109 protein-coding genes, 1 tRNA gene, 2 rRNA genes and 2 pseudogenes (2 of these 114 cut by a window edge) are annotated in these 113013 nt (G+C 75.0%); 49 read left to right on the forward strand and 65 right to left on the reverse strand.

The genetic code is table 11. The features are described 5' to 3' along the window. Positions 1-990 carry the 3' portion of an MFS transporter gene (locus H6H00_RS24930; RefSeq protein ID WP_185718110.1) on the forward strand. The gene continues 276 nt to the left of window position 1, outside the view, so the window shows 990 of its 1266 coding nt (coding positions 277-1266); the start codon falls outside the window, past its left edge; it ends in the stop codon at positions 988-990. Between the two features lie 19 nt (positions 991-1009). On the opposite strand, the gene pucL is transcribed toward H6H00_RS24930, so the two are convergent. The 4 genes from pucL to uraD (H6H00_RS24950) are packed head-to-tail and all read right to left on the reverse strand — an operon-like array spanning position 1010 to position 4557. After that, positions 1010-1870, reverse strand: a complete 861-nt coding sequence (pucL, locus tag H6H00_RS24935; RefSeq protein WP_185718111.1) for a factor-independent urate hydroxylase — start codon at positions 1868-1870, stop codon at positions 1010-1012. Positions 1871-1874: 4 nt separating this feature from the next. After that, positions 1875-2186, reverse strand: coding sequence for a hydroxyisourate hydrolase (gene uraH, locus H6H00_RS24940; RefSeq protein WP_185718112.1), 312 nt, complete (start codon positions 2184-2186; stop codon positions 1875-1877). Then, on the reverse strand, positions 2183-2635 hold the full coding sequence (uraD, locus tag H6H00_RS24945; protein ID WP_185718113.1) for a 2-oxo-4-hydroxy-4-carboxy-5-ureidoimidazoline decarboxylase: 453 nt from the start codon (positions 2633-2635) through the stop codon (positions 2183-2185). Before uraD (H6H00_RS24945) ends, uraH begins: the two co-directional genes overlap by 4 nt. Continuing rightward, on the reverse strand, positions 2632-4557 hold the full coding sequence (gene uraD / locus H6H00_RS24950) for a 2-oxo-4-hydroxy-4-carboxy-5-ureidoimidazoline decarboxylase (RefSeq protein ID WP_255425361.1): 1926 nt from the start codon (positions 4555-4557) through the stop codon (positions 2632-2634). Before uraD (H6H00_RS24950) ends, uraD (H6H00_RS24945) begins: the two co-directional genes overlap by 4 nt. Before the next feature lie 200 nt (positions 4558-4757). Here uraD (H6H00_RS24950) and H6H00_RS24955 point away from each other — a divergent pair, with 200 nt between their 5' ends. Continuing rightward, on the forward strand, positions 4758-5711 hold the full coding sequence (locus H6H00_RS24955; protein ID WP_185718114.1) for a DUF808 domain-containing protein: 954 nt from the start codon (positions 4758-4760) through the stop codon (positions 5709-5711). 27 nt (positions 5712-5738) lie between these two features. On the opposite strand, the gene H6H00_RS24960 is transcribed toward H6H00_RS24955, so the two are convergent. Next, a complete protein-coding gene (locus H6H00_RS24960) occupies positions 5739-5939 on the reverse strand; it encodes a hypothetical protein (protein WP_185718115.1) in 201 nt (66 codons plus the stop codon). Between the two features lie 163 nt (positions 5940-6102). Here H6H00_RS24960 and H6H00_RS24965 point away from each other — a divergent pair, with 163 nt between their 5' ends. Continuing rightward, positions 6103-7101 (forward strand): Acg family FMN-binding oxidoreductase, encoded by a 999-nt coding sequence (locus tag H6H00_RS24965; RefSeq protein ID WP_185718116.1) that lies wholly within the window; start codon positions 6103-6105, stop codon positions 7099-7101. Between the two features lie 102 nt (positions 7102-7203). Next, a complete protein-coding gene (locus H6H00_RS24970; RefSeq protein ID WP_185718117.1) occupies positions 7204-7851 on the forward strand; it encodes a response regulator in 648 nt (215 codons plus the stop codon). 3 nt (positions 7852-7854) lie between these two features. Here the strand turns inward: H6H00_RS24970 and H6H00_RS24975 are convergent, their stop codons facing one another. From H6H00_RS24975 to H6H00_RS24990, 5 genes are all read right to left on the reverse strand, one after another. Further along, complete coding sequence (locus H6H00_RS24975; protein WP_185718118.1) at positions 7855-9561, reverse strand: sensor histidine kinase; 1707 nt, start codon at positions 9559-9561, stop codon at positions 7855-7857. A 105-nt stretch (positions 9562-9666) separates the two neighbouring features. After that, a complete protein-coding gene (locus tag H6H00_RS24980) occupies positions 9667-10794 on the reverse strand; it encodes a putative bifunctional diguanylate cyclase/phosphodiesterase (protein ID WP_255425362.1) in 1128 nt (375 codons plus the stop codon). Continuing rightward, positions 10704-11243: a hypothetical protein gene (locus H6H00_RS32470; RefSeq protein WP_255425363.1), complete on the reverse strand. Its 540-nt coding sequence runs from the start codon at positions 11241-11243 to the stop codon at positions 10704-10706. Before H6H00_RS32470 ends, H6H00_RS24980 begins: the two co-directional genes overlap by 91 nt. Positions 11244-11385: 142 nt before the next feature. Next, a complete protein-coding gene (locus H6H00_RS24985; RefSeq protein ID WP_185718120.1) occupies positions 11386-12330 on the reverse strand; it encodes an AraC family transcriptional regulator in 945 nt (314 codons plus the stop codon). A gap of 26 nt (positions 12331-12356) precedes the next feature. After that, entirely contained in the window at positions 12357-12518 is a 162-nt protein-coding gene (locus tag H6H00_RS24990) for a hypothetical protein (RefSeq protein ID WP_185718121.1), read from the reverse strand. A 263-nt stretch (positions 12519-12781) separates the two neighbouring features. Between H6H00_RS24990 and H6H00_RS24995 the strand changes: the two genes are divergently transcribed. The 7 genes from H6H00_RS24995 (at position 12782) to H6H00_RS25025 (ending at position 22236) form a co-directional block, all read left to right on the forward strand. Next, the gene (locus tag H6H00_RS24995) at positions 12782-13288 is read left to right on the forward strand and encodes a DUF1003 domain-containing protein (protein WP_185718122.1); all 507 of its coding nucleotides are present in this window, start codon (positions 12782-12784) and stop codon (positions 13286-13288) included. Next, on the forward strand, positions 13285-14289 hold the full coding sequence (locus H6H00_RS25000) for an Acg family FMN-binding oxidoreductase (protein WP_185718123.1): 1005 nt from the start codon (positions 13285-13287) through the stop codon (positions 14287-14289). The genes H6H00_RS24995 and H6H00_RS25000 overlap by 4 nt, the downstream gene beginning before the upstream one ends. Positions 14290-14422: 133 nt before the next feature. Continuing rightward, positions 14423-15820: a cytochrome ubiquinol oxidase subunit I gene (locus H6H00_RS25005; RefSeq protein WP_185718124.1), complete on the forward strand. Its 1398-nt coding sequence runs from the start codon at positions 14423-14425 to the stop codon at positions 15818-15820. 10 nt (positions 15821-15830) lie between these two features. After that, positions 15831-16874: a cytochrome d ubiquinol oxidase subunit II gene (gene cydB, locus H6H00_RS25010; protein WP_185718125.1), complete on the forward strand. Its 1044-nt coding sequence runs from the start codon at positions 15831-15833 to the stop codon at positions 16872-16874. Continuing rightward, positions 16871-20251 (forward strand): thiol reductant ABC exporter subunit CydD, encoded by a 3381-nt coding sequence (gene cydD / locus H6H00_RS25015; protein ID WP_185718126.1) that lies wholly within the window; start codon positions 16871-16873, stop codon positions 20249-20251. The genes cydB and cydD overlap by 4 nt, the downstream gene beginning before the upstream one ends. A 21-nt stretch (positions 20252-20272) precedes the next feature. Continuing rightward, positions 20273-20707, forward strand: a complete 435-nt coding sequence (locus tag H6H00_RS25020) for a CBS domain-containing protein (RefSeq protein ID WP_185718127.1) — start codon at positions 20273-20275, stop codon at positions 20705-20707. Continuing rightward, positions 20704-22236, forward strand: a complete 1533-nt coding sequence (locus tag H6H00_RS25025) for a bifunctional aminoglycoside phosphotransferase/ATP-binding protein (RefSeq protein WP_185718128.1) — start codon at positions 20704-20706, stop codon at positions 22234-22236. Before H6H00_RS25020 ends, H6H00_RS25025 begins: the two co-directional genes overlap by 4 nt. Positions 22237-22265: 29 nt before the next feature. Here the strand turns inward: H6H00_RS25025 and H6H00_RS25030 are convergent, their stop codons facing one another. Together H6H00_RS25030 and H6H00_RS25035 are read right to left on the reverse strand one after the other, a co-directional pair. Continuing rightward, positions 22266-22787 (reverse strand): flavodoxin family protein, encoded by a 522-nt coding sequence (locus tag H6H00_RS25030; protein WP_185718129.1) that lies wholly within the window; start codon positions 22785-22787, stop codon positions 22266-22268. Between the two features lie 41 nt (positions 22788-22828). Continuing rightward, entirely contained in the window at positions 22829-23104 is a 276-nt protein-coding gene (locus tag H6H00_RS25035; protein ID WP_185718130.1) for a DUF1918 domain-containing protein, read from the reverse strand. Positions 23105-23313: 209 nt separating this feature from the next. Between H6H00_RS25035 and H6H00_RS25040 the strand changes: the two genes are divergently transcribed. After that, positions 23314-23637 (forward strand): three-helix bundle dimerization domain-containing protein, encoded by a 324-nt coding sequence (locus H6H00_RS25040; protein ID WP_185718131.1) that lies wholly within the window; start codon positions 23314-23316, stop codon positions 23635-23637. Between the two features lie 54 nt (positions 23638-23691). After that, on the forward strand, positions 23692-24102 hold the full coding sequence (locus tag H6H00_RS25045; RefSeq protein ID WP_185718132.1) for a VOC family protein: 411 nt from the start codon (positions 23692-23694) through the stop codon (positions 24100-24102). 10 nt (positions 24103-24112) lie between these two features. Here the strand turns inward: H6H00_RS25045 and H6H00_RS25050 are convergent, their stop codons facing one another. After that, a complete protein-coding gene (locus H6H00_RS25050; RefSeq protein ID WP_255425364.1) occupies positions 24113-25003 on the reverse strand; it encodes an SMP-30/gluconolactonase/LRE family protein in 891 nt (296 codons plus the stop codon). After that, positions 25000-25746, reverse strand: a complete 747-nt coding sequence (locus H6H00_RS25055) for an SDR family NAD(P)-dependent oxidoreductase (protein ID WP_185718133.1) — start codon at positions 25744-25746, stop codon at positions 25000-25002. Before H6H00_RS25055 ends, H6H00_RS25050 begins: the two co-directional genes overlap by 4 nt. A gap of 175 nt (positions 25747-25921) precedes the next feature. Between H6H00_RS25055 and H6H00_RS25060 the strand changes: the two genes are divergently transcribed. After that, positions 25922-26107: a hypothetical protein gene (locus tag H6H00_RS25060; protein WP_255425365.1), complete on the forward strand. Its 186-nt coding sequence runs from the start codon at positions 25922-25924 to the stop codon at positions 26105-26107. A gap of 140 nt (positions 26108-26247) precedes the next feature. Here H6H00_RS25060 and H6H00_RS25065 read toward each other — a convergent pair whose 3' ends face one another. Beyond that, positions 26248-26766, reverse strand: a complete 519-nt coding sequence (locus H6H00_RS25065; protein ID WP_185718135.1) for an STAS domain-containing protein — start codon at positions 26764-26766, stop codon at positions 26248-26250. Positions 26767-26969: 203 nt separating this feature from the next. Further along, positions 26970-27914 (reverse strand): TIGR03557 family F420-dependent LLM class oxidoreductase, encoded by a 945-nt coding sequence (locus H6H00_RS25070; RefSeq protein WP_185718136.1) that lies wholly within the window; start codon positions 27912-27914, stop codon positions 26970-26972. A 68-nt stretch (positions 27915-27982) separates the two neighbouring features. On the opposite strand from H6H00_RS25070, the gene H6H00_RS32475 reads away from it, so the two are divergent. Then, positions 27983-28804, forward strand: a complete 822-nt coding sequence (locus H6H00_RS32475; protein ID WP_255425873.1) for a maleylpyruvate isomerase N-terminal domain-containing protein — start codon at positions 27983-27985, stop codon at positions 28802-28804. 238 nt (positions 28805-29042) lie between these two features. On the opposite strand, the gene H6H00_RS25080 is transcribed toward H6H00_RS32475, so the two are convergent. From H6H00_RS25080 to H6H00_RS25095, 4 genes are all read right to left on the reverse strand, one after another. After that, the gene (locus H6H00_RS25080; RefSeq protein ID WP_185718137.1) at positions 29043-30149 is read right to left on the reverse strand and encodes a TIGR03617 family F420-dependent LLM class oxidoreductase; all 1107 of its coding nucleotides are present in this window, start codon (positions 30147-30149) and stop codon (positions 29043-29045) included. A 70-nt stretch (positions 30150-30219) separates the two neighbouring features. Further along, entirely contained in the window at positions 30220-30645 is a 426-nt protein-coding gene (locus tag H6H00_RS25085) for a hypothetical protein (protein ID WP_185718138.1), read from the reverse strand. A gap of 141 nt (positions 30646-30786) precedes the next feature. Further along, positions 30787-31035, reverse strand: a complete 249-nt coding sequence (locus tag H6H00_RS25090; protein WP_185718139.1) for an SHOCT domain-containing protein — start codon at positions 31033-31035, stop codon at positions 30787-30789. Between the two features lie 184 nt (positions 31036-31219). Then, positions 31220-31864: a DUF3159 domain-containing protein gene (locus H6H00_RS25095; protein ID WP_185718140.1), complete on the reverse strand. Its 645-nt coding sequence runs from the start codon at positions 31862-31864 to the stop codon at positions 31220-31222. 256 nt (positions 31865-32120) lie between these two features. Between H6H00_RS25095 and H6H00_RS32480 the strand changes: the two genes are divergently transcribed. The 5 genes and pseudogenes from H6H00_RS32480 (at position 32121) to H6H00_RS25110 (ending at position 34600) form a co-directional block, all read left to right on the forward strand. After that, on the forward strand, positions 32121-32210 hold the full coding sequence (locus tag H6H00_RS32480) for a WhiB family transcriptional regulator (RefSeq protein WP_255425902.1): 90 nt from the start codon (positions 32121-32123) through the stop codon (positions 32208-32210). Positions 32211-32229: 19 nt separating this feature from the next. After that, the gene (locus H6H00_RS32485; protein ID WP_255425874.1) at positions 32230-32334 is read left to right on the forward strand and encodes a hypothetical protein; all 105 of its coding nucleotides are present in this window, start codon (positions 32230-32232) and stop codon (positions 32332-32334) included. Continuing rightward, positions 32288-32566 (forward strand): annotated as a pseudogene (locus tag H6H00_RS32490) (AraC-like ligand-binding domain-containing protein); the annotation flags it as partial. The gene H6H00_RS32485 and the pseudogene H6H00_RS32490, both read left to right, overlap by 47 nt. A 138-nt stretch (positions 32567-32704) precedes the next feature. Continuing rightward, entirely contained in the window at positions 32705-32962 is a 258-nt protein-coding gene (locus H6H00_RS32495) for a helix-turn-helix transcriptional regulator (protein ID WP_255425875.1), read from the forward strand. A 117-nt stretch (positions 32963-33079) separates the two neighbouring features. After that, positions 33080-34600 (forward strand): DUF2207 family protein, encoded by a 1521-nt coding sequence (locus H6H00_RS25110; RefSeq protein ID WP_185718142.1) that lies wholly within the window; start codon positions 33080-33082, stop codon positions 34598-34600. Between the two features lie 16 nt (positions 34601-34616). On the opposite strand, the gene H6H00_RS25115 is transcribed toward H6H00_RS25110, so the two are convergent. Then, complete coding sequence (locus H6H00_RS25115) at positions 34617-35192, reverse strand: Rv1733c family protein (protein WP_185718143.1); 576 nt, start codon at positions 35190-35192, stop codon at positions 34617-34619. Next, positions 35167-36093, reverse strand: a complete 927-nt coding sequence (locus tag H6H00_RS25120; protein WP_185718144.1) for a universal stress protein — start codon at positions 36091-36093, stop codon at positions 35167-35169. The genes H6H00_RS25115 and H6H00_RS25120 overlap by 26 nt, the downstream gene beginning before the upstream one ends. A 346-nt stretch (positions 36094-36439) precedes the next feature. Here H6H00_RS25120 and H6H00_RS25125 point away from each other — a divergent pair, with 346 nt between their 5' ends. Beyond that, a complete protein-coding gene (locus H6H00_RS25125) occupies positions 36440-38149 on the forward strand; it encodes a SulP family inorganic anion transporter (protein ID WP_255425366.1) in 1710 nt (569 codons plus the stop codon). Then, positions 38134-38625, forward strand: coding sequence for an NUDIX hydrolase (locus H6H00_RS25130; RefSeq protein ID WP_185718146.1), 492 nt, complete (start codon positions 38134-38136; stop codon positions 38623-38625). The genes H6H00_RS25125 and H6H00_RS25130 overlap by 16 nt, the downstream gene beginning before the upstream one ends. A gap of 15 nt (positions 38626-38640) precedes the next feature. On the opposite strand, the gene H6H00_RS25135 is transcribed toward H6H00_RS25130, so the two are convergent. After that, positions 38641-39540, reverse strand: a complete 900-nt coding sequence (locus tag H6H00_RS25135; RefSeq protein WP_185718147.1) for a universal stress protein — start codon at positions 39538-39540, stop codon at positions 38641-38643. Positions 39541-39774: 234 nt separating this feature from the next. Here H6H00_RS25135 and H6H00_RS25140 point away from each other — a divergent pair, with 234 nt between their 5' ends. Beyond that, positions 39775-40674 (forward strand): universal stress protein, encoded by a 900-nt coding sequence (locus H6H00_RS25140; protein ID WP_185718148.1) that lies wholly within the window; start codon positions 39775-39777, stop codon positions 40672-40674. Between the two features lie 64 nt (positions 40675-40738). Further along, positions 40739-42136 carry a pyridoxal phosphate-dependent decarboxylase family protein gene (locus H6H00_RS25145; protein ID WP_185718149.1) on the forward strand — a complete coding sequence of 466 codons (1398 nt, stop codon included), beginning with the start codon at positions 40739-40741 and terminating at the stop codon, positions 42134-42136. Between the two features lie 13 nt (positions 42137-42149). Here the strand turns inward: H6H00_RS25145 and H6H00_RS25150 are convergent, their stop codons facing one another. Both H6H00_RS25150 and H6H00_RS25155 read right to left on the reverse strand, forming a co-directional pair. Continuing rightward, positions 42150-42425 (reverse strand): hypothetical protein, encoded by a 276-nt coding sequence (locus H6H00_RS25150; RefSeq protein ID WP_185718150.1) that lies wholly within the window; start codon positions 42423-42425, stop codon positions 42150-42152. 169 nt (positions 42426-42594) lie between these two features. Beyond that, the gene (locus H6H00_RS25155; protein ID WP_185718151.1) at positions 42595-43608 is read right to left on the reverse strand and encodes an NADP-dependent oxidoreductase; all 1014 of its coding nucleotides are present in this window, start codon (positions 43606-43608) and stop codon (positions 42595-42597) included. Positions 43609-43719: 111 nt separating this feature from the next. Here H6H00_RS25155 and H6H00_RS25160 point away from each other — a divergent pair, with 111 nt between their 5' ends. The 3 genes from H6H00_RS25160 (at position 43720) to H6H00_RS25170 (ending at position 47632) form a co-directional block, all read left to right on the forward strand. After that, positions 43720-44280, forward strand: a complete 561-nt coding sequence (locus H6H00_RS25160) for a TetR/AcrR family transcriptional regulator (RefSeq protein ID WP_185718152.1) — start codon at positions 43720-43722, stop codon at positions 44278-44280. Between the two features lie 142 nt (positions 44281-44422). Beyond that, positions 44423-47077, forward strand: a complete 2655-nt coding sequence (locus tag H6H00_RS25165; protein WP_304632929.1) for a cation-translocating P-type ATPase — start codon at positions 44423-44425, stop codon at positions 47075-47077. 180 nt (positions 47078-47257) lie between these two features. Continuing rightward, entirely contained in the window at positions 47258-47632 is a 375-nt protein-coding gene (locus H6H00_RS25170; protein ID WP_185718153.1) for a MerR family transcriptional regulator, read from the forward strand. A gap of 133 nt (positions 47633-47765) precedes the next feature. Here the strand turns inward: H6H00_RS25170 and H6H00_RS25175 are convergent, their stop codons facing one another. Further along, complete coding sequence (locus H6H00_RS25175; RefSeq protein WP_221775662.1) at positions 47766-48935, reverse strand: MFS transporter; 1170 nt, start codon at positions 48933-48935, stop codon at positions 47766-47768. Between the two features lie 325 nt (positions 48936-49260). Here H6H00_RS25175 and H6H00_RS25180 point away from each other — a divergent pair, with 325 nt between their 5' ends. Further along, on the forward strand, positions 49261-50187 hold the full coding sequence (locus H6H00_RS25180) for an NADP-dependent oxidoreductase (protein ID WP_185718154.1): 927 nt from the start codon (positions 49261-49263) through the stop codon (positions 50185-50187). Positions 50188-50212: 25 nt separating this feature from the next. Here H6H00_RS25180 and H6H00_RS25185 read toward each other — a convergent pair whose 3' ends face one another. The 5 genes from H6H00_RS25185 to H6H00_RS25205 all read right to left on the reverse strand — a co-directional run bounded on the left by H6H00_RS25185 (position 50213) and on the right by H6H00_RS25205 (position 53436). Further along, complete coding sequence (locus H6H00_RS25185) at positions 50213-51217, reverse strand: 1-acyl-sn-glycerol-3-phosphate acyltransferase (RefSeq protein WP_185718155.1); 1005 nt, start codon at positions 51215-51217, stop codon at positions 50213-50215. Continuing rightward, positions 51214-52071 carry a patatin-like phospholipase family protein gene (locus H6H00_RS25190; RefSeq protein WP_185718156.1) on the reverse strand — a complete coding sequence of 286 codons (858 nt, stop codon included), beginning with the start codon at positions 52069-52071 and terminating at the stop codon, positions 51214-51216. The genes H6H00_RS25185 and H6H00_RS25190 overlap by 4 nt, the downstream gene beginning before the upstream one ends. An 80-nt stretch (positions 52072-52151) precedes the next feature. Continuing rightward, positions 52152-52613 (reverse strand): VOC family protein, encoded by a 462-nt coding sequence (locus H6H00_RS25195; protein ID WP_185722768.1) that lies wholly within the window; start codon positions 52611-52613, stop codon positions 52152-52154. 19 nt (positions 52614-52632) lie between these two features. After that, positions 52633-53052: a nuclear transport factor 2 family protein gene (locus H6H00_RS25200; protein WP_185718157.1), complete on the reverse strand. Its 420-nt coding sequence runs from the start codon at positions 53050-53052 to the stop codon at positions 52633-52635. Between the two features lie 129 nt (positions 53053-53181). Next, positions 53182-53436 carry a hypothetical protein gene (locus H6H00_RS25205; protein WP_185718158.1) on the reverse strand — a complete coding sequence of 85 codons (255 nt, stop codon included), beginning with the start codon at positions 53434-53436 and terminating at the stop codon, positions 53182-53184. Positions 53437-53514: 78 nt separating this feature from the next. Here H6H00_RS25205 and H6H00_RS25210 point away from each other — a divergent pair, with 78 nt between their 5' ends. Continuing rightward, positions 53515-53961 carry a hypothetical protein gene (locus H6H00_RS25210; RefSeq protein ID WP_185718159.1) on the forward strand — a complete coding sequence of 149 codons (447 nt, stop codon included), beginning with the start codon at positions 53515-53517 and terminating at the stop codon, positions 53959-53961. 24 nt (positions 53962-53985) lie between these two features. Here the strand turns inward: H6H00_RS25210 and H6H00_RS25215 are convergent, their stop codons facing one another. Then, positions 53986-55734 (reverse strand): bifunctional diguanylate cyclase/phosphodiesterase, encoded by a 1749-nt coding sequence (locus H6H00_RS25215; RefSeq protein WP_185718160.1) that lies wholly within the window; start codon positions 55732-55734, stop codon positions 53986-53988. 321 nt (positions 55735-56055) lie between these two features. Between H6H00_RS25215 and H6H00_RS25220 the strand changes: the two genes are divergently transcribed. After that, a complete protein-coding gene (locus H6H00_RS25220) occupies positions 56056-57207 on the forward strand; it encodes a 5,10-methylene-tetrahydrofolate dehydrogenase (protein WP_221775664.1) in 1152 nt (383 codons plus the stop codon). 49 nt (positions 57208-57256) lie between these two features. On the opposite strand, the gene H6H00_RS25225 is transcribed toward H6H00_RS25220, so the two are convergent. After that, complete coding sequence (locus H6H00_RS25225) at positions 57257-57874, reverse strand: NADPH-dependent F420 reductase (RefSeq protein ID WP_185718161.1); 618 nt, start codon at positions 57872-57874, stop codon at positions 57257-57259. A gap of 262 nt (positions 57875-58136) precedes the next feature. Between H6H00_RS25225 and H6H00_RS25230 the strand changes: the two genes are divergently transcribed. Further along, positions 58137-58694 carry a type 1 glutamine amidotransferase domain-containing protein gene (locus tag H6H00_RS25230; protein WP_185718162.1) on the forward strand — a complete coding sequence of 186 codons (558 nt, stop codon included), beginning with the start codon at positions 58137-58139 and terminating at the stop codon, positions 58692-58694. Positions 58695-58824: 130 nt separating this feature from the next. Next, positions 58825-60042 carry a formaldehyde dehydrogenase, glutathione-independent gene (gene fdhA, locus H6H00_RS25235; RefSeq protein ID WP_185718163.1) on the forward strand — a complete coding sequence of 406 codons (1218 nt, stop codon included), beginning with the start codon at positions 58825-58827 and terminating at the stop codon, positions 60040-60042. Positions 60043-60105: 63 nt separating this feature from the next. Here fdhA and H6H00_RS32915 read toward each other — a convergent pair whose 3' ends face one another. Next, on the reverse strand, positions 60106-60531 hold the full coding sequence (locus H6H00_RS32915; protein ID WP_369408062.1) for a universal stress protein: 426 nt from the start codon (positions 60529-60531) through the stop codon (positions 60106-60108). Between H6H00_RS32915 and H6H00_RS25245 the strand changes: the two genes are divergently transcribed. The 5 genes from H6H00_RS25245 (at position 60525) to H6H00_RS25265 (ending at position 66071) form a co-directional block, all read left to right on the forward strand. After that, on the forward strand, positions 60525-61502 hold the full coding sequence (locus H6H00_RS25245; RefSeq protein WP_185718165.1) for an Acg family FMN-binding oxidoreductase: 978 nt from the start codon (positions 60525-60527) through the stop codon (positions 61500-61502). The two genes, H6H00_RS32915 and H6H00_RS25245, sit on opposite strands and share 7 nt — an antisense overlap. Before the next feature lie 223 nt (positions 61503-61725). Continuing rightward, a complete protein-coding gene (gene gap / locus H6H00_RS25250; protein ID WP_185718166.1) occupies positions 61726-62751 on the forward strand; it encodes a type I glyceraldehyde-3-phosphate dehydrogenase in 1026 nt (341 codons plus the stop codon). A gap of 2 nt (positions 62752-62753) precedes the next feature. Continuing rightward, on the forward strand, positions 62754-63647 hold the full coding sequence (locus tag H6H00_RS25255; protein ID WP_185718167.1) for a universal stress protein: 894 nt from the start codon (positions 62754-62756) through the stop codon (positions 63645-63647). 1304 nt (positions 63648-64951) lie between these two features. Continuing rightward, positions 64952-65284 carry a cupin domain-containing protein gene (locus H6H00_RS25260; RefSeq protein ID WP_185718168.1) on the forward strand — a complete coding sequence of 111 codons (333 nt, stop codon included), beginning with the start codon at positions 64952-64954 and terminating at the stop codon, positions 65282-65284. A gap of 16 nt (positions 65285-65300) precedes the next feature. Further along, positions 65301-66071, forward strand: a complete 771-nt coding sequence (locus H6H00_RS25265; protein WP_185718169.1) for a universal stress protein — start codon at positions 65301-65303, stop codon at positions 66069-66071. A gap of 4 nt (positions 66072-66075) precedes the next feature. On the opposite strand, the gene H6H00_RS25270 is transcribed toward H6H00_RS25265, so the two are convergent. After that, a complete protein-coding gene (locus H6H00_RS25270; protein ID WP_185718170.1) occupies positions 66076-66246 on the reverse strand; it encodes a hypothetical protein in 171 nt (56 codons plus the stop codon). 595 nt (positions 66247-66841) lie between these two features. On the opposite strand from H6H00_RS25270, the gene H6H00_RS25275 reads away from it, so the two are divergent. Next, complete coding sequence (locus H6H00_RS25275; RefSeq protein WP_185718171.1) at positions 66842-68116, forward strand: type I glyceraldehyde-3-phosphate dehydrogenase; 1275 nt, start codon at positions 66842-66844, stop codon at positions 68114-68116. Here H6H00_RS25275 and H6H00_RS25280 read toward each other — a convergent pair. Further along, positions 68021-69940, reverse strand: coding sequence for a helix-turn-helix domain-containing protein (locus H6H00_RS25280; RefSeq protein ID WP_185718172.1), 1920 nt, complete (start codon positions 69938-69940; stop codon positions 68021-68023). The genes H6H00_RS25275 and H6H00_RS25280 overlap by 96 nt on opposite strands. A 120-nt stretch (positions 69941-70060) precedes the next feature. On the opposite strand from H6H00_RS25280, the gene H6H00_RS25285 reads away from it, so the two are divergent. The 7 genes from H6H00_RS25285 (at position 70061) to H6H00_RS25315 (ending at position 78675) form a co-directional block, all read left to right on the forward strand. Next, a complete protein-coding gene (locus tag H6H00_RS25285) occupies positions 70061-71254 on the forward strand; it encodes an FAD binding domain-containing protein (RefSeq protein WP_185718173.1) in 1194 nt (397 codons plus the stop codon). Between the two features lie 163 nt (positions 71255-71417). After that, a complete protein-coding gene (locus H6H00_RS25290; protein ID WP_185718174.1) occupies positions 71418-72305 on the forward strand; it encodes an FAD binding domain-containing protein in 888 nt (295 codons plus the stop codon). Next, positions 72302-72952, forward strand: coding sequence for a (2Fe-2S)-binding protein (locus H6H00_RS25295; RefSeq protein WP_185718175.1), 651 nt, complete (start codon positions 72302-72304; stop codon positions 72950-72952). Before H6H00_RS25290 ends, H6H00_RS25295 begins: the two co-directional genes overlap by 4 nt. 3 nt (positions 72953-72955) lie before the next feature. Then, positions 72956-75388 (forward strand): xanthine dehydrogenase family protein molybdopterin-binding subunit, encoded by a 2433-nt coding sequence (locus tag H6H00_RS25300; RefSeq protein ID WP_185718176.1) that lies wholly within the window; start codon positions 72956-72958, stop codon positions 75386-75388. Positions 75389-75464: 76 nt separating this feature from the next. Next, positions 75465-76328: an AAA family ATPase gene (locus H6H00_RS25305; RefSeq protein ID WP_185718177.1), complete on the forward strand. Its 864-nt coding sequence runs from the start codon at positions 75465-75467 to the stop codon at positions 76326-76328. After that, on the forward strand, positions 76325-77470 hold the full coding sequence (locus tag H6H00_RS25310; RefSeq protein ID WP_221775665.1) for a vWA domain-containing protein: 1146 nt from the start codon (positions 76325-76327) through the stop codon (positions 77468-77470). The genes H6H00_RS25305 and H6H00_RS25310 overlap by 4 nt, the downstream gene beginning before the upstream one ends. Beyond that, positions 77470-78675: an MFS transporter gene (locus H6H00_RS25315; protein ID WP_185718178.1), complete on the forward strand. Its 1206-nt coding sequence runs from the start codon at positions 77470-77472 to the stop codon at positions 78673-78675. The genes H6H00_RS25310 and H6H00_RS25315 overlap by 1 nt, the downstream gene beginning before the upstream one ends. Positions 78676-78804: 129 nt before the next feature. On the opposite strand, the gene H6H00_RS32500 is transcribed toward H6H00_RS25315, so the two are convergent. Next, positions 78805-78972: an ATP-binding cassette domain-containing protein gene (locus H6H00_RS32500; protein WP_255425367.1), complete on the reverse strand. Its 168-nt coding sequence runs from the start codon at positions 78970-78972 to the stop codon at positions 78805-78807. Positions 78973-79181: 209 nt separating this feature from the next. Between H6H00_RS32500 and H6H00_RS32505 the strand changes: the two are divergent. After that, positions 79182-79277 (forward strand): annotated as a pseudogene (locus H6H00_RS32505) (integrase); the annotation flags it as partial. A 261-nt stretch (positions 79278-79538) separates the two neighbouring features. On the opposite strand, the gene H6H00_RS25330 reads toward H6H00_RS32505, so the two are convergent. The 10 genes from H6H00_RS25330 to H6H00_RS25375 form a co-directional block, all read right to left on the reverse strand. Continuing rightward, positions 79539-79612: transfer RNA gene (locus H6H00_RS25330), tRNA-Pro, on the reverse strand. A gap of 136 nt (positions 79613-79748) precedes the next feature. Further along, positions 79749-80924 (reverse strand): sensor histidine kinase, encoded by a 1176-nt coding sequence (locus tag H6H00_RS25335; RefSeq protein WP_255425876.1) that lies wholly within the window; start codon positions 80922-80924, stop codon positions 79749-79751. Continuing rightward, positions 80924-81577, reverse strand: coding sequence for a response regulator (locus H6H00_RS25340; protein ID WP_255425368.1), 654 nt, complete (start codon positions 81575-81577; stop codon positions 80924-80926). Before H6H00_RS25340 ends, H6H00_RS25335 begins: the two co-directional genes overlap by 1 nt. A gap of 20 nt (positions 81578-81597) precedes the next feature. Continuing rightward, entirely contained in the window at positions 81598-83034 is a 1437-nt protein-coding gene (gene der, locus H6H00_RS25345; protein WP_185718180.1) for a ribosome biogenesis GTPase Der, read from the reverse strand. After that, positions 83031-83675 carry a lysophospholipid acyltransferase family protein gene (locus tag H6H00_RS25350; protein ID WP_185718181.1) on the reverse strand — a complete coding sequence of 215 codons (645 nt, stop codon included), beginning with the start codon at positions 83673-83675 and terminating at the stop codon, positions 83031-83033. Before H6H00_RS25350 ends, der begins: the two co-directional genes overlap by 4 nt. Next, positions 83672-84346 carry a (d)CMP kinase gene (gene cmk / locus H6H00_RS25355; RefSeq protein ID WP_185718182.1) on the reverse strand — a complete coding sequence of 225 codons (675 nt, stop codon included), beginning with the start codon at positions 84344-84346 and terminating at the stop codon, positions 83672-83674. The genes H6H00_RS25350 and cmk overlap by 4 nt, the downstream gene beginning before the upstream one ends. A gap of 153 nt (positions 84347-84499) precedes the next feature. Beyond that, positions 84500-85249 (reverse strand): pseudouridine synthase, encoded by a 750-nt coding sequence (locus tag H6H00_RS25360; RefSeq protein ID WP_185718183.1) that lies wholly within the window; start codon positions 85247-85249, stop codon positions 84500-84502. 38 nt (positions 85250-85287) lie between these two features. Further along, positions 85288-85866 (reverse strand): SMC-Scp complex subunit ScpB, encoded by a 579-nt coding sequence (gene scpB, locus H6H00_RS25365; RefSeq protein WP_185718184.1) that lies wholly within the window; start codon positions 85864-85866, stop codon positions 85288-85290. Beyond that, positions 85854-86639: a segregation and condensation protein A gene (locus tag H6H00_RS25370; protein ID WP_185722772.1), complete on the reverse strand. Its 786-nt coding sequence runs from the start codon at positions 86637-86639 to the stop codon at positions 85854-85856. Before H6H00_RS25370 ends, scpB begins: the two co-directional genes overlap by 13 nt. Positions 86640-86641: 2 nt before the next feature. Further along, the gene (locus H6H00_RS25375; RefSeq protein WP_185718185.1) at positions 86642-87541 is read right to left on the reverse strand and encodes a ParA family protein; all 900 of its coding nucleotides are present in this window, start codon (positions 87539-87541) and stop codon (positions 86642-86644) included. A 299-nt stretch (positions 87542-87840) separates the two neighbouring features. On the opposite strand from H6H00_RS25375, the gene H6H00_RS25380 reads away from it, so the two are divergent. After that, a complete protein-coding gene (locus H6H00_RS25380; RefSeq protein ID WP_185718186.1) occupies positions 87841-89013 on the forward strand; it encodes an NADH:flavin oxidoreductase/NADH oxidase in 1173 nt (390 codons plus the stop codon). A gap of 123 nt (positions 89014-89136) precedes the next feature. On the opposite strand, the gene H6H00_RS25385 is transcribed toward H6H00_RS25380, so the two are convergent. Beyond that, the gene (locus H6H00_RS25385) at positions 89137-89952 is read right to left on the reverse strand and encodes an alpha/beta fold hydrolase (RefSeq protein ID WP_185718187.1); all 816 of its coding nucleotides are present in this window, start codon (positions 89950-89952) and stop codon (positions 89137-89139) included. 19 nt (positions 89953-89971) lie between these two features. Further along, positions 89972-91444, reverse strand: a complete 1473-nt coding sequence (locus H6H00_RS25390; protein WP_185718188.1) for a flavin-containing monooxygenase — start codon at positions 91442-91444, stop codon at positions 89972-89974. A gap of 142 nt (positions 91445-91586) precedes the next feature. Here H6H00_RS25390 and H6H00_RS25395 point away from each other — a divergent pair, with 142 nt between their 5' ends. Further along, positions 91587-93335, forward strand: a complete 1749-nt coding sequence (locus H6H00_RS25395) for a sigma-54-dependent Fis family transcriptional regulator (RefSeq protein ID WP_185718189.1) — start codon at positions 91587-91589, stop codon at positions 93333-93335. A 4-nt stretch (positions 93336-93339) separates the two neighbouring features. On the opposite strand, the gene H6H00_RS25400 is transcribed toward H6H00_RS25395, so the two are convergent. Genes H6H00_RS25400 through H6H00_RS25410 form a run of 3 tightly spaced genes read right to left on the reverse strand, consistent with a single transcriptional unit; the run spans position 93340 to position 96617 of the window. Beyond that, the gene (locus tag H6H00_RS25400; RefSeq protein ID WP_185718190.1) at positions 93340-94245 is read right to left on the reverse strand and encodes a site-specific tyrosine recombinase XerD; all 906 of its coding nucleotides are present in this window, start codon (positions 94243-94245) and stop codon (positions 93340-93342) included. A 15-nt stretch (positions 94246-94260) separates the two neighbouring features. Continuing rightward, entirely contained in the window at positions 94261-95595 is a 1335-nt protein-coding gene (locus H6H00_RS25405) for an NAD(P)/FAD-dependent oxidoreductase (RefSeq protein ID WP_185718191.1), read from the reverse strand. A 35-nt stretch (positions 95596-95630) separates the two neighbouring features. After that, positions 95631-96617 carry an LLM class F420-dependent oxidoreductase gene (locus H6H00_RS25410; RefSeq protein ID WP_185722773.1) on the reverse strand — a complete coding sequence of 329 codons (987 nt, stop codon included), beginning with the start codon at positions 96615-96617 and terminating at the stop codon, positions 95631-95633. Between the two features lie 50 nt (positions 96618-96667). On the opposite strand from H6H00_RS25410, the gene H6H00_RS25415 reads away from it, so the two are divergent. Beyond that, positions 96668-97174, forward strand: coding sequence for a DUF1707 domain-containing protein (locus H6H00_RS25415; RefSeq protein WP_255425369.1), 507 nt, complete (start codon positions 96668-96670; stop codon positions 97172-97174). A 47-nt stretch (positions 97175-97221) separates the two neighbouring features. On the opposite strand, the gene H6H00_RS25420 is transcribed toward H6H00_RS25415, so the two are convergent. The 13 genes from H6H00_RS25420 to H6H00_RS25480 all read right to left on the reverse strand — a co-directional run. Beyond that, the gene (locus H6H00_RS25420; protein ID WP_185718192.1) at positions 97222-97842 is read right to left on the reverse strand and encodes an NUDIX domain-containing protein; all 621 of its coding nucleotides are present in this window, start codon (positions 97840-97842) and stop codon (positions 97222-97224) included. Continuing rightward, a complete protein-coding gene (pyrG, locus tag H6H00_RS25425; protein ID WP_185718193.1) occupies positions 97839-99566 on the reverse strand; it encodes a CTP synthase in 1728 nt (575 codons plus the stop codon). The genes H6H00_RS25420 and pyrG overlap by 4 nt, the downstream gene beginning before the upstream one ends. A 51-nt stretch (positions 99567-99617) precedes the next feature. Next, on the reverse strand, positions 99618-100520 hold the full coding sequence (locus H6H00_RS25430; protein ID WP_185718194.1) for a copper transporter: 903 nt from the start codon (positions 100518-100520) through the stop codon (positions 99618-99620). Beyond that, positions 100517-101701, reverse strand: a complete 1185-nt coding sequence (gene steA, locus H6H00_RS25435; RefSeq protein WP_185718195.1) for a putative cytokinetic ring protein SteA — start codon at positions 101699-101701, stop codon at positions 100517-100519. Before steA ends, H6H00_RS25430 begins: the two co-directional genes overlap by 4 nt. 63 nt (positions 101702-101764) lie before the next feature. Continuing rightward, a complete protein-coding gene (gene recN / locus H6H00_RS25440) occupies positions 101765-103558 on the reverse strand; it encodes a DNA repair protein RecN (protein ID WP_185718196.1) in 1794 nt (597 codons plus the stop codon). 73 nt (positions 103559-103631) lie between these two features. After that, complete coding sequence (locus tag H6H00_RS25445) at positions 103632-104543, reverse strand: NAD kinase (protein WP_185718197.1); 912 nt, start codon at positions 104541-104543, stop codon at positions 103632-103634. Further along, on the reverse strand, positions 104540-105328 hold the full coding sequence (locus H6H00_RS25450) for a TlyA family RNA methyltransferase (RefSeq protein WP_185722775.1): 789 nt from the start codon (positions 105326-105328) through the stop codon (positions 104540-104542). Before H6H00_RS25450 ends, H6H00_RS25445 begins: the two co-directional genes overlap by 4 nt. 5 nt (positions 105329-105333) lie before the next feature. Next, positions 105334-105600, reverse strand: a complete 267-nt coding sequence (locus H6H00_RS25455; RefSeq protein ID WP_185718198.1) for a hypothetical protein — start codon at positions 105598-105600, stop codon at positions 105334-105336. After that, entirely contained in the window at positions 105597-106640 is a 1044-nt protein-coding gene (locus tag H6H00_RS25460; RefSeq protein WP_185718199.1) for an HAD-IIA family hydrolase, read from the reverse strand. The genes H6H00_RS25455 and H6H00_RS25460 overlap by 4 nt, the downstream gene beginning before the upstream one ends. Further along, positions 106637-108190, reverse strand: coding sequence for a hypothetical protein (locus H6H00_RS25465; protein WP_185718200.1), 1554 nt, complete (start codon positions 108188-108190; stop codon positions 106637-106639). The genes H6H00_RS25460 and H6H00_RS25465 overlap by 4 nt, the downstream gene beginning before the upstream one ends. 1247 nt (positions 108191-109437) lie before the next feature. Beyond that, positions 109438-109659 (reverse strand): hypothetical protein, encoded by a 222-nt coding sequence (locus H6H00_RS25470; protein ID WP_185718201.1) that lies wholly within the window; start codon positions 109657-109659, stop codon positions 109438-109440. 86 nt (positions 109660-109745) lie between these two features. Next, positions 109746-109862, reverse strand: a 5S ribosomal RNA gene (gene rrf, locus H6H00_RS25475). 139 nt (positions 109863-110001) lie between these two features. Further along, positions 110002-113013, reverse strand: a 23S ribosomal RNA gene (locus H6H00_RS25480) (it continues 104 nt past the right edge of the window).

The following is a 113013-nucleotide window of genomic DNA, read 5'->3' on the forward strand; positions in this document are numbered from 1 at the left end:
TCGCGGTGGGGTCGCCGGGTGCCGTGGATCGTCGGGGGGAGCCTGCTGGCCGCCGCCGGTTTCGTGCTGCTGTCGGTCGCGTCCACCGTCGCGCTCTACGTGGCGGGGTGGTGCGTCGTCCAGATCGGGCTGAACACCATGCTCGGCGCGCTGACCGCGTTCCTGCCCGACCAGGTCCCGGCCGTCCAGCGCGCCACCGTCGGCGGGGTCGTCGCGATGGCCACCACGGTCGGGATCCTGGCGGGCACCGGGCTGGCCGCCGCGTTCGGGACCGGCCGGCCGACGCTGGCCTACCTGGCGTGCGCGGCGGTGATGCTGCTGTGCACCGTCCCCCACATGGCGCGCAGCGGCGACGCCCGGCTGCCGGTGCAGTGGCGCCCGGCGGGCGGGCTGCGGGTGATCCTGCGCGGCTACTGGATCAGCCCGCGGCGCCACCCGGACTTCGCCTGGGCCTGGCTGTCCCGGCTGCTGATCAACTTCGGCAACGGGGCCGGCGCGGTCTACCTGCTGTTCTACCTGCAGGACGGCGTCGGCTACCCGGACCCGGCCGGGGGCGTCCTGGTCCTCACCACGATCTACGCCGCCCTCGTCGTCGCGACCGCGGTGCTCGGGGGGCGCCTGTCGGACCGGACGGGGCGGCGCCGGGTCTTCGTCGTGTGGTCCGGCACCGGCATCGCCGCCGCGCTGTTCGCCCTCGGCTTCCAGACCTGGACGGCGGCGGTGGTCGGCGCGTGCCTGCTCGGCGTCTCGTTCGGCGTCTACACCTCGGTCGACCTGGCGCTGGTCACCGAGGTGCTGCCGGCCGCGGCCGACCGGGCCAAGGACCTCGGCATCGTCACCGTCACCTCGACGCTGGCCGGTGTGCTGACGCCGCTGTTCGCCGCGCTGCTGGTGACCGGCCCCGGCGGCTACCCGGCGCTCTACGTCGGCAGCGGGCTGCTGGCCCTCGCCGGGGCGGCGGCCGTGACGCGGATCCGCGGGGTGCGGTGAGGCCCCGGCCGGGCGCGGGTCACCCCCGCGTCACCGTCGCCTCGATCAGGCCGTAGGGGCGGTCGGCCGCGTAGAACACCTCGTTGCGGTTCTCCAGGCCGAACGGGGCGAGGTCGACGACGAAGTGGTGCCGGTTGGGCGCGGACAGGCTGATCGACGCGATCGACGGGTGCGCCTCCAGCACCCCCCGGCCCATCTCCCACAGCGTCTGCTGCAGCGCCAGCGAGTGCACCGTAGCGAAGCGCTCCAGCAGGATCCGCCGGACGTCCGCCCAGGTCCCGTCCCAGTCGACGTCGGTGCCGGTGTAGGTCCACGTCGCCACCAGCGACGTCGACATGATCCGGTCGTGCGTGGGTGCCAGCGTCGTGTACTCGTCGACGAGGAACCCGGCGAACTCCGAGCCGGTCGACTTGAGCAGCACCAGGTCGCGCAGCCCCGACACCACCTCGGCCCCGTCGCCGTCGACCGTCACGACGGTGGTCCGGACCTCCGACCCCCGCCGGACCCAGGTGTGGTCGTGGCCGGCCCCGTCGACCGGCACCCGCTCCCACCCGTACTCCTCGACCGCGATCCGCGCGCCCCGCACCGGGGCCACGTCGTCGACGAAGTGCCGGGCCAGCGCGAGGGCGTAGTCCTCGATCTCCCCCAGCCCGTGCGACTTCGCGAACGCGTAGCAGGTGTTCTTCTGCGTGTCGGTCGGCAGCACGTCGGACTGGTCGCCGGCGAGGTGGGCGGCGGTGAAGTCCCCGCGCAGCGCGGTGGACACGGTGACGTCGCGCAGCTCGTGGCGGTCGGTCTCGCGGTGGATCCGGACGAGCCGGTTCTCCGCCTTCCCGTACTGGTTGGCTCCCAGGACGATGGACCCGGAGTGGTCGGACACGGTGTCAGCTCCCGCGGTAGGTGGAGTAGGCGAACGGGGACAGCAGCAGCGGCACGTGGTGGTGCCGGCCGGGTTCGGTGACGGTGAACGCCACGGTCACCTCGGGGTAGAACCCGTGCTGCCCGGTGGCGGCGAAGTATCCACCGGTGTCGAAGACGAGGGCGTGGGTGCCCGCGGCGGGGTCGGGGAGGCGGGCGCGGCCGTCGGCGTCGGTCACCGCGTCGGCCAGCACCGCGCTCCCCCGGGTCAGCCGCACGGCCATCCCGGCCGCGGGCCGGCCCGAGACGGCGTCGAGGACGTGGGTCGACAGGCTCACGCCGCCTCCCCCGTGACGAGCCGGGTCAGCCGGATCCGGTTGATCGCGGCCAGCTCGGCGAGCGCGACGGCCCGCTCGGTGGCGGCGTCGTTCCCCAGCCGGGCGTGCAGGGCGGCCAGCAGGTCCTCGGCGCTGCGGCCCGATGCGCACACCAGGTAGACGTGCCCGAACCGCTCCTCGTAGGCGCGGTTGCCCGCCGCCAGCGCGTCGAGCACGTCGGCGGCGGCCGCGGACACCGCGCTCTGCTCGTGCCGCGACCGGCCGCCCGCCGCGCGGTCGCCGATGCGGGGGTGCCCGGCCATGGCGGGGTCGAGGTCGGCGTCGGTCAGGGCGGCGTCGGCGGCGCGGAGCAGGTCGTCGAGCGCGGCGTAGGGCCCGCCCGCGGCGACCCGGGCCGCCCAGCCGGGCGCGGCGCAGACCTCCAGCAGCTCGGCCTCGGACGGGTTCACCGGTCCCCCCGGAACGCGCGGGCCCGCGCGCTGGCGATCGGGTTCGCGTCGGCGACGAGGTCGGCGAACCGGTGGCCCGCCACCTTCGCGATCTCGATCAGCGCCGCCGCGTGCTCCTGGGCCGGCGAGTTCTCCAGCCGCCGCCAGCCGTCGCGCAGGATGTGCTCGCGGGTGGAGGCGTCGCGGACGCAGACGATCAGCGGGATCCCGAAGCGCTCCCGGTAGGCCGCGGCGAGCGCGGCGAACTCCTCGCGGTCGGCCTCGGTGAGCCGGGTCAGGCCCGCCGTCGACTGGTCGCGCGCGGAGTCCTCGCCCTCCTCGCCGTCGGCGACGCGGTCGCCGCCGAGGTCGGGGTAGTGCGCCATCAACTCCCGCTGCTCCTCGCGCGGGGCGGAGAACAGCGCCTCCTGGAACGCGGTGCGCAGCGCGCCGGTGTCGGCGAAGGGCCTGCGGTCGTAGGCGCTCGCGACGACGTCGCCCGACCCCTGGAACAGCCGGCCGAACACGGCGACGAACTCCGCCCGCCCCATCCGGTTGACGTCGGCGAGCCGCACGCTCGCCCCGGGGGTGCCCGCCACGGCCGGGCCCCGGCCGCCGATGTGGTGGAACACGACGTTGAGCACGATCGCGGCGATGCTGCCCAGCGTGATGCCGGAACCGAAGACGATCTGCGCCCACGGCGGCACGGCGGTCGCGACGTCGGGCTGCGCGGTCACGAACATCGCCAGCCCCACGCTCGACCCGACGATGACGACGTTGCGGTGGTCGTGGAAGTCGACCCGCGACAGGGTCTGGATGCCGACCACCGCGACCGTCGCGAACATCGCCAGCGCGGCGCCGCCCAGTACGGGGTGCGGGATGCCCGCGACGACCGCGCCCGCCTTGGGCACCAGCCCGATCAGGATCATGATCACGCCGGCCGCGGCGACGACGTAGCGGCTCTTCACCCGCGTCAGCCGGACGAGCCCGACGTTCTCGGCGAAGCACGTGTACGGGAAGGAGTTGAACACGCCGCCGATGGTGGTCGCGAGACCGTCGGCGCGCAGCGCGCGGGCCACGTCGTCCTTGCCGACGCGCTTGTCGACGATCTCGCCGGTCGCGAAGACGTCACCGGTGGTCTCGACGGCCGTGATCAGCATGACGACGATCATCGACACGATCGCGGCGGCGCTGAACTGGGGCCACCCGAAGTAGAACGGGGTGGTCACCCCGATCCAGGACGAGTCGCCCACGGCGTCGAAGGTGGCGTCGCCCAGGCCCCACGCCACGAGGGTGCCCAGCACCAGGCCGACGAGCACCGCGACCGTCGCCATGAACCCGCGGAAGATCCGCTGGATGGCGACGATGACGAGCAGCGTGCCCAGGGCGTACGCGAGGTTGCGCAGGTTCCCCGGCTGCGGGTCCGAGCCGCCGCCGACGGCGTCGAGCGCGGCCACCGGGAGCAGCGCCAGGCCGATGATGAGGATGACCGACCCGGTGACGACGGGCGGGAAGAACCGGATCAGCCTGGAGAAGAACGGGGCGATGAGGAACGTCGCGAGCCCGGCGACGATCACCGCCCCGTAGATGACGAGCAGCCCGTCGGTGCCCCCGCCTGCCGCCAGGCCGATGGCGATCATCGGGGAGACCGCCGTGAACGTCACGCCCTGCAGCAGCGGCAGCCGCACCCCGACCTTCCAGAACCCGACGCTCTGGACGATCGAGGCGATGCCGCAGGTGAACAGGTCGGCGTTGATCAGGTGGATCAGCTGGCGCTCGTCCAGCCCGATCGCCCCGGCCAGCAGGATGGGGACGATCACCGCGCCGGCGTAGAACGCGAGCACGTGCTGGAAGCCGTAGACGGCGAGCTTGCCCGCGGGCAGCACCTCGTCGACCGGGTGGACCCGGCGGGCGGGCCGGGAGGGGGGTTTCGTTCCGCGCACGGGGACACCTCGCAGGGGGCTGGATGAGATCCGCCTCACGATGACCGCCGGGCACCGGGCCGGGACACCCACAGAACCGACGAACAGCGCCGGGCCGGCCGCGCCGCCCGTTGTGCGATCCACCAGCCGCCGCGGGCCGGGCCGACGGGTACGCTCCCCGGCGTGCGGACCACGGCATCGGCCCAGCGGACACCGACCCGATGAGCGGGCTCTTCGCTCTCCTCGACGACGTCGCCGCCCTCGTGCGGCTCACCGCGGCGTCGCTCGACGACATCGCGGGTGCGGCCGGCCGCGCGGGCGTCAAGGCGGCCGGGGTCGTCGTCGACGACGCGGCGGTGACCCCGCGGTACGTGCAGGGGCTGGAGCCCAAGCGCGAGCTGTCGATCATCGGGCGGATCGCGAAGGGCTCGCTGCGCAACAAGCTGCTGTTCATCCTCCCGGCGGCGCTGCTGCTGAGCCAGTTCGCCCCGTGGCTGCTCACCCCGATCCTCATGCTGGGCGGGGCGTACCTCTGCTACGAGGGCGCGGAGAAGATCTGGGAGCTGCTCTCCGGGCACCACCCCTCGCCGGAGGAGACGCAGGAGTCGAAGGAGACCGATCCCGCCGCCCACGAGAAGACGGTCGTCTCGGGCGCGGTCCGGACCGACTTCATCCTGTCCGCGGAGATCATGGTCATCGCGCTCAACGAGGTCGCGTCGGAGGGCATCTGGTCCCGCGCCGCGATCCTGCTGGTGGTGGCCGTGGCCATCACGATCCTCGTCTACGGCGTGGTCGCGCTGATCGTCAAGATGGACGACGTGGGCCTGGTGCTCGCGAAGCGCGACTCCGCGCCGGTGGCCGGGCTGGGCCGCGGCCTGGTCCGCGCGATGCCGATCGTGCTCTCGGTGCTGTCCACCGTGGGGATCGCGGCGATGCTGTGGGTCGGCGGGCACATCCTGCTGGTGGGGATCGACGAGCTCGGTTTCCACCCGCTCTACGACGCCGTGCACCACGTGGAGGTGCTCGTGCACGACGCCACGGGCGCGCTCGGCGGGTTCCTCGGCTGGCTCACCAACACCGTCTTCTCGGCGATCCTCGGAGCCGTCGTGGGGGCCGTCATCGTGGCGGTCCTGCACCTGCTCCCGAAGCGGACCGCCGGCGCCGCGCACGCCTGACCCCCGCCGCCGTGCGCGGCGGCCGGTTCAGCGGCGCGGGATGGACCGGAGCTCCACCTTCGCGGGCGGCTCGGCCGAGGCCTGCGGGTCCCGGACCTGCTCGCCGTCGACGAGGACCCAGCCGCCCATGATGTGCTCGATCGCCCGGTCCGGCGCGATCCCGGACTGGATCAGACGGTCCAGCACGGTCCGCTCGGCGAGGGCGGTGCTGCTGCGTGACGTGTCCATCGGATGCTCACCTCGGTGTTCGGAGGAACTCGGTCGGACCCACTCTCGTCCCCGCGCCGCCCCCCGGGCACGGTCGAAGGTCCCGGATCCGGGCGCCGGGCGGCCCGCGGGGGCCCTCCCACCGGCCGTGGCGCGCCCGGCCGCCCCGGCACAGGCTGGGCCCATGACGGAGGATCGCGCGCCCCTCGGGGTGCTGGTGGCGGCGGTGGAGCGCGCCCTGCGGGCGCCGTCGGTCCACAACACCCAGCCCTGGCGGTGGCGGCTCGACGACGGCCGCGTCGAGCTGCACGGCGACCCGGTGCGCCACCTCGTCGCCACCGACCCCGACCGGCGCGACCTCGTCCTGAGCTGCGGCGCCGCGCTGCACCACCTCGGGGTCGCGCTCGCCGCGGCGGGCTGGTCGGCCCGGACGCGGCGGCTGCCCGCCCCGGGCGACCGCTGGCACCTCGCGACGGTGTCGGCGCACGCCCCGGGCCCCGGACGCGGTCGATCGCCTGCCCCGGCCGCGGCCGCGCTGAGCCGCGCGATCGAGGAGCGGCGGACCGACCGGCGCCCGTTCGGGCCCGAGCAGGTGCCGCGGTGGGCCCTCGACCGGCTCGTCGCCGCCGCGACCGCCTGCGGCGCGCTGCTGGTGCCCGTCACCGAGCCCGGTGCCCGGCTCCGGCTCGACGAGGCGCTGGCCGACGCCGGGGCGCGCCAGCGGTTCGCACCCGGCTACGCCGCCGAGCTGACGATCTGGAGCCACCGGTGGACCGCGGCCCGTGACGGCGTCCCGGCCTCGGCACGGACGGTCCGGGGCACCGATCCCGACCTGCGGAGCTTCCCCCGCGGGCAGCTCACCGACACCCGCGCGCCGCGGGCCGCGGACGACGCCTCCGTCCTGCTCGTCCTCACCACCACCGGCGACGGGGTGCTCGACCACCTGCTGGCCGGCGAGGCCACCAGCGCCGTCCTGCTCACCGCGACGAGCCTCGGGCTCGCGACCACCCCGCTGAGCCAGTCCCAGGAGGTCGCGGCCGTGCGGGAGCGCCTGGCGGCCCAGGTCCTGCGCTCCCCCGACCACCCCCAGCTGGTCATCCGGGCCGGGTACCCGGGACCCGCGGCGCGGCCGCTCGAGGCGACCCCGCGCCGCGCGCTCGAGTCCGTCCTGCTCCGGACCTGACCGGCGGGCCGTTCAGCCCTACCGGATCGGGCCCATCGGCGGGCCCTGTCGCACCGGCGCCCCGGTACCGTCGGCCGCACCGACGACGAGGAGCAGACGACCGTGCCCATCTCCGTGTTCCTGCTCGACGACCACGAGATCGTCCGACGCGGCATCGCGCAGCTGCTGGAGACCGAGGACGACATCGCCGTCGTCGGCGAGGCCGGTACCGCCGCGCAGGCGCTGGCCCGCATCCCGGCGCTGCGCCCGGACGTCGCCATCCTCGACGTGCGGCTCCCCGACGGGGAGGGCGTCTCCGTCTGCCGGGAGGTGCGCTCCGCCGTCGTCCCGCCACCCGCCTGCCTGATGCTCACCTCCTACTCCGACGACGAGGCGCTGTTCGGCGCGATCATGGCCGGTGCGGCCGGCTACCTGCTCAAGCAGGTCGCCGGCATCGACCTGGTCGGGGCGGTGCGCACGGTCGCGGCGGGCGGGTCGCTGCTGGACCCGCGGGCCACCGCCACCGTCCTGGAGCGGCTGCGCGCCGGGGACGCCCCGACCGACCCGCGCTACGAGTCGCTCAGCCCGCAGGAGCGCCGGATCCTGCAGCTCATCTCCGAGGGCCTCACCAACCGCCAGATCGGCGCGGAGATGTACCTGGCGGAGAAGACCGTCAAGAACTACGTGTCCTCGCTGCTGCACAAGCTCGGCTTCGCCCGGCGCACCGAGGCGGCCGTGTACGCGGCCGACCTGCGCCGCACGCAGCGCTGACCCTCACAGGGGCACCCGCCAGCTCAGCCGCGTGCCCCCGCCGGCGGCCGGGGCCACGGTGCACTCGCCGCCGCGGTCGCGGGCCCGCTGCTCCAGGTTGCGCAGCCCGCTGCGGGCGGCGGTGGGGTCGATCCCCACGCCGTCGTCCACGACGTCGATGCGCAGGTCCTCCCCCGCCTCGACGGTGACCGTCACCGCCGACGCCGCGGCGTGCCGGACCACGTTGCTCACCGCCTCCCGCACGACGGCCTCGGCGTGCGCCCCCAGGTCGGCGGGGACCAGCGCGTCGATCGGGCCGGAGATGCGCAGCGACGGAGTGATCCCGGACCCGGCCGCCGCCTCGGCCGCGGTGTCGAGGAGCCGCCTGGCGACGCCGGCGGCCGGGCCGTCCCCTGCGGTGTGCAGGTCGAAGATGGCGGTGCGGATCTCCCGGACCGTCGTGTCCAGCTCGTCCACGACGTGCGCCAGCCGGTCGCGCAGATCCGGATCCGCCGTGCGCCGCAGCGTCCCCTGCACCTGCATGCCGGTGGCGAACAGCCGCTGGATGACGTGGTCGTGCAGGTCGCGGGCGATCCGGTCCCGGTCGGCGAAGACGTCGAGCTGGCGCAGCGCGCGGTTCCGGTCCCCCAGCTCCATCGCCAGCACGGCCTGCTCGGCGAACGAGGTGAGCAGCGGCACCTCCCCGGGCAGGAACCCGGGCCCGCCGTGGCGGCGCAGCGCGACCAGCACCCCGGTGACCGCCTCCTGGGACCGCAGCGGCACGGCCATCGTCGGGCCGTGGCCCGCCATCCCGTCCAGCAGCGGGCCCGCGGACGGGGCGAGCACCGGTGCCCGGCTCTCGAGCACCTCGTGCAGGAGCGGGTCGTCGACCCCGATGCGGCGTCCGAGCAGGTCGGCGAGGTCGCCGCCGCACTGGCCGCGGACCACGAGGTCACCGCCGTCCGGGTCCGGGCCGAGCACGATCAGGACGGCGTCGGAGCCGGTGAGCTCGAGCGTCCGCCGGGCGATCAGCCGCAGCGCGTCCTGCTCCGTCGCCCCGGACAGCAGCTCGCTGCGGATCTCCGCCGACGCCTCCAGCCAGTGCTGGCGCAGCCGGGTCTGCTCGAACAGGTCGGCGTTCTGCACGGCGATGCCCGCGGCGGCGGCGAGCGCCCGCACCACCGCCTCGTCCGCGGCGGTGAACTCGCCCCCGCCGATCTTCTCGGTGAGGTAGAGGTTGCCGTACACCGCGTCGCGCACCCGGACCGGTACGCCCAGGAACGAGCGCATCGGCGGATGGTTCGGCGGGAAGCCGACCGACGCCTCGTGCCGGCCGAGGTCGGCCAGCCGCAGGGGCCGCGGGTCCGCGATGAGCTGCCCGAGCAGGCCCCTGCCCTCCGGCAGCGGCCCCATCGACGCGCGCGTCTGCTCGTCCAGCCCCACGTGCAGGAACCGCGACAGTCCCCCGCCGGCACCGAGCACGCCCAGGGCCCCGTAGCGGGCGTCCACCAGGTCGACCGCGGACTGCACGATCCGGCGCAGGGTCGCGTCGAGCTCCAGCCCCTCACCGACCGCCACCACCGCGTCGAGCAGCCCCTGCATCCGGTCCCGGGTGGAGGCCATCTCCGCGAGCCGGTCCTGGACCTCCCGCAGCAGCTCGTCCAGGCGCAGCCCGGACAGCAGGTGCGACGTCGTCGGAGGGAGGTGCTCGGCCTGCTCCTGGTCCGCCATCTGGGCCTTCCGGTCGGTGCCCCCCGGTCGCTGCCTCCCGGTCGTCGCCCGCCGGGTCCGCCCACGCTCCCGACGCCGCTGCAGGGTACCCCCGGTCCCGACGCGTCAGCGCGTCCAGTCCGAGCACGGCTCCGGCCCGGGGCGGCCCAGCAGGAAGCCCTGCCCGAGCAGCCCCGCGGGCAGGGCGTCGAGCTGACGGCGGGACTCGATCCCCTCCACGACGCACCCCAGGCCGAGCTCCTCCGACAGCCGCGCGATCGCCGCGACGATGGTGGCGCTGGCCGGGTCGCTCGCCATCCCCGCCGTGAACGACCGGTCGATCTTGACGACCGTGACGGGGAGCGCCACCAGGTAGGACAGGCTCGCGTAGCCGGTGCCGAAGTCGTCGATCGCGATGCCGACGCCGGACTCGTGCAGCTCCGCGAGCTGGCGGATCGCCGAGGACCCCGCCGCGAGCAGCACCGACTCGGTGAGCTCGAGGGTGAGGTCGCCCGGCCGCAGACCGTGCTGGTCCAGTGCCCGGCCGATCGTCGTGGCGATGTCGCCGTGCTGCACCTGCCGGGCGCTGAGGTTCACCGACATCCACGCCCGCTCCCGCGGGAACCGGGCGCGGCGGCGCACCAGCGCGGCGAGCGCGGCGTCGAGCACGGCCGCCCCCAGCGCGGTGATCAGCCCGGTGCTCTCGGCGACCTCGACGAAGACCGCCGGGTCGACGGACCCGCCGCGGGCGTCGCACAGCCGGGCCAGCGCCTCGAAACCCACCACGGCGCCGGTGTCCAGGTCGTGCACCGGCTGGTAGTCGACCGAGAGGGCGGCCGCCCCCGTCCCGGCCAGCGCGGAGCGGAGCAGGTGCTCGATCCGGCCGCGCTCGACGAGGTCGGCGCGGAGCAGGTCGTCGAACACCTCGACGCGGTTGCGTCCGCGCTCCTTCGCCCGGTACATCGCGATGTCGGCGTCGCGCAGCACGTCCTCGGCCGCCCGACCCGGCACCGCGGCGATCATGCCGATGCTCACCGACACCGAGTGGGCGGTGGGGCCGTACCGGACCGGCTCGGACAGCTCCTCGCGGATCCGGTCGGCGAGCTGCTCCGCCACCTGCCGGGGCGTGCCGCTGCGCCCGGGACCGGCCCGCGGCGCCTCGATCACGACCACGAACTCGTCGCCCCCCACCCGGGCCACGGTCTCGGACCCGCGCACCACCGCCCGCAACCGGTGCGCGACCTCGACCAGCACGGCGTCGCCCGCGGCGTGGCCCTCGGTGTCGTTGACGCGCTTGAACCCGTCGAGGTCGCAGCGGCGGCCCGCAGGGAGTCGTTCTCGGCCTGCGTCGCCTCGGCGTGGGCGACGGCCTCGGCCCGCCGTCGTTCGGCGAGCTCGAGCGCGGTGCGGAGCTCCTCCTCGCGGGCGGCGCGGGCGCGGAGGAGGGCGTCGACGCGGCCGCGGTCGTAGCCGCGCAGCACGACCGGGAGGTCCGCCGCGGCACGGGTGGGCGCCCCGGCCCGCTGCGCGGCCGCCGGTGCGGCCCCTCCGTGGAAGCGGGCGCCGGTGCGGCCGAGCGACGGGTCGGCGGGTGCCGCGGGACCGGGCCCCGCGGCCACCGGGTGGGGCCCGTCCGCCCGCTGCGGCGCCACGCGCGCGGCGTGGCGGCTCGTCGGCGCGGGGAGGGAGGGTGTCGTGGTCATCCGGGCTGCTCCTCGGGGCGGGGCGGGACGGGTCGGGACGGCCGGGGCGGGCCGTCCGGAACGGGTCGGGCACGGGCCCGCGGGGGTCCGGACCCGTCGCGGATCGGACGACCGCTCGACCGTGGGTGGACGGACGGCACGGTCATTCGGCGAGGGAACGGCCCGGGGGGACCCCGAACCGGGCCCGGTAGCGGGCGGCGAAGCGGCCGTGGTGGGCGAAGCCCCACCGCGCGGCGATCCGGGCGACGGTGACCCCGGTCGTGGGGTCGGCGGCGACGAGGTCGCAGTGGGCCCGGCCGAGCCGCACCTCCGTCAGGTACTGGACGGGTGTCGTCCCGAGGTGGCGCCGGAACGCCACCTGCAGCGCCCGGGGGCTCACGCGGGCGGCCCCGGCGATGTCGACGAGGCCGATCGGCTCCCCCGCCTGCTCGTCGATGTAGGCCAGCGCGCGGCGGACCGCGTTCGCCCCGACCTCCCCCGCCGTCTCCGGCGCGACGGACGTGGCGGAGTTCGGGAACGTCTCCAGTGCGGCGGCGGCCAGCAACCGCAGGGCCTGGGCGCGGACCAGGGGGCTGTCGGCGGCCGAGGGGTTGCCCAGCACCTCCCGGTGCAGGTAGCGCACGAGCCCGCGCCAGTGCCGCGCGTGCTCGGCCGACACCGCCGCGGCCTGCGTGAACCGCACCGTCGCCGGGGCGGCGGGGCCGAAGATCTCGGCCGCGACGCGGTCCACCACGGACTGGTCCAGCCGCACGAGGCCGGCCCGGAAGTCCTCCCACTCCACCGTCATCCGCCCCGACGGCGCGAACAGGATGACCTCCCCCGGGGCGGGGCGCAGCTCGTCGTGGCCGCTGCGGACCCGCAACCGGCCACCGACCATCTGGCCGACCAGCAGGAATCCCAGCGAGTCCACCCGGACGCTGCAGGCCATGCTGTGGTGGTAGCGCGCGACCCCGAACGCCCCGGCGTCGGCGAGCTCGTGCCGGAAGCGGAACCGCTCCGGGCTCCCGCTCAGCCGCACGGTGTGGTCGGCGTAGGCGGCGCGGATGTGGTCGTGCGCCTCCTCCGGGTCCGCCGTCGACAGGCTCATCCGGCGGATGCCGCCGGCCGAGCCGTTCAGGACGCACCCACGACGGCCGCGCGCGGACCGGCCGGGAGGCGGGTCGGCCGCTGCACCGCGGCACGGTCGACGGCGCCTGCGACCGCCGTCGTCGCCGCGCTGCCGCTGCGCGGCGTGCCGGTGACGTCGAGCATCGCGCGCGAGCTCTCTCCGGACATCGACGAACCGCTCCTCCCACGGCCGGACTCGACCCTCACTCGCCGAGGGCGTCCTCGACGTTACTCATCCCTGGAGAAGTTGCACTCACACGCGAATCGGGCGAATCGTCGTCCCACAGGGGTGGACCGGACCGCGGCCGTTCGCACCCGGGAGTCGGGACTTCCGGCCCTGCCGGCGGCCCGCCACGGCGCTGATCGTGGTGCGCTCGGGGCGCACCGGGCGGCCCGCGAGCGGAGGTCCGGATGATGCCGCGCCGGCGACGATGACCGCGTCGCGGTCCGGGTGGGGGCCCCACCCGGTGGTGGCCGCCCAGCGGGCGCACCGCGCCGCCCACCTGCAGCTGCGGGTGGCCGACGGCATCACGGCGTTCGCCGGGTCGATGCCGTTCGTCTACCTGCACACGGCGGTGTTCGCCGTCTGGATGCTGCTCGTCGAGTCCAGCCCGTGGCCGACCCTGACCCTGGTCGTGTCGCTCGAGGCGATCTTCCTCTCGACGTTCGTCATGATCGGCCAGAACCGGCAGGCGGCGTTCCAGCAGGCCAAGGCCACGCACGACTTCGTCGAACAGGAGCTCGAGCTGAGGACCAACACCGACATCACCCGGGCGATCCACGTCCTCACCGCGGAGCTGCACCGCCGCCTGCTCGACGACCGGCCGACCCCGTCGGAGGAGCCGTTCGCCCGTATCGGAACGGCGGCGCCCACGGAACCGTCGGGGGACGCCGCTGCGGGTCGCAACGGACCGAACCCGGGGGTGCCACGACCATGACCGACCTCACCTCGACGCTCGGACTCACCGCCGAGCAGGTGGAGCACGTCCTCGAGACCGCGGGGCGGGCGCCGTCCCTGCACAACGCGCAGCCGTGGCGCTTCCGGCTGCGGACCGACGTCATCGAGCTGTACGCCGACCCGGAACGCCGCCTCCCGGTGGTCGACCCCGACGACCGGGAGCAGCGGATCGCCTGCGGGGCCGCGTTGTTCACCCTGTGCCTGGCCCTGCACGGCCACGGGATCCGCCCGATCGTCACGCTGTTCCCCGACCCGGCCCGGCCGGACCTCGTCGCCGCGGTCCGCCACGGCGGCACCCGGCCGGCCACGCCGGAGGAGCAGCGCCTGCTGCGGGCGGTCCCGCTGCGGCGCACCAACCGCCATCCCTTCACCGACGCCGCCGTCACCCCGCAGGAGCTGCACGCCCTGCGCCGCGCCGCCCTCGACGAGGGCGCGTGGCTGCACGTCGTCGACGACCCGGACCAGCGCGCCCGGATCCGGCGGCTCGCCGCGCTCGCCCACGAGCGGCAGATCGCCGATCCCGCGTTCACCGCCGAGCTGCGCAGCTGGACCGGGACCGCGCCGGACCGCCGCGACGGCGTCCCCGCCGCGTCCGGGGGACCCCAGCCCGCGCCCCAGGACCGCTGGGTCATGCGGGACTTCACCGCGGGCACCGCCCCCGAGCGCGTCCCGGGCAAGGACTTCGAGCAGGACCCGGTCATCGCCGTCCTCACCTCCCACCTGACCGGGCGGCGGGCCGAGGTGCAGGCCGGGCAGGCGCTGCAGCGGGTCCTGCTCGCGGCGACGGTCGAGGGGCTGGCCGCGTCCTTCCTGTCCCAGATCGTCGAGGTGCCCGGCCCCCGCGACCAGCTGCGCATGCTCATCGGCTCCACCCGGCCCCCGCAGGTCGTCCTGCGCATCGGGCACGGCTGGCCGGTCGCGGCCACGCCCCGGCTCGCCGTCTCCGACCTGGTCGTCGCCGAGCCGTCGCACCTGACCTGAGACCGGCCGGCCCCGTGATCACGACGGGACCGGCGGCCTCCGGTGCAGGGCCCTTCGACCCTCCCGCGGCGGTGGGTGCCCGGACGAGGCTCGACGCGAGCCGGAGGACCGGCACGACGTCCGCGGAGGAACGATGAACCTCGATCTCGCACGATGGCAGTTCGCGATCGTGACCGTGTACCACTTCCTGTTCGTGCCGCTGACGATCGGCCTGTCGGTCCTCGTCGCCGGGATGCAGACGGCCTGGTACCGCACCGACGACGAGCGCTACCTGCGCATGACGAAGTTCTGGGGCAAGCTGCTGCTGATCAACTTCGCCCTCGGCGTGGTGACCGGGATCGTCCAGGAGTTCCAGTTCGGGATGAACTGGAGCGACTACAGCCGCTACGTCGGGGACGTCTTCGGCGCCCCGCTGGCCGTCGAGGGCCTGCTCGCGTTCTTCCTGGAGTCCACGTTCCTCGGGCTGTGGATCTTCGGCTGGGACCGGCTCCCGAAGCGGCTGCACCTGGCCTGCATCTGGCTCGCCTCGATCGGCACCGTGCTCTCCGCGTACTTCATCCTCGCCGCGAACTCCTGGATGCAGCACCCGGTCGGGTCGGTCGTCAACACCGAGCGGGGCCGCGCCGAGCTCGTGGACTTCGGCGCCGTCCTCACGAACTCCACCGCGGTCGGCGCGTTCCTGCACACGATCACCGCCTGCTTCGTCACCGCCGGCATGTTCGTGCTCGCCATCAGCGCCTGGCACCTCGCCCGCGGGCAGCACACCGAGGTCTTCCGCCCCTCGATGCGGCTCGCGCTGGTCACCGTGCTGATCGCGAGCCTCGGCGTCGTCGTCACCGGCGACCTGCAGGCCCGGCTGATGACCGAGCAGCAGCCGATGAAGATGGCGGCGGCCGAGGCGCTCTACGACACCGTCGCGCCCGCCTCGTTCTCGCTGGTGACGATCGGCTCGCTGGACGGCTCGCAGGAGGTCTGGAGCCTGCGGGTGCCCCGGATCCTGTCGTTCATGGCCACCGGCTCGTTCGACGGCCGCGTCGAGGGCATCAACGACCTGCAGGCCGCGGCCGAGCAGGCCTACGGGCCCGGTGACTACACCCCGAACATCCCGGCGACCTACTGGACGTTCCGGCTCATGATCGGCTTCGGGCTGCTGGCCGGGCTGCTGTCGGTGGCCGGGCTGTGGCTGACCCGCCGCCGGGCGCGCCGTGCGCTGCCGCGCTGGTTCCACACCGCCGCGCTGGCCGGGCTGGTGCTGCCGTTCGCGGCGAACAGCACGGGCTGGATCTTCACCGAGATGGGCCGCCAGCCCTGGGCCGTGTACGGCGTCCTGCGCACCGCCGACGGCGTCTCCCCGTCGGTGGGCACGCCGCTGGTGCTCACCTCGCTGGTCGTCCTCACCCTGCTCTACGGGGCGCTCGCGGTCGTCGAGGGCTATCTGATGGTCCGCTACGCCAAGGCCGGTCCCCCGCCGGCCGGCGCCGCCACCCCCACCGCATCCGACGAGCCGCGGCCGCTGGCCGTGGCCTACTGAGGGACCCGCCATGGAGCTCACGGACATCTGGTTCCTGCTCATCGCCGTGCTCTGGACCGGCTACTTCGTCCTCGACGGGTTCGACTTCGGCGTCGGGATGCTGCTGCCGGCGGTCGGGCGCACGGAGACCGACCGCCGGGTCGCGATCAACACGATCGGCCCGGTCTGGGACGGCAACGAGGTGTGGCTGCTCGTCGCGGGCGGGGCCACCTTCGCCGCGTTCCCCGAGTGGTACGCCAGCCTGTTCTCCGGCTTCTACCTGCCGCTGCTGCTCATCCTCGTCGCGCTCATCGTCCGGGGTGTCGCCTTCGAGTTCCGCGGCAAGATCGACAGCCCGCGGTGGCGGCGCAACTGGGACCGCGCGATCGTCGTGGGCTCGGCGCTGCCCGCCCTGCTGTGGGGCGTGGCGTTCGCCAACGTCGTGCAGGGTGTGCCGCTCGACGCCGACCACGAGTTCACCGGCACGGTGCTGACGCTGCTCAACCCCTACGCACTGCTCGGCGGGCTGGCCACGCTGAGCCTGTTCGCGCTGCACGGCGCGGTGTTCCTCGCCCTGAAGACCACCGGTGACGTGCGGGTGCGCGCCGCCGGGCTGGCCAGGGGCCTGGGGGTGGCCGCCATCGTGACCGGCGGCGGCTTCCTCGTCTGGACCTTCCTCGCCCACGACCGGCTCTGGACCGCCGTGCCGGTGCTCGTCGCCGCAGGCGCGCTGATCGGCACCGTCGTCCTGAACGCCCGCGGCCGCGAGGGGTGGGCGTTCCTGCTCACCGCGACCGCGATCGTCGCGGTGACGGTGACGCTGTTCGGCGCCCTGTACCCCGAGGTGCTTCCGTCGACCACCGACCCCGCGTTCGGCCTGAACACCACCAACGCCGCGTCGACGCCCTACACGCTGACGATCATGACCTGGGTCGCGGTGGTGTTCACCCCGGTCGTCGTGGCCTACCAGGCCTGGACGTTCTGGGTGTTCCGCCGCCGCCTCGGCGCGGCCGACATCCCCGCCGCGGCCGGGCTGCCCGCCCGCACCGACCGGACGGACGAGCCCGTCCGATGAAGCCACTGGACCCGCGGTTGCTGCGGCACGCCTCGGCGGCCCGGCGCTACGTCGTGCTGGCCGCCGGGCTCGCGGTGGCGACCGCGGGCCTGGTGCTCGGGTCGGCCGAGCTGCTCGCCCGCGCCGTCGAGGGCGCCTTCCTCGGCGGCACCGGGATCGACGCGGCGGTCCCGCTGCTGCTGGGCCTGCTCGCCGCGGTCACCGCCCGCGCCGTGCTCGCCTGGGCCGGGGAGGTGGCCGCGCACCGCGCCTCGACCGACGTCGTCCGCCAGCTGCGCGCCCGGCTCGTCGGCCACGCGCTGGAGCTGGGCCCGCGCCACCCCGGCCTGCCCCCCGGCGGCGAGCTGGCGACCCTGGCCACCCGCGGACTCGACGGCCTGGACGGCTACTTCGGCCGGTACCTGCCGACCCTGCTCGTCGCCGCCGTGGTGCCCGCCGCCGTGGCCGGGCGCATCCTGTTCGCCGATCCGCTGTCCGGGCTGATCGTCGGCCTCACCGTCCCGCTGATCCCGATCTTCATGATCCTCGTCGGGCTGCACACCGAGCGCTCCACGCGCCGGCAGTGGCGCACGCTGGCCGTGCTCGGCCACCACTTCCTCGACCTCGTCGCCGGGATGGACGTGCTCGTGGCGTTCGGCCGCGCCCGCCACCAGTCCGGGCGCCTGCGCGACCTGGCCGAGTCTTACCGGCGGGCCACCCTGCGCACCCTGCGCGTCGCGTTCCTCTCCGCGCTCGTGCTCGAGCTGCTGGCCACGCTGTCGGTGGCGCTGGTCGCCGTCGCGATCGGGCTGCGGCTGGTGGACGGCCGGCTCGACCTCCGCACCGCGCTCGTGGTCCTCGTCCTGGTCCCCGAGGTGTACCTGCCGCTGCGCGCGGTCGGGGCCCGCTTCCACGACTCCGCGGAGGGCCTCGCCGCCGCCGCCGAGGTGTTCGCCGTGTTGGAGACACCGGTGAGCGGGTCCGGCGAGCGCCGGCCCGCACCCGACCCGTCGCGCGTGCCCGTCCGGCTCGACGGGGTGGTCGTGGAGGGCCGCGGCGGACGGGTGCTCGACGGGCTGGACCTCCTGGTGGAGCCCGGGACCGTCCTGGGGGTGTCGGGGCCGAGCGGCTCGGGCAAGTCGACGCTGGTCGACCTGCTGCTCGGGCTGCGCCGACCCGACCGCGGCCGGGTCACCGTCGGCGGTGTCGACCTCGCCGACGTCGACCCCGTCGCCTGGTCGCGCCGCGTCGCCTGGGTCCCCCAGCGCCCGGTCCTGGTGGCCGGGACCGTCGCCGACAACATCCGCCTCGGTGTGCCCGACGCGCCCGGTCCCGCCGTCGCGGCCGCCGCGGCCGCCGCCGCCCTGGACCTCGCGCTCGACACCGCGGTCGGGGAGGACGGCACGGGGCTGTCCACCGGGCAGCAGCGCCGGGTCGCGCTCGCCCGCGCCCTGCTCGCCGACCGCCCCCTGCTGCTGCTCGACGAACCGACCGAGGGCGTCGACGCCGACACCGAGGCCGCGATCACCGCCGCCCTGCCCGCGATCGCCGCCGGCCGGACCGTCGTCCTCGTCAGCCACCGGCCCGACCTGCTCGCCGTGTGCGACCGGGTCCACACCGTCGACGGGCCGGGGCACGCCCGCCGGCGGGTGCCGGTCCCCGCCCCGCTCCCCCCACCGATCCCGGCCGCGGCACCGACCGCCCCCGCGGGGCCGCGGCCGGGCCCCGCACCCACCCCGGTCCGGGGCGCCCTGCGGTGGTCCCTGTCCGCCGCGCGGGCCGAGCGCGGGCGGCTGGCGCTCGCCGCCGCGCTCGGCGCGCTGGCGCTGGGCTGCGGGGTGGCGCTGACCGCCACCTCGGCGTGGCTCATCTCCACCGCGGCCCTGCACCCCCCGGTGCTGACGCTGCTGGTCGCCATCGTCGCCGTCCGCGCGTTCGGGCTGGGCAAGGGCGTGCTGCGCTACGCCGAGCGGCTCGTCTCGCACGACGCCGCGCTGCGCGCGTCGAGCGCGCTGCGGGTGCGGATCTGGGCGGCGCTGGTGCGGCTCGGGCCGGCGGCCACCGCGCGGCTGCGCCGCGGGGAGCTGCTGTCCCGCCTGATCGCCGACGTCGACGCCCAGCAGGACCTGCTGGTGCGGGCCCTGCTGCCCGCGGCCGCCGCCGCGGCGGTGGGCCTGGGCACCGCCGGCGGGATCGGGCTGCTGCTGCCGGCCGCCGGGGCGGTCGTCGCGGTCGGCCTGCTCGTCGCCGGGGTCCTCGCCCCCGCCGCGACCGCGTGGGCCGCGCACCGCACCGAGCGACGGACCGCCGCCGCCCGCGGCGAGGTGCTGGCCCGCACCGTCGAGATCGTCGAGGCCGCACCGGACCTGATCGCCTTCGGTGCGGCGCCGCGCTTCCGCGACCGGCTCGCCGACACCGACACCCGGCTCGCGGTCCTGCTGCGCCGCGCCGCCACCGCCCGCGGCGTCGGGGCCGGGCTCGCCGTGCTGGCGATCGGGGCCACCTCGGTGGCGGCCACGGCCGTCGGCATCGCGGCGGTCCGGGCCGGCACGCTGCCCGGGCCCGCGCTGGCGGTGCTGGCCCTGACCCCGCTCGCGCTGGCCGACGTCGTCGCCGGGCTGCCCGACGCCGCGGTCCGGCTGCTCACCGCGCTGCCCGCGGCCCGGCGCCTCGCCGAGCTCGAGTCCCGGCCCCCCGTCGTCACCGATCCCACGGACGCGCCCGGCGGTGCGGCTCCGTCGGGGTTCACCGCCGACGGCCTCGCCGTCCGCTGGCCCGGGGCCGTCGCCGACGCCGTCGCCGGCGTCGACCTGGCCCTGCCGCCCGGCACGCGGCTGGCGCTGACCGGGCCGTCCGGGTCGGGCAAGTCCAGCGTGGTCGCCGCCCTGCTGCGCACCCTGGACCCGAGCGCGGGCACGCTGCGCGCCGACGGTCGCGACGTGCACGAGCTGACCGGGGACCGGGTCCGCGACGGCATCGCCTGGTGCGGCGCCCGGACCCACCTGTTCGACAGCACGCTGCGCGCCAACCTCGCCGTCGCCTCCCCCGGCGCCTGCGACGACCGGATCCGCGACGCGCTCGACCGGGCCCGGCTCGGCGACTGGCTCGCCGGGCTGCCCGACGGGCTGGACACCGCGGTCGGCGAGCACGGCGGCACGGTGTCCGGCGGTGAGCGCCAGCGCATCGGCGTGGCGCGGGCCCTGCTGGCCAAGCGCCACGTCCTCGTCCTCGACGAGCCCACCGCCCACCTCGACGCCGCCACCGCCGACGCGCTGGCCGCCGAGCTGCTCGCCGCCACCGCGGGGCGGACGGCGCTGATCGTGACCCACCGGCCCGAGCAGACCCCGGACCTGCCCCGGGTGCGGCTCGACGCCGAGCCGCTCGTCCCCGCGACCTGACCCACCCGACGAGGAGACCCCATGACCCCCCGGATCGCCGCACCGCCCGAGACCCTCGACGACGACCCGCCCGTCACCGCCCTGATGACGCACCGGATCGTCGCCATCACCCCCGACGCCGACCTGGCCGTCGCCCTGCGCCTGATGGCCGCGCACGGTGTGCGGCACCTCCCGGTCATCGACGGGACGCACTGCCTCGGCGTGCTGCTGGAGACCGACGTGGCCCGGCTGCTCGCCGGCGTCCGGCCCGAGCCCGGGGTGCCCGCACCCCGCGTCGGCGCGCTGTGCCGGCTCGCCCCGGCGCTGGAGCCCACCGCGCGGCTGTCGGACGCGGCCCGGCGCATGCACGCGGAGGGCGTCGACGCCGTCCTGGTCACCGACGGCGAGCGCCTGCTGGGGATCGTCACCGCCACCGACCTGATCCGCTCGCTCGCGGCGGGACGGACGCCCCGGTGAGCGCCGGGCCGGCCGCCTACGACCCTTCCGTCCGGGAGACCCACGTCGGCATCGTGTTCCTCGTCGGTGACCGCGCGTACAAGATCAAGAAGGCCGTGCACAACGACTTCCTCGACTTCCGCACCGCGGACCGCAGGCGCGCCGCGTGCCGCCGGGAGCTCGAGCTCAACCGCAGGCTCGCCCCCGACGTCTACCTCGGCATCAGCGAGCTGCTGCGGCCGGCGGACCCCGACGGTCGGCCCGTCGCGCACGGCGGGCCGACCGAGCCGGTGGTCGTCATGCGCCGGATGCCCGACGACCGTCGCCTCGCCACCCTCGTCACGACCGGCGCGCCGGTCTCCGCGGACCTGCGCGCGCTGGCCCGGACGATGGCCCGCTTCCACGCCGGGGCCGAGCGCGGCGACCCGGTGACCGCCGACGGCACCCGCGACGCGCTGGCCGCCCGGTGGCGGTCCACCTTCGACGCGCTGGCCCCGTACGCGGGCCCCGTCCTCGACCCGGCCGTGGTCGGGGCGCTGGAGCGGCTCGCGACCCGGTTCCTCGACGGCCGCGGCCCGCTGTTCACCGACCGCATCGCCCACGACCGCGTCGTCGACGGGCACGGCGACCTGACCGCCGCCGACGTGTTCTGCCTCGACGACGGCCCCCGCGCCCTGGACTGCCTGGAGTTCGACGACCACCTGCGCCACGTCGACGGCCTCGACGACGTCGCGTTCCTGGCGATGGATCTCGAACGCCTCGGCCGTCCCGACCTCGCCACCGACTTCCTCGACGCCTACGTCGAGTTCTCCGGCGACCCCGCGCCCGCGGCGCTGCGCCACCACTACATCGCCTACCGCGCCGTCGTCCGGGCCAAGGTCGCGTGCCTGCGCCGCGGGCAGGGCGACCCCGCCGCGGCCGCCGACGCCGTGCAGCACGCCGGGCTCGCCCTGCGCCACCTCGAGCGGGGGGCGGTGCGGCTGGCCCTGGTCGGCGGGCTGCCCGGCACCGGCAAGTCGACCCTGGGCGGGGGGCTGGCCGACCGGTTCGGAGCCGTGCTGCTCGGCGCGGACCGGGTCCGCAAGGAGCTCGCCGGGATCGACCCCGCCGACCCGGCCGGTGCCCCGTTCCGCCAGGGGCTCTACACCGCGGCCCACACGGCGGCGACCTACGCGGAGCTGCTGCGCCGCGCCGCGATGCTGCTGGCCCGGGGCGAGTCGGTGGTGCTCGACGCCTCGTGGACCGACGCCGGGCTGCGGGCCGCCGCCGCCGACGTGGCCCGCCGCACCGGCAGCGACCTGGTCGCCCTGCACTGCCAGGTGGACAGCGCCGTCGCCGAGCACCGGATCGCCGGGCGCGCGCCCACCGGGTCGGACGCCACCGCGGCCGTCGCCCGGGAGATGGCCGCCGCGGCGGACCCGTGGCCGCAGGCCTGCCCGGTCCCGACCGGCACCACCCCCGCGGCCGCACTGGCCGTCGCGGAGCGGGCCTGGAGCGCCGCACCCGCGCGGGCACCGCGACCGGCCGGACCTGTCGCGGTGCCCGGCTGAGCGGCGCGGTGCCCGGCGGGGTGCGGCGGTCAGCCGCGGTCGGCCGCCCGCAGCACCAGGCGGGCCACGAGGTTCACGCCCCACACGCGGGCGCGCTCCTCCTCCCCCGCCACCAGCGGACCCGTCGTCCCGGTCACCCGGAACGACGCGGGGCGGGCCACCACGGCGTAGCCGGACCGGCGCAGCCTGCGGGCCGCGGCCGACGCCGCCGACCCGGGCAGCCGCGGGCGGTCGGCCCGGGTGTCGAAGGCGGCCGCGGTGCGCCCCGGCCCGGCCGGGGCGAGGTCGGCGAGCCACTCGCGCAGCCCCACCTCCACGGCGGGTGCGCCCTGCTCGGCGGCCGAGCGCCGCGTCGCCGGGCGCGACATCCCGAACGCGTGGGTCGGCCCGCCGACGACGAGCAGGTCGGCGACGGCCGCCGCCCGGGCCGCCTCCGGGTCACCGACCTCCAGCACCCGGGCGTGCACGCGGTCCCCCAACCCGAGCGCCACCGCCTCGGCGATCCGGCGGGTGTTGCCGAACATCGACTCCACGACCACGAGCGCGTCCATGCCGTCCTCCTCCATCGGTTCCTGCGGTGGAGCGACGCCGCTCACGACGGATCCGGGACCGGGTCGTCGGCGGGGTGCGGCCACAGGCCGATCGCGCTCGACGGCGGCTCCGGCCACTCCGCGGCGCTCTCGATGCGGTACCCGTCGGGGGGCACCACCACCGAGTCCCGGTCGTTGCCCACCCAGCGCACCCGGAAGCGGGCGGGTCCGGCACCGGCGAGCTGCTCGACGATCCGGGCCCAGCGCCAGCCCCGTTCCAGCGGCGGCAGCGGCACCACCAGCCAGTCGCCGTCGTGGGTCGTGGTCCGTTCGGACATGACGTCACCTCCGGACGACCACGCTCGCGCACGACCGCACCCGTGCGGGAGCGTCGCAGGTCCCGACGGGGCGGGCCGGAGGTCCTCCCCGGACCGGACCCGCCCCCGACGGGCCCGCCGGCCCGACGCCCGGGACGTTCTCCCCTACCGCGCCGGGGGCCCGCCGGGACAGGCTCCGCACCGAGGCCCACGGACACGGGAGGTCACGGATGCCGGAGTCCCCACCGGGCGCGTGCGGCGCGCCCGCCGGCGCCGACCCGGCCCCCTCGCCCGCCGACGTCGTGGCCCACCAGCTGGTCGGGGTGGCCGACCGCCTGTGCCGGGAGTTCGCCGCGGACGGCGGGGCCCGCGCCGAGTCGGTGCGGGAGCAGGTGCGTCAGGCACGGGCGGGCTTCGGGTCGCCCAGGGTGATCACCTACCTGCCGGTGCTGATCGAGCGCGACCTCCGCCGGACCCTGCAGCGGGCCCGGGACGCCGCGGGAGAGCCGCCGGTCCCGCGGCGGAGCGCACCGCGTCGCGCCGGGGAGGTCTAGCATCGCCCACCCGGCTCGCGCCGCAGCCGGTCCCGGCAGCCCGGAGGAGCCCCCGTGTCCGTCACGCTCAACCCCTACCTGAACTTCCGCGACGGAACCCGCGACGTCATGACCTTCTACGCCTCCGTCTTCGGCGGCGACCTCACCGTCACCACCTTCGCCGAGGCCGGCGGCATGGGCCTGGACGAGGCCGAGCAGCACAAGGTCATGCACTCCCAGATCGTCACCGGCACCGGCCTGACGCTGATGGCCGCGGACCTGCCCGCCTCCATGGAGGTGAGCGCCAACGGCACCGTCTCCCTCAGCGGCGACGACGAACCGACCCTGCGCGGCTACTGGGACGGGCTGACCGACGGCGGCAGCGTCACCGTCCCGCTGGAGAAGGCGCCGTGGGGCGACACCTTCGGCATGTGCACCGACCGCTTCGGCGTCGGCTGGATGGTCAACATCCTGGGCGGGTCCTGACCCGGGGACGTCAGGACCGGCCGAACTCCAGTACCGGCCGGCCGCGGAACCCCGGCTCGACCACGAACAGCGCCCCGGCCGACGGCTGGGCCGCGCGGGCTCGCGCGTCGAGCCCCAGCGCGGACGTGGTGACGTAGAGCCGGTCCAGGTCCGGGCCGCCGAACGCGCAGGCCGTGACCTGGGTGACCGGCAGCGCCACGACGGTGTCGAGGACGCCGTCGGGCGTGTAGCGGTGCACGGCCGACCCGCCCCACAGGGCCACCCAGATCCCGCCGTCGGCGTCGACGGTGAGCCCGTCGGGGAACCCGGCGCCGTCCGGGATCCGCACCACGGTCCGGCGGGCGGCGGGGTCCCCGACCGGATCGAACGCCTCGACCCGCCGGGTCGGGGTGTCGACGTGGTAGACCGTCCGCCCGTCCGGCGCCGTCGCGAACCCGTTGGAGATCGTCAGGCCGGTGAGCATCCGCCGCACCGTCAGGTCCGGGTCCAGCCGGTACAGCTCCCCCGCACCCGCCCGCCCGTCGTAGGCCGTCGAGCCGCACCAGAACGCGCCGTCCGGGGTGCAGCCGCCGTCGTTCATCCGCACGTCCGCCCCGGTCCACAGGTCACCGAGCCGCCGTTCCACGCGCAGGTCCGCGTCGAGCAGAACGAACCCGCGCTCGTCGGCCAGCACGGTCCCGCCGTCGACCCGGGGCCGGAACGCCGCCGCGACCGCGCCCACGTGGGTGCGGCGCACCGCGTCGCCGTCGAGCTCCAGGACGTCGCCGGCGAGCAGGTCGACCCACCGGACCCCCCGGTAGGACCGGTGCCACACCGGTCCCTCCCCGTGCTCGGCGACCGGACCCGTCACCGGGGTCGCGGTGAGCTCGCGGTGGGCGCGGCCGTCCCGGGCCCCGCTCACCGCCAGCCGCCGTCGACGCGCAGGACCGCACCCGTCGCGTACGACGACGCCGACGTGGCGAAGTACAGCACCGCCCCCACGATCTCCCCGGGCTCGGCGCACCGCCGGAGCGCGACCCGGCCCTCGACGTCCTCCCGGAGCCCGTCGGGCCAGTTCGCGGCGATGTCGGTCAGGAACGGGCCGGCCTGCACGGTGTTCACCCGCACCGAGGGCCCGAGCGCCTGCGCGAAGCCCACGCTCAGCACGTGCAGCCCCGCCTTCGCCGCCGCGTAGGGCAGCGCGGCGGGGGACGGCCGGATCGCCTCGATCGACCCGATGTTCACGATCGACCCGCCCGCACCCCGGGCCATCCGCGAGCCGACCAGCGCGGTCAGCCGGAACGGGCCGCGCAGGTTCACCGCGACGACCTTGTCGAACAGGCTCTCGTCGACCTCCTCCAGGCTGGGGTAGAGCGGGGAGAGACCGGCGTTGTTCACCAGCACGTCCACCCGGCCGAAGGCGTCGTAGACGGTCTCGACGAGGTCGTCGCACGCCGCCCAGTCGCTGACGTTGCACGCCACCGGCAGCGCCTCGACCCCGAACCGCCGCCCGACCTCCTCCGCGACCGCGACGCAGGCGTCCCGCTTGCGGCTCGCGACCACCACGCGCGCGCCCCGCTCGGCGAACGCGACCACCATCTCCCGGCCCAGGCCCCGGCTCCCGCCGGTCACGACCACGACCTTGTCCCTGAGCTCGTCGTCCATGTGTGCTTCCTACCCGCTGCCGGCCCGCCCGTCCGCGCCCGCGTGTAACTCCCGGCCCTCCCCCGTACTCCTCCCTGACGACGACGGAGCTCGCGGAACGGGAGGCCCGACCATGACTGCACCGACTGCACCGACTGCACCGGCACCGACGGCACTGACCCACCGGGACCGCGCCGTGCTGCGCGCCGTCGCCGCGGGCCGCTGCGCGCTGGCCGGACCCACCCTCCTCGTCGACGGCCTCTGCTGCGCCGACCAGTTCCTCGGCGCCCGCCTCACCGGCGCCGGCCTCATCGACACGGCCGCGCGGCCGGGGCCGGCCCGCCTCACCGCGTCCGGCCGGGAGCTCCTCGGCGCCGCCTGAGCGGCGCGCAGCGGGCCCGGTCCGGGTGCCGGGGGACCCGGTCGCCGTCCGCGGCTCGTCGGGTCCGTGCTGCGTCGCGGGACCGGGTCGACCCCGTCAGCGAGCGGCCGTGGAGCGCGGCGGGGGCCTGCGCGCCCTCGTCATCGACGCCGTGGCCGCGACGCGGCGGGAGCGCCGCCGGGGGTGAGCGGGGCCGGGCCGCCGGGCGGCGGCGGGGTCCGGACGGCCGGGTCGGACGGCGGGCGGGGTACCGGGACCCCGATCCCCGCCGGGACCTCGACCGGGCACAGGTGCGCCACTGCGACCTCCACCGAGGGGAACGTGCTCAGGTCGTGCATCAGTGCGCCGACCCCGAGCGGGAGCAGGTGGACCCGGCCCCCGCAGCCCGCGACGTGCAGCCGGACCCCCCGGTCGCCCCGCTCGTCCCACCCGGCGCGCAGCGTCTCCAGCCCGTCGGTGTCGAAGCGGATCACGCTCGCGAGATCGACGATCAGGTGCCGCAGCGCCACGTGCTTCGTCAGGTGCAGCAGGATCTGCGCATCGGCGATCCGCAGCAGCCGTTCGGCGGCCGCGCGGTCGAGCGCACCCGCGGTCCGGACCACCCGGACTCCGGGTGCGACGGACTCCACCGCCGCCTGGAACGGTCGCCATGACGTCATCCCGACCTCCGCACGGTCGTCGGGCGACCCCGTCGTCGCCCGCACGCCAGTCGTACCCGGCGGGTGCCGCTCCCATGCGCGGGCCGCCGACGCTCCCCCGCGCGGAGCGCACCCGCGCGCGGGTCGGCCCGCGGACCGGCGCGCCGCCGCCGTCTCCGACGACGCCCCCTCGTTGGTCAGCGTGCCGTCGTCGTTGAGGGCGTTCAGCGCAGGGCCGGGAGGACCTCGTCGGCCCAGGTGCGGAAGAACTCCTCGTGGTTGCCGCCGATCTGCTGCACGTAGACCTCGTCGAAGCCGGCGTCGACGTACTCGCGAGCGGCCGCGGCGTGGCGCTCCGGGTCGGGGCCGCAGGCGAAGCCCATCGCGTCGCGCGGGACGAGCGAGGCGGCGTCGGCGAAGTCCTGCGGGCGGGGCAGGGTCTGGGCGAGCTGGCCGGGCAGCATGTCGTTGGCCCACAGCCGGTGCGCGGTGTCGAGACCCGCCTCCTCGGTCTCGGCCCAGCACACCTTCATCCCGCCCTGCGCCGGCCCGCGGCCGCCCGCCTCGCGGTAGGTGCGCACCAGGTCGGCGTCGGGCGCCACGGTGCAGAACCCGTCGCCGATGCGCGCGGCCAGCTCGGTGGCCTGCGGGCCGAAGCCGGAGACGTAGATCGGCACCGGCTGCTCGGGCAGCGTGTAGATCCGGGCCTCCTGCACCTCGTAGTGCTCGCCGTGGTGGCTCACCTGCCCGCCCCGGTGCAGCAGCCGGATTAGCTCGACGGCCTCCTCCAGCATCTCCAGGCGCTGCCCGACCGACGGCCACGGGTCGCCGAGCACGTGCTCGTTGAGCGCCTCGCCGCTGCCCACGCCGAGGACGAACCGGCCGTCGAGCTGCACGGCCGCGGTCGCCGCGGCCTGGGCGATGACCGCCGGGTGGATCCGCATCGTCGGGCAGGTCACCGCCGTGGTGACCGGCAGGGACACCGCCTCGGACAGCGCCCCGATGACCGACCACACGAACGGGCTCTGCCCCTGCTCGTCGGTCCACGGGTGGAAGTGGTCGGAGATCCACAGCTTCTCGAAGCCGGCCTGCTCCGCGAGCCGGGCCTGCGCCACCAGCTCCCGGGGCCCGTACTCCTCGCAGGACAGGAAGTAACCGAAACTCGTCACGACCGTCGACTACCCGCTCCGCGCCGCGGCATGCATCGCGTCCCGGCGCCGGGCGCAGGTGTACCGCCCTGGGCGTCGACCACGCGACCGGCGCCGCGGCCCTCCTCGGCCAGCTCGACCGCTTCGTCGACGCCGTCGACGCGGCCCGCGACATCGACCTGCTGGCCGCGAGCCGGTGCCACGGCTGGGCGGCCGTCGACGTCGTGGTGCACGTCCGGGTGGGGCTGCAGGAGATGGTGGGGGGCGTCGTCGCCGGCACCGACCGCCCCGCCGACCAGGACGCGGCCACCTACTGGCGGGACCACCGCCCCCCGGACCGCGGGGACGACGACGTCGACGCGATCCTCTGGACCCGCCGCACCTCGTCGGCGTACCGCAGGCCCCGGCACGCGCTGGAGCACCTGCGGATGGCCGCCGACACGGTGCGAGCCGCCGTCGCCGCGGCGGCACCGGGGCGGGTGGCGTTCCAGGGGCACGTCCTGGACACCGGTGACTTCCTCACCACCTGGGCCGTCGAGCTCGCCGTCCACCACCTCGACCTGGGCGGGGACCCCAGGTTCGGGTCCCCGACCGCCGGGTCGCTGCGGCTGGGCCGGGCGACGGTCGAGGCGCTGGCCGGGGCGCCCCTGCCCGCGGAGTGGAGCGACGAGGTGTGCCTGCTCGCCGGATCCGGGCGGACGCCGCCCCGGACGAGCCGTCGTGGCCCGCCGGACCCGGGGCGTGGCCGGTGCTCGGGTGAGGTCGCCGCGCGGCCCGCGGAGTCAGGCCGGCGGGTAGGCCGCGCCCCGCAGGAACGTCGCGAGGTGGACGGCGTTGCGGGTCATCGTCGCGATCGTCGAGCTGACGGTCTCCGGCGTCTCGTCGAGGTCCGTGAAGTCCGTCGTCGTTGAGCCCCTGGAATGTCCTTCTCGACCCCGGGCCGCACGTCGAGGTCGACGAGCCGGACGCTGCCGCCCGTCACACCGAGCCCGTCCAGCGCGGCCAGCACCTGGTCCGCCATGAGCTGCGTGCTCGACTCCGCGGGCGAGGGGGTCAGGGTGCAGTTGAGGGCGAGCGCGGTCAGCGAACCGGAGGACGTCATGCGGCGGGCCTACTCGGGAACCGGCCGGGCCATGCGGTGCGCCGCCGTCAGGACGCCGCCCCGTCCGCGGTGATCATCGCACGCGCCGGTGCGTCGTCGGCGGACTGCACGAGACGGGCGAGGTCCCGCAGCGCCTCGCGGTCCTGGTCGTCGCGCACCGAGATGGAGAACTCGACGTCGGTGACCACCGACCGGTAGCGGTCGAGCAGCTTCGCCCCGATCTCGTCGTGGGTGCCGATCACGACGAACCGGTCGAGGGTCTCGTCGTCGACCAGGGCGGGGAGGTCCTCCCAGCGCTGCGCCTTCGACAGGTGCTTCGCCTCGTCGGCGAGGTCGCCGAGCCCGAGGTGCGCGAACGCGGCGCGGTAGCCCGGCGTCGAGGCGTAGAACGCGATCCGCGCGCGGGCGTCGCGCACCTTGGGCACCAGCTCCTCGGGGGTGCGGGCCGAGGCGACCAGGGGCTTCATGCACACCCGGAACTCCTCCAGGGACCGCCCCGAGCGGGCGGCTCCGCGCCGGACGGCGGGCAGCATGACCTCCTCGATGTAGGACGGCGTGCACACCGGGTGCGGCCGGACGCCGTCGGCGACCTCGCCGGCCACCGCGCACATGTTCGTGTTGATCGCCGCGAGGTGGACGGGGACGGCGGGGTGCTCGATCGGGCCCGCGTCGAACAGCGGGACCATGAGGTCGAGGGTGTAGTGCTCGCCGCGGACGTCGAGCGGGGTGCCGTTCTGCCAGCAGTCCCACACCGCGCGCACGGCCTGCACGTACTCCCGCATCCACGGCGCGGGCGGGGCCCAGGCGACGCCGTAGCGGCGCTGGATGTGCCCCCGGACCTGCGTGCCGAGCCCGAGGGTGAACCGGCCGCGGGACAGCTTCTGCAGCGTCCAGGCCTGCATCGCCATGACCGTCGGGCTGCGCGGGAACGCGATCGCCACGGCGGTGCCGAGCCGCAGCCGCTCGGTCGACGTCGCCGCCAGCGCGAGCAGGGTGAACGGGTCGTCCTTGGTCTCCTCGACGACCAGCCCGCCGTACCCGACCTCCTCCAGCAGCGCGGCGCCCGCCGCCACGGCGTGGACGTCCAGCGGGACGTCCGGGGCGCGCAGGCCGGGATCCACCTTGCCCAGCGGCAGCAGGGTCTCGAGGCGCACGGGGGTCTCCTTCACGACGCCGGTCCGGACCCGCCGACCCTACGGCCGGCGGGGCCCGGGCACCGCGCCGTCAGGACTGCGGCGCGCCGAGCGGGGCCACACCGGCCGAGGTCTCGTACGGGTTCGCGTAGGGCAGCGGCTCGTCCCCGCCCGGCGTGGTGGTCTCGAAGACCCCGTCCAGGTCGGTGTCGTCGAAGATCACATCGGCGAGGCCGTCGGCGTCGAACCCGACGGCGACCACGTCGGCGACGAAGGTACCGTCAACGGGGGTGTTGTCGAACGCCGCGACGTCGTCGTAGAAGTCGCCGTCGACGTCAACCAGGACGGTGTCCAGGGTGCCGTCACCGTTGGTGTCGAGCTGGGTGGTCTCGGTGTAGCCGTCCCCGTCGAGGTCGACGTAGCCGAAGCTGCTGCTCTCGTCGAACTCGGGGACCTCGGGGGTGGTGGTGTCGATCGGGGTGGTGTCGATCGGGGCGGGGTCGTAGCACTCGGACATCGGATCCTCCAGGGGTGTTCGCGGCGGCCTCGGTGGCCTCTCGTGAACACGGACGCCACCCGGCCCGGCCGGGTTACACCGGGATCCCGGGTCAGTTGCGCGACCTGCCCGCCGCTGCCGGCGCCGGGTCCCGCGGCCGGGTCACCGCGGCACGGGGCCGGTGAGGACCTCGAGGCGCTCGCGGTACTCCGCGGCGTCGATCTCGCCGCGGGCGAACCGCTCCGCGAGCACCCGCTCCGGGGTCTGCGGCGCGGACGCCACCCGGTCCCGGCGGTCGAGGCGGCGGGCCAGGGCGTACGCGCCCAGGCCGACCACCCACCAGGCGAGCACCACGACCAGCGCCGTCGCCGGATGCCCCCATCCGGTCATCCCGTCCCCGAACCAGATCATCGTGCCCCCCGATCGGTGGTGCGGGCCGTGCTGCGCGGGGTGTCGAGCCGCGCGTTCACACGGACCGGTGCGGCGGGGACGGAGGTCATGGGGGCTCCTCGGGGTAGGTGCCCACCCACCGTGTCGCGACCGCCGCCGCCCGGGCAGAGGCGAAAGGCCGCGCGGTGCGGACGTCCGGCCCCGGTCAGACCGACGGCAGCAGGCGCCTGCTGCCGCGCCGCCAGGCCCAGACGACGACCAGCCCCACCAGGATGGTCAGCGGCCAGCCCATCGCGACGCGCGCGACGCCCAGCCAGCCCGTCTCGTCGCTGGAGTAGAGCCACTGCTGCACGCCGAACCGGGCGCCGGACACGGCAGCCGCGGCGAGCATGGCGATGTCGTGGGCGCGCAGCACGCGGCGGTCGGCCCGCCAGTCGTGCGTGCCGCCGTGCACGAGGTTCCACACGACGCCGCTCAGCGGACGGCGGGCCAGCACCGAGCCGAACGCGACGACGAAGGCCACCAGGTACGCCCAGATGCCGACGACGAAGAAGTCCCGCGCCGACCCGGTCAGGGCGACGATGCCGATGGCGAGGGTGAGCCCGAGCAGCCCGCCCACCGCCGTGCCGAACGGTTCCCGGCGCAGCAGCCGGTAGCCGGTGATGGCCAGGCCGACGGCGACCGACACGACGATCGTCGCGGTCAGGGACAGGAAGGCGTTGGCCGTCACGAAGACGACGACGGGGACGGCGGAGTAGACGAACGCCGCCGGTCCGCCCATCTGCTCCAGCAGTGTCGGTCTCGGTGCGGGGGCGGGTGCCGGGCCGCGGTGGGGATCGGTGGCGGTCATGTGTCCTCCGGGGTCGGGTGGTGTGCACCCAGGGAAGGCCGTGCCGTCACGGCACACTCAAGCCGCTGTGTCGCGCGCCACGCCGGTCCCGCACCGGGCGGGCCGACCGTGCCGCGGTGGCGGCTGTCCGCCCCCGGGCGCCGTCCCCCCGTCCACCCCACCGGGGCCGCCGTCGTACTGCCGGATCGACGGCGGCCCTCGGGTTGGCACTGCCAGGCCGAGGACCGGACGGCACCGACGCCGGAGCATCGGGCCCATGACCCACTGGCTGGATCGGGCGGCGTGCCGGGACGTCGACCCGGAGATCTTCTTCCCCACCGGCTCCGGGGGTGCTCGGCGAGCGTGAGGTGATCCGGGCCAAGGCGGTGTGCCGGCTCTGCCCGGTCCGGCCGGAGTGCCTGCACTGGGCCCGACCCGAGCCGGGGCGCGGTCTTCCAGGCGACCGGGGACGTCGCGATGACGACCAGTGACGGCTACTCCAGCCTCGCGGTCAAGGTCGCTCCCGGCGCCCTCGAGAATGCGCTGGAGGCCCTCCTGGGTCGGCCGGTCACGCAGCCGCTGGACCTCGGCCCGGCGATCGACCTCCGGACGCGCGCGGGCGCGGGCTGGGCCCGGCTCGTCCGGCTGCTCGTCACCGAGGCCGGCCCCGGCGGCATGGCCGGCAGCGAGATGGTGGCCGCGCCCCTGCGGGAGGCGGTGCTCCACGGCCTGCTCCGAGCCGTCGAGCACCCCCACCGCGACGCCCTCGACGCGCCGGCGCCCTCGTTCGGGCCGGCGGCGCTGCGCCGCGTCGTCGACGCCGTGGAGGCCGACCCCGCCCGCGACCTGACCCTCACCGACATGGCGCGCACCGCCGCGGTCAGCGTGCGCACGCTCCAGGAGCTCTACCGGCGCCACCTCGACACCACGCCCACCGAGCACCTGCGCCGCACCCGGCTCGCCCGCGCCCACCGACAGCTGCGGGAATCCGATCCCTCCGAGACCACGGTCAGCGCCGTCGCGCGCCGCTGGGGCTTCGTCCACATCGGACGCTTCGCCCGGACCTACCGGGCCCGCTACGGCGAACCACCCTCCGCCACCCTCCGCCGGACCGGGTAGACACCCGGTCCACCCCGGTGTGCCCGTCCCCGCCCGACCCGGCATCATCGCGGGATGGATCGTCGCCGGGGGGTCGGTGCTGCGCCGAGGTCGACCGCGTCCAGGGGGTTCGCCGTCGTGCTGACGGTGCTGCTGGCCGCGCTCGTCTCGTGCGCGCCCGCCGCGGTCGCCCCGGGGGTCGAGGGGTTCCCCGCCCTCGAGCCGGGTGTCCGCGTGTACGACGAGACCGGCACCTCGCTCACGCCGGGGCAGGCGAGCGACCTGCAGGGCAGGCTCGACGCGCTGCGGGGCACCGGGGCCGACGCGGTGGTGCTGGTGCGCGCGCTCGACGCGTCGAGCGACGACACCTTCGACCAGGTGGAGGCGCTGCAGCAGGCCTGGGTCGCCCGCACCGGAGCCGACCGGGACACCGCCGTCGCGATCCTCGTCAACCGCAACCCGGACGACCCGCGGGACGCGCGGGCCGGCGTCTTCGTCGGCCGGACCTACGAGGACGGCAACGTCCCGCGCGACGAGCAGGAGGCCGTCGTCGAGGACGCGCTGATCCCGCCGCTGCGCGACGGCGACGTCCACGGCAGCCTCGTCGCGGCGGTCACGCGGCTCTCCGACAGCATCCGGTCCGGGCCGCCGGTCAGCGCGTCCGAGCAGTGGGCGGCGGGCGCGGCGCGGAGCTGGCTGCCGGCGGCGGCGGCCGTCACCGCGCTCGCCGCGCTCGTCGCGGCGTACGGGCTGTTCCGCGGGCGACGCACCACCGACCGGGCTCCGGGGAAGCCGACGACCCGCCGCCCGGGGGACCTCCCGCCCGCCGTGGTCGGCGCACTCGTCGCCGGAGGGGCGCCCGCGTCGCCGACGCCCGCGGTCCTGCTGGACCTGGCGACCCGCGGCGCCGTGGACATCGAGCCGGAGAGCGACGGCGGGACGTTCGGCAGCCCGACGGTGCGGGTGCGGCTGCGCGACGAGGGGCTGCTCCGCGACGACGTCGAGCGCGCCGTCTGGGCGGGCCTGGCCGACCGTGCCGACGGCGACCTCGTCGACGGTGCCGCGCTGGCGGAGGTCGTCGGGGAGCCGTCGGCGGTCCGGGCGGCCGTGCGCGCCCGGCTCGTCGCGGAGGGCTGGCTCGACGAGGCGGCGCGGGTGCCGCGGGCGTGGATCGCCGCGATCGCGGGCCTCGCCTGGGTCCTGCTGCTGGCGGGGTTCCTCGTCGGCGCGATCGGCGAGGCGCCGTGGCCGGCGTGGGTGGCCCTGGGCGGGCTCGCGGTGGCCGCCCTCGTCGCGACCGTGCTCGCCGTCGCCTACCCCGGCCTGTCCGTCCGCGGTCAGGACGCCGCACTGCCCTGGACCGCCTACCGCGACGGGCTCCGCGCTGCGGCGGAGGACGAGCACGCCGACCTCGACCTCGACGCCGTCCTCCCCGACGCCGTGGCCCTCGACCTCGCCACCGCCCTGAAGAGCCGCATGGCGGCCGCCGCGGCGTCGGGGCAGGTCGTGCGCGCGTTCGGGGCGTCGGGCGACCCGGCCCGGCTCACGACCTTCCCGTGGTGGATCGCGTTCACCACCACGACGACCCCGTCCGGCGGCGGTGCCACGGTCAGCGGTGGTGGAGCGGGCGGCGGGGGCGGTGCCGCGGGCAGCACCTGAGGCCCGCTGCGGCCCCTCAGAGCACGCTCCGGCTCCATTCCGGACCGACCCGGGCCCACTCCCGTTGCCAGCGGGCGGAGTTGGCGCGCCAGAGCAGGCCGCGCACCGCCGCCCAGCAGCCACCGAGCACCATGCCGCCGCCGACCAGCAGGGCCATCGCCGCACCGCCCCCGATGACGACGGCTCCGGCCTCGTCGACCGGAGGCGCCACGGCCCGCCCGTCGCGGTCCAGCCAGACGGTCATCGTGCTGCCGGCCCGGGTGCCCGCCCCCGCCATCACCCGTCCCGTGCGCGGCGCCCCGTCGGACCCGATCCAGCGGGCCGCGACCGACACGAGGGCGGGCACCGTCCCCGGCTCGCCGATGACCGCCTGCGCGTCCTCCAGCAGGACCGCCTCGGTCGCCGTGCGGGTCGCCCGCTCCACGCGGCCCCGTTCGACGGCGCTCCCGTACGCGGCGGACCCGGTCAGGAACGCGGCCACGAGCAGGAACGCCCCGGCCGAGGCCAGCAACCAGGCCGCGCCGTCCTCGACGAGGTCGGTGAACCGCCGGCCCGCCCGGACCCGGTCAGCGCGCTGCCGTCTGCGGGCCATCGGGGCCGGCCCCCTCCCCCGGCTCCTCGGGCCGGACGACGGCGACCGGGCACGGGCTGCGGTGCAGCAGCGCGTGGCCGACCGACCCGAGCACGATGCCCGCGAACCCGCCGCGCCCGCGCGACCCCACGACCAGCAGCCGGGCGCCGACCGCCTCCTTCAGCAGGGCGTGCGCCGGCCCGTCCCGGGTGACGACGCGGCGCACCGGCACGTCCGGGTACTTCTCGGCCCAGCCCGCGAGCCGCTCCCCCAGCACGACGCGCTCGTCGACCTCGATGGCCTCCCAGTCCAGCAGCGGCGCGATCACCGGGTCGGCCACCAGGTCCATCCAGGTGTGCACCGCCACCAGCGGGGCCCCGCGCAGCGACGCCTCCTCGTAGGCGAAGGCCAGCGCCGCCTCGCTCACCGGGGACCCGTCGATCCCCACGACGACCGGCGCCGAGGCGGGCAGCTCCTGCCCCGCGCCGCGCACGACGACCACCGGGCAGGCACCGTGCGCGGCCAGCGCCATCGCCACCGACCCCAGCAGCAGACCCCCGATCCGGCTCAGTCCGCGGTCACCGACCACCACCAGGTCCGCCCGCCGCGACTCCGTCACCAGCACCCCGATCGGGTAGCCCACGACGAGCTCACGCTCCACGGCCAGGCCGGGGGCGTGCTCCACCGCGACCGCCTCGGCCGCGGCCAGATCCCGCCGGGCGTGCTCGAGCATGATGTCGCGACGCCGCTCCCCCAGACCGGGATGCCCGACGACGAGCTCGGTGGTCCAGCCGAACGCGTACACCAGCCTGAGCCGGAGATGCCGGCGCGACGCCTCGTCGGCCGCCCATCGCGCCGCCTCCAGCGCGCTCTGCGAGCCGTCGATGCCCACGACCACGGTCCTGCTCCGTGAAGTGCTCATGATCTTCCCCTCGTCGGTGTGCCGCGATGGTGTCGCCGCGGACCCGGCCGGGCGCAGTGGCCGACGCCCCGAGCCGGGGGGGCCGTCCGACCCGTTCTCCCGCGCCACCGGGGAGGGACCGGACCTCGACGGTCGCACCGCCGCGAGCCCACCGTCAGTGGCGAAGGTCCCGTCCTGCGACCGACCACCGGCCCGGCGGGTGCCCACGCTGTGCCGTGGTGGCAGCGGGTCGGCCCGGCGGACCATCGGGTACCACCAGCACTCCTTCGGACCGGGCGAGGTGCACCGTGCGCGTCGGCACCGACCTCACGGCGGCACGGCCGCGCGGGTCCGCCCCCCGGGACCGGTGAGCGGGGTGCGGCGCCTCGGCGCGCTGCCCGGGGCCGGGGTCCGCCCGGGACTCTCGGCACTGCGCTGGCGCGACCGGCCCGCGGTGGTCGCCGACCTCCTCGCCGGCGCCACGATCGCGGCCTACCTGGTGCCCCAGGTGCTCGCCTACGCCGAGGTGGCCGGGCTGCCGGCGGTCGCGGGGCTGTGGGCGTCGGTGGCCGCGCTCACGGCGTACGCCGTGCTCGGATCCTCCCGGCTGCTCTCGGTCGGGCCGGAGTCGACGACCGCGGTGATGACCCTCATCGCGATCGCCCCGCTCGCGGCGGGCGACCCGGGCCGCCATGCAGCGCTCTCCGCCGCGCTCGCCGCGCTGGTCGGGGTGCTGTGCGTCGCCGCGCGGGTGGCGCGGCTGGGGTTCCTGGCCGACCTGCTGTCGCGCCCGGTGCTCGTCGGCTACCTCACCGGGATCGCCCTGATCATGATCGCCGGGCAGCTCGGCAGGCTCACCGGGATACCGGTCGAGGGCGGCACCTTCGTCGAGGACGTCGCCGGCGCCGTGGGCGGGCTCGACCAGGTCCACCCGCCCACGCTCGTCCTGTCGGCGGCGGTGCTGGCCGTGCTCGTGGTCGTCGCACTCGTCCTGCCCCGGCTGCCCGGGCCACTGCTCGCGGTCCTGCTCGCCACCGCGGCGAGCGCCGCCCTCGACCTGCCGCGCCTCGGGGTGGCCGTGGTCGGGGCGACCCCGCCGGGGCTGCCGTCGTTCGCCCTGCCGGCGGTGGGCCCGGCCGACCTGGGCGCCCTGCTGCTGCCCGCCCTCGGCGTCGCGCTCGTCGCGTACTCCGACAACGTGCTCACCGGGCGGGCCTTCGCCCGCGACGGACAGCGGGTCGACGCCGACCAGGAGCTGCTCGCGCTCGGCGCCGCCAACCTCGCCGCCGGCGTCCTGCAGGGCTTCCCGGTCAGCAGCAGCGGCAGCCGGACCGCGATCGGCGCGGCGGTGGGGGGACGCAGCCAGCTCGCCTCGGTGGTGACGGTCCTGCTCGTGCTCGGCGTGCTCCTCGTCGGGGGCCCGGTCCTCGCGGCCTTCCCGACCGCGGCGCTGGGCGCGCTCGTCGTCTACGCGGCCGTCCGGCTCGTGTCGTGGCGGGAGTTCCGCCGGTTCGCCCGGTTCCGCCGCTCCGAGCTGCTGATCGCGGTGGCGACCACCACCGCCGTGCTCGCCCTGGGTGTGCTCACCGGCGTGCTCGCCGCCATCGGCCTGTCGATCCTCGACCTGCTGCGGCGGGTGTCCCGGCCGCACGACGGCGTCCTCGGGTTCGTGCCCGGCCTGGCCGGCATGCACGACGTCGACGACCACCCCGGCGCCACGACCGTCCCGGGCCTGGTGGTCTACCGCTACGACGCACCGCTCTGCTTCGCCAACGCCGAGGACTTCCGCACCCGCGCGCTGGCCGCGGTCGACGCCGACCCGCGGCCGGCGTGGCTGCTGCTGAACCTCGAGGCGGTCGTCGAGGTCGACATCACGGCGGTGGACGCGCTGTTCGCGCTGTGCGACGAGCTGGAACGGCGCGGCGTCGTCGTGGCGCTGGCCCGCGTCAAGCACGAGCTGCTCGAGGACCTCGTGCGCAGCGGCCTCCGGGACCGCATCGGCGCGGACCGGATCTTCCCGACCCTCCCCACCGCGGTGGCGGCCTACCGTGCGGAGGCGCCGTGTCCGTCGACCTGACCGCACCGTCCCGCGTCGAGCACTACCACGATCCGCTCGCCCCACCGGCCACCGTCGTGGTGCCACTGGTGTACGCGGTGGTCCGGGACGCGACCGGCCGCGTCCTGCTGGTCCGCCGCGTCGACACGGGCGACTGGGAGCTGCCCGGTGGCCGGGTCGACCCCGGGGAGTCGGCCGTGACGGCGCTCGTGCGCGAGGTGGCCGAGGAGAGCGGGCTGGTGGTCGACGTCCAGGGGGTCGCGGGGCTGTACTCCGATCCCGGCCACGTCGTGGAGCAGGCGGGGACGGTGCGGCAGCCGTTCGCGGTCTGCTTCCACGCGACCGCACGGCCCGGGGTGCCACGGCCCGACCGGTGCGAGACCAGCGCGGCCCGGTGGTGCGGGGTCGCCGAACTCGACGGACTGCCGATGCAGCCCGCGGTGCGGGTACGGGTGGACGACGCGATCGGGCGCCCCGCGGTGGTGCACCTGGGCTGAGGTGCACCCCCGCCGTCAGGTCCGGGCGCCGGTGAACGGCTGCGCCGCGACCATCGCGGGCCCGACCACGACGACCGGGCACGGCGCGAACTCGACGAGGCCCCGGCTGGTCGACCCGAGCAGCATCCCCGGCCGCCCGGCGGGCTGCGGCACGGCCCGGCGGTGCCCGACGACGATCATCCGGGCCGCCTCGGCCCGGTCGAGCAGGGCCCGCAGCGGCGTGTCCTCGTCGACGTCGTGCTCGACCGCGAGACCCGGGTGCGCGGCGGCGACCCGGCCGAGCTCCGCGGCGACCAGGTCGCCCGCCTCGGCCGCGAGCGCGGTCCAGTCCTCCGGCCTGCGGTGCGCGGACCCGTCGCTCCCGGCGGCGATGTCCGACCAGGCCCGCGTGCCCACCAGGCGGGCGCCCAGCGCCAGCGCGATCCCGGCCGCGACGTCGAGCGCGGCGCGGCCGGCCGGGGACCCGTCGACGCCCACCACGACCGGCCCGCCGCGCGGCGGCGGGACGTGCGGGGCCCGGCCCCGGATCACCGCGACCGGGCACCGGACGCGCTCCAGCAGCGCGAGCGCCACCGTGCCCGCGAGCATGCCCGACCACGCGGCCTCGCCGTAGCTGCCGAGGACCAGCATCGCCGCGTCCTCGGCCCGGGCGGCGAGGACACCGACCGGTTCCCCGGGCTGCACCTGCGCGACGCAGGCGTCCACGCCCAGGCGCAGCGCGACGTCGCGCAGCTCGGTCAGCCACGCGGGCCCCGGCGTGATCGGCGCGTCCTGGTAGCCGCCCGGCACCACGTGCACGAGGTGCAGCGGCGCGCGCCGGGCGGACGCGAGGTCCGCGGCCCACTCCGCGGCCTCCCTGGCGGAGTCCGAGGCGTCTACGCCGACCACGATCGGCCGGCCGTCGTCGTCGTCCATGCGAGCGCCTCCATCGGTCCGTGGGTCGCCCGCCAGCTTCCCGGGACGGTGCGGCGCGTCGCAGGGTCGTCGGACCGCGGTCGTCGGGACCAAGGACCCGACGCCGCCCCGCTGGGTCGAGCCGGGCCGCGGGTCCGGTCGAGGGCCGCCCGGCCGGGGCGTCCGGGACGTCCGGCCCTGCCGCGACGGGCCCGACCGCGCCGATCCTGGAACCCACCGAGGGAAGGACCAGCCGTGGACGACCCGGCCGTGCAGGACCCAGCTGTGCAGGACCCCGCCGCGGACCACGACGCCGCCGAACCGCCGCAGGTGGTGGTGGGCACGGACGGGACGGCCACCGCCTCGCGGGCCGTCGCGTGGGCCGCGACCGAGGCCCGCGTCCGCGGGCTGCCGCTGCGGATCGTGCACGCCGGCCCCTACGCCTCCGGGGACCAGGCCGCGGGGCGACGGCGGGCGGCGGCGATCCTCGCCCGCGCCTTCACCGTCGCCCGGCGGCGCGAACCCGCGGTCGAGGCCCACACCCTGCTGTCCGACCAGGCGCCCGTCGCCGCGCTGGTGCACGCCTCCCGGCACGCGGAGCTGCTCGTCGTCGGCCTGCTGGGCGGCCACCCGGGGGACCTGCTGGTCGGGTCGATCGCCCCCGCACTGACCGCCAGGGCGCACAGCCCGGTGACCGTCGTCCGCAGCGACCACGACCTGTCCGGGCGCCGGCGGCCGGTCGTCGTCGGGGTCGAGGACGTCGCGGCCGACGCCGCCGCGCTGGCCGTCGCGTTCGCCGACGCCGCGCGGCACGCGACGCCGCTGGTCGCCGTGCACGCCCACCACCGGCCACCCGGCAGCCCCGGTGCGATGGCCGAGGAGCTGGCGCACTGGCGGGCCCGCTGGCCCGGCGTGCCGGTCGAGGTGCGGGAGGTGCACGGCGGGGCGGACGAGCAGCTGCTGCACGCCTGCCGCGGCGCCCGGCTGCTGGTGCTCGGGTCATCGGGGCGCGGCCTCGCCGCGCGGGCCGTCCTCGGCTCGACCAGCCGCACGCTGGTCCGGCTCGCGCCCTGCCCGGTCACCGTCGTCCGCCGCGACCTCGACCTCGCCGCGGGCGGGTCCCCGGCGCGCGGGGCCGGGGCGCTGCGGTCCTGAGCCCGCGGACGCGGCCGGGCACGGGGGCTGGACGAGCGCCCCCGGACGGTCGACGATCCGGGGCATGTCGCAGGTGCAGCCCGGGCCCGCCCCGGATCCGGTCCGTGCGCTGCTGCGGGCCGCGGCGGACGGCGCGGCGGAGTACGCCGCCGGCGTCGACGCGCGCCGGGTCGCGCCGGACCCGGCGGCGCTGGCCGGGTTGGCCGCGTTCGACGAACCGCTGCCGGAGGTCGGCGTGGACCCCCTCGCGACGCTGCGGCTGCTGGACGGGGCCGGCGGCCCGGCGACCGTGGCCTCCACCGGCGCCCGGTACTTCGGGTTCGTCACCGGCGGCAGCCACCCGGCGGCACTGGGCGCCTCGGTCCTGACCGCGGCGTGGGACCAGAACGCCGCGCTCCCGGTGATGTCGCCGGTGGCGGCGCGGCTCTACGACGTCGTGGCCGGCTGGCTGGTGGACCTGCTCGGGCTGCCCACCGGCACCCGGCCGGTGTTCGTCAGCGGCGCCACCGTGGCCAACGCCGCCTGCCTGGCCGCGGCCCGGGACGCGGTGCTCGCCGGGATGGGCTGGGACGTGCAGGCCGACGGCCTGTTCGGCGCGCCGCCGTTCGAGGTGGTCGTCGGCGAGCAGGCGCACTCCACGCTGTCCAAGTCGCTCGGCCTGGTCGGCCTAGGGCGCGACCGGGTGACCGTCGTCCCGGCCGACGACCAGGGCCGGCTGCGCGCCGACGCGCTCCCCCGCTCCCGCGGACCCGTCCTGGTGTGCGCCCAGGCCGGCGAGGTCAACACCGGCGCCTTCGACCCGTTCGACGCCATCGCCGACTGGCTGGCCGAGCGCTCCGGCTGGCTGCACGTCGACGGGGCGTTCGGGCTGTGGGCCCTGGCGGACCCGGGCCGGGCCGGGTTGACCGCCGGGCTGGACCGGGCCGACTCGTGGGCCACCGACGGCCACAAGTGGCTCAACGTCGGTTACGACTGCGGCATCGCCTTCACCCGCCGCACCGCCGACCTGCACCGCACCTTCGCCGCCGTCGCCGGCTACCTGCCGGCCGCGACCGGGCCGGACCGGTTCGACGCGATGCACCACACCCCGCAGTCCTCCCAGCGGGCCCGCCAGTTCGAGGTGTGGGCGGTGCTGCGGTCCCTCGGCCGGGCCGGCGTGGCCGACCTGGTCACCCGCACCTGCACGGTGGCCGCGACGATCGCCGACGGGCTGCGCGCCGGTGGTCTGATCGTCCTGAACGACGTCGTCCTCAACCAGGTGCTGGTGCGGCTGCACGACGGCCCGACCACCGAGGCGCTGATCGCCGCCGTGCAGGCCGACGGGCGGATCTGGTGCGGCCCGACCCGCTGGGACGGGGCGACCGCGATGCGGATCAGCGTGTCCTCCTGGCGGACCGACCTCGACGACGCCGCCACCGCCGTCGCGACCGTCCTGGACTGCGCGGCGCGGCTGCGGGGCTGACCGACCCGCCCGCTCAGCCGCCCGTCGTGCGCCGGTTCCCGGTCAGCCGGTCGACCGCGGTCACCACCGCCAGCGCCTCGCTCACGATCTCGCGGGGCAGGGTGGCGACGTGGCGGCCCACCGCGTCGAGCACCGATGCCTGGGCCTTGCCCAGGTCCCCGCGGAACGGGTCGGTGTGCGAGTCGTGCTGCGCCACCGTGCGCAGGATCTGCGCGGTCTCGGCGATCGCGCGCGCGTTGGCCCGGTCGTACGCGCCACGCCGCTCCGACGGTGTCATGTTCGCCGACACGAGGACCCTCCCTGGACGTCGATGGGACCGCGGTGGCCGTGCGCCCTTCCCCGACGCCCGGCCACCGCGACCGCCGACGCTACCGCCGGACGAACAGATGTTCGATTCGCGGACGGGTGATTCGCCCTCGGTGACGTCGTCGCTACCCGGGCCGGTCGTGGCGGCCCGATCAGGGGACGGTCAGCACGATCTTGCCCCGGAGGTGTCCCCGCGCCGCCCGTTCGTGCGCCGCCCGGGCCTCCTCGAGCGGGAAGGTGCTGTCGATCGCCACGCGGATCGTGCCGTCCGCGAGCAGGCGCGCGATCTCGGCGAGCTGCGCCCCGTTCGAGCGCACCTGCGCCGAGGTCACCGTGACGCCCAGCGCGGCGTTCTCGTCGTCGTCGAACTCGCCGAAGTACACCGGGAACAGCGATCCGCCGCGCCTGACGGTGCGCAGGAAGCGCCGGCTGCCCGGCCCGCCGACGGTGTCCAGGACGACGTCGACGTCCCGGACGGCGTCCTCGGGCCGCTGCGCGGTGTAGTCGACGAACTCGTCGGCCCCCAGCTCGCGCAGGAACGCCTCGTGCGCCCCGGAGGCGACGGCGACGACGCGGGCCCCCTTCCACACGGCCAGCTGGACGGCCAGATGCCCGACCCCACCGGCCGCCCCGTTGACGAGCACCGTCGTCCGCCCGTCGAGCGGGACCGGGCGGTGCCGGGCCTCCTGGAACGGCGAGGGGTGGTCGTGCCCGGGCTCGACCAGGAACTGCCAGGCCGTCAGCGCCGACATCGGCAGACCCGCCCCCTGGAGGTGGTCGACCCCGGCCGGCTTGAGCGCGAGGTCGGACGCCCGCGCGGTGACGTACTCGGCGTAGGCGCCCGCCTGCAGGCTGTCGGGGAAGTTCAGCAGGCCGATCACCTCGTCCCCGACCGCGAGGCCCGGGACGTCGTCGTTCACGGACTCCACGACGCCGGAGACGTCGGTGCCGGGGATCAGGGGCATCCGGAACGGGGGCTTGAGCTCGGCGGGGACGTCCGGCATCCCCTCCCGCGCGTACCAGTCGGGCGGGTTGAGACCCACCGCGCGCACCCGGACCAGCACCTCCCCCGGCCCCGGCCGGGGAACCGGCACGTCCTCGTGGCGGAGCACCTGCGGGCCGCCGAACTCGTGGATCCGGACGGCCTTCATGGTCGCGCTCGGCATGGACCTCTCCTGCACCTGTGACGGGTAAGCTAACCGGGTCACGGATCCGTTTTTTCGGATCACTGATCCGAATATACGGGTCGGTGATCCGCTTACGCCAGGGGTGGCGCGATGAGAGCTGACGCACGGGCCAACCACGACCGCGTGCTGGCCGTGGCGGGCACCGTCGTCGCGCAGCACGGCGTCGAGGTCTCCATGCGCGACATCGCCCGCCGGGCCGACGTCGGACTCGCCACCCTGCTGCGCCACTTCCCCACCCGCGAGGCCCTGCTCGAGGCCCTCCTCCGCACGAGGTTCGACGCGCTGGCCGCGCGCGCGGCCGAGGTCCGGACGGCGCACCCGCCCCGGGAGGCCCTGGTGGCGTGGCTGCGTGACTTCGTCGCGTGCATGACGGACTACCGCGGGGTGGTGACCTCGCTCGTGCAGGCCATCGAGGACCCGCGGTCCGCGCTCCACACCTCCTGCGTCGGCATGCGCGCAGCCGGCACGGAGCTCCTCACCCGCGCCCAGGAGGCACACCTGGCCCGGGCCGACCTCGACGGCGCGGACCTGTTCGCCCTGGCCTCGTCGCTCGCCTGGCTCGCCGACCAGCCCGGCCACGAGCAGCGCGCCGGGCACCTGTTCGACGTGGTGATGAGCGCCGTCCTGATCGACGGCGGACCCGGGGCCTGACGCCGCGGCCCGGCCGCGCCCGCCGCGCCGAGAGGGACCTCTGCCGGGCGCGAGGGGACCTGCGGCCGTGGGCCGGCGCCCGGACCGCTCGGCACGCTCGGGCGGGTCCGTGCGACGGCGGGCCCGGAACGGAGGAGCCCCGTTGAGCATCGACGTCCCGTCGTCCGCCGGCACCCTCGGTCCCACCGGGCTGACCGCGGACGAGGCCGCCCGTCGGCTCGCCGCCGACGGCCCCAACGCACTGCCCCGCCCCCGGCCCCCGTCGCCGCTGATGCTCCTGCTGCGCCAGCTCACGAACTTCTTCGCGGTGATGCTGTGGATCGCCGCGGCGCTCGCGTTCGTCGGCGGCACACCCGCGCTGGGGGTGGCGATCGCGCTCGTGGTGCTGGTCAACGGGGTCTTCGCGTTCGCGCAGGAGTACCGGGCCGACCGCGCGGGGCAGCGGCTGCAGGACCTGCTGCCGGTGCGGGCCACCGTCCTGCGCGACGGGCGGCGCACCGAGGTCCCCGCCGCCGACCTGGTGCGCGGAGACCTCGTCCTGCTCGAGGCCGGTGACCGGATCAGCGCCGACCTCACCCTGGCCCGCGTCGACGGGCTCGCGGTCGACGCGTCCACGCTCACCGGCGAGAGCGTGCCCGTCCATCCCGAGCCGGGCGATGCGGTGTCCGCGGGGACGTTCGTCGCGCAGGGCGGGGCCCGGGCGGTCGTCACCGCGGTCGGACCGGCCACCCGGCTGGCCGGGATCGCCGCCACCACGCAGCAGACCCGGCGCCACGCCGGACCGCTGACGGTGCGGCTCGACCAGGTGATCCGGGTGGTCGGCGTCGTCGCGCTGGCCGTCGGCGCGGCGTTCTTCGGGATCGCGCTGCTGCTCGGCACGGGGCTGACCGAGGGGTTCCTGCTCGCCGTCGGGGTGACGGTGGCGCTGGTCCCGGAGGGTCTCCTGCCCACGGTCACGCTGTCGCTGGCCCGGGCCGCGCACACCATGGCGGGCCGCCACGCGCTCGTGCGACGGCTGGAGGCGGTGGAGACGCTCGGCTCCACGACCGTGATCTGCACCGACAAGACCGGGACGATCACCGGCAACCAGATGTCGGTGGTGCGGGTGTGGACCCCGCAGGGGGTCGCGCGGGTCCACGGCACCGGGTACGACCCCGCCGGCACCGTCGACGCCGGGGCGGGCGCGGGGGCGGCCGTCGTCGCCCTCGCCGGGGTCGCCGTGCGGTGTGCGACCGGCCGGACCGTGCACCGCGACGGGACCTGGGTGCCCGTCGGCGACCCGATGGAGGTGGCGGTGCACGTCCTCGCCCTGCGCTGCGGGCTGGACACCGACGCCGACGAGGCGGCCCGCCCGGACGTGCGGCGGGTGGGCTTCACCCCGGCGCGGCGACGCAGCCTCGCCGTGGTCGGCGGCCCCGGCGTCCCGACGGTGGCCGTGTCCGGTGCCCCGGACGCCGTCCTGGCCCTGTGCGGGGACGACGGGGTCGCCGCCGCCGAGGTCGAGCGGATGGCGGCGTCCGGACTGCGGGTGCTGGCCGTGGCGGCGGGCCCCCTGCCGGCCGGGGCCGATCCCGCCGGACCCCTCGATGCGCTGGAGACCGGCCTGCGCCTGCTGGGGCTGATCGCGCTGCAGGACCCGCCCCGGGCCGGGGTCGCCGAGGCGATGCGCACCTGCCGCGGCGCCCGGGTGCGGCTGACGATGATCACCGGTGACCACCCGACGACGGCGCGCGCGATCGCCGAGCAGGTCGGGCTCGCGCTGCCCGGGAGCCCGGTGCTCGTCGCGGCGGACCTGCCCGCCGACGAGACCGCGCTCGGGATCGCCGTCGACGTCGACGGGGCGGTCATCGCCCGCGCGGCGCCGCAGGACAAGCTGCGGATCGCCCGCGCGCTGCGGGCCCGCGGGCACGTCGTGGCCATGACCGGCGACGGCGTGAACGACGGGCCGGCCCTGCGCGCGGCCGACATCGGCATCGCCATGGGCGCCTCCGGAACCGACGTCGCCCGCGAGGCGGCCGACCTGGTCCTGCTCGACGACCACGTCGCCACCATCGTCACCGCGGTCACCTACGGGCGGGCCACGTTCGCGAACATCCGCCGCTTCCTCACCTACCACCTCACCGACAACGTCGCCGAGCTCGCGCCGTTCGCGGTCTGGGGCCTGTCCGGGGGTGGTGTGCCGCTCGCGATCGGGGTGCTGCAGATCCTCGCCCTCGACATCGGCACCGACCTGCTCCCCGCGCTCGCCCTCGGGGCCGAACCGCCCGCCCGGGACGTCCTCGCGGGACCGGCGCGGACGGGACGGCTGCTCGACGCGCGCCTGCTGGGCCGGGCGTTCGGGGTGCTCGGCCCGGTCCAGGCGGCCGTCCAGCTCGGCGCGTTCCTCACCGTGCTCACCGCGGGCGGCTGGCACTGGGGCGGGGACGCCCCGGCCGGGCTGATCGCCGCGGCGTCGGGCACCGCGTTCACGGTGGTGGTGCTGGGCCAGCTGGCCAACGCGTTCGCCTGCCGCAGCGAACGGCGCCCGGTCGGGCGATGGTCGCTGTCGGGCAACCACCTCCTGCTCGGGGCCGTGGCGGCGGAGCTGGTGCTGCTCGGGGTGTTCCTCGCCGTGCCCCCGGTGGCCGGGGTGCTCGGCCACACGGTCCCCACCCCGCTCGGCTGGGGCCTCGCCCTGCTGGTCGTCCCGGCGCTCCTGCTCGCCGACGCCGGGTACAAGGCGGCCGCGCGGCACAGGACGGACGGGTCCGACGGCGGCGCCCGGGCGGGCCGGACGGCCCCGACCTCACCGGGGTGACCGGCCGCCGTGGGCCTGCGGTGGACGGATGGCCGTCCCCCGGTCGGGCACGGTCGGCGCGCCCACCCGGATGGGGTGAACAGGGTCGTCGTGGCGGTGGAGGTCGTCCTGGGCGCTACGCTCGGAGCTGACGTCGATGTGAGAGGTGCGATCGGGCGACCGACGTCGTGAGGAGGGGCCGTGCGGATCGGGGAGCTGTCCACCCGCACCGGGGCGAGCGTCCGCTCGCTGCGGTACTACGAGGAGCAGGGCCTGCTCGGCAGCGTCCGCAGCACCGGCGGCCAGCGCCACTACCGTGACGCCGACGTCGAGCGGGTCCGGCTGCTCCAGCGGCTCTACGGCGCCGGGCTGTCGAGCCGGACGATCGCGGCCGTCCTGCCGTGCGTGGACGCACCGAGCGAGCACGCCAGCGACGACGCCTACGCGCGGCTCATCGAGGAGCGCGACCGGCTCGACGCCCACATCGTCGACCTGACGCGGACCCGCGACTCCCTCGACGCCCTGATCGAGACGAACCGGCGGACGCGACCGGGATCACCGCGACGCCGGGCGTGAGGGTGCCCCGGGACCCGGACCGGGCGGCGGTCGACGACGGGGTCGGCCCGGACCGCCACGCCGGACACCGCGCGACGCATCGAGCGCGGGGAGGATCGTGCGCGAACGGGTCGTGATGGACGACGGCCCGGGATCACCCCGGTGACCGCACCGGCTCGTCGAGCCCGCGGAACACCGGCGCCGCGAGCGCGACGAGCGCCGTGACGCCCGCGAGCGCGGCGATCAGCACCCCCGCGGCGGGCAGCCCGGCCGTGGCCGCGACGGCGGCGATCGGGGCCGTGGTGAGCGCCGGTGCGGTGAGCAGCACGGTGTTCTGGGCGCCGAGCACCCGGCCGCGCACGGCGTCCGGGGTGGCCTCGACCGTCAGCACCCCGAGCACCGCCGACGCCGGGGCACCGGTGAGCCCGGCCATCGCGGCGCCGCCGAGCACCACCCACGGCGACGCCATGCTGCCGACGGCGACGAACCCGGCCGGGAAGCCGCCCATCCCGATCACGAACCAGGTGCGCCGGGCGACCCGACCCGCGAGTGCGGCGAACAGGGCGGAGCCGGCGATGCTGCCCGCGGCGATCGCGCTGAGCGTCAGCCCGGTCAGCGCGGGGAGTCCCTCGGCGGTGAAGTACGCGGGCATCAAGGTGCTCTGCAACGAGCTCAGCACGGCGATCAGCACCGCGCCGACCAGCGTGGCACCCCGGACGAGCCGGTGGCGGCCGAGGAAGCACCACCCCGCCACGAGGTCCTCCGCGACCTGGCGGGCGGCGCCCGTCCCGACCACGGTCGCCCGTGGGGACACCCGTCCGGTGCGCGGGTCGAGCGTGAGGGTCAGCAGGGCGGCGAGCAGGCTCGTCGCCGACGTCGCCAGCAGCAGCCCCGCGGAGATCCCGAACAGGGCGACGAACAGGCCGCCGAGGCCGGGTCCGGCCAGCAGCAGGACGTTGCCGACGGTCTCGCGGGTCGCGACCAGCCGCTCGAGCCGCGCCGGCCGCGAGGGGCCCGGCCCGGCCAGCGCGGGCAGCAGCGTCTCCTGGGCGGTCGTGCCCGGCACCCGGATCACCGCGCCGACCACGCCGAACAGCAGCAACCAGCCCATGTCCAGGCCGTACGGGGCGTCGACGAGCGGCAGCGCAGCCAGCGAGGCGGCCGCGAGCAGGTCGCAGACCACCGACACCCGGCGCCGGTCGAGCCGGTCGACCAGCAGACCGGACCACAGCCCGGTCACGGCCGAGGCCGCGGTCGACACGGTCGCCAGCAGACCGGCGGCGAGCACGGCGCCGGTGCGGTCGAGCACGAGCAGCGGCAGCACGACGCCGGCGGCGCCGCGCCCGAGCAGCGACAGCCCGGTAGGCCGCGAAGTAGGCGGCGACGGTGCGGCGCATCGGGTCCTCCTCCCGGCGTGGATCCACGACGGTCGACGTGGTGGGACCAGGGAAGGTCGTGCCGCCGCGGCACACTCGAGTCCGCGTGACCTGCACCACGGGCACGTCGCCGCGGGGGCACGGTCCAGCCGCCCGGCGGCCGGCCCTGTGTCGCACACGTCACATCGACTGGAACCTGACACCGGTGTCAGGAACTAGCGTGGCGCCGTCCTCGACCGAGCGTCGGCCGGGGAGTGTGCGAAAGGATCCGTCATGAGCACGGCTCTCGGGTACCGGACCTTCGGTGCCGCCGACGTCCAGGAGTTCTTCGACCGGCCCGACCCGTCGCCCGGTCCGGGCGAGGTCCTCGTCCGCGTCGCGGCCGCGGGGGTCAACCCGCTCGACCACCTGCTCCGTTCCGGGCACGTCCGCGAGCTGAACGGCCACCTGCCCTTCCCCCAGGTCCTGGGGATGGAGGCGGCCGGCACCGTGCTGGCCGTGGGTGAGGAGGTGACCGGCCTGGCCGTCGGCGACCGGGTCACGGGGTTCGCCCTGACCGGTGCGGGCACCTACGCGGGCACGACCCTGCTGCTCGCCGCATCCACCGCCCGCATCCCCGACGCGCTGCCGGCGACCTGGGCGGCGACCGTCCCCGTCTCCGGCACCACCGCGCTCGACGTCCTCGACCAGCTCGCGCTGCCCGCCGGGGCGGCAGTGCTCGTGAACGGCGTCGGCGGGGGCGTCGGGTCGGCCGTGGCCCAGATCGCGCGCGACCGCGGCCTGGCCGTCGTCGGCACCGGCAGCGCCGCCAAGCGAGAGCGCGCGACGGCGATCGGGGCGGTCTTCGTCGACTACGCCGCCGGGGACCTCGTGGAGCGCGTCCGGGCGCACGCCCCGGGCGGCGTGGACGCGGTGGTCGACACGGTCGGGGGTGCCTCCCTGCGCGCGGTCGCCCCGCTGGCGCCGACGCCGGACGCGCTCGTCTCCGTCGGGGACCGGTCGGTGACCGAGCTGGGCGGTGCGTTCGTCCGACGCCGGCTCGACCGCAGCGGCCTCGAGCACGTCGCCGACCTGATGGTCACCGGACGGCTCGACCCGACCGTCGCGGCGACCTACCCGCTCGCGCGGGCGCAGGAGGCGCTCGCCCTCGTCGAGTCCGGCCACGCCCCGGGCAAGCTCGTCGTCGACATGGCGCTCTGACCCCGACCGTCCCCGGGAGCGGTGCTCAGCGCGCGGCCCGGATGCCGTCGACCCAGTCGTCGATCCGCTCCCACCACGCGTAGAGCCACTCCACGTGCGCGTCCTCCCCGCGTGGCACCTCGGCCGCGGGGACCAGCCACCAGCGCATCTGCACGGTCCCGTCCAGCGGCAGCTCGCGCCAGACGTCGGCCAGGGTGAACAGGTGGTCCAGCCCGGCGTGCGCCACCCACACGACGTCGGCCTCGGGGGCCGCGGCGAGCGCGGCGGACACCCCGCCGGGACGCGGCGGGAGGACGTGCCGCATCTGCTCCGACCGTTGCGCCATCTCCTCGAGACCCTTCGCCCGCAGCCGCTCGATGCCGGCGAGGCGGCGGCGCTGGGTGAAGTTGCCGCCCTCCGGGAAGATCACGAACGCGTCGTCGTGGTCCAGGGCGGTCGCGAGCTCACCGATGCGGTGCATCAGCCGGTCCCCGCCGCGGCCGTGGACGAACGTGTTCGGGAGCCGGTTGAACAGCACGTCGAGGGCGGGGTCCCACTGCATCGCCTCGGTCAGCACGATCCGCGGTTCCCGGGCGTACCAGTTGGTCAGCGCGTGGAGGAGCAGGAACGAGTCCCCGGGCCCGGCGTGCCGGCAGAACACCAGCAGCGGGCGGTCGAGGTAGGCGTCCGGCGCCGGGCCCTCGACCTCCACCCGCAGCCGCAGCGCGCGGGAGGCCTCGCGGTAGAGCACCCGCAGGTACCAGCCGATCAGCTGGTAGTGCAGGTACTGCACCGGCGGGGTGCGGAGGGCCAGCCCGAACCCGGCGAAAACCCACAGCCCGAACAGCGCCACCAGCAGCGCGCTCTCCAGGACCATCGCGACCACGAGCACCCACAGGACGCGCACCGCCCGCAGCCGGCCCGACAGGAACGGCGAGCACGCGGCGACCAGCAGCATCGACACCGGCAGGGTCACCAGGACGACCAGGGTCGCCAGCAGCACGGCGGGGGCGAGGACCGTGCGGCGGATCCACCGCGGTGGCAGGGTCACGCCCCACCCCCGACGCCGAGGGCGGCCCGCAGGTAGGCCGTCGACGCGTCGTGCGCGGCGGCGATCCGGGCACCGGTCGCGCCGACGTCGCGGTAGCGCAGCGCGGCGCGGGTGTCCCACCGCGGGGCGGCGGCTCCGCCGACCGGCAGCACGTGCACCTCGACCCCCTCCGGCACGGCGGCGAGGTCGCGGGCGTACCGGTGGCGGCGGGCGATCTCGAACGCCACCATCGCCACCTCCCACGGCCGCCGCGGCGGCCGCAGCGGCGCCGCGATGCGCCCGACCTGCAGCACGAACACCCGGGTCGCCCCCAGCTCGACGGCGCGGCCCAGCGGGATGCTGTTGACCAGGCCGCCGTCGAGGTAGTGCCGGCCCTCGATGACCGCGGGCGGCAGCAGTCCCGGCACCGCCGCCGACGCCAGCACCGCGTCCACGAGCGGGCCGCGGTCGAACCAGTGCTCGGAGGCGTCCTCGATGCGCGCGGCGCAGCAGGTGAAGCGGACCGGGAGGTCCTCGATCCGCCGGTCCCCCAGCACCTCGGTCACCGCACGGCGCAGCGGGCCCGGCGAGTGCGCGGCGACCCCGCTGCGGGCCAGCTCGCGCAGCCGTCCGAACGTCCCGGCCGCGAACAGGGCACGGGCGTCGGGTGAGGACCACAGCGCGTCGAGCCGGTCGGCGACCTCCCCGGCCGGCAGCGCCGCGAGCACCGCCCCGTTCAGGGCCCCGACCGAGGTGCCCAGGACCAGGTCGGGCCGCACCCCCGCGTCGACCAGCGCCCGCAGCATCCCGACCTGCACGGCGCCCAGGACTCCCCCGCCGCCCAGCACGAACGCCGTGCCACCACCGTCGTCCATCCGGTCCTCCGGGGGTCGGGTGCGGGCGGACGTTACCCGGCGGACGACCCGCCCGCTCCGCGGCGGAGCCGGACGCCCCGTCAGGCCCCCGCGCCGGGCAGCCTCTCCGAGAGCTCGAACATGTTGCCCCACGGGTCGCGGAAGAACGCCAGTCTGCGGCTGATGTCCTCGATCTCGAACGGCTCCCCCACCAGGTCGACCCCGCGCCGCTCGAGCTCGGCGCGGGCCGTGTCGACGGAGTCGACGTGCAGGCAGACGTGCTGGTAGCCGCCGTGGTCGAGGCTCTCGCCGAGGTCGTCGAGCACCGGCTTCGGGTGCGGGACCGGGCCGGCCAGCAGCTCCAGGTGGAACTCGTCGTCGTCCGGCGGGCAGAGGTAGGCCAGTCGCAGGTCGCCGTAGGGCCACTCCTGCAGGACCCGGAAGTCCAGCTTCTCCAGGTACCAGGCCTTGGCGGCGTCGAAGTCCGGGACGCGGACGCCGACGTGGTGGCCGCCGAACGAGGCGAACGGGCTGTCGGGGTGGCGCGGCGGGTGGGCGGGCATGGGCACGGCGGGGCTCTTCCTAGGAGGGGGAGACGCGGTTCCAGAGGTCGGTGAACGCGATCGTGTCGAAGAAGGCGATGGCCTCGACGATCGCGCCGTCGACCACGCGCAGGTACCAGGTGTAGGTGTTGCGGTAGGGCACGCCGTCCAGGGCGGTGCCCGCTGCGTCGAACAGCGCGATGACCCAGTCGGCCTCGGCGTGGAGGGCGCGCACGGTCGGGACGAGGGGGGCCGAGAGGCGGGCGTTGAACGGCCCGATCACGGTGTCCAGGAAGTCCGCCCGGCCCTCGTAGGTCCGGGAGACCGGGGCGTTGCCGACGATGGTCCACCGGGCGTCCTCGGCGAGGAGGGCGAACGGGCCACCGGTGCCCGCCGCCCAGTCGTCGAACGCCGCCCGGATCAGCTGCTTCGCCGCGGCGTCGCGGTCGAGATCTCGCATGCCCCGAGCCTGCCGCCGGGCGGGTCCCGTCGACAGGTCGGAACCCACCACCGTGGACGGGTCAGGAGTGGCGGATCACGCCGTGGCCTCGAACGCCTGTTCCCCGACCTCCGTCGCGTCCGGCGTGCGTCAGGTCGGCCACGCGGGCCGACAGGCCGTGCAGGTGTCCGCGCCCCTGCCCAGTGCCGTGGCCTCCGGGAACTCGTACGGGAAGTCCCGCCGGTCCAGGCCGCACAGCGTCCGCACGCCGTCGGCACCGTCGACGAGGTGGGTCTCCGCAGTGGGGTGCCGGGTCAGGTCCGGCTTGCCCGCGTACAGCCGCCCGGCGCGCAGGCCCGGGTAGTCGGACCAGACGAACTTCGCGGCCACGATGATCCGGGACATGACCGCCACTCTAGGCACCTCGACGACCGGTACGGGACCGCACGCGGAGGGAGCCGTCCGGCGGGCTAGTTTGCCGGGATGAGCCTCCTCGACACCGTCGCCGAGCGCGACGGGTGGCGCTGCTGGGTGTGCGACGAACCGGTCGACCCCGACATGTCGGTGAACGACCCGCGGGGACCCAGCGTCGACAGCCGCACCGCCGACCGGAAGGCCAGGGTCGTCGAGCGGCTCGCGCACCGCGGGTGCAACACCCGCAAGGGCGCGGTCGACGTGGTCATCGCCTGGCCGGAGCACCTGTACGTGGTCGAGCCCGCACCGCTGATCACCGTCGCCGCGAGGCTGGAGCGCAAGGGGGGACGCGAGATGGTGGCCCGCTGCCCGACCGAGCGCGACGCCCGGGAGGCCGCGGACTGGCTGGTGGACCGCTTCTCCCGGCTGGTTCCGGGGTTGCCGGTGACCGCCGAGATCGAGCCGGGCGGCGGCCAGTTCCTCGTCACCGTGGCCACCGGCCGTCGCCGCTGGTAGCCGAGCAGGACGGTGCCGGGACCGTCATGCCCGGCCGAACAGGCGCGGTACCTCGTCGGGTCGGACCGGGCGGCCGATGTGGTGCCCCTGCACCAGGTCGACGCCCAGCGAGCGCAGCACGTCGAGCTGCCCGGCCCGCTCGACGCCCTCGGCCACCACGCGCAGACCCAGGTCGCGCCCGCAGGTGAGCACCGCGGCCAGGAAGCGGCGCGCGTCGGGGTCGGAGTCGATGTCGTCGACGAAGGCGCGGTCGACCTTCACGACCTCGAACGGCAGGTGCCGCAGGTGCAGCAGCGAGGAGTAACCGGACCCGACGTCGTCGAGGCAGAGGATCACGTCCAGCGCGCACAGGCGGTCCGCCCCGGCCCGCGCCCGCGGCAGGTCGTCGAGCAGGGCGTCCTCCGTGATCTCCAGGACCAGCTGCCGCGGCGCGAGGCCGTACCGGCGGATCCGCTCGGCGACCCGGTCGGGGAACCCGGGATCCAGCAGGAGACCCGGGGCGACGTTCACCCCGACCTTGAGCCGGCGGTGACCCAGCTCCCGGGACCACGCGGCGACCTGGGCGGCCGCCTGATCGAGCATCCGGTCGGTGAGCTCGGCCATCAGCCCCGCCCCGGCGGCCAGCGGCACGAACACGTCCGGGGCGACCGCGACACCGTCGTGCGTCCAGCGCGCCAGCGCCTCGTGGGCGACGAGGCGGCCGTCGGACATCCGCACGATCGGCTGGAAGGCCGCGTCGACGGACCCGGACCGCAGCGCGGCGCGCAGCTCCGCCACGCCCGGGCTGCTCGCCGGGTCCAGGACGATCCACCCGCCGACGCGCCCCGTCCGGGCCGGGCCGTCGCGCGCCCGGCGCGCCCGGGCCAGCAGCTCGTCCCGGTCCGCGCCGTCGAGGAGCGCGACGCCGGCGACCGGGGCCAGCGGCACGGCCGTGCCGCCGAGGTCGACCGGGGCGCGGAGGGCGTCGTCGACACACGCGGCCGTGGCGGCGAGGGCAGCGGCGTCGTGCACCAGTATCGCGAACTCCTCCCCGGCGAGCCGGGACACCGTGTCGAACGGGTGGAGCACCTCGCTGAGCCGCTGCGCGACCACCGAGAGCAGGCGGTCGCCGACGGCCTCGCCGTGCGCCGCGTTGACCCGGCGCAGCGCACCCGCGCTCAGCAGCACCAGCGCGGGCTGCGGGCCGACCGCGTCGGCGCGGGCCGCCCGGTCGGCCAGTGCGTCGAGGAACACCGACCGGGAGGCCAGCCCCGTCACCGGGTCGTGCATCGCCGACCAGCGCAGCTCGTCGACCGCGACGACCGCCTCGTTCTGCCGCCGCTCCACGTGCTCCGTGCGACCCAGCAGGCCCGCCATCAGGCGCAGCAACGGGCCGTGGCGGAGCAGGTCCTCGCCACGGACCTCGGGGTCGAACCCGCACAGCGTGCCGAACAGCTCCCCGTCGTCGTCACGGATCGGCACCCCCGCGTACGCACCGATGGACATCCCGGCCGCCTCGGCCGCCGCCGCGTACCGCGGCACGGACATCGCGTCCGGGGCGAGCTGCGGCGCCAGGCCGGCGACCATGTACTGGCAGAACGTCTCCGACAACGGCTGCGCATGCCCCCGACGCAACCCGTAGAAGTCGTCGTCGAGCCACAGGTGCACCTGGTGATCGTCGTCGAACAGGGTCACCGACCAGCACGCGAAGGGGATCTCCGCCTTCAGGTGCGCCACCACCTGCCGACACGCCTCCTCGAACGCCTCCCACCGCGGGCCGGCCACCACGTCCATCCTCCGACCACCTCGTCCCAGGATGCGTCGCGCACCTGCCGTCAGGATCCTCTACGTTCCCCATCGCCCCGAGAAGGTCCGCCGTTGCCCCGTTCGGACGGTTTCGCGCGAGTCGTGGGTCACGTGGCGCGGTGCGGCACGCACGACGGGCGCGGCAGCCGGCTCGATGTGCGGCCCGATGGCACCGGTGGACGACGGTCGACGGCCCGTCAGGCCGACGGGGCCCGCCCCGGCCTCACCTCGTGGGCCACCCCGGCTCGACGGACACGCCGTCGACCACGGGCTGCCTCTACTGTGCAGCGATCGAGGAGCGGGGATGACGTGGACACGGATCGCCTGCACGAGCCGAGCACCGACGGGCGGGAGCGCGTCGTCGTGGTCGGGCTCGTCGCCACCCCACCGGACCACCCGGCCCGGATCGTCGACCTGCTGTCCGGCGAGCTCGCGGAGCTGCTGAGCACGCACGTCGACCGCCGGGTGCGGTGGGAGGTGCGCAGCGACTGGGGTGCGGTCGCCCCCCGCCGCGACGCCGGCCTCGGCGCGCTGCTCGACGACGTGGCGGAGCGCCGCGAGACCGCAGGGTGGGACATCACGATCTGCCTGACCGACCTGCCCCTGCACGTCTCGCGGCTGCCACTGGTCGCGCACTACTCGCTGCGTCGCCGCGTCGGGCTCGTCTCGCTGCCGGCGCTCGGCCTCGGACAGGTCACAGCGGCACCTGCCGCAGTGCTCGGTCTGGTCGAGGGCCTGGCCGTCGCGCTGGTCGACGACCGGTCCCGTCCCCGGGAGGAGGGGGTCGGGAGGCTGGTGGAGAGCGTCGCCCCCGTCCGCCGGGTGGTCGACGACGCCGACGACGGCGAGATCGGTTTCGTGTCCTCCCGCATCACCGGCGGGATGCGGCTGCTGGCGGGCATGGTGCGTGCCAACCGTCCCGGCCGGGCGCTGCTCGGGTTGTCCAAGCTCGTGGTCGGCGCGTTCGGCACGGCCGCCTTCGCCCTGACCACCAACACCATCTGGCAGATGGGCGCCGCCCTGGACGGCCCCCGGCTCACCCTGATCATGCTGCTCAGCCTCGTCGGCCTGGTCGTCTGGCTGATCGTCGCGCACGACCTGTGGGAGAGGGCGTCCGGCGAGACCCCACGCGAGCTGGCCCGCCTGTTCAACGCGGGCACCGCCCTCACCCTGGGCCTCGCGACCTGCGTCTCCTACCTGGTGCTGTTCGCCGGAACCGTCACCGCGGCCGCGCTCCTCATCGACCCGACCGTGCTGTCCCAGAGCCTGGGCCGGCCGGCCGGCCCGGCCGACTACGCGGTGCTCGCGTGGATCATCACCTCGTTGGCCACGGTGGGCGGCGCCGTCGGCTCCGGTCTCGAGGACGAGGACAGCGTGCGCACCGCCGCCTACGGCTACCACCCGACACCCACCGGCCGGCGCGACGACACCGTGCAGGACGGCGGACCGGGCGGCCCGTAGCGGCGCAGTCGGCGTGCGCACGCTCCGGGGGCCCCACCGCCGAGCCCCGTCAGCCGGTCGGGCCGACGAGCTTCCAGCCGTCCTGCCACGGCCATCCGTTGCTGATGTTGAGCCTGATGTTCAGCATCGCCATCGCCTCCAGCGCCCTCGCCATGATCAGCTCGCCGGCGTCGACCGGTCGGAACCCCATCGAGGCGACCAGGTCCAGGACCGCCTTCCTGGCCTGCTCGTCGTCGCCCGCGACGAAGCCGTCGAGCTGCACGCCGTCGACGACCGGGTCCGCCTGACGCGCGGCCAGTGCGGTGTTGAACGCCTTGACCACGTGCGCCGCGGGCACCCGGGCCGCGGTGGCCTCGGCGTTGGACGTCCCGTCGAGCTGCTGCGGATCCATCCGGTTGGTGACGTCGACCACGATCTTGCCGTCCACCGCCCGGCCGAGCTCGTCCAGGATCGGACCGACCGCGTCGTGGTGGACGGCGAGCACGATCACCTGTGCGGCATCCGCCGCGGTCCGGTTCGAGCCGGCCGCCGTGGCGCCGGTCGCGCCGGCCGTGGCCCTGGCCGTCTCGGCGTCGACGTCACTGACCCACACGGTGTGCCCCGCACGCACCATCGACGAGGCCAACGCCCGTCCGACCGTGCCCGCTCCGATCATCGCGATATCCATGCCCCGCACGGTGCCCGGCCCGCCGCCCGCCGTCCTCGGCCCGGTGGATCGATCCGTCGCCTCCCCGGACGGCCCGGTGGATCGATGCCGGTCCGCGGGGCCTCGGCAGCCCGCGTGGCGAACGGACGCCGCATGCGGTCCGTCCCGGCACGGCGGGCCGAGGCCCCACCGGCCGCTTCGCCCCGCCGAGCCGTCGCCGCGCCGCCCCGCCACGGAGACGCTGATGCCCGTCCATCGGTCGAACGGCATCTGGGAGACGCACATGGCACACGCACTCGAGGGCAAGCGGATCGCGATCCTGGCCACCGACGGGGTGGAGCGGGTCGAGCTGGAACAGCCCCGCGGGGCGCTCTACGGCGCGGGCGCGTCCAGCGACCTGCTGTCGATCCACCCGGGGGAGATCCAGGCCCGGCAGTTCGACCTGGTGTCGGCGGGGACGTTCTCCGTCGACCGGCTCGTGACCGACGCCTCCGTCGACGAGTACGACGCGCTGCTCCTGCCCGGCGGCACCGTCAACCCCGACGGGCTGCGGATCAACTCCGACGCCGTCGGGTTCATCCGGTCCTTCGTCGCCACCGGCAGGCCCGTCGCGGCCATCTGCCACGGGCCGTGGACGCTGATCGAGGCCGACGTCGTCCGCGGTCACCGGTTCACGTCCTGGCCCAGCCTGTGGACCGACCTGCGCAACGCCGGTGCCGAGGCCCTCGACGAGGAGGTCGTCGTCGACGGGCAGTTCACCACCAGCCGCTCGCCGGCCGACCTGCCCGCCTTCTGCGCGGCCGTCGTGGAGCAGTTCGCGAGGTCGCGGGTGCCGAGCTGACGAGGAACGGCACCGCGGGTCGTCGTCCCGTCAGCGCAGTCGACGGCCCACGCACCGACCCGGCAGGCCGGTGCCCGGAGCGGGACCGCGAGCCAGGCTGGTCCCCACGACGAGCAGCGAGGAGACCGTGATGGCGGACAATCGTGCGGTGGTCTACCGGGGTCCGGGCACGGTGACCGTCGAGACGGTCGACTACCCCGGGCTGGTCCTGCGACCGGGCCCGGGCGTCCCGGCCGGCAACGAGAACCGCAGGTGCCCGCACGGCGTGATCCTGAAGGTCGTGGCGTCCAACATCTGCGGCAGCGACCAGCACATGGTCCGCGGACGCACGACCGCGCCGGTCGGGCTGATCCTCGGCCACGAGATCACCGGCGAGGTCGTCGAGAAGGGGCCCGACGTCGAGAACCTCGCCGTCGGCGACATCGTCTCGGTGCCGTTCAACGTCTCCTGCGGGCGCTGCCGCACCTGCCACGAGGGCGACACCGGGATCTGCCTGAACGTCAACCCCGAGCGTCCCGGCGGCGCCTACGGCTACGTCGACATGGGCGGCTGGCCCGGTGGTCAGGCCGAGTACGTGATGGTGCCCTACGCGGACTGGACCGCGCTGCGCTTCCCCGACCGGGACCAGGCGCTGGCGAAGATCCGCGACCTGGCGATGCTCACCGACATCTTCCCGACCGGGTACCACGGCTGCGTCACGGCAGGCGTGGGCACCGGCTCGACGGTCTACGTCGCCGGGGCCGGACCGGTCGGTCTCGCCGCGGCGACCTCGGCGTTCCTGCTCGGGGCCGCGGTGGTGATCGTCGGCGACATGAACGCCGAGCGGCTCGCGCACGCGCGCAGCTTCGGGTGCGCCACCCTGGACCCCTCGGCGGGCCCGCTGCCCGACCAGATCGCCGAGATCCTGGGCGTGCCCGAGGTGGACGCCGCCGTCGACTGCGTCGGCTTCGAGGCCAGGGCCCACACCGAGGACGGCCGCGAGGCGCCGGCGACGGTGCTCAACAGCGCGATGGAGATCACCCGGGCGGGTGGGCGGATCGGCATCCCCGGGCTGTACGTGACCGACGACCCCGGCGCCGCCGACGAGGCCAGCAGGGTCGGTGCGCTGTCGATGCGGTTCGGGCTGGGCTGGGCCAGGTCCCACTCCTTCGCGACCGGCCAGTGCCCGGTGCTGCGCTACAACCGCGGGCTGATGATGGCGATCCTCAACGACCGGGTGCAGATCGCCCGCAACGTCAACGCCACGGTCATCCCCCTGGACGGGGCGCCGGACGGCTACGCGCAGTTCGACGCCGGCGTCCCGCGGAAGTTCATCCTCGACCCGCACGGCATGATCCCGGCCACCTGACGAGCGGGGGGTCTGCCGGCCCGTCCGGCGGGCGGGGGCCCGCGAGACCCTCGCCCCCCCCGGTCACGGGTCGCCGGCGACCCCCTGCCGCCCGCGACCGGGCTCGACCGTGCGGACACCCGCCCCATCGCCCGGCCGGACCGGTCGTCGGGCGAGCGGGCCGACGACCACGACCGGGCAGTCGGCGTGGCGCACGAGTGCCGTGCTCACCGACCCGAGCAGGGCCGACGGCTCCGAGCACCGTGCGCGCCGGCGGGGTACCCGACGACGAGCTCCCGTTCGACCTCGGCACCGGGGGTGTGCGACGCGCCGAGCGCCCCCGCTCCGGCCGGCGCGTGCTCCCCGAGCCGTCGGTGCCCGCCACCGCGGTGCGGTCCGGGCCGAAGGTCCCGCATCCGGGGCCGGACGAACCTGGCGGCGGCCGCGCGGCCCACCGAGGCTGGACCGGTCGGCACCACACCCACCACGAGGAGAGTGATCGCGTGCCACCGATACCGACGGCCGCCCTCGACGAGGCGCTGCACGCCCCGTCGGTGCACAACTCGCAGCCGTGGCGCTGGCGGATCACCCCGGATGCGGTCGAGCTGCACGCCGACCCCGACCGGCACCTCCAGGTGACCGACCCGGACCGTCGCGATCTCGTCCTCAGCTGCGGGGCGGCCCTGCACCACCTGACCGTCGCGCTGGCCGCGCACGGCGCCGCCGCGGTCGTCGACCGGCTGCCCGATCCCGAGGACTCCACGCACCTCGCGTCCGTGTCGATCGGACCGGGACGACCCGACGCCGTCGACGCCGGCCTGTTCCCGGCCATCTCCGCCCGCCGGACCGAGCGGCGGCGGATGAGCCACCGACCCGTGCCCGTCAAGCTGCTGGGACGACTGGCCGAGCACGCCCGCCGGGCGGGGGCCCTCCTGGTGCCCGTCAGCGGACCGGTCGCCCGGGACCGGCTCGCCCTGGCCCTCGACGACGCCGGCCGGCTGCAGCGGTCCGTCCCGGGCTACCCGGCCGAGCTGCGCCTGTGGACCCACCGCCTCCCCGCCGCCAGCGACGGGATCCCGGCCACGGCGACGACCGCGAGGCTCCGCCGCGACAGCTCGCCCCCGCTGCGCGCCTTCCCCGGCGGGCGGCTGCGCGAGCGACGCCAGCTCACCGGGCACGGCGGCACCGACGACGCCGCCGAGTTCGTGGTCGTGGCCACCGCGCAGGACCGGGTCCTCGACCGACTCCGTGCCGGCGAAGCCCTCAGCGCCGTGCTGCTGGCCGCCACGCTCGCCGGTCTGGCGACCACCCCGCTCAGCCAGGCGACCGAGGTCGCGACGGTCCGGGACGCGCTGCGCACCCGCGTCCTGCACGTCCCGGAGCACCCGCAGATCGTCCTGCGCCTGGGGTGGCCCGCCACCCACGCCGACCCGCTCCCCGCCACCCCGCGCCGCCCGCTGCGGTCGGTCCTCCTGCCCTGAGGGCGCCGGGTCCCGGACGTCGGAGCGGTTCCGCGATGCCCCGTTCCTCCGCGCCCTGCGCAGACGCGGTCCCGGCGCGTGCCGGCGACGGGCAGGGCCGATGGTCCCGACCCGCGCCGGCGCCCGTCCCGGGAAGACCGGCCGGTGGACGGTGGTCGCGGCGACGGGTCACGCACACGCTGGAGGTCCGAGCAGACCGTCGGATCGAAGCGGGGTGGGACCGATGCGGGTCCGGGTGGGCATCAACGGCATGGGACGCATCGGGCGCAGCGTGCTCCGTGCGTCCCTCGACCGGGACGAACCCGGTTTCGAGATCGTCGCGGTCAACGACCTCGCCCCGCCCGAGACCATCGCGCACCTCCTGCGCCACGACTCCACCTACGGTGAGTGGCGACGCCGCATCGACGTGTCCGACGGGTACCTCACCGTCGACGACCGGGCGGTGCGGGCGACGCAGGAGCCCGACCCGACCCGGCTGGGCTGGGACGCGGTGGGCGTCGAACTCGTCGTCGAGGCCACCGGACGCTTCCGCTCCCGTGGCGACGTCGGCGGCCACCTCACCGCGGGTGCCCGCAAGGTGGTCGTCACGGCCCCGGGGCACGACCTCGACGCCACGATCGTCATGGGGGTCAACCAGGACGTCTACGACGCCGTCGACCACCACCTCGTCTCCAACGCCTCGTGCACCACCAACTGCGCCGCACCGATGGCCCAGGTCCTGCACCACGCCTTCGGCATCGAGCAGGGCCTGCTCACGACCGTGCACAGCTACACGAGCGACCAGAACCTCGTCGACGCCCCGCACCGCGACCTGCGCCGGGCCCGCTCCGCCGCCGTCAACATCATCCCCACCAGCACCGGAGCGGCACGCGCGATCGGCGAGGTGCTGCCCGAGCTGGCCGGCAGGCTCGACGGGGTCGCGCTGCGCGTGCCCGTCGTCGACGCGTCGCTGGTGGACCTGACCGTCCTGCTGAGCGGCACCGCCACCGCCACCGCCGGGCAGGTCAACCGGGCCTTCCGCACCGCCGCCGACGGCCCGCTCAAGAACGTCATGCGGTGCACGGACGAACCGCTGGTGTCGCGCGACGTCATCGGGGACCCCGCCTCGTGCGTGATCGATCTCGGCCTGACCCAGGCCACGGGGAGCCTGGTCAAGGTCTTCGGCTGGTACGACAACGAATGGGGCTACACGCAGCGCACCGTCGACCTGGCGGACCTGATGGCCCGCACCATGCCGGACAGGACCTGACGATGCACGAGCGACCCGGGGGCCGGACCGACGTCGTGGTCGGTGTGGACGACAGCGACCACGCGCTCCACGCCGTGGGCTGGGCCGCCGCGGAGGCGCGGCTGCGCGGGGCGTCACTGCGGATCGTGCACGCCGGCACCGCCGGTCCGGGACCCCGTGGGGTTCTGGCCCGGGCCGTCACCGTGGCCCGGCGCGCCGAACCCGGACTCGCCGTGTCGACCACCCTCTCCCCGGCGGAGCCGGTCCTCGCCCTCCTCGACGCGGCATCGGCCGCCGCCCTGCTGGTGGTCGGGATGGGTGGGAGCGTCGACCGGGTCCTCGTGAGCTCGGTGGCGTTGGACGTCAGCACCCGGGCCGCGTGCCCCGTCGTGGTGGTCCGCGGAGGGCCCGTGCCGCCGCACGGCCCGGTGCTCGTCGGCGTCGACACCGTCGAGGGCGACGCGCCCGCGCTGACCGTCGCCTTCTGCGACGCCCGCCGGCACGGTGGGCGGGTGGCTGTGCTGCACTCCCGCGCCGTCGCCACTGCGCCGGTCCTGCCGGCGGCCGAGCTCGCTGCCGACATCGAGGCCCGGAACCGGTTGTGCGGTGAGCTGAGCCCGTGGACCGCGCGGTTCCCCGACGTTCCGGTCGAGGTGAGCGTGGTGCACGACCTCCCGGCCACGGCCCTGCTCCGAGCCGCGGAGGGCGCACGGCTGCTGGCGGTCGGGACTCGGGGGCACGGCGCCTACGCGCGGGCGCTGTTCGGGTCGACGAGCCGTGAGGTGCTGCGACGCAGCCCGGTGACCGTCGTGGTCGTGGACCCCGTCGCGGCCGTCCACGTGGCTCAGGACGCCCAGACCTCGCAGGCGGCCACCGCGGGCCTGGACCACCCGCACGACCGCAGCGTCCTGTTCTGAAGCGCCGTGGCCGCCCGTCCGCGAGCCGGGCGGCGGAGCCCTGAGCCGGGCCGCGACGCAGCGAGGCCGTGCGGCCCGGTCCCGCCGGGTCGGGAACACGAAACGGGCGGTTCCTCACGAAGAGGAACCGCCCGTTTCGACCGTCGGGACGACAGGATGTGAACCTGCGACCCCTTGAACCCCAGGCACACCGGACGGGCTCCTGACGTCCTCAGTGGAGAACGTTTCCGCAGCTCAGAGTCCATGCACGTCCAACCACGTCCGCCCGTTCCCCCGGCCGTAGTCACTCAGTTGGTCACTCAGCCGACCCGTTCGCGATGCACGTGCCTCTCCGACCCTTCCGACGTCCCTCCTCGTCAGGAGCACACCCGCGAAAGGAGTGACGTGACCCCCGCTGGCCGTCTTCCACATCAGCAATGACCGCGCGATCGGTGAGAAGCTTGGTGGTCGCATCGACGCCGGTTCTGCACCGGCATTGGGCACCTGGAGACAACGCGGGCCGCGTGACCACGCACCGGCCACGCCCGACCACGCAGCAACACATGGCGGGATCTGCGCCTCGCCCACCAGCGGTGGAGGCGCGCCGACCACGGACCAGCCACGGAACCACCACGTTGAACGAATGTCGATCTACGGTTGCTCTTGACGACCTCGTATTCGATCAGTCGCCCGTCAGGATCCGCTCAGCACCGGGCGCGATGTCGCGGTGTGGCGCCACCAGGAGACCGCGCCTTGCCCGTGCTCCGCGAGACCGTCCGCCCGGGATCGGGTCCCTGCGGAGGGGTGGAGCAGAGCCGCCGGGTGCGGACCACCCAGCGCTACGGTGCCTCGTCGAGCGGATGAGCAGCAACTGCTACGTCGTGGGCGATCGAGCCCTTCAACCGGCACCAACCACTAGCGACCGGTCGGCGCATCGTCGCCTGGGCCTTGTCGATGGCGTTGGCCGCGCCCCGCTGTCTCCGCGGCGGCCGCGGTCGACGGAGTCGCGAGTCCGGCCGACCCGCGCTCTGTCGGGTCGTCATCGGGTCCGGCGGAGGATCTCGGCCCGGCACCCACAGGCTGCCCAGGCTCGACCCGGTCCGGGTCGGTCCCGCTCGATCACTACGTCCTGCGGGACCGACAAGAGCAGACGCCTCCCCGCGAAGCGATCGACGTCGCGGAGGCCCACCGGGTAGTTCGGCAGGGACCCAGTGACGTTGTCCTCTGATGCCACGGCCCAGACGGGGCAGACGATTGAGCTACGAGCTAGGGATGCGCCCGCGCCCGCGTCGCATTGCCCGATCCGTGTTCACGAGAGGTCCGCCATGGAGAAGTCTTCACTCACCGCGCTCGCCCGCCAACAGCTGGAGATCGCGGTGACCGCGCCGAGCGGACGCAGCGCGGCGACCGTCTACGGCGGCCACGAGCACGTGCTGCGCCAGACAGTGATCGCGCTGGTGTCCGGCCAGAAGCTCGACGAACACGCCAACCCCGGCGAGGCGACCGTGCACGTGCTGCACGGACGGGTCCGGCTCACCTCCGGCGACCTCGGATGGGAGGGCTCGCCCGGGGACCTGCTGATCGTGCCCGACGCCCGCCACGCCCTCGAATCGCTCGAGGACTCAGCGGTGCTGCTGACTGTGGCGAAGACGGGCTGACTCGACACCCGTACCGGTGGAGGAAGGCACGGAAGTGCGACCAGTGCTCGACCCGGATCTGTTCCCCGCCGACGTGGTGGCCCGACAACTGCTCGAGGTCGGTGACCGGCTCTGCCGGCAGTTCGCTGTCGACGGCGACCCCACCGCGGAATCGGTGCGCGAGCAGGTACGTCGGACCCGAGCCGAGTACGGCTCCCCCACGGTGATCGCCTACCTCCCGGTGCTGATCGAGCGCGAGCTCCGTCGCCACCTGGCGGTAGGTCCGCCGAACCGTCAGGAAGTTCGATCGAACGGAGAGGTGCAGGACATGACCGGGAAGAGCGGCCGCGTCGTGGTCGGGATGGACGGTTCACCGGGCTGCCGCGCAGCGCTCACGTTCGCGCTTCACGACGCCGCGCGGCGTGGAGCGGGCGTGGAGGTGGTAGCGGCGTTCGACACGGCAGAGACCCTCGCCGGGCTCTGCGGCGTACCGGTCGGCTCGATCGGATCCACGGAGCGGATCCACGACGACGTGCTCCAGGAGACCTCACGAATCGTCGACGAGGTCACCGCCGGGACGGCGGACGAACTGCCCCACCCTCCGCCGGTGACGGTCTCCGCCGTCGGTGGTGGCGCGGCCGCCGTTCTGACCCGCGCGGGCCGAGACGCCGACCTCCTTGTCGTCGGCAGTCGGGGCCGCGGGGGGGTTGCCAGCATGATGCTCGGGTCGGTCGGCCTGCAGTGCGTCCTGCACGCCTCCTGCCCCGTCACGGTCGTGCACCCCCCGGTGGGGGTCGGCCCCGTGTAGGGCCTCAGCCGGCGCGATGCCGCGGGAGCTCGTCCAGCGTGGCCGGCGCCAACCGCACACGGAGTGCGACGAACAGCGGGTCTTCGGCGTCCAGCACCAATGGGTCGATCTCGGCCTCGATCAACTCGGGCAGCACCACGGCCAGCCACTCCATCCGCGCCAGGACGTCGCGCACCACCGAACTGGATGTGCGTTCCGGAGCCTGGCCGGCTACCGGTCCGTCACACCGCAGGCAGCCGTCGGTGCCGCGGCGCCCCACCATCGACGCCGGACCCCCCAGCTGGTCCGTGGTGACCCGGAGCGACAGGACCGTTCGACCCACTGTCACCGGACCGGCGCCGTTCCCCGTACCGCTGATCGGGAGCCCGGCCGCCCGGGCCAGCGCCATCGCCTGCCGAGGATCCGTCCAGCCACCGTCCGGCCGCTGCGCCATGACCGCCGCTGCGACCCGTCGGGCACCTTCCGCGTCGACGCCGGTGGGCCACTCCCATCGCGCACCGGAGACGGACGTGCGGCGGGACGTCACCGGGCCCGTCCGGACCGAGCCGAGGGGTTCCACGACAGCCGGTCTGCTCATCAGGCCAGTGAACGCCCCGGACCGATCCGTCCGTCAGGGCCGAGGGCCCTGCCCCGCTCGGGGCGGACGGCCCGAGTCCCCTGTTCAGGCCCTTCGGCCCCCGGGCTGATGCCTTCCGATCCGTGGTCGTGCACCAGGGAGGTCGGCGACAGGCCTCAGGACGACACCCGCACGACGACACATCGGAGCACGCATGCGGACCCGCGTAGGGATCAACGGTATGGGCCGGATCGGCCGGGACGTCCTGCGCGGCGTCATCGAACGCGGTGCACCCGGGTTCGACGTCGTCGCGGTCAACGACGTGGCGCCACCGGCGACCATCGCCCACCTGCTGCGCCACGACTCCACCTACGGCCGGTGGCCGCACACCGTCGATCTCGACGGAGGGTTCCTCACCGTGGACGACCTGCACTCCGTGCGGGTGCTGCAGGAGCCGGACCCCTCCCGTCTGGACTGGGCCGGTGAAGGGGTCGACGTCGTGATCGAGGCTACCGGGCGGTTCCGCACCCGGGCGCAGGCCGCCGCACACCTGACGGCCGGAGCCCGGAAGGTGGTGCTGACCTCGCCCGGGACCGACGTCGACGCGACGATCGTCATGGGGGTCAACGAGGACACGTACGAGGCGACAGCGCACCAGATCGTCTCCAACGCCTCCTGCACGACGAACTGCGCCACCCCGATGGCGCTGGTGCTGCACCGCTGCTTCGGCATCGACGAGGGACTGATCACGACCATCCACAGCTACACCTCGGATCAGAACCTGCTCGACGGTCCGCACAAGGACCTGCGTCGCGCTCGCTCCGCCGCGGTGAACATCATCCCGACCAGCAGCCGATCGGGCGCCTGCCGGCCTGGGACCGTTCTCGCCACCACGAGGCGTTTCCGCAGGTCAGCAGCACGAAACGGGCGGTTCCCCACGAAGGAGAACCGCCCGTTTCGACCGTCGGGACGACAGGATGTGAACCTGCGACCCCTTGACCCCCAGGTCGGCGGGTCGGCGATCTCCGCACGTCGATCACGTCACGCACGTTTGAGGCGGACCCGAACGAGCAGGTGGCCACGCCCGGGTGCAGAGACAGCGGTCCCCCAACGGTCCCCCAGCGACCGATCGCGGCAACGACGGCCGCCGGCGCAGCACAGGACGCCGGCCCACCACGACATCCAACGGCGCCCCGCAAGATCCCCATGTCGTGATCGCCCTGGCCCTGGTCGCCGCTCAGGACATGCCGGTGTGTCGTTGCATGAGCCCGGGGGTCACGAGGAGCGGAGGCCCCGCTCCTTCATCCCATCAGCCGCAGCCCACAGGTGGCAGGCGCGACCGCCATCCGCTCCTGCAGCGCAGCGTCGACGCCGCCTACACCAACCGGTTCCCTCAGGTCTTCCTGCCTCGCTTGCCACGCGCCCGGCCGGCTGCCGACGCCGATGCTCGTGCGGTATCCGGCAGCGGCCCGCCATCGGGGGCGGGTGAGGAGGAGCCCCAGGCGGATCCCGTCACGTCCTCCGCCATGAACGCCGCCTTGACCTGCAACAGGGCCTCCGGGTCGGCCAGTCGCACCCCCATCAGCTCCTCGATGCGCCGCAGGCGCAACCCGACGGTGTTCGGGTGCACGTACAACGCCGCCGCGGTGCGGCTGGTGCTCGTGCCCTGCTCCAGGTAGGTGCGCAGGGTGGCGACCAGTGCCATGTCCCGGTGGTCGTCGTGGCGGCGCAGGGGCGCGAGCACCCCGTCGGCGAAGCGGACGAGTTCGTGCGGGTCCTCCAGCTGCAGCAGCAGCCCGTACACGCCGAGGTCGGGCACCGTGAACGTCCGGTTGAGTCCGCCGCGCAGCTGCGCGAGCTCGAGCGCGCCCCGGGCGATCCGGAACGCGGAGGCGTAGTCGGACAGCGCGGCGCAGCGGCGGCCCACGACGGCGGACGCGGTGGCGCCGTCGAACGCGCGCTGGGCGGCCTGCCGGATGGCCTCGGCCGCGTCCACGGCGTCGGCCCGCGGCCCGGGTCTGCCCTCCGGCCACAGCACCACCACGTGGTCACCCCAGCTCGTGACGAGCGGTCGCGGTCCCGGACCGTCCGCGGTGACCTGAGCGACGCCCAGCAGCCGCCGGACACCGCTCGGCCCGCCCATCCGGTGCATCGGTCCGTCGGGGCGGTCGGCCTTCACCACCAGCACCGAGTGCGGGCGGGTGAGGTCGTGCCCGAGCGACTCGGCCCGCGCGCCGAGCGCGGCCGAGGCGCCGCCGGCCAGCAGATCGCTGAGGACGTCGCCGCGCAGCCTCCACTCGACCTCGAGGGCGGTGCGCTGGCGCAGCAGCTCCAGCGCGCAGACGACGGCGGCGTGCTCCACCGCGCGCCGGTCGAGCTGGCCCAGGTCCGCCACCGGGCCGGGCAGCCAGAGCCGGGCGACGAGCTCGTCCCCGAGCACGACCGGGGCCGTCATCAGGTCGTCGGTGGGCGAGTCCTGCAGCGTCGCGGCCGCGTCGTCGGCCGCGGCGACCGCGATCGGCGCCGGGTCGAGCAGCACGCCCCGGTGCTGGGCGTTGGCCAGCGGCTGACCGGCGGGGTCGGCCACGAGGACGGGTCGGGCGAGCAGCCGGGCCAGTGCGTCCGCGACGGCCTGCACGCCGCCGGCCCGCAGCGCGACGGCGGTGAGCTCGTGGTGGATCTGCTCGGCCTGCTCCAGGAGCCGGTGCTGCGCGGTCAGCGACCGGTTGAGCAGTTCGAGATCGTCGATCGTGCGGCGTTCGTGGTCGCGCAGCCGGGCCGTCTCCAGGGCGATGCCGGCCTGGTTGGCGAGGGTCTTGAGCAGGTCGATCTCGTCGGTGCCGAAGGGGTGCACGCCGGTGCGATAGCAGTTCAGCGTGCCCGCGGGCCTGCCGCCGACCAGCAGCGGCACGGCGACGATCGCGCGGTAGCCGTACTCGAGGGCGGCCGCCACCCACGGGGCGAACGACGGGTCCTCGGACAGGTCGGAGATCGCGACCGGCTCGGCCGTGCGGAACGCCCGGCTCGAGGGCCCCGCGCTCAGCGGCCCGGAGCCGAGCTTGATGGTGTGCTCGGCGTTGACCCGCGCGACGTACTCGGCCGAGAGCCCGTGCGCACCGGAGATGTAGAGCGCGTGCTCGCCGTCGTCGGCCAGGAGCACGCCGCCGGCCTCGTACCCGGTGAGCTCGCACGCGGTGGCCGCGATCAGGTCCAGCAGCGCGGGCAGCTCCACCGGGGCGTTCACCGCCGCGGCGATGGTGCCGACCCCGGCCAGCCAGCGGCGGACCTCGTCGTGGCGGGTCTCCGTCGTCATGCCGGGCAGCATGCCACTGTGTCGAGCCACAGCAGAATTCGCATCGGCTGGCCGTTGACACAGTGCTCCGGACCGTCGACGTGGGGAACGCTCGGCAGAACAGGACCGAGAGGACGTGCCATGACCGACGACCAGCCACGGGTGATCGTGGTCGGCGGCTCGATGGGCGGGCTCACCGCCGCGCTCGTGCTGCGCGAGCTCGGTATGCGGGTGGACGTGTTCGAGCGGTCCCCCGAGCTGCTCGACGGCCGCGGCGCGGGGATCGTGCTGCAACCCGACACCGTGCGCTGGTTCCGCGAGCACGGGGGCACCGGCGCCGTCGACAAGGTGAGCACCGGGTCGTCGCACCTGCGCTACATCGGCGCCGGGAACGAGATCGTCTTCGACGAGCCGAGCACCTGGCGGTTCACGTCGTGGACGACGACGTACAAGGCGCTGCTGGCCGACTTCGGCACCGACCACTACCACCTCGGCGAGCACTGCGCGGGCCTGGACCAGGACGCGGACGGGGTGGACCTGCGGTTCGTCAGCGGCCGCGAGGAGCGCGCCGACCTGGTGGCCTTCGTCGACGGCATCTCGTCCACGGGCCGGCGCCGGCTGCTGCCCGAGGTGGTGCCGCAGTACTCCGGGTACGTGGGCTGGCGCGGCACGGTGCCCGAGACCGAGGTGAGCGCGGCCACGCACGCGCTGCTCAGCGACTCGCTGGCCTACGCGACCGCCCCGAACACGCACATCTGCATGTACCCGATCCCGGGCAAGGGCGGCGCGCTGGCCGCGGGCGAGCGCGAGCTCAACTACGTCTGGTACCGCAACGTGCCCGAGGGTCCCCAGCTCGACGAACTGCTCACCGACAAGCGCGGCTTCCCCTCCCCCGTGTCGGTGCACCCGGGCCAGGTCCAGGACCGCTACATCACCGAACTGCGCGCCGCCGCGCAGGAGCAGCTGCCCCCGGCCGCGGCCGAGCTCGTGACGCGGACCGCCGAGCCGTTCATCCAGCCGGTGCTCGACGTCGAGGTGCCGCGGATGGCCTTCGGCCGGGTCGCGATCATGGGCGACGCCGCGTTCGCCGCGCGGCCGCACGCCGCGGCCGGCACGGCGAAGGCGGCGGCCGACGCGTGGGCCCTGGCCGATGCGCTGCGCTCCGCCGACGGCGACGTCACGGCGGCGCTGGCGAAGTGGGAGCCCGGCCGCCTGGAGCTGGGGCGCAGCCTGCTGGAGCGGGTGCGTGAGATGGGCCGCAAGTACCAGGTGGACAGCACGGCGGACCCCGCGGACCGCTCGCTGCGGTTTGGCCTCTACGGGCCGGACCAGTGACCGCAACTCGATGGGTGGATCCACACCCGGATGTACGGCAACTGTTTCTCCACACAGCAGAAGGGCCGGTACGCCGGCGTAGGGTCGGCCTCAATCTGCGGCCGCCGGCTCCCGCGACCGGCAGGAACACCAGGATCTCCTCCACGGACAGGCAGGACGGGCGATGAAGCCTCCGAAGTTCATGTATTGCGACCCCGACTCGATCGAGGAGGCGGTGGCGCTCAAGAGCCGCTACGGCCACGACTCGCTGGTCCTGGCCGGTGGGCAGAGCCTGATGCCGATGCTCAACATGCGGCTGGCCAACCCCGAGGTCCTCATCGACATCAACCGGGTCACCGATCTGCAGCAGATCACCCGCGACGGCGACGTCCTCGAGATCGGCGCCGGCGTCCGGCAGTCGGTGCTGGAGACCGACCCGGCCGTGGCCGCGGCCGTCCCGCTGCTCGGCCTGGTCGTGCCCTACATCGGCCACATCGAGAACCGCCACCGCGGCACGGTCGGCGGCAGCCTCGCGCACGCCGACGCGGCCGCCGAGCTGCCGTGCGCCGCGGTCACCCTCGACGCCACCATCGTCGTGCAGGGCACCGCCGGTCGTCGCGAGGTCCCCGCCCGCGACTTCTTCGAGGGCTTCATGACCAACTGCTGCGCGCCCGACGAGCTCGTCGTCGCGGTCCGCTTCCCGGTCACACCCGCCGCGTCCGGCTCCGCGTTCGTGGAGCACGCCCGCCGGCAGGGCGACTTCGCCCTCGCCTCCGCGGCCGCCGTCGTCTCGCTCGACGCGCAGGGGAACGTCGCCTCGGCCGCCGTCGGCGTCGGCGGCATCTCCGCCACCCCCGTCCGCGCCACCGCCGTGCAGGACGCGCTGGTCGGCGGGCCGACCGCCACCGAGGCCATCGCCGCGGCCGCCGCGGCCATCGGCGACTCCGTCAGCGCCGCCGACGACATGCACGCCACCGGCGTCTACCGCAGGCACCTGGCCGTCACCGTGGTGAAGCGGGCGATCACCGCCGCGGTCGCGAACGCCGCCGCCGTCGAGAGGAACGGGTCGTGACGACCACCGAGAACGACAGCAAGTACGACTCCGACACCCGCGCGGTCACCCTGCGCGTCAACGGCCGCGAGGTCACCCGCCAGGTCCCCACCCGCCAAACGCTCGCCGACTTCCTCCGTGACGACCTCGACCTGGTCAGCGTGCACCTGGGCTGCGAGCACGGCGTGTGCGGCTGCTGCACCGTGCTGCTCGACGGCAGCTCCGTGCGGTCCTGCCTGATGCTCGCCGTGCAGGCCGTCGGCCACGAGGTCGAGACCGTGGAGAGCCTGTCCGCGGACCAGAACGCCCTGCACCCGATCCAGGAGGCGTTCGCCGAGGAGCAGGGCCTGCAGTGCGGGTTCTGCACGCCGGCGATGGTGCTGCGCACCAAGGAGATCCTGGCCGACGGCCAGGAGCGCTCGGACGACGAGGTGCGCAACGAGATCTCCGGGATCCTGTGCCGCTGCACCGGCTACCAGAACATCATCAACGCGGTCCAGAACGCCGGCCGGAAGCTCCGTTGCGGCGGCTCCGGCACGTGCGCGACCGGCCACCCCGGGGGCGCGGTCGGCACCGCCGCCGTCGCCGGGGCGGAGACCGACGCCGTGACCGATGTCGAGCGGGCGGACGGCTTCGACGGGCCCGCCGGCACCACGAAGGAGGCCTGAGCCATGACGGCTGTGGCGGACGACACGACGGGCGAGAAGCCCGCGTACAAGTACATCGGCTCCGACCGCAAGCGCGTGGAGGACCCACGGCTGCTGGTCGGGCGCGGCGGCTACATCGCCGACCTGAAGATGCAGGGGCTGACGCACGCCGCGATCCTGCGCAGCCCGGTGCCGCACGCGAAGATCGTCTCGATCGACGCGACCGAGGCACTGAAGATCCCCGGCGTGATCGCCGTCCTCACCGGTGAGGACGTCAAGGCGCACATGAACCCGTGCATGAACTTCGGGCCGCCGACGATCCCGCAGTACCCGATCGCGGTGGACAAGGTGCGCTACGTCGGCGAGGCCGTCGCGGCCGTCGTCGCGGAGGACCGCTACATCGCCGAGGACGGCGTCGAGGCGCTCGTCGTCGAGTTCGAGGACCTCCCCGCGGTCACCGACCCGATGAAGGCCCTGGAGCCGGAGTCGGCCGTGCTGCACGAGGGGCACGGCAGCAACCTGGGCTACGAGCGCACGTTCGAGTTCGGCGACATCTCCGAGGCGCTGGGTCGCGCGGACCTGATCGTCGAGGACACGCTGCACTGGGGCCGGTCGGCCGGTATGCCGATGGAGACCAGCGGCGCGGTCGCCCGGATCGGTCTCAACGGCGTCCTGGAGATCCACTGCAACTCGCTGAACTTCAGCTACCTGCAGTTCCTGGTCGCGACGGCGCTGCAGATCCCGTCGAACAAGCTGACCATGCAGCCGGTCCCCGCCGGCGGCAGCTTCGGCAGCAAGTTCACCGCGCACAAGGTGCCGACGCTCACCGGCTTCCTAGCGCTGCGCACCGGCCGCCCGGTGTCCTACGTCGAGGACCGACTCGACCACCTGATGAACTCCGACCACCACGCGTCGGACCGCTACTACGACGCGAAGATGGGCTTCACGACCGAGGGCATCATCACCGGCCTCGACATCGACGTCGTCGACGACTACGGCGCCTACCTGCAGTTCGGCGTCGGCACGCACGGCAACGCGTTCTCCCAGGCCGTGGGGCCGTACACGTTCCGCGACCTGAAGTACCGGCTGCGCGCGGCGCTGACCAACAAGTGCCAGCAGGGCGCCTACCGCGGGTTCGGCTCCGAGGTGCACAACTGGGTGCTGGAGCGGCTGATCGACAAGGCGGCCGAGGAGCTGGGGCTGCTCCCGGAGGAGATCCGGCGACGCAACTTCATCCAGCCCGACCAGTTCCCGTACAAGATCCCCGGCGGGAACCTGTACGACAGCGGCAACTACCCGAAGGTGCTGGACACGGCCCTCGGGATGATCGACCTCGAGCACTGGCGCAAGGAGAAGGTGCGCCTGCGCGAGGAGGAGGGCCGCTACATCGGGATCGGCCTGGCCACCACCCAGGAGCGCTCGGTCTTCTCCTCCACCGAGTTCTGGTTCTGGTTCGACGAGCCGGCCTTCCCGATCACGTCGAGCCCCGAGAGCGCGACGATCACGATCGACCCGACCGGGCAGTTCCAGCTCCTGCTGCACTGCCAGGCCATGTGGGGCAACAGCCCCGAGACGGTCAGCACGACGATCGTGGCCGAGGAGTTCGGCGTCGAGCCGTCGTCGGTGAACGTCAGCTACGCCGACACGGCGCGGGCCCTGCCCGGCACCGGTCCGGGCGGGAGCCGCTACACGGTCATGGTCGCGGGCGCGGTCCGCGGCGCGGCGCGCAAGCTGCAGAAGAAGCTCATCGACATCGCGGCGCACTCGCTGGAGGTGTCGCCGGAGGACCTGGAGCTCGTCGACGCGCGCGTCCAGGTCAAGGGCGCGCCGGAGAAGTCGCTGGGCCTGCCCGAGCTGGCCGCGTCGGCCTACTTCTTCGCGCTCAACCTCCCTCCGGGCATGCAGAGCGGGCTGGAGGAGAGCTACACCTACGACCACCCGTACACGACGCTGCCCTCGGCGGACCGCACGGACCTGGGCGTCTTCTACCCGATCATGGGCCACGCGTGCCACATCGCGGTCATGGAGGTCGACCCGGACACCGGGCGGACCAGCTTCCTCGACTACGTCGCGGTGCACGACGCGGGCACCGTGGTGAACCCGAAGAGCCTGGGCGGGCACGTCACGGGCGGCGCGGCGCAGGGGCTGGGCTCCACGCTGTACGAGGAGCTGGCCTACGACGAGGAGGGGCAGTTCAAGTCCTCCACGTTCCTGGACTACCTCGTCCCGACCGCCAACGAGGTCCCGCCGTTCCGGATCGGGCACGTCGAGACCCCGTCGCCGTTCACCGAGTACGGCATCAAGGGCGGCGGCGAGGGCGGCCGCATGGTCACCCCGTCGGTGGTGTCCGCGGCCATCGACGACGCCCTGCGGGAGTACGGCATGCGCGTCCGCGAGCTCCCGGTGAAGCCGTCGGAGATCGTGGCCACCGTGCAGGACGCCATCGCGCGCGCCTGAGCACACCGATCGCGACCCGGCCCCGGACGGACCCCCTTCCCGTCCGGGGTCGGGTCGAACCAAGTGAGGATCACCCATGGCGCACCCGTTCACCTCGCCCACCGAGCTGCGCGAGCGGCTCGGTGAGGTCGGCTACCTCGCCGACGACGCCCTGTCGATGGCGACCCACCTCGCGCTGGGTCTGAACCGCCCGCTGCTCCTCGAGGGCGAGAACGGCGTGGGCAAGACCGAGATCGCCAAGGCGCTGGCCCAGCTGCTGGGCCGCGACCTGATCCGGCTGCAGTGCTACGAGGGCATCGACACCAGCCAGGCGCTCTACGACTGGCACTACGGCCGGCAGCTGCTCGCCGTGCGCGGGTCGGAGGACGCGAAGACGGCCGACGTCTTCACCCGTGACTACCTGCTCTCCCGGCCGCTGCTCGAGGCGCTCGAGGCAGGCGACCGGGCCGTGCTGCTCATCGACGAGCTCGACCGCGCCGACGACGAGTTCGAGGCGTTCCTGCTCGAGCTGCTGTCGGACTTCGCGGTGACCATCCCCGAGGTCGGGCGCATCGTGGCACCGTCGCCGCCGCTGGTGGTGCTCACGTCCAACCGCACCCGCGACCTGCACAACGCGCTGCGCCGGCGCTGCCTCTACCACTGGGTGTCGCACCCCGACGCCGAGCGCGAGTTCGAGATCCTGCGGGTGCGCGCGCCCGAGGTCCCCGAGGCGCTGGCCCGGCAGGTGGCGGCGGCCGTACACCGGATCCGCGGCCTCGGGCTGGGCAACTCGCCCGGCGTGGGGGAGTCGATCGACTGGGCCGGTGCGCTGCACATGGTCGGGGTCGCGACGCTCTCCCCGGAGATCGCCGCCGCCACCCTCAGCGCGTTGGTCAAGGACGTCGACGACCAGCAGCTGGTGACCGAGAAGATCGACCTCGTGGTTCCCTCGACCCCGTGAGCGCCGAGCCCATCGAGGTCACCGGGCGAACCTGCGTCGAGTTCGTCGCGCTGCTGCGCAGCCGCGGCCTGGCGATCGGCCCCGAGCAGACCACGGCGTTCTACGCGTCGCTGCACCTGCTCGAGCGGGTCGGCCTGCGCGAGCTCTACTGGGCCGGCCGCGTGGTCCTGGCCAACCAGCGCGAGCAGTACCCGATCTACACGGCCGCGTTCGCGGAGTTCTTCGGTCCACCGGCGGAGGACGACCACGGCCTGCCGGCGCCGCCGCGCGACGTGCCGCTGGTGGCGGTGGACCGGGAGGCCGGCGCCCCCGGCACCCCGACCGCGCAGCCCGGCGAGCCGGAGCAGGAGGCCGACGAGGCCAGGGTCGTGCCGAGCGACATCCGGCTGCTCAAGAACAAGTCCTTCGCGCACATGGACGCCGACGAACGCCGCCGGGCCGCCGCCCTGATCCGCGACCTTCGCCCCGAGCTCCCGCGCCGCCGCGGTCGGCGCCGCCGCCCCGCCCCGACCGGGCCGCACCTGGACGTCCGCGGGCTGTTGCGCGCGTCGCTGCGCACCGACGGCGAGCCGATGCGGCTGCCGCGCCGCCGCGTGCCCTCCCGCGAGCGCCCCCTCACGCTGGTGATCGACGTGTCCGGTTCGATGGGTCCCTACGCGCTGGCGCTGCTGCGCTTCGGCCACGCCATGCTGCACGCCGGGCACCGCGTCGAGGTCTTCACCGTCGGCGTCCAGCTCACGCGGATCACCGAGTCGCTGCGCCGCACGTCGGTCGACGCCGCGCTGCGCCGCATCGGCCGGGAGGTCGACGACTGGGACGGCGGCACGCTGCTCGGCACCGCGGTGCGCGACCTCGTCGACCGCTTCGGCGGGCACGCCGCGGTCCGCGGCGCGATGGTCGTCATGTGCTCCGACGGGCTCGACCGCGACGACCCCGAGACGCTCGGCTCGGCGATGCGGGACCTCTCCCGCCGCGCGCACCGGGTGGTCTGGCTCAACCCGCTCAAGGGCGATCCGCGCTACCGGCCGCTGCAGCGGGGGATGGCGGCCGCGCTGCCGCACGTCGACGTCTTCCTCGCCGGGCACAACCTCGTGAGCTTCGAGGCGATGTGCACGGCGCTGACCCGTCGCAGGGTGGCCTAGTGCTCGAGCGACCGGTACTCGACCTGCGGCGCAGCGCCGCGGGCTTCTGGATCGTCGCCGCCGCCTTCACCACGGTGATGTCGCTGGGCACCGCGCCGTCCCCGCTCTACCCGCTCTACCAGCAGGCCTACGGGTTCTCCTCCATCACCGTCACGATCGTGTTCGCCGCCTACGCGGTGGGTGCGCTCGGCAGCCTGTTCCTGGTCGGGCACCTGTCCGACCAGCTGGGCCGGCGCCGGATGCTGCTCGCCGCGCTGGTCACCGCGGCGGTGTCGGCGGTGGTGTTCATCGTCTCGCCGGAGCTGCCGGGGCTGATCGTGGCGCGGCTGCTCTCCGGCGTCGCGGTCGGGATGGTCACCTCCACCGGGGTGGCCGCCCTGGCCGAGCTGGACGCCGCCGCCCGGCCGGGCCGCGGTGGCCGGCGGGCGGCGGTGGTCGGCACCGCCGCCAATCTGGGCGGGCTCGGCCTCGGGCCGCTCGTCGCGGGGGTGCTGGCCGACCTCGCGCCGTGGCCGTTGCACCTGCCCTACCTGGTGCACCTGGTGGCGCTGCTGGTCGCGGCGGCGCTGCTGGCGCTGGTGCCCGAGACGGTCCGCCGACCCGACCCGCGGCCCCCGTACCGGCCCCAGCGCGCCGCCGTACCCCCCGAGCTGCGGCGGGAGTTCGCCGCGGCCGCGGTGGCGGCGTTCGTGGCCTTCGCCCTCTTCGGGTTGTTCGCCGCCCTCGGTTCCGCGTTCGTCGGGGCGACGCTCGGCTCCACGTCGCACACCCTCGGCGGTCTCTCGACGACGGCCACGTTCGGCACCGCCGCGGTCGTCCAGGCGTTGGTGCGGGACCCGTCGGGACGGTGGGCGGGCCTGCTGGGTGCCGCGGCCGTCCCCGTCGGGCTGGCGGTCGTGGTGGCCGCCGCGTGGTGGCCGTCGCTGCCGCTGTTCCTGGCCGGTGAGGTCGCCGTCGGTGCCGGAGCCGGGCTCATGTTCGCCGGCGCGGTACGCGTCGTCGCGTCCGGCGCCGCTCCGGAGAACCGGGCCGAGGCCGTGGCCGGGCTGTTCCTGATCGCCTACCTCGGGCTCACCCTGCCGGTGCTGGGGCTGGGCGTGGCCACTCAGTACGCGTCACCGCCGGTGGTCCTCACGGTCTACGCGGGGCTGGCCGCGCTGCTGGCCGTGGCGGCCGGGCGCTCGGTGCGGCACGCCCGGCCCTGATCACCCAGCTGTGGTGCTGCGGCCGCCCGCGTCCGGTGGGCTCGTAGCGCCTCCGCCCGGTCGTGGGTGACGAGGATCGTGGTCACACCCGCGGCACTGAGCGCGCCGGCCACCGCTCGCCGGGTCGTGTCACGCAGATCGGCGTCCAGCGAGAACGGTTCGTTCGTCCAGCAGCACCACGCCGGCCCGCGGGGCGAGAGTGCGGGCCAGCGCGATCCGCTGTTGCCGGCCGCCCGAGAGCTCATGGGGGTAGCGACGGGCGTAGCTCTCGTCCAGGCCGACCAGCACCACCGACATGTGCCCATGGACCGTCCGCCGGCAGACCGCCCCGTCGCCGGGCGGCCTGGCCGACAAGGGCACCAAGGGCAAGCGGGCGCGTGAACTCGTTCGGCAACGGATCATCGCGACCGGCGGCAGGGCGGACGCCCGCCTGTTCACCGGCCCCCGCGGGCGGACGGATCACCACCGCCGCCGTGCTGCGCGACGCCACGCACTGGGGCGAGGTCGTGGCCGCGCTCGGGTTCGAGCACCTGCGCCGGCACGCGCTGCGCCACACCGGGCTCACCTGGATGGCCGACGCCGGCGTGCCGGTGCACGTTCCCCGGAAGATCGCCGGCCACCGGTCGCTGACCATGACCCAGCGCTACCTGCACCCGGACACGGCGTCGATCGCGGCGGCCGGCGACTCGCTCACGGCCTTCCTGCGGGCTCCGCGGCCCCCACATGGTCCCCAGCTGCGAGCCCTGCAGATCATGGGCGTGATCATCACTGCGACTGACCCGCGGGCGAGCCGGAGGCGTTCGCGCTGGTCAGCAATACGAAACGGGCGGTTCCCCGTCGAGAGGAACCGCCCGTTTCGACCGTCGGGACGACAGGATTTGAACCTGCGACCCCTTGACCCCCAGTCAAGTGCGCTACCAAGCTGCGCCACGTCCCGGCCGCCCCCGAAGAGGCTCGATCAGCCTACAACACGCCGGATCGTCGTCCTCGTTCGGCCGGTCGTGGCTCCCCCCAACACCTGGTCGCCGCACCTGCTGGCCGCCGGCACCGGTTTCCCGGCACCTGCGACACGATCATCCTGCGGTCTCGGGCCGTCCACCACCACCGCCCTCGGTCGCCCTGCCCGGGCGACTTTGGTGGGTACCCGTCGGTAACCAGCCGGCGGGGGCGGGCTCCAGCGGGAACCGGGCCGCGACCGCGAACCCGCCGTCGGGGCGCGGGCCGGCGGTGATCCGACCCCCGACGGCGCCGACGCGCTCGGCCAGGCCGGTCAGGCCTGCCCCGCCGCGGCCGACGACGTCGCGCGGCTCCGCGGACCTCGTGTTGTCGACCCGCACCGACAGCGCCTCCTGCGCGCAGCCGATCTCGACGCGGACCGCCGAGCCGGGGGCGTGGCGCGCGGCGTTGGTCAGCGACTCCTGCACGACCCGGTACGCCGCCCGCTCGAGCGCGGGGCGCAGCCCGGCCGTGCTCCGGTCGTCCACCAGCTCGACGGCCAGACCGGCGTCGCGCCACTGCGCCACCAGCGCCGCCACGTCGGAGGACCCCGCGTCGGCCGCGACGAGCGGGCCGCTCGCCAGCCCGAGCGCCGCCCGGACCTCCCCGAGCGAGCGCTTCGCCAGCGCGCGCAGCTCCTCGGCGGCCCGGCGCGTGCCCTCCTCCCGCGTCGACGCCGCGAGCGCGGCGGCCCCGACCGCGATCAGCGTGATGTGGTGCCCGACGGCGTCGTGGATCTCGCGCCCGATCCGGGCCCGCTCCTCGGCGCGCGCGGCGTCGGCGCGGGCGGCGAGCGCGGAGTCCCGGGCGCGGGCCAGCTCGGCCAGGGACTCGACGAGCCGGGCGCGCGTCCCCACCAGCATCCCGACGACGGTGGCCGCGGCCGCGTTGACCACCACGTACCCGACGACGAGCACGCCCTGGTTCCACCGCAGGTCCTGGGTGGCGAAGACCGGGGCCACCGCGGCGACGACGGGCAGCACCAACCACGCCACCAGCACGGGCACGGAGCGGTGGTGGCGGCCCAGCCGGTACAGGGCGACGAGCGCGGGCGGCCAGCCCAGGCCGCCCGCCAGCCCGGCCAGCACCCCGACCACCGCCAGCGGCGGCCACACGTGCCGCAGCGGCAGCAGCGCGCACCCCAGCAGCGCCGCGGGCACCGACCAGGAGAACGCCGGCTCCCCCAGCACCGCGACGACCGCGGTGAGCGCGACGACCAGCAGTTCGGTCCCGACGAGCCGCGCCCGCCGCACTAGAGCCCCCATCCCTGCGCCAGCAGCGCCGCCTGGACCCGGTTGTCGGCGCCCAGCTTCACCAGCAGCGCCGAGACGTACTTCTTGACCGTCGCGGGCGCCAGGCCCAGCCGGGCCCCGATGGCCGCGTTCGACTCCCCCGCCGAGAGGCCGCCGAGCACCTGCTGCTCCCGCAGGGTCAGCTCGACGGGCGGCCGGGCCGGCGTGCCCCCGGCGAGCCGCGGCAGCAGGCGCGCGGTGATGCGGGGGTCGAGCACCGCACCGCCGGCGGCGAGGTCGAGCACCGCGCGCACCAGCGCGTCGGGTTCGGCGTCCTTGAGCAGGAACCCCTGGACCCCGATCCGCAGCGCCTCGGTCACGTAGTCGTCGAGGTCGAACGTGGTGAGCACGGCGGCCGGTGGGGCGTCGGGGCGCGCGCAGAGCGTCCGCAGCACGTCGAGCCCGCCGGAGCCGGGCATCTGGACGTCGACGAGCACCACGTCGGGCCGGTGGCGGTCGACCTGCTCCAGCAGCGCGCGACCGTCGTCGGCCTCCCCGACGACGCGCACGCTGCCGCCGACCTCCAGCACCGTGCGCAGGCCCGCGCGCATCAGCGGCTCGTCGTCGGCCAGCACCACGCGCACCGGCGACCCGTCGTGCTCCCCCCGGTTCACGCGGGCGAGCCTAGTGCGGGCTACTTGCGCGAGCGCTTCTCCCGCACCCGGATCGACATCCGGATCGGTGAACCGGTGAACTCGAACTCCTCGCGCAGCCGCCGCTCCAGGAAGCGCCGGTAGCCCGCCTCCAGGAAGCCGCTGGTGAAGAGCACGAACGTCGGAGGGCGGGTGGCGGCCTGCGTCGCGAACAGGATCTTGGGCTGCTTGCCGGCGCGCACCGGCGGCGGCGTCGCGTTGACGACCTCCGAGAGCCACCCGTTGAGCCGCCCGGTCGGCACGCGCCGGTCCCACGACGCGAGCGCGGTGCGCAGCGACGGCGCGATCTTGGTGACCGAGCGCCCGGTCAGCGCCGAGATGTTGACGCGCTCGGCCCAGCGCACGCGCACGAGGTCGCGTTCGAGCTCGCGCTTCATCGCCAGCCGCCGGTCCTCGTCGACGAGGTCCCACTTGTTGAACACCAGCACGAGCGCGCGCCCGGCCTCCTCGACCATCGTGATCACGCGCTGGTCCTGCTCGGCGATCGGCTCGCCCGCGTCGATCAGCACGACGGCCACCTCGGCGGCCTCGATCGCGGCCTTGGTGCGCAGGCTGGCGTAGTACTCCATGCCGCTCGCGGTGTTGACGCGCTTGCGCAGCCCCGCGGTGTCGACGAAGCGCCACACCTCGCCGTCGAGCTCGACCAGGGAGTCGACGGGGTCGACCGTGGTGCCCGCGACCTCGTGCACGACCGACCGGATCTCGCCGGACACCCGGTTGAGCAGGCTCGACTTGCCCACGTTCGGCTTGCCGACCAGCGCGACGCGGCGCGGCCCGCCCGGGGCGCCGAACCCCAGGTCGCGGGGGCTCTCCGGGAGGATGTCGAGGATCCGGTCGAGCAGGTCGCCCGAGCCGCGCCCGTGCAGGCCGGAGACCGGGTGCGGCTCGCCGAGCCCGAGCCGCCACAGCGACGCGATGTCGGAGGTGAGGCGGTCGTCGTCGACCTTGGTGGCGCACAGCATCACCGGGACGTCGCCGCGGCGCAGCACCCGCGCGACGGCCTCGTCCGTGGTGGTGGCCCCCACCGAGGCGTCGACGACGAGCAGCACCGCGTCGGCGGTCTGCATCGCCATCTCCGCCTGCGCGGCGACCGAGGCCTGCAGGCCCTTGGCGTCGGGCTCCCACCCGCCCGTGTCGACGAGGGTGAAGCGGCGGCCGTTCCACAGCGCGTCGTAGGCGATGCGGTCGCGGGTGACGCCCGGGATGTCCTGGACGACGGCCTCGCGCCGGCCGAGGAGCCGGTTGACCAGCGTCGACTTCCCGACGTTGGGGCGCCCGACCACGGCCAGCACCGGGGCCGGGACCAGCCCCTCGGGCTCGCCGTCCCCGCCGTCGGCGAGATCGGCGTCGGTGAACTCGGACGGGTCCAGACCCAGCCGGCCCATCTCGGTGAGGGTGTCCTCGTCGTACTCGCTCATGTGCTGCTCCGTAGGGCATCGAGTTCTCGGACCATCCCGGCCAGCGCGGCCCGGACGGTCTCGGTGGCGGCGGCGAGTCCCGCGCGCCCGCCACCTGCGGGGAGGTCCAGCGGATCGCCGACCAGCACGTCCACCCGGGGGCGGAAGCGGCGACCGGAGCCGGCCGGGCGGCGCGTGCCCCGGCAGACCACCGGCAGCACCACCGCCCCGGACGTGCGCGCCAACCAGGCCGCGCCGTGCTGCGCGGCGGCCATGTCGCCCTCGCCGCGGGTGCCCTCGGGGAACACCCCGACGAGCCCGCCCTCGCGCAACACCGCCACCGCGGCCGTCAGCGGTCGCCGGTCGGGCGCCCCGCGGCGCACGCCCAGCTGACCGATCCTCGGCAGGGCCCGCCCGAGCGGGCCGTCGAACATCTCCTGCTTGACCAGGAACACCGCGCGGCGCCCGACCAGTCCGAACAGCAGCGGTCCGTCGACGAACGCGCTGTGGTTGGCGACGAGCACCACCGGGCCGGTGCCCGGCAACCGCTCGGCGTGGTGCACCCGCACCCGGTAGAGGGGCGTGAACAGCCACGTCCCGACCCAGCGGGCCAGGTCGTGGAACCACGGCCAGGATCCTGCGGGGAGTTGGGTCCCCTTCACCGCACCAGGCCCCGCTCCCCCACCAGCCTGCGCAGCTCGTCGAGCACGGCGTCCACGCTCAGGTGGTCGGTGTCCAGGACGACGGCGTCGGCGGCGGCGGTCAGCGGCGAGACGGGGCGGGTCGTGTCGAGGTGGTCGCGGCGGCGCACGGCCGCGAGCACCGTGGCGGCGTCGGCCCCGCGGCCCGCCTTGCGGTCCTGCGCGCCCCGGCGGGCGGCGCGGATCTCGTCGGACGCGGTGAGGTAGACCTTGAGCGCGGCGTCGGGGGCGACGACGGTGCCGATGTCGCGGCCCTCCACCACCATCCCGCCGTCGGCCGCGACCGCGGACGCGATCAGCTCGCGCTGGCGCCCGACGATCAGCTCCCGGATCTCCGGGTGCGCCGACACCGCGCTGACCAGCCCGGTCACCTCGGGCCCGCGGATCTCGGACTCGACGTCCTCTCCGGAGAGCAGGATCCGCGGCGCCGCCGGGTCGGTCCCCGACTCGATCCGCGCCTGCGCCGCGGCCAGCACGACGTCGTGGTCGGAGCTGCCGGCGTCGAGCCCCGCGCGGAGCACCGCGAGCGTCGCGGCCCGGTACATCGCGCCCGTGTCGAGGTAGGGCACCGCGCACTCGCGCGCCAGCCGTCTGGCGACGGTGGACTTCCCGGTGCCGGACGGCCCGTCCATCGCGACGACCCCGTGCAACCTGCCCGCCACCACGCCCGACCCCTCATCCGGGGGCCACGCGGCCCCCTGCTCGCCGCATCACGGCCTGCGACCCACCGGACGGGGGGCCTCCCCCATCATGCCGTGCGGCGGATCGGGCGACGTCAGCGGGCGCTACAGCCCCACGGACCGGTACAGCGAGCCGATCTCGTTGCGGTTGAGCGGGCGGAACCGCCCCGGCCGCTGGTCGCCCAGCTGCACGTCGCCGACGGCCGTGCGGACCAGCCGCTGCACCGGGAAGCCGACCTCGTCGAGCAGCCGGCGCACCACGTGCTTGCGCCCCTCGTGGATCTTCAGCTCCACCATGGACCGGCCGGGGGTGGAGTCGACGAGCTTGAACGAGTCGACGACGACCGGCCCGTCGTCGAGGTCGACGCCGGCGCGCAGGCGCTTGCCCAGGTCGCGCGGCAGCTGCCCCATCACCTCGGCGACGTAGGTCTTCTGCACCTCGTAGGACGGGTGCATCAGCCGGTGGCCGAGGTCGCCGTCGTTCATGAGCAGCAGCAGCCCCTCGGTCTCGGCGTCGAGGCGGCCGACGTGGAAGAGCCGGCTGCGCGGGGCGCCGGTGAAGTGCTCCTCCATGATCCCGCGCTCGACGATGAGGTCGCCGACGCTGGGGCGGCCCAGGTCGTCGGACATCGACGAGAGCAGCCCGCGCGGCTTGTTCAGCGCGAGGTAGACCATGTCGTCGCTGAGCACGATCCGCGAGCCGTCGACGTGCACGACCGCGGTGTCGGGGTCGATCCGGCGGCCCTGCTCCCGGACGACCTCGCCGTCGACGCTGACGCGGCCCTGCGCGATCAGCTCCTCCGACGCCCGCCGCGACGCCACGCCGGCCTGGGCCAGCACCTTCTGCAGTCGCACGCCGTCACGGTCTTCGCTGGTGTTCACGGTCCTACTTCTCACATGTCGTCGATCGAGTCCACATCGGGCAGCAGCGGAGCCAGCGGGGGCAGGTCCTCCACGGAGGACAGCCCCAGGCGCTCCAGGAACATCTCGGTGGTGCGGAACAGGGTGCCCTGCGTCGCGCCGTCGATACCGGCTTCCTGCACCAGCCCGCGGGACACCAGGGTACGCAGCACCCCGTCGCAGTTGACGCCGCGCACCGCGGAGACCCGCGCACGGGTCACCGGCTGCCGGTAGGCGATCACCGCGAGGGTCTCCAGCGCGGCCCGGGTGAGCTTGGCGCGCTGCCCGTCGAGCAGCAGCCGCTCGACGTAGGGCGCGTAGGTCTCGCGGGTGTAGAACCGCCACCCGCCGCCGACGTGGCGCAGGTCGATGCCGCGCCCGTCCTCGGTGTAGGCGCGGGACAGGCGCACCAGCGCGGACCGCACCCGCGCGACGGGCTGGTCCAGCGCCAGCGCGAGCGACTCGGCCTCCGTCGGGGCGTCGACGACGAGCAGCAGGGCCTCCAGCGCGCCGTCGAGCTCGGCGTCGGCGAACAGGGTGAGCTGCTCCGCGGCGTCCTCTAGGGCGTCCATCGCACCGTCAGCTCCCCGAACGGCTCGGGCTGGTCCAGCTCGACGACGGCGCTGCGGAACAGGTCGAGCACCGCGAGGAACCGGGCGACGACCTCGATCGGGGCGACGCAGTCGGCCGTCAGCGTCGCGAAGGAGGCGACGCCCAGCTCGGCCAGGCGCTCCCGCAGCAGCGCGACGTGCTCCGGCACCGACACCTCGTGCTGGTGCAGGTGGCCGAGCCCGGGCCCCTCGGGCGGCGGCTTGGGCCGGAACACGCTCGCGGCGAGGTCGGCGAACGTCGCCGCGTCGACGCCGAGCAGCACCTCGGGCAGCAGTGCCGCGAAGCGCTCCTCCAGCGCGACCGAGCGCGGGAACCGGCGCGCCGCCCCCGCCTCCAGCTCCACGAACAGCGAGGCCACCTGCTTGTAGGCCCGGTACTGCAGCAGCCGGGCGAAGAGCAGGTCCCGGGCCTCCAGCAGCGCGAGGTCCTCGGCGTCCTCGACCTCGGCGTCGGGCAGCAGCCGCGCGGCCTTGAGGTCGAGCAGGGTGGCGGCGATGACGAGGAACTCGGTGGTCTCGTCGAGGTCGGCGTCGTCGCCGAGGAGCTTGAGGTGCGCGATGAAGTCGTCGGTGACGCGGTGCAGCGCCATCTCGGTGATGTCGAGCTCGTGCTTGCCGATGAGCTGCAGCAGCAGGTCGAACGGGCCCTCGAAGTTGTGCAGGCGCACGGTGAAGCGCTGCGGGCCCGCCGGATCCGCCCCCGCGGCCGGCACCGCCTCGTCGTCGCTGAGCAACGTCACCGGGCGATGACCTCGCGCGCCAGCATCCGGTACGCCATCGCCCCGTTGGAGACCGGCGCCCACGTCGTGATCGGCTCGCCGGCGACGGTGGTCTCCGGGAAGCGGACCGTCCGGTTGATCGTGGCCTCGAACACCAGCTCGCCGAACGCCTCGATCACGCGCTGGCGCACCTCGCGGGTGTGCAGCGTGCGGGGGTCGAACATGGTGGCGAGTATCCCGAGGATCTTCAGGTCGGGGTTGAGGCGGTCCTGGACCTTCTCGATGGTGTCCATCAGCAGCGCGACGCCGCGCAGCGAGAAGAACTCGCAGGCGAGCGGGATGAGGATCTCGTCGGCGCAGGCCAGCGCGTTGATCGTGAGCAGGCCGAGCGAGGGCTGGCAGTCGATGAGGATGATGTCGTAGCGGTCGAGCACCGGCTTGATCGCGCGGCCGAGCGCCTGCTCGCGGCCGACCTCGGTGACGAGCTGGACCTCCGCCGCCGACAGGTCGATGTTGCTGGGCAGCAGGTCGAGGCCCTCGACCCCGGTCTGCTTGATCACGTCGTCGACCTCGACGCCGCGCTCCATCAGCAGGTTGTAGACCGTGGTGTCGAGCTCGTGGGCCTGCACCCCGAGGCCGATCGACAGCGCGCCCTGCGGGTCGAAGTCGACGAGCAGGACCCTGCGGCCGTACTCGGCGAGCGCGGCACCCAGGTTGATCGTGGACGTCGTCTTGCCGACGCCGCCCTTCTGGTTGGCCACGGCGATGATGCGGGCCGGGCCGTGCTGGGTCAGCGGTGCCGGTTCGGGCGCGGTCAAGCGATGTCTCCCCCCGAGGTCGGGTGGCACGGACCCCGTGTCCGGCTCGTCCTCGTAGTGCGGCTCCGGGCGGGGGACGAAGGGCCGCGGCGTGTCCATGCGGGCTCCGCTCTGTGACGGGGCGGCCCGTGGGGGCCGTTCCGCGCAGACTAGGAGGCACCGATGACGAGCGGCAACGCGCCCCGCCGTGTCGCCGCCGTCTTTCGGCTGATCAGAGCCGACGGGGACGGGACGTTACCGGGTGATGGCGCCCCGGTGACGCGCGGGCCCCGGCTCACACCCGCCCGGGCGGTCCGGTGAGGCACCGGCCCCGCACTCGCAACAGCACGGTCACCGCCGCGCCTCAACGGAGGAGTTGACTGACGTCCGAACCCGACGCGTCACCGGAGGCCTCCCCCATGCCCGACCTCTTCAGCCCGTACACCCTCAAGGGCGTCACCCTGCGCAACCGCATCGCCATGTCGCCGATGACGATGTACCGCTCCACCGACGGGAGGATGGACGACTTCCACCTGATGTACCTGGGCGCCCGCGCCGCGGGCGGGTTCGGGCTGATCTTCCCCGAGCAGGTGGCGATCGCCCCCGAGGGCCGCACCACCCCGCACTGCGCGGGGATCTACGACGACGCGCAGATCGAGGGGCACGCCCGCGTCGCGGCGATGATCAAGAACATGGGCGGTGTGGCCGGCATCCAGCTCGGGCACACCGGCCGCAACGGCAGCGAGCTCAAGCCGTGGGTCGGCGGGGACCTCGGCCAGCAGCTGCCCCCCGACCACCCGGAGGGCTGGCAGGTCGTCGGCCCGTCGGACGTCCCGTACGGGTTCGGCAAGCGGCCCTACCCGGTGCACGCGCTGACCGTCGAGGAGATCGCGGAGATCCACCGGAAGTACGCCGCGGCCGCGACGCGGGCGCTGGAGGCCGGCTACGAGTGGCTGGAGATGCACTTCGCCCACGGCTACCTCGCCGCGAGCTTCTACTCGCCGCTGGCCAACAGGCGCACCGACCGGTACGGCGGCAGCAAGGAGAACCGGGCGCGGTTCCTCATCGAGGCGATGGACGCCGTACGCGAGGTCTGGCCCGAGCACCTCCCCCTGACCTTCCGCCTCGGCGCCGACGACTACCACCCCGACGGCGTGCAGTGGGAGGACTCGGTCGAGGTCGTCGGCTGGCTCAAGGAGCACGGCGCCGACATGGCCGACCTGTCCTTCGGCGGCAACACCGACGACATGCGCGACCCGTTCTTCGGCGACGTCAGCGCCTGGGTGGAGCGCGGCGCGCAGGTCCGGCGCGAGATCGACATCCCGGTCACCGTCAGCTGGAACCTGGGCGTGCCGCAGAACGCCGACCGGGCGATCCGCGACGAGAAGATCGACCTGGTGCTCCTCGGGCGGCCCGCCCTGGCCAACCCGCACTGGCCGGTGTGGGCCGCGCGCGAGCTGGGCCACAAGGACCCGTTCGAGCTGGTGCCCGAGGACTGGGGCTGGTGGCTGCAGAACTTCCGCGGCCACGACCCCAGCATCGGCTGGCCCGCGGTCCCGGTGGAGCCGGAGGGCCTCGACGAGGTCGCCTGACCGACCCACCCCACCCGGCGAGTTCTCCACCCCCACCCGGCGAGTTGGCCGATCACGTACGCCCCGCGCGTACGTGATCGGCCATCACACCGAGCGTCTGCGGAAAACTCGCCGGGGTGGGGGTCAGCGGGCGTGCGCGAGCTTCCCGAGGAACCCCGTGACGATCGTCGCCAGGTCCGCGGGCCGCTCGATGTGCAGGCCGTGGCTCGACCCCGGTCCCGTGACGAGCTCGTACTGCGCTCCCGGGATCGCGTCGGCCACCTTCTTCGCCTGCCACGGCGGGGTCAGCAGGTCCTGCTCCCCCACCACGACGAGCGTGGGCGCGGTGATCCCGCCGAGCCGGTCGAGCGAGTCGTGCGCCAGGTCGGCGTCCCACTGCTCGACGGTGACCTGCATCTGCTCCTCGTTCTGCGGGAACGCCGGCAGCATCGGCTCGATCATCTGCGCGAAGTCCGGGTGGTCGAGCAGCTGCGGGGAGAACGCGAGGCCCGCCGTGGCCAGCGCCGACTCCATGTCCCGGTGGACGTAGGGCAGGCGCAGGGCGGTGAGCACCGACCGCTGGAAGCCGTCGGCCCGGCCCCACGTGGCGTAGAGCAGCGCGGACGCGACCTGGTCGGGATGGGCCAGCGCCAGCTCCTGCGCGACCGCCGAGCCGAGCGACCAGCCCAGCACGTGCGCGCGCGGCACCTCGAGCGCCTCCAGCAGCGCGGAGGCGTCCTCGGCGAGCGAGGCGACGGTGATCGGGCCGGAGCCGCGGTCGCTCCCCCCGAGGCCGCGGTTGTCGTAGGCGATGACCTGGTTCGTCTCGCTCAGGCGCGCGATCATCTCGCCCCACAGGGCGATGGCGCCGGACGTGCCCATCACCAGCAGCAGCGGTTCGCCGCTGCCGGTGATCTCGTAGTTCAGGGTGACTCCGGTGCGGACGGGGATCTGCGGCACGGATCTGCTCCTTCGGGGATCAGCGGTACTGGAGGCCGTCGTCGATGTCGGCGGCGGGGAGTGCGGTGCGGTCGTGCGCGTACTCCTGCATGTGGGTCCACGGCTCGCGGTCGCCCTGCTTGAACATCCGCTCCTGCGAGCGCAGCACGTAGTTGGGGTTGAAGTTCTCCGGGTCCGACCACTCGCGCAGCGGCATGTCGGCGTCCTCCGGCCGCAGCTCGGGCACGACCATCGACGCGCCCCGCTCCCCCATGCGCTCGACGATCCGGGCGACGACGTCGTTGACGAGGTCGACGCGCAGGGTCCAGCTGTGCCGGAAGTAGCCGAAGGCGTACGCCATGTTCGGGACGCCGCTGATCATCATCCCGTGCCAGGTGACCCGCTGCGAGAAGTCGACGGGCTCGCCGTCGACGGAGAACGGGATGTCGCCGAACACCGACAGGTCGAACCCCGTCGCGGTGACGACGACGTCGGCCTCGAGCACCTCGCCCGAGGAGACCCGCACGCCCGTCTCCGTGAACTCGTCGATCGTGTCGGTGACGACCGAGGCCCGGCCGTCGCGCATGGCCTCGAACAGGTCGCCGTCGGGGACGATCGCGATGCGCTGCTGCCACGGGCGGTAGCGCGGGGTGAAGTGCTTCTCGATGTCGGTGCCCTCGGGCAGCAGCGGGGTGATCGCGTCCATCAGGAACGTGTGCAGCTGGTCCGGGTCCTCGTGCCCGACGGCGGCCAGCCAGTCGAGCTGCTGGGTGTACTGGCGGCGCAGGATCTCGTGGGTCCAGTCCGGCGGGAGCTGCAGCGGCTCGAGCATCGTCGCGAGCTCGTGGACCTTCGGCGACGGGAACCAGTACGACGGCGAGCGCTGCAGCATCGTCACGTGGTCGGCCGACTTGGCCAGTGCCGGGACGAGCGTCGCCGCCGTCGCCCCCGACCCGATGACGAGCACGCGCCGTCCGGTGTGGTCGAGGTCGGCCGGCCAGGCCTGCGGGTGGACGATCGTGCCGGCGTACCGCTCGGTGCCGGGCCACTCGGGGGTGTAGGGCTCGTCGTGGTTGTAGTAGCCCTGGCACATCCACAGGAACGACGCGGTGACGGTGAGCCGCTCGTCGGTGTCGGTGCGGGTGACCTCGGCGGTCCAGCGGTGCTCCTGCGACGACCACGACAGCGCGGTGACGCGGTGGTGGTAGCGGATGCGACCGGCCAGGTCGTCCTCCTCGATGACCTCGTCGAGGTAGTCGAGGATGGCCCCGCCCGCGGCGATCGACGGCCCGACCCACGGCTTGTGGCGGTAGCCGTAGGTGAACAGGTCGCTGTCGGAGCGCGCGCCCGGGAACTGGTGGGTCCACCAGGTCCCCCCGCGGGCGTCCTGCGCCTCCAGGATCGCGAAGCTGCGGTCCGGGAACCGGTCGCGGAGGTGGTGGGCGGCGCCGATGCCGGACACCCCGGCCCCGACGATCAGGACGTCGAGGTGTTCGTTGTCGGTGCGTGTCATGGGCGGATCTCCCTGCGTCGGCGGTGACGGCGTCCCCCGACGCTAGGACGGGTCCCGGGACCGGTCGTGTCCGAACTTCGGACGGTTCCGTCCTTGACCCGTGACGCATGATGTGAGCGGGGCTACAGAGAGGTGCCGCGTCATGGGGGACGTCCTGGCTCGACGCAGGCTGCTCACCTCCGCGCTGGCCCGACTGCACGACCGCCCCGACGCCGACCTGCCGGGGATCCCCGGCCACGTGGTCGCGTCGTGGCGGCGGAGCCTCGCCCGCGGCGTCGATCCGGCGACGGTGTCGAACCTCTACCACCCGGACCTCGACCGGGACACCCGGCTGGTGCGGTGCGCCCGCCCGGTGATCGAGCAGCTGGCCGAGCAGATCGCGGACGCCCCGGTCTGCCTGGTGCTCACCGACGACCGGGCGCGCCTGCTCGTGCGGCTCGACACGACCGTCGCGATCGGGCGGGCCGCCGACGACAACCGCTTCGCCGAGGGCTTCGGCTACGACGAGGGGGCGGTCGGCACCAACGGGGTGGGCACCGTGCTGGAGTCGGGCCGGTCGGTGCACGTGGTGGGCGCCGAGCACTTCGTCGAGCCCCTGCAGTCCTACGCGTGCGCCGGCGCCCCGGTGCGCGACCCGGTCACCGGGCGGATCGAGGGCGTCCTCGACGTCAGCTGCCGGGTCGAGCACTCCTCGCCGATCCTGCACTCCCTGGTCACCTCGGCGGCCGCCCGGATCCAGGACGCGCTGCTGCACGACCGCGACGCGGGCCAGCAGGCGGTGTTCGACCTCTACACCCGCGTCGACGCCCGGTCCCGGCGCCCGGTGCTCGCCGTCGGGCGGCGGATGGCGTTGGCCAACACCGTGCTGCAGACCCTGCTGGACCCGGGCGATCTCGCCGCCCTGCAGGACCACGCGCGGTTCCGCATGGTCCGCGGCCCCGCCGTCGACGACCGGCTCGACCTGCCGTCGGGGGTCCGGGTCCGGGTGCGCGGCACGGCGGTGACGGCCGGCAGCACGGTCGCCGGTCTCGTCGCGGTGGTCTCGGTGCTGCGGGAGGCCGCGGTCGGCCTGCCCGACGCGGCGCCGGTGCCCCACCCCGCGGCGGACCGGCGGCCGGAGCCGGGGACCGTGGGCACCGGCCCCGCCTGGCGCGCGGCCTGGACCGCGGCGGCCGAGGCGCTGCGGGCCGGCCGCCCGCTGCTGGTCGCCGGGGAGCCCGGGAGCGGGCGGCGCCGCCTGCTCGCCGACCTGGACGGCGCGCTGCACGGGCCGGGACGCGTGGTGGAGCTCGGGCCGGCCGACGACCACGCGGCCCGCGTCCGGGACGCCGGGCCGTCCCCGCTGGTCGTGCTGGTCGACGTCGACCGCTGGCCCGACGTCCCCGCCGGGCTGCCCGGCGCGCTGCGCGGGGCCCGGCTCGCCGCCACCACCGCGGACGGCGCCCGGTACTCCCCCGCCGTGGCCGACCTGCTCGCCGGCTTCCGCCGGACGGTGACGGTGCCGCCGCTGCGCAACCGGTCCGCGGACCTGCCGGCGCTGGTCACGGCGCTGCTGGCGGACCTGGCCCCGGACCGGGACGCCCGGCTGTCCGCGGAGGCGCTGCGCACGCTGGCCCGCCACGGCTGGCCGGGCAACGTCGCAGAGCTGCGCGACGCGCTCGACACGGCCCTGCGCCGACGGCCGGTGGGCGTGGTGCAGGTCGGCGACCTGCCCGCGTCCTGCCAGAGCGCGCCGCGGGGAGCGCTGCGCCCGGTCGACCGGGCCGAGCGCGACGCGATCGTCGCCGCCCTGCGCGAGACCGACGGGAACCGGGCGGCCGCGGCCGCGGTGCTCGGGGTGGCCCGGTCCACGCTCTACCGCAAGATCGCCCAGTACCGCATCACGGCGTGAGCCCTCAGCCCAGCGCGCGGGGGTGGCTGGTCGCGTAGACCTCGCGCAGGGCGTCGACGGTGACGTGGGTGTAGACCTGCGTCGTCGTCACCGAGGCGTGGCCGAGCAGCTCCTGCACGGTGCGGACGTCGGCACCGCCGGCGAGCAGGTGCGTCGCGAAGCAGTGCCGCAGGGTGTGCGGCGAGACGTCGGTGGTCAGCCCGGCCACGTCGGCCGCGCCGCGCAGCGCGTGCCAGGCGCTCTGCCGCGACAGCCGGGACCCCCGCGCGTTGAGCAGCAGCGCCGCGGTGCCCCGGCCCTTCTCGGCCAGCGCCGGGCGGCCGCGCACCCGGTAGGCGTCGACGGCGGCCAGCGCCGGTCGCCCGACGGGCACGATCCGCTGCTTGCCGCCCTTGCCGCGCAGCAGCACCGTGCGCCCGTCGACGTCGAGGTCGTCGCGGTCGATCCCGACGGCCTCGGAGATCCGGGCGCCGGTGGAGTACAGGAGCTCGAGCAGCGCGCGGTCCCGCAGCGCGACCGGCCCGTCCCCCGGCGACCCGGCGAGCAGCTGCTCCACCTGGTCGACGTCGAGGGCGCGCGGCAGCGTCGAGGGCAGCGTGGGCGGGGTGACGGCGCGGGCCACGTCGTCGGGCACCAGCCCGTCACGCGCGGCGAAGCGGTGCAGCCCGCGCACCGCGGCGAGCGCGCGGGCCGCCGAGGACGCGGCCAGCGGCGGCGTCCCGCTGCGCAGCGCCACCACGAACCCGCTGACGTCGGCCTCGCGGACCCGCGCCAGGTCGTCGATCCCGAGCCCGTCGAGGTACCCGGTGTAGCGGCGCAGGTCGGCGGTGTAGGACGCCACGGTGTTCGCGGCGCTGCCGCGCTCCACCGTCAGGTGGTGCAGGAACGCCTCCACCGCCGCGCTCGTCATCGCGCCATCATGCCGTCACCCGGGGACCCCGGCGCGGTCCCCCGCCGCGCGTGTCACGAGCTCCACCAGCTCGTCGCGGGTCGGGCCGTCGGGCACCGGCGGCCGCCACCCGGTCGCGTAGACCTCCCGGGCCCGCGGCTCGACCTCCGCGAGCGCGGCGGGCAGGGACTGCATCGCCAGGTACGGCCCGACCACGGCCATCATCGACGGGTCGACCGCCGCCGCCGCGCCGATCAGGTCCGAGGGCAGCGGGGCGTCGAGGTCGACGTCGGCCCCGGCCCAGCGGGCGGCGAGCCCGGCGTCGCAGGCGACGTGGTCGTCGAACCAGGGCCGGACGTGCGCGGTGTTCCAGGCGTCGAGCGCGCGGGTGAGGGACTCCGGGTCGCCGGGGTGCTCGGCGAGCAGCGCGAGCAGCCTGCGCACCTGCAGCAGCGACGTGGTGATGCCGCGCCCGGCCGAGGGGTTGGTCGTGCACACCGTGTCGCCGACGAACACCAGCCCGGGCAGCGGCACCTCCCCGCGGTCGTCGAGCTGGCCGCACCAGGTGTTGTGCAGCCGCCCGCCGGGCAGGACCCCGGTCAGCGGCGTGCTGCGGGCGGGATCGGTCCACGCGGCGAGCAGCGGGACGGCCGCGGCCACCGCGTCGAACGCCGCGGTCCCGCGCAGGCCGGTGAGCGCCCGGTCGTCGCCCGACCGCATGACCACCGCGGAGAACACTCCGTTGTCGTGCGGGAACGCGATGGCGGCGTAGCCGGGGTAGTAGGCGACGCCCGCGATCGGCATCGTCAGCGGGCCGAACTCCGCCCCGGGGCGCAGCCGGTACTGCCGCGAGACGTAGGCCTGCCCGCAGTCGCCGCCCTCCGCGGGGGCGCGCAGCCCGCGGCCGATCCGCCCGGACCGGCCCGACGCGTCGAGGACGAGGTCGGCGCCGAGCGGACGGCCGTCGACGCGCAGCCCGGCGGCCCGGCCGCGCTCGGCCAGGACCTCCTCGGCGTGCCCGCGCAGCAGCTCCACGCCGGGCTCGGCGGCCGCGGCGGCGCGCAGCACCCGCTCGAACACCATCCGCCGGCACCGCAGCCCCGCGACGGCGTCCGGCGTCACCTGCACGGGCTCGGCACCCGCCGCGAGCAGGGCGTCGACGACCTCGGGCATCTCCGCCGACAGCGCGTCGACGACCGGCCCGCGGAACGCGTGCGGATGGTGGAACTGCATCACGCCGACCCGCGGCCACGACCCGTCCGGGTGCGGGCCGGGGTCCCGGTCGACGACGGTGACGGCGTGGCCCCGGCGGGCCAGGGCGATGGCGGCGAACAGGCCGGTCGGCCCGGCTCCCACGACGGCGATGCGCATGGGGGACGGAGTCGGCCGGCCCGCCCGCTGATACGTCAGGCGAGCGCCGGGATGACCTCGCGCTCGAACAGCTCGATGCCCGAGCGGTCGTAGGCGGCCTCGGCGAAGTTGAGGATGGCGTAGGTCATGCCGGCCTCCTTGAGCTTCGTGAGGTTCTCGATGATCTGGTCCGGCGTGCCGCAGGCCGGCAGCCCGCGGACGGCGCCGAGGGAGCCCTCGGCCTTCTCCTCCCCCACGTACGGCAGCAGTCGGGCCTTCGCGTCCTGCATGCGCTGCTCGACCTCGGCCTGGTTCGCGCCGATCGCGACGTTGTAGTTGGCCGAGCGCGTGATGGCGTCGAAGTCGGTGCCGACCTTCTCGCAGTGGCCCTTGAGCAGCTCGGACTTGCGGGTGAAGCCCTCCAGCGTGCCGTCGAAGTTGGTGTAGCGCGCGTACTTCGCCGCGATCTTCAGCGTCACCTTCTCGCCGCCGCCCGCGATCCACAGCGGGATGCCGCCGTCCTGCAGCGGCTTCGGCTGCACGATGGCGCCGTCGACCTGGTAGTGCGTGCCGTGAAGCGTCGCCGACCCGGTCTCCCAGGCCTGCTTCATGATCTGCACGCCCTCGTCGAGCATGCCGAGGCGGTCGGGCGCGGCGGGGAAGCCGTAGCCGTAGGCGCGCCACTCGTGCTCGTACCAGCCCGCGCCGATGCCCATCTCCACGCGGCCGCCGGAGATGATGTCGGCGGTGGCGGCCACCTTCGCGAGGTAGGCGGGGTTGCGGTAGCTCATGCACGTGCACATCTGGCCGAGCCGCACGCGCTCGGTGACGGCGCCGAACGCCGACATGAGCGACCACGCCTCGTGGGTGGCCTGGTCGGTGGGGGCGGGGACGGTGTGGAAGTGGTCGTAGACCCAGACGGACTCCCACGGGCCCGCGTCGGCGTGCTGCGCGAGCCCCTTCATGGTGGCCCACTGGTCCTTCGGGTCGATGCCGACGAGGTCGTGTCGCCAGCCCTGGGGAACGAACAGTCCGAATCGCATACCGGTCACGGAACCCGAGCCTAGTCGTCCGCGCGGGTACCGTCGTGGGGGTGAACCCGCCGGAGCCGCCGCCGGAGCCCCCACCCCTGCGCGTGGGCCACGCCGACCGCGAGTGGGCCGTCGCGGAGCTGGGCGAGCACCTGGCCCAGGGCCGGCTCGATCCCGACGAGTACGCCGACCGCGCGGGCGCCGCCTACGCCGCGAGAACCCGCGACGAGCTCGACGTGCTGTTCGCCGACCTGCCCCGCCCGGCGGCCCCCGTCGCCCCGGTCGCGTACCCGGCGCCGTACCCCGCGGGCCGCCCGGACGCCGCGCCCTACGGCATCGACCCCCGTTCCGGCGTCCCGTACTCGGACCGGTCCAAGGTGGTCGCCGGGGTGCTGCAGCTGGTGCTGCCGTTCGGCGTCGGCCGGTTCTACTCCGGCCACCACGGCATCGCGGTGGGCCAGCTGCTGCTGTCGATCTTCCTGATCGGCGCGATCTGGGCGTTCGTCGACGGCATCGTCCTGCTGGCCGGGCACCCGACCGACCCCTACGGCCGGCCGCTGCGCCCCTGAGCGGGGGGCGGTGCGCCCGGCGGACGGAGCCCGCCCGCGGCTGCGGGTCAGTCGCGGCGCGCGGCGAACCGGGCGGGACGGTCGGTCCACGGGGCGTCGACCGGCCGGGCGGCGGTCGGGGCGCCGGCCAGCACGTGTGCGGCGAGGATCGCCGCGACCGTCGTGGCGTTGACGATCGTGCCGGCGAGCACCATCCGGACCGCGACGGGCATCGACACCCACTTCACGGTGAGGTCGGACTCCTCGTCGTCGCCGAGTTCGGGGCGGCCGACCTCGGTGACGTCACGGGCCAGGAAGACGCGGATCGACTCGTCGGAGAACCCGGGTGACGGCACGATGTCGAGCAGCACCGACCACTGCGCCGCGGCGAGCCCGGCCTCCTCGGCCAGCTCGCGCTGCGCGGTGAGCACCGGCTCCTCCCCCGCGACGTCGAGCAGCCCGGCCGGCAGCTCCCACAGCCGGCGCCGCACGGCGTGCCGGTACTGGTGGATCATCATGATCCGGTCGTCGGCGTCGAGCGCGACGATCGCGACCGCGCCGGGGTGCTCCACGATCTCGCGGGTCGCCACCCGCCCGCCGGGCATCACCACCTGGTCCGAGCGCAGGGCCATGACCCGCCCGGCGTAGACGTCCGAGCTGCTCTCGACGGGGAAGTCGTGCCTGCTCACGCCCCCGCCCCGTTCACCGCGGCGGCCGCGGACTCGTGGGCGGGCTCGCGGGCGGGCTCGTCGAAGGGCAGGAGGACCTCGCCCTGGTAGCGCAGGGCCGCCTTGACGAACGCCGCGAACAGCGGGTGCGGCCGGGTGGGGCGGCTCTTGAGCTCCGGGTGGGCCTGGGTGCCGACGTAGAACGGGTGCTCCTCCGCGGGCAGCTCGACGAACTCGACGAGCGTGCCGTCCGGGGAGTTGCCGCCGAACACCAGCCCGGCCTCCTCCAGCCGCGACCGGTAGGCGTTGTTGACCTCGTAGCGGTGGCGGTGCCGCTCGGACACCTCACGCGTGCCGTACGCCGCCGCGACGACGGTGCCCGCGCCGAGGGTGGCCGGGTAGGCGCCCAGGCGCATGGTGCCGCCCATGTCCCGCTCCCCCGCGACGACGTCGCGCTGGTCGGCCATCGTGGAGATCACCGGGTGCGGGGTGCGCTCGTCGAACTCGCTGGAGTTGGCGTCGGCCAGCCCGGCGAGGCTGCGCGCGGCCTCGATCACCATGCACTGCAGGCCCAGGCACAGGCCGAGCGTCGGGATGCCGCGGGTGCGGGCGTGGGTCAGGGCGCCGAGCTTGCCCTCGATCCCGCGGACGCCGAACCCGCCCGGCACGAGCACGCCGTCCATGCCGTCGAGGGCGGCGGCGGCCCCGGCCGGGGTGCGGCACTCGTCGGACGGCACCCAGACGATCTCCACCCGCGCGCGGTGCGCGAACCCGCCGGCCCGCAGCGCCTCGGTGACCGACAGGTAGGCGTCGGGCAGGTCGACGTACTTGCCGACCAGGGCGATCCGCGCGGTCGCGTCGGGGTGGTGGACGCGGTCGAGCAGGTCGCCCCACACCGTCCAGTCGACGTCGCGGAAGGGCAGGCCCAGGCGGCGCACGACGTAGGCGTCGAGCCCTTCGCTGTGCAGCACCCTGGGGATGTCGTAGATCGACGGCGCGTCCGGGGCGGCGGCGACGCCGTCGAGGTCGACGTCGCACATCAGGGAGATCTTGCGCTTCATGCCGTCGGGGATCTCCCGGTCGGCGCGCAGGACCAGCGCGTCGGGCTGGATGCCGATGTTGCGCAGCGCCGCGACGGAGTGCTGGGTCGGCTTGGTCTTGAGCTCGCCGGACGGCGCGAGGAACGGCACCAGGGACACGTGCAGGAAGAAGCAGTTGTCGCGGCCCACCTCGTGGCGGACCTGGCGGGCCGCCTCGACGAACGGCAGCGACTCGATGTCGCCGATCGTGCCGCCGACCTCGGTGATCACGACGTCGGGGGCGACGCCGTCCTCGTCGGGCTCCGCCATCGCGAGGATGCGGTCCTTGATCTCGTTGGTGATGTGCGGGATGACCTGCACGGTGTCGCCGAGGTACTCGCCGCGGCGCTCCTTGGCGATCACCTCGGAGTAGACCTGCCCGGTGGTGACGTTGGCCCGGCCGTGCAGGTTGCGGTCGAGGAACCGCTCGTAGTGGCCGACGTCGAGGTCGGTCTCCGCCCCGTCCTCGGTGACGAACACCTCCCCGTGCTGGAACGGGTTCATGGTGCCCGGGTCGACGTTGAGGTACGGGTCGAGCTTCTGCATGATCACCCGCAACCCGCGGGAGGTGAGGAGCTGGCCGAGGCTCGAAGCCGTCAGACCCTTACCCAGGGAGGACGCGACCCCACCGGTGACGAACAGATGACGCGTCGCACGAGGCTGCACGGGGTTCCACCGTACAGGGGCCCCGCCCTCCGCCCCCCGCGGGTCGGGCGGTCAGGCCGCGGGCGCGGCCCCGTCCGACGCCGTCGCCGCGGACCCGTAGCGGCCCGCGCGCCCGTCGAGCTGCTCGCGCAGGGCCAGCACGGTCGAGACCTGCCCCGGGCCGGACTGCACGTCGTCGACGGTGGACAGCGCCGCCGTCACGGTCGAGTCCGCCCGGGCGACGCCGACGGGCCCGGTCGCGTCGGCCGAGCCGGTGCTCCCGGCGAGGACCGCCCCGGCACCGCGGCGGTCGAGCTCGGCGGCGAGCCGGGCGACGACGGCGGCCGCGTCCGCGGCGTCGACGCCGGTCAGCGCGCCCCCGGTGAGCACGACGACGAGCGACGCCGGCGCGGGCACGTCCCCGGCCTGCACGAACCCGGCGGTGGTGAGCCCGGTGAGCACGGCCGCGGGATCACCGCCCTCCAGCAGCGCCCCGCCCAGCAGGCCGCCGAGCAGGCTGCCGGTGTCGGACGCGGCGGGCAGCTGGGATCCCGTCGGGAGCAGTCCGGCGGTCAGCTCGCGGAGCTGGTCGGCGCGGGCCGGGTCGCCGACGGCGGTGGTGAGCGCCACCTCGCCGCTGACGGTCGCCCCGGCCTGCCCGAGCAGCGCGACGATGCCGTCGCGGGCGGCGGCGTCGGCACCGGCGCTGACGATCGTGACGGCCTGGCCGTCGAGCAGCCCGCGCACGGCGGCGGGGCCGACGCGGCGGGCGAACTCGTCGGAGGCGCGGACGGCGGCGGCGAGGTCGTCGCGCTCGCCGGTGAGCGTCTGCACCCGGCCGCCGAGGTCGTCGCGCTGGGCGGAGACCGCGGAGAGCAACCGGTCGGACACCCCGCTCGCCCCCAGCACGACGCCCAGGGCGAGCGCGAGGAAGACCGCGGCGATCGAGACGACGTGGTAGCGCAGCGAGATCATCCGAACCAGCCCCGGACGGTGTCGAGCAGGCCGTTCCAGCCCTGGACGATCCAGTCGAGCACCGCGTCGCCCGCGTCGGAGACCAGCAGGGCGGCGACGACCGCGACCACTGCCGCGGCCACCATCAGCGCGATCGCGCCGAGCGAGACCCGGCTGCGGTAGAGCGCGGCGATCACCCGCCCGTCCACCAGCGTGCCGCCGAGCTGCAGCCGGGTGAGGAACGTCGAGGCGTTGCTGCCCGACCGGCCGCGGTCGAGGAACTCGGCCATGCTCGCCGACAGCCCGACCGTGACCACCATCGACGCGCCGTGGTGGGCCGCGAGCAGGAGCGCGAGGTCCTCCGGGTTGGCCGAGCTGGGGAACGTGACGGCACCGGTCCCGAGGTCCTGCACCCGGTGCAGACCGGGCGCGTGGCCGTCGGCGAACGCGGGGACGACGACGTCGGCGCCGGAGGTGAGCGCCTCGTTGGACACCTCACCGGGGTCCCCGACGATCAGCGCCGGGGTGTGCCCGGCGGCCAGCAGCGCGTCGGCGCCCGCCCCGACGCCGACCAGCACCGGCCGGTACTCGTGGATGTAGTTCTTCAGCCGCGCGAGGTCGGCGACGTGGTCGTACCCGGCGGCGACGACGAGCACCTGCCGCCCCGCGAGCGTCACGTCGACCTCGGGGACGCCTGCCCCGTCGAGGAGCAGGGCGCGCTCGCGGCGCATGAACTCGATGGTGTTGGCGGCGAACGCCTCGAGCTGGTGGGTGAGCCCGGAGCGGGCCTCGACCAGCGCGTCGGCCACGGAGTCGGCGTTCTGCTCGATGCCCTCGCCGACCCGCAGGTCCCCGAGGTAGAGCACGCCGTCGAGCAGCCGGAGCTTGGCGCCGTCCTTGACGGCGTGGAGCAGCTCCGGGCCCACCCCGTCGACCAGCGGGATCCCGGCCGACACGAGGACCTCGGGACCGAGGTTGGGGAACCGGCCCGAGATCGACGGCGACGCGTTGACGACGGCGGCGACCTCGGCGGCGACGAGCGCGTCGGCCGTGGCGCGGTCGAGGTCGATCTGGTCGAGCACCGCGATCTCCCCCGCCTTGATCCGGCGCAGCAGCGCGTCGGTGCGGCGGTCGACGCGGGCGACCCCGGACAGGCCGGGCAGCTCGGGACGGGTGCGGTGCAGCAGGCCGGACAACTTCATGCACGCACTGTGACACCGACCGAACCGACGGCCAGGAAGGCACGCCGGACCGTCACCCGGGCGTCACCGGGCCCGTTTCGCGCCGCCCTTCCGGCGCGCGGGCGCCCGGTCGGCCTCGCGGTGCGCGCGGGCCGCCCCGAGCAGCTCCTCGGCGTGGGCGCGGCCGGTGTCGGTGTCGTCGAGGCCGGCCAGCATCCGGGCCAGCTCGACGATCCGGTCGCCCTCGGCGAGCGTGCGGACGCGGCTGCGGGCGGGGCCCGTCCCACCCCGCACCGATTTGTCGACGACGAGGTGCCGGTCGGCGTAGGCGGCCACCTGCGGCAGGTGCGTCACCACGATCACCTGGTGGCGGGCGGCGAGCCGGGCCAGGCGGCGCCCGATCTCCACCGCGGCGCGGCCGCCGACCCCGGCGTCGACCTCGTCGAAGACCATCGTCGGCACCGGGTCGGCCCCGGCGAGCGCCACCTCCAGCGCGAGCATGACGCGGGAGAGCTCGCCGCCGGACGCGCCCTTGTGCAGCGGCTGCGGCGAGGCCCCGCCGTGGGCGACGAGCCGCAGCTCCACGTCGTCGACCCCGGTGCTGCCGGCGACCAGCCGCAACCCGCCGACCGTCAGCGCCTCGGGCGCGTCCGGCCCGGCCTGCCGCGGCCGGACGTCGACGAGCAGGCGGGCGTCGCCCATCGCCAGCCCGCCCAGCTCGGCGGTGGTGCCCGCGGCGAGGCGCTCGGCGGCCTCGACGCGCGCGGCGGTGACCTCCTCCGCGTGCCCGGCCAGCTCGGCGGCGAGCTCGTCGCGGCGGGCCGCGAGCGCCGTGAGGGTCTCCTCGGACGTGTCGAGCCCGTCGAGCCGTTCGCGGGCCTCGTCGGCCCAGGCCAGCACGCCGTCGACGTCGGCGGCGTACTTGCGCGTGAGCGCCTTGAGGTCGGACTGGCGCGACAGCACCGCGGCGAGGCGCTCCGGGTCGGCGTCGAGCCGTTCCAGGTAGGCCGTGAGCTCTCCCCCGACGTCGCCGAGCAGGGCCAGCGCCTCGGCCAGCCGCGCGTCGAGAGCGGTGAGCTCGTCGTCGCCCGCACCGGAGAGGCGGTGCCGGGCGTCGCCGATGAGGGCGAGCGCGGCGGGCGCGTCCGGATCGGCGTCCTCGGCCCCCACCAGCGCGGCGCGGGCCGTGGCGGCGACCTCGCGCAGCTCGTCGGCCGCCACCAGCCGCCGCGACTGGGCGAGGAGGTCGGCGTCCTCGCCGGGCTGCGGGTCGACCGCGCCGATCTCGGAGAGGCCGTGGCGCAGCAGGTCGGCCTCCTGCGCCATCCGCCGCGCGCCGTCGCGCCGCTCCACCAGCTCCGCGGCGACCTTCTGCCACTCCGTGCGCACCGACCGGTAGCGGTCGAGCGGGCCCGCGACGGACTCACCCGCGAACCGGTCGAGCAGGGCGCGCTGCTCCGCGGGCCGCAGCAGCCGCAGCTGGTCGTTCTGCCCGTGGACGGCGAGCGTGACCTCGGCCAGCCGGCCCAGCACCCCGACCGGCACCGACCGCCCGCCCAGGTGCGCGCGCGAGCGCCCGTCGGCCCCGACGGTGCGCACCGCGATCAGGGTGCCGTCGTCGTCGGCGTCGGCCCCCACCTCGTCGGCGACGGCGAGCGCGGCCGCGTCGGCGGAGAACCGGCCCTCGACGACCGCGCGCTTCGCCCCCTCCTGCACCCGCGACGCCTCGGCCCGGCCGCCCCCGAGCAGCGACAGGCCGGTGACCACCATCGTCTTGCCCGCCCCGGTCTCGCCCGTGAGGACGGTGAGCCCCGGATCGAGCTCGAGGGTGGCGTCGTCGATCACGCCCAGCCCCTGGATCCGCATCTCGGCCAGCATGGGGGCAGGCTACGGCGCCACCCCGACAGTTCCGGACCAGGTGGGCCGGCCCCGGGAGAGCCGACCTGGAGAGCTAGGGGCGCGGTGCCCCGCGCCACCCGCGGATCGGCAGGTCGAACTTGCGGACCAGCCGGTCGGCGAACGGCCGCCCGTCCAGGCGCACCATCCGCACCGGCCGGTCGCCGCGGGAGAGCTCCACGCGGGCCCCGGGGGGCAGCGCGACGGTGCGCCGGCCGTCGCAGTCGAGGACGGCCGGGGGCCCGCCGGCGTCGACCTCGATCGCCACCTGCGAGTCCGGCGAGATCACCATCGGCCGCGCGAACAGCGCGTGCGCGTTGCTCGGCACCAGCAGCAGCGCCTCGACCTGCGGCCAGACCAGCGGCCCGCCCGCGGAGAACGCGTAGGCGGTGGAACCGGTCGGGGTCGCGCACAGCACGCCGTCGCAGCCGAACGCCGAGAGCGGCCGCCCGTCGACCTCCAGCACGACCTCGAGGATCCGCTCGCGCGTGCTCTTCTCCACCGCGGCCTCGTTGAGCGCCCAGGTCCGCGCCAGCACGTCGCCGTTGCTGCGGGCGACGGCGTCGAGCGTCATCCGCTCCTCGACGGCGTAGCCCCCGGCGACGATGGCGTCGAGGGCGTGGTCGAGGGAGTCCTGCTCGACCTCGGCGAGGAACCCGACCCGACCCAGGTTGACGCCGAGCAGCGGCACCCCGACGGGGCGGGCCATCTCCGCGGCGCGCAGCAGCGTCCCGTCGCCGCCCAGCACCAGGACGACCTCGGCCCCCTCGGCGCACCCGGGCCGGCCGTCGACGACCCGGGGGCGCAGCGACTCCGGCAGGCCCTCGTCGTCGACCTCGGACCACTCCTCGGCGAGCACCCGCAGCCGGATCCCGTCGGCCGCGAGCCGGGCCGCCACCGCCGAGGCCGTCTTCCGGTTCGTCGCGCGCCCGGTGTGCAGGACGAGCAGGACCTCCCGCCGGCTCACGCGGGCCCCTGCTCGACGGCCACGCCCAGCGCGTCGTCACCGACGTCGTCGCCGGTGCGGGCGAGCAGCAGGAAGAACTCGACGTTGCCCGACGGCCCGGGCAGCGGGCTGGCGACCGCGCCGCGCAGCACCAGTCCGAGCGCACGGGCGGCCGCGGCGACGTCGACGAGCGCGGAGCGCCGCAGCTCCGGGTCGCGCACGACCCCACCGGACCCCAGCCGCTCGCGCCCCACCTCGAACTGCGGCTTCACCATCGGCACCAGGACGCCGTCGGTGCAGGCGGCGAGGGCGGGCAGGACGGTGCGCAGGGAGATGAACGACAGGTCGGCCACGGTCACCGCGGCGGTCCCGCCGATGTCGTCGGGGGTGAGCGCGCGGACGTTCGTGCGGTCGTGCACCCGCACCCGGTCGTCGCTGCGCAGCCGCCACACCAGCTGCCCGTACCCGACGTCGACGGCGACGACCTCGGCCGCGCCCCGGTCGAGCAGCACGTCGGTGAACCCCCCCGTGGACGCGCCGGCGTCGAGGCAGCGGGCCCCGGTGACGTCGAGGTCGAACGCGTCGAGCGCACCGATGAGCTTGTGCGCGCCGCGCGAGGCCCACTCCCGCACGCCGGTCCCGCGGACCACGACGGGGGTGTCGCGGTCGACGACGGTGGCCGCCTTGCCCGCCACCACCCCGCGGACGGCGACGCGCCCCTGCTCGATCAGCTCCGCCGCCTGCTGGCGCGAGCGGGCCAGCCCGCGGCGCACCAGCTCGGCGTCGAGGCGGGCCCGGGTGACCACCCGCGTCACGCCGAGCCCGCGGCCAGCGCGTCGCCCAGCGCCGCGTGCACGCGCTCGTAGGCCTCGACGTGCTCGGCGAGCGGGCGCTCGGCCAGACCGTCGAGGCCGGCCATCGCGGCGGCGACGGCGGCGCGCGGGTCGGGGCCGCGCGGGTCGGCCGGGCGGGCGTGACCGGCCGCCGGCCCGGGCTGTCCCGGTGCGGGACGCGGATCGTGCGGCCGCGGCGGCAGCCCCGGCACGGGGCGGGGTGGTCCCGGGGTCGGGACGGTCATGGGTGGGCTCCGGCCGCGTCGGGGGTGTCGGCTCCCTCCACGGTAGCCGGGCGCAGACCCAGCTCGCCCAACGCCCGCTCGGCCCCGTCACCGACCGCCCTGACCTGCACGTCCCCCCCACCCGCCGCCCAGTGCACCGCGCAGAGCACGCGCAGGGCGTCGAGCGGGTCGCCGTCGCCGGAGAGCTCCAGAGCGCCGTCGCCGGAGGGCCGCGCGTCCCAGCCGGGCCGGGGCCCGGGGGCCAGCTCGTCGACGGGCCGGTCGAGCGCGGACATGTCGGCGCCGATCAGGTCCGGGCGCAGCGCCTCGGGGGCGGCGAGCAGCTCGGCGGCGTCGGAGACCCCGGTGAGCACGAGCAGGGTGGTCATCCCCGCCGCGCGACCGCCCTCGACGTCGGTGTCGAGCCGGTCGCCGATCATGAGCGGGTTCGTCGCCCCCGACCGCTGCGCCGCCTCGTGCAGCAGCGCGGGCGCGGGCTTGCCCGCCACCTGCGGTTCCCGCGCCGACGCCGTGCGCAGCGCCGCGACCATCGAGCCGTTCCCGGGCAGCGGGCCGCGCTCGGTCGGCAGGGTCGGGTCGACGTTGCACGCGACCCACACCGCACCGGCCCGCAGCGCGACCGTGGCCTCGGCGAGCACCCGCCAGCCGGTGTCCGGGCTGTGCCCCTGCACCACGGCGACGGCCTCGGCGGCGTCCGCGGTGACGGTCAGCCCGGCCCCCGTCACCTCCTCGACCAGCGCCTCGGTGCCGACGACGAGCACCGCCGCCCCCGCGGGCAGCTGCTCGGCCAGCATCGCCGCCGCCGCCTGCGAGCTGGCGACGACCTCCCGCCCGGTCGCCGGGAACCCCAGCTCGACCAGGTGGGCCGCCACGTCGGCCGGCCGGCGGGAGGCGTTGTTGGTGACGTACATCGTCGCCACTCCGCGCTCCCGCGCCGCCAGCACCGCCTCCACGGCGCCGGGCACCGCCTCGGGCCCGCGGTAGAGGGTGCCGTCGAGGTCGGCGAGCAGGACGTCGTGGCGGTCGAGGGGGGTGGTCACCGCGGGGTGTCCCCGCTGTCGTCCACCGGGCCCGGCCCGCCGGTCCCGGCCGGTGCCGCGGTGTCGATCGTGGACCCCGCCCCCTCCGCGGCCTGTCCCGCGTCGGTGGCGGTCGGCCCGGCGCCGGGCAGCTCCTGCGCACCCGTCGGGCCCTCGTCCGTTCCGGGGGCGGCGGGCTCGTCGCCAGCCGGGTCGACGGGATCGGTCGCCGCCGGTGCCACGTCGGTCACCGCGTCGGTCACCGCCGGGCCGGCATCCGCGTCCGTCGCGGCGGGACCCTCATCCGGGTCCGCCGCGGCCGGGGCGGGATCGACCGCATCCGTCACGTCCGGGTCGACGTCGGTGGCGTCCGTCTGGTCCGGATCCACGTCACCCGCGACCGTCGCGGACGCGTCGGCGTCGGTCTCGCCGGTGCCGGTCTCGCCGGTGGCGGCCGAGGTGACGTCACCTTCGTCGGTCGAGGACGGGTCGGCGTCGTCGACGGTCGGGGAGCCGGCGGAAGCCGGGACCTCGTCCGACGTCGGGGCTGCGGCCTGCAGGGTGTCCCCCACCGCCGCCGCGTCGTCGCCCGGGACAGCGCCGCCATCCGGGCCGACACCGTCGTCCAGGACAGCGGCGTCGTCCAGGACAGCGGCGTCGTCCAGGATCGGGGCGTCGTCCAGGATCGGGGCGCCGACGAGAGCCTCGTTCCCCGCCACGTCGGACTCCACCGCGTCGGACTCCACTGCGACCCCAGCCGTGGCGTCCTCACCCACGGGGCCGTCGTCCACCAGCGGGCCGTCGTCCGTCACGTCGTCGACCTCGTCGTCCGAGACGTCCTCGATCCCGAAGGCGAAGTCGTCGGCGTCCTCGGGGTCCTCGCCGGTCAGCTCGGCGATGCGGCCGACCGCGTCGGTCTCGCCCTCGACGTCGGCGTCGGCGGCGTGCACGAACCACTGCAGCGCGTCGGACTCCCGCCCGGCGGCCAGCAGGTTGTCGGCGTAGGCGTAGAACAGCCGCGCGCTCCACGGGTCGCGCCGGACCGGGTCCAGCTCGGCGATCTGCAGGCCGACCACGGCGGCGTCGAGCTCGCCGAGATCGCGCCGCGCCCCCGCGCCGACGATCGCCAGCTCGATGCGCCCCGCGGTGCCCAGCTCGGCCGCCTCGGGGCTGCGCGCGATGTCGATCGCGCGCTCCGGGCGGCCCAGCGCGCGCTCGATGTCGGCCATCACCGGCAGGTGGATCGGGCCACCGCCCATCCGGCGGGCCGCACGCAGCTCCGCGAGGGCCTCGGTCCACTCCTCCGCGTGGTAGGCCGCGATCCCGGCCGCCTCCCGCACCACCGCGATCCGCGACGCCCTGCGGCGCGCGTACCGCGCGTGCTCCAGCGCCAGCGCGGGATCGTCCTCGACGAGGCTGCCCGCCGCGACGAGGTGGCGCGCCACGCTGTCGGCCGTGTCCTTCTGCAGGCCGCGCAGGTCGCGGCGGACCTCGGTGTCGAGCGCGGCCACCGTGTACTCGTCGCTCAGCGGCGGTTCGGCGACGAAGGACGCGCGGGCCGACTCCGGCACCCCGGCCCGATCGCGACCGGGGCGGGTGGAGGCGTCGCGGGAGGGGCGGTCCGGCCGCCCGCCCGCGGTGCGCCGCTCGTCGGGACGTCGCTCGGACCGCGCACCGGACGCCGGGCGCCGGTCGGCGGAGCGGTCCGGGTACGGGCGGTCGGACCCCGACCGCGCGGCCGTGTCGCCGGAGGGACGCCCGCCGGAGGGACGGTCGGCCGACGGGCGGTCCCGGTCGGCCCGCGGCCGAGCCGCCGACCCGCGGTCCGGCGCGGACCGGCGATCGGTGGAGGGCCGGTCGTCGAAGCGGGCGGGGCGCCGGTCGGCGGTGGGTCGCTCGTCGGAGCGGGCGCCGCCGGTGGGACGGTCCCGCCATCCGCCTGCGTCGCGTCGGGTCGTGGCCGCCCGGTCGTCCTGCCGGTCCCGGTAGGCGCGGTCGGCGGACGAGTCGTCGCGCCGTGCGGCGGAGGGACGCGATGCCCCGCGGTCGTCGTCGCGACGGGGCCGATCGCGGCTGTCGCCCGAGTCCCGCCCGGACGCCGGACCCCGGGACGAGGACCCCTGGTACCCGCCGGAACCGCGGCTGCGGTCACCGGAGCCCTGGTAGCCGCCCCGGCCGCCGCGGTCACGGTCACCCGGACCCTGGTAGCCGCCGGACCGCTGTGCGGGGCGGTCTCCCCCGGACCGGCGGTCACCGCCCGAGCGGTCGTCGCGGACGGGACGGCGGTCGTCGCCCCGGTCCGGGCGGCCGCCGCGGGCGTCCGGTCCGCCGGTGCGCTGACCGTCGACGCGGCGGGCGAACGCGGTATCGCGTCCCTCGGACCGCTCGCGGTCGGCCGGACGTCCCCGGCTGTCGGTGCCCGCCCTGCCTGCGCCCCAGCCACCGCGGCCCTCGTCCGAGCGCGCGCGGTCGCGGCCGCCGGCGTACCCACCGCGGCGATCGTCCGGCCGGCCGCGCGAGTCACCGCGACCGTCTCCCCCGCGGTAGCCACCGCGGTCCTCGCGTGAGCCGCCGCTGCGGGTGTCGTTCCCGGAGCGGCCGCGGTACGGCGCACCGCCCCGGTTGTCACCGCCCCGGTCGTCGCCACCGCGGGTGTCGCCACCGCGGGTGTCGCCACCGCGGCGCGGACGCGCGCCGCGGTCGTCGTCGCCGCGGCGCGGGTAGCCGCCACCCTGGGGCCGGTCGTCACGCCGACGGTCACCGCCACCACCCGACCCGCTCCCGGAGCCGCGAGGTCCGCCGCCGCGGCCACCGTCCTTCACCGTGGGCCGGGAGTCGCCGGAACGGGCCGGTCGATCACGATCGCTCCTCGGCCGGCCGTCGGACCACCCGCTCCCCACACCGGCACCGCGACGGGAATCGCCGCGAGCATCCCGGCCGGCGCCGGCTCCGCCCCGCGACGGATTTCCGCGTCGTTCTGCGCCCGATCGATCATGTCCTGCCGGGGAGCCGCCGCGATCATCCCGTCGCGGGCGGTCATCGCCGGAACCATCCGCGATACTCACCTGCAGAGGATACAAAAAAGTGGGCCCCCGCCTCACGGCGGGGGCCCACAAATAGGTTTGATGTCGGCGGCGACCTACTCTCCCACACCCTAACGAGTGCAGTACCATCGGCGCTGGAGGGCTTAGCTTCCGGGTTCGGGATGGGACCGGGCGTTCCCCCTCCGCCATAACCACCGACAACACTATCGAACTAGTGTCGTACCAGGTCCAGCGTATGCAATTAGTGGATGCGACAACACACGAGCAGTGTTCCGCAACCCGACCACACAAACGTGTTTGTGTGTTCAGGGTCGCACAGTGGATGCAAACAACTCGTCATGAACAAGCCCTCGGCCTATTAGTACCAGTCAACTCCACCCCTCACAGGGCTTCCATCTCTGGCCTATCAACCCAGTGGTCTGCTGGGGGCCTTAACCACGCAAGGTGGTGGGAGACCTCATCTTGGAACGAGCTTCCCGCTTAGATGCCTTCAGCGGTTATCCCTTCCGAACATAGCCAACCAGCCGTGCCCCTGGCGGGACAACTGGCACACCAGAGGTCCGTCCGTCCCGGTCCTCTCGTACTAGGGACAGCCTTCCTCAAGTCTCCTGCGCGCGCGGCGGATAGGGACCGAACTGTCTCACGACGTTCTAAACCCAGCTCGCGTACCGCTTTAATGGGCGAACAGCCCAACCCTTGGGACCTACTCCAGCCCCAGGATGCGACGAGCCGACATCGAGGTGCCAAACCATGCCGTCGATATGGACTCTTGGGCAAGATCAGCCTGTTATCCCCGGGGTACCTTTTATCCGTTGAGCGACACCCCTTCCACCAGGTGGTGCCGGATCACTAGTCCCGACTTTCGTCCCTGCTCGACCTGTCGGTCTCACAGTCAAGCTCCCTTGTGCACTTACACTCAACACCTGATTGCCAACCAGGCTGAGGGAACCTTTGGGCGCCTCCGTTACATTTTGGGAGGCAACCGCCCCAGTTAAACTACCCACCAGGCACTGTCCCTGAACCAGATCATGGCCCGAGGTTGAGACACCCAATTCGACCAGAGTGGTATTTCAACAACGACTCCACAACCACTGGCGTGGCCGCTTCACAGTCTCCCACCTATCCTACACAAGCCGAACCGAGCACCAATACCAAGCTGTAGTAAAGGTCCCGGGGTCTTTCCGTCCTGCCGCGCGTAACGAGCATCTTTACTCGTAGTGCAATTTCGCCGAGTCTGTGGTCGAGACAGCGCCCAAGTCGTTACGCCATTCGTGCAGGTCGGAACTTACCCGACAAGGAATTTCGCTACCTTAGGATGGTTATAGTTACCACCGCCGTTTACTGGCGCTTAAATTCTCCGCTTCGCCCCGAAGGACTAACAGGTCCTCTTAACGTTCCAGCACCGGGCAGGCGTCAGTCCGTATACATCGTCTTGCGACTTCGCACGGACCTGTGTTTTTAGTAAACAGTCGCTTGGGCCTGGTCTCTGCGACCGCCCACCGCTAGCCCGCAAGGAGCTTCACAGCAGACGGTCCTCCTTCTCCCGAAGTTACGGAGGTATTTTGCCGAGTTCCTTAACCACAGTTCACTCGATCGCCTTAGTATTCTCTACCTGACCACCTGTGTCGGTTTGGGGTACGGGCCGCAACAGCACTCGCTAGAGGCTTTTCTCGGCAGCATGGGATCACTCTACTTCGCCTCAATCGGCTACGCGTCACGTCTCACCCTTATATGACAACCGGATTTACCTGGATGTCGGGCTACACGCTTGCACCAGTACTACCATTCACTGGCGGAGCTACCCTCCTGCGTCACCCCATCGCTTGCCTACTACCGGATCGGGTCCCACGCTCCCCCGACAAACCAACCCGAAGGTCAATAAGCGGGTTCGGATGGTTAGCATCACCGGCCTCAGCACGGACGCACTATCACGGGCACGGGAATATCAACCCGTTGTCCATCGACTACGCCTGTCGGCCTCGCCTTAGGTCCCGGCTCACCCTGGGCGGATTAACCTGGCCCAGGAACCCTTGGTCATTCGGCGGCAGAGGTTCTCACTCTGCATTCGCTACTCATGCCTGCATTCTCACTCGCACACCCTCCACGACTGGGTCACCCCGCCGCTTCACTGGATGCACGACGCTCCCCTACCCAACACCACGACTACACCCACAGACTCGAAAGCCGGCAGGCGGATCTCATGTGGTATTGCCACGGCTTCGGCGGTGCGCTTGAGCCCCGCTACATTGTCGGCGCAGGACCACTTGACCAGTGAGCTATTACGCACTCTTTAAAGGGTGGCTGCTTCTAAGCCAACCTCCTGGTTGTCTGGGCGATCCCACATCCTTTCCCACTTAGCGCACGCTTAGGGGCCTTAGCCGGTGATCTGGGCTGTTTCCCTCTCGACTATGAAGCTTATCCCCCACAGTCTCACTGCCGCGCTAGAAATACCGGCATTCGGAGTTTGGTTGAGTTCAGTAAGATTTTGGTCCCCCTAGCCCATCCAGTGCTCTACCTCCGGCATCCACCACGCGACGCTGCACCTAAATGCATTTCGGGGAGAACCAGCTATCACGGAGTTTGATTGGCCTTTCACCCCTACCCACAGCTCATCCCCCCCGTTTTCAACCGAGGTGGGTTCGGTCCTCCACGACGTCTTACCGTCGCTTCAACCTGGCCATGGGTAGATCACTCCGCTTCGGGTCTACACCCCGCGACTCAATCGCCCTATTCAGACTCGCTTTCGCTACGGCTACCCCACACGGGTTAACCTCGCCACGAAGCATAACTCGCAGGCTCATTCTTCAAAAGGCACGCCATCACCCAAAGGCTCTGACGGCTTGTAGGCACACGGTTTCAGGTACTATTTCACTCCCCTCCCGGGGTACTTTTCATCTTTCCCTCACGGTACTAGTCCGCTATCGGTCATCAGGGAGTATTTAGGCTTACCGGGTGGTCCCGGCAGATTCACAGCAAATTCCACGAGCTCGCTGCTACTCGGGAGTGTCATCCACAACGCATGCCATGTTTTCGCGTACGGGGCTCTCACCCACTACGGCAACCCTTTCCAGAGGTCTTCCGCTAACACAACACCACGAAGTCAGGCAGACGGCAGTCCACCTACGACGACATCCCACAACACCCACATCGCAACGCCTGCCGGCTTGACACGACATAGGTTTAGCCTCTTCCGCTTTCGCTCGCCACTACTCACGGAATCACGGTTGTTTTCTCTTCCTGTGGGTACTGAGATGTTTCACTTCCCCACGTTCCCTCCAACACCCTATGTATTCAGATGCTGGTAACACCCCCATGACGGGTGCTGGGTTTCCCCATTCGGACATCCTCGG

Origin of the sequence: Pseudonocardia petroleophila (assembly GCF_014235185.1) — a bacterium.
GTDB lineage: Bacteria > Actinomycetota > Actinomycetes > Mycobacteriales > Pseudonocardiaceae > Pseudonocardia > Pseudonocardia petroleophila.

What these genes read in the sequence shown, in the direction of transcription:
- H6H00_RS24955 (WP_185718114.1), top strand. Translation starts at nt 4,758, where the DNA reads ATGAGCGGGCTCTTCGCTCTCCTCGACGACGTCGCCGCCCTCGTGCGG.
- H6H00_RS24960 (WP_185718115.1), bottom strand. Translation starts at nt 5,939, where the DNA reads ATGGACACGTCACGCAGCAGCACCGCCCTCGCCGAGCGGACCGTGCTG.
- H6H00_RS24965 (WP_185718116.1), top strand. Translation starts at nt 6,103, where the DNA reads ATGACGGAGGATCGCGCGCCCCTCGGGGTGCTGGTGGCGGCGGTGGAG.
- H6H00_RS24975 (WP_185718118.1), bottom strand. Translation starts at nt 9,561, where the DNA reads ATGGCGGACCAGGAGCAGGCCGAGCACCTCCCTCCGACGACGTCGCAC.
- H6H00_RS32470 (WP_255425363.1), bottom strand. Translation starts at nt 11,243, where the DNA reads ATGACCACGACACCCTCCCTCCCCGCGCCGACGAGCCGCCACGCCGCG.
- H6H00_RS24985 (WP_185718120.1), bottom strand. Translation starts at nt 12,330, where the DNA reads ATGAGCCTGTCGACGGCGGACCCGGAGGAGGCGCACGACCACATCCGC.
- H6H00_RS24990 (WP_185718121.1), bottom strand. Translation starts at nt 12,518, where the DNA reads ATGTCCGGAGAGAGCTCGCGCGCGATGCTCGACGTCACCGGCACGCCG.
- H6H00_RS24995 (WP_185718122.1), top strand. Translation starts at nt 12,782, where the DNA reads ATGACCGCGTCGCGGTCCGGGTGGGGGCCCCACCCGGTGGTGGCCGCC.
- H6H00_RS25000 (WP_185718123.1), top strand. Translation starts at nt 13,285, where the DNA reads ATGACCGACCTCACCTCGACGCTCGGACTCACCGCCGAGCAGGTGGAG.
- H6H00_RS25005 (WP_185718124.1), top strand. Translation starts at nt 14,423, where the DNA reads ATGAACCTCGATCTCGCACGATGGCAGTTCGCGATCGTGACCGTGTAC.
- cydB (WP_185718125.1), top strand. Translation starts at nt 15,831, where the DNA reads ATGGAGCTCACGGACATCTGGTTCCTGCTCATCGCCGTGCTCTGGACC.
- cydD (WP_185718126.1), top strand. Translation starts at nt 16,871, where the DNA reads ATGAAGCCACTGGACCCGCGGTTGCTGCGGCACGCCTCGGCGGCCCGG.
- H6H00_RS25020 (WP_185718127.1), top strand. Translation starts at nt 20,273, where the DNA reads ATGACCCCCCGGATCGCCGCACCGCCCGAGACCCTCGACGACGACCCG.
- H6H00_RS25030 (WP_185718129.1), bottom strand. Translation starts at nt 22,787, where the DNA reads ATGGACGCGCTCGTGGTCGTGGAGTCGATGTTCGGCAACACCCGCCGG.
- H6H00_RS25035 (WP_185718130.1), bottom strand. Translation starts at nt 23,104, where the DNA reads ATGTCCGAACGGACCACGACCCACGACGGCGACTGGCTGGTGGTGCCG.
- H6H00_RS25040 (WP_185718131.1), top strand. Translation starts at nt 23,314, where the DNA reads ATGCCGGAGTCCCCACCGGGCGCGTGCGGCGCGCCCGCCGGCGCCGAC.
- H6H00_RS25055 (WP_185718133.1), bottom strand. Translation starts at nt 25,746, where the DNA reads ATGGACGACGAGCTCAGGGACAAGGTCGTGGTCGTGACCGGCGGGAGC.
- H6H00_RS25065 (WP_185718135.1), bottom strand. Translation starts at nt 26,766, where the DNA reads ATGACGTCATGGCGACCGTTCCAGGCGGCGGTGGAGTCCGTCGCACCC.
- H6H00_RS25085 (WP_185718138.1), bottom strand. Translation starts at nt 30,645, where the DNA reads ATGTCCGAGTGCTACGACCCCGCCCCGATCGACACCACCCCGATCGAC.
- H6H00_RS25090 (WP_185718139.1), bottom strand. Translation starts at nt 31,035, where the DNA reads ATGATCTGGTTCGGGGACGGGATGACCGGATGGGGGCATCCGGCGACG.
- H6H00_RS25095 (WP_185718140.1), bottom strand. Translation starts at nt 31,864, where the DNA reads ATGACCGCCACCGATCCCCACCGCGGCCCGGCACCCGCCCCCGCACCG.
- H6H00_RS32480 (WP_255425902.1), top strand. Translation starts at nt 32,121, where the DNA reads ATGACCCACTGGCTGGATCGGGCGGCGTGCCGGGACGTCGACCCGGAG.
- H6H00_RS32495 (WP_255425875.1), top strand. Translation starts at nt 32,705, where the DNA reads ATGGCGCGCACCGCCGCGGTCAGCGTGCGCACGCTCCAGGAGCTCTAC.
- H6H00_RS25115 (WP_185718143.1), bottom strand. Translation starts at nt 35,192, where the DNA reads ATGGCCCGCAGACGGCAGCGCGCTGACCGGGTCCGGGCGGGCCGGCGG.
- H6H00_RS25120 (WP_185718144.1), bottom strand. Translation starts at nt 36,093, where the DNA reads ATGAGCACTTCACGGAGCAGGACCGTGGTCGTGGGCATCGACGGCTCG.
- H6H00_RS25135 (WP_185718147.1), bottom strand. Translation starts at nt 39,540, where the DNA reads ATGGACGACGACGACGGCCGGCCGATCGTGGTCGGCGTAGACGCCTCG.
- H6H00_RS25145 (WP_185718149.1), top strand. Translation starts at nt 40,739, where the DNA reads ATGTCGCAGGTGCAGCCCGGGCCCGCCCCGGATCCGGTCCGTGCGCTG.
- H6H00_RS25155 (WP_185718151.1), bottom strand. Translation starts at nt 43,608, where the DNA reads ATGCCGAGCGCGACCATGAAGGCCGTCCGGATCCACGAGTTCGGCGGC.
- H6H00_RS25160 (WP_185718152.1), top strand. Translation starts at nt 43,720, where the DNA reads ATGAGAGCTGACGCACGGGCCAACCACGACCGCGTGCTGGCCGTGGCG.
- H6H00_RS25180 (WP_185718154.1), top strand. Translation starts at nt 49,261, where the DNA reads ATGAGCACGGCTCTCGGGTACCGGACCTTCGGTGCCGCCGACGTCCAG.
- H6H00_RS25190 (WP_185718156.1), bottom strand. Translation starts at nt 52,071, where the DNA reads ATGGACGACGGTGGTGGCACGGCGTTCGTGCTGGGCGGCGGGGGAGTC.
- H6H00_RS25195 (WP_185722768.1), bottom strand. Translation starts at nt 52,613, where the DNA reads ATGCCCGCCCACCCGCCGCGCCACCCCGACAGCCCGTTCGCCTCGTTC.
- H6H00_RS25200 (WP_185718157.1), bottom strand. Translation starts at nt 53,052, where the DNA reads ATGCGAGATCTCGACCGCGACGCCGCGGCGAAGCAGCTGATCCGGGCG.
- H6H00_RS25205 (WP_185718158.1), bottom strand. Translation starts at nt 53,436, where the DNA reads ATGTCCCGGATCATCGTGGCCGCGAAGTTCGTCTGGTCCGACTACCCG.
- H6H00_RS25210 (WP_185718159.1), top strand. Translation starts at nt 53,515, where the DNA reads ATGAGCCTCCTCGACACCGTCGCCGAGCGCGACGGGTGGCGCTGCTGG.
- H6H00_RS25215 (WP_185718160.1), bottom strand. Translation starts at nt 55,734, where the DNA reads ATGGACGTGGTGGCCGGCCCGCGGTGGGAGGCGTTCGAGGAGGCGTGT.
- H6H00_RS25225 (WP_185718161.1), bottom strand. Translation starts at nt 57,874, where the DNA reads ATGGATATCGCGATGATCGGAGCGGGCACGGTCGGACGGGCGTTGGCC.
- H6H00_RS25230 (WP_185718162.1), top strand. Translation starts at nt 58,137, where the DNA reads ATGGCACACGCACTCGAGGGCAAGCGGATCGCGATCCTGGCCACCGAC.
- fdhA (WP_185718163.1), top strand. Translation starts at nt 58,825, where the DNA reads ATGGCGGACAATCGTGCGGTGGTCTACCGGGGTCCGGGCACGGTGACC.
- gap (WP_185718166.1), top strand. Translation starts at nt 61,726, where the DNA reads ATGCGGGTCCGGGTGGGCATCAACGGCATGGGACGCATCGGGCGCAGC.
- H6H00_RS25255 (WP_185718167.1), top strand. Translation starts at nt 62,754, where the DNA reads ATGCACGAGCGACCCGGGGGCCGGACCGACGTCGTGGTCGGTGTGGAC.
- H6H00_RS25260 (WP_185718168.1), top strand. Translation starts at nt 64,952, where the DNA reads ATGGAGAAGTCTTCACTCACCGCGCTCGCCCGCCAACAGCTGGAGATC.
- H6H00_RS25275 (WP_185718171.1), top strand. Translation starts at nt 66,842, where the DNA reads ATGCGGACCCGCGTAGGGATCAACGGTATGGGCCGGATCGGCCGGGAC.
- H6H00_RS25280 (WP_185718172.1), bottom strand. Translation starts at nt 69,940, where the DNA reads ATGACGACGGAGACCCGCCACGACGAGGTCCGCCGCTGGCTGGCCGGG.
- H6H00_RS25285 (WP_185718173.1), top strand. Translation starts at nt 70,061, where the DNA reads ATGACCGACGACCAGCCACGGGTGATCGTGGTCGGCGGCTCGATGGGC.
- H6H00_RS25290 (WP_185718174.1), top strand. Translation starts at nt 71,418, where the DNA reads ATGAAGCCTCCGAAGTTCATGTATTGCGACCCCGACTCGATCGAGGAG.
- H6H00_RS25300 (WP_185718176.1), top strand. Translation starts at nt 72,956, where the DNA reads ATGACGGCTGTGGCGGACGACACGACGGGCGAGAAGCCCGCGTACAAG.
- H6H00_RS25305 (WP_185718177.1), top strand. Translation starts at nt 75,465, where the DNA reads ATGGCGCACCCGTTCACCTCGCCCACCGAGCTGCGCGAGCGGCTCGGT.
- H6H00_RS32500 (WP_255425367.1), bottom strand. Translation starts at nt 78,972, where the DNA reads ATGTCGGTGGTGCTGGTCGGCCTGGACGAGAGCTACGCCCGTCGCTAC.
- der (WP_185718180.1), bottom strand. Translation starts at nt 83,034, where the DNA reads ATGAGCGAGTACGACGAGGACACCCTCACCGAGATGGGCCGGCTGGGT.
- cmk (WP_185718182.1), bottom strand. Translation starts at nt 84,346, where the DNA reads ATGGACGGGCCGTCCGGCACCGGGAAGTCCACCGTCGCCAGACGGCTG.
- scpB (WP_185718184.1), bottom strand. Translation starts at nt 85,866, where the DNA reads ATGGACGCCCTAGAGGACGCCGCGGAGCAGCTCACCCTGTTCGCCGAC.
- H6H00_RS25375 (WP_185718185.1), bottom strand. Translation starts at nt 87,541, where the DNA reads ATGGACACGCCGCGGCCCTTCGTCCCCCGCCCGGAGCCGCACTACGAG.
- H6H00_RS25380 (WP_185718186.1), top strand. Translation starts at nt 87,841, where the DNA reads ATGCCCGACCTCTTCAGCCCGTACACCCTCAAGGGCGTCACCCTGCGC.
- H6H00_RS25390 (WP_185718188.1), bottom strand. Translation starts at nt 91,444, where the DNA reads ATGACACGCACCGACAACGAACACCTCGACGTCCTGATCGTCGGGGCC.
- H6H00_RS25395 (WP_185718189.1), top strand. Translation starts at nt 91,587, where the DNA reads ATGGGGGACGTCCTGGCTCGACGCAGGCTGCTCACCTCCGCGCTGGCC.
- H6H00_RS25400 (WP_185718190.1), bottom strand. Translation starts at nt 94,245, where the DNA reads ATGACGAGCGCGGCGGTGGAGGCGTTCCTGCACCACCTGACGGTGGAG.
- H6H00_RS25405 (WP_185718191.1), bottom strand. Translation starts at nt 95,595, where the DNA reads ATGCGCATCGCCGTCGTGGGAGCCGGGCCGACCGGCCTGTTCGCCGCC.
- H6H00_RS25410 (WP_185722773.1), bottom strand. Translation starts at nt 96,617, where the DNA reads ATGCGATTCGGACTGTTCGTTCCCCAGGGCTGGCGACACGACCTCGTC.
- H6H00_RS25430 (WP_185718194.1), bottom strand. Translation starts at nt 100,520, where the DNA reads ATGATCTCGCTGCGCTACCACGTCGTCTCGATCGCCGCGGTCTTCCTC.
- steA (WP_185718195.1), bottom strand. Translation starts at nt 101,701, where the DNA reads ATGAAGTTGTCCGGCCTGCTGCACCGCACCCGTCCCGAGCTGCCCGGC.
- recN (WP_185718196.1), bottom strand. Translation starts at nt 103,558, where the DNA reads ATGCTGGCCGAGATGCGGATCCAGGGGCTGGGCGTGATCGACGACGCC.
- H6H00_RS25455 (WP_185718198.1), bottom strand. Translation starts at nt 105,600, where the DNA reads ATGACCGTCCCGACCCCGGGACCACCCCGCCCCGTGCCGGGGCTGCCG.
- H6H00_RS25470 (WP_185718201.1), bottom strand. Translation starts at nt 109,659, where the DNA reads ATGACCGCCCGCGACGGGATGATCGCGGCGGCTCCCCGGCAGGACATG.